This is a genomic window from Curtobacterium sp. MCBA15_004 (assembly GCF_001865055.2).
Taxonomy (GTDB): Bacteria; Actinomycetota; Actinomycetes; order Actinomycetales; family Microbacteriaceae; genus Curtobacterium.
In genome coordinates this window covers 3,248,047-3,363,389 of sequence record NZ_CP126266.1, presented here as the reverse complement: position 1 = coordinate 3,363,389, position 115,343 = coordinate 3,248,047, and the positions used below count along the sequence as shown (strand labels likewise).

Sequence of the window (115,343 nt, the reverse complement as noted above, 5' to 3'; positions counted from 1 at the left end):
GACTGGCTCAACCTGTTCTACGCGGTCGAGTGGGTCGTCTTCGCCGGGTTCGCCGTCTTCCTCTGGTACCGGTTCGTGAAGGACGCCTTCGAACGTGAACAGGAGGAGGGCCTCGAGGCCGCGGCTGGCTCCGCGTCGTCCGTCGCTCCTGCCGGCGGTCCCGCGGACGACGGGGCCACCGCCGGCTCGGGTGCCGACACGGTCCGACGGTAGGATCGTCGGCATGGCTCTGACCGTCCGCCCCCGCGACGTCCCGAAGATCCCCGGGGCCGTCAAGTGGTACCGCGTCTCGGCGTACATCACGGGCGTGCTGCTGCTCGCCCTGGTCGTCGAGGTGATCATCAAGTACACGCCGCTGCAGCGCGAGATGCAGCTCGGCAACGGGCCGTTCTTCGTCCCGAACGGCACCGCGGGCGAGGCACCCGGCACGTTCAACCTGTCGATCGCGATCCTCATCGCCCACGGCTGGCTGTACGTCCTCTACCTCTTCACGGACTTCCGTCTGTGGAGCATCATGCGCTGGAGGCCGTCCCGCTTCCTGCTCATCGCCCTCGGGGGCATCATCCCCTTCATGTCCTTCGTGGTCGAGCACCGCATGCAGAAGAAGGCCATGGACACCTACCACGAGCTGACCGCTGCCCAGCAGCGCGAGAAGGAGGCCGCTCGGTGAGCGAGACCGACCAGCGTCCAGTCCTCGTCGTCGACTTCGGCGCCCAGTACGCGCAGCTGATCGCACGTCGTGTGCGCGAGGCGAACGTCTACAGCGAGATCGTCCCGCACTCCATCACCGCGGACGAGGTCAAGGCGAAGGACCCGGCGGCCATCGTGCTGTCCGGCGGCCCGTCGTCCGTCTACGAGGAGGGCGCGCCCGCGCTCGACGGCGGCATCCTCGACCTCGGCGTCCCGGTGCTCGGCATCTGCTACGGCTTCCAGGCCATGGCGAAGTCGCTCGGCGGCGAGGTCGCCCAGACCGGTCAGCGCGAGTACGGCGCGACCGACGTCACCGTCACGGGGACCGACAGCGTGCTGCTCGGCGACCAGCCGGCGTCGCAGGTCACGTGGATGTCGCACGGCGACTCCGTGGCCAAGGCGCCCGAGGGCTTCGAGGTCCTCGCGTCGAGCGCGTCGACGCCCGTCGCGGCGTTCGCGTCCGACGAGCGCAAGCTCTACGGCGTGCAGTGGCACCCCGAGGTGAAGCACTCCGCGTTCGGCCAGGCCGTGCTCGAGAACTTCCTGCACCGTGCCGCCGGGCTCCCGGGCGACTGGAACGCGAACAACGTCATCGAGGAGCAGGTCGCCCGCATCCGCGAGCAGGTCGGTTCCGCGCGGGTCATCGCCGGGCTCTCCGGTGGTGTCGACTCCGCCGTCGCCGCGGCGCTCGTGCACGAGGCCGTCGGCGACCAGCTCACCTGCGTCTTCGTCGACCACGGGCTCCTCCGCGCCGACGAGCGCAAGCAGGTGGAGGAGGACTACGTCGCCTCGACCGGTGTCCGCCTGGTCACGGTCGACGCCGAGCAGCAGTTCCTCGACGCCCTCGCCGGGGTCAGCGACCCCGAGCAGAAGCGCAAGATCATCGGGCGCGAGTTCATCCGCACCTTCGAGGCCGCGGCCGAGGCACTCGTCCTCGAGGCGCGCGGCGACGAGGGTTCCGGTGAGGTCAAGTTCCTCGTCCAGGGCACCCTCTACCCCGACGTCGTGGAGTCCGGCGGTGGCTCGGGCACGGCGAACATCAAGTCGCACCACAACGTGGGTGGCCTGCCTGAGGACATGACGTTCGAGCTCGTCGAGCCGCTGCGCACCCTCTTCAAGGACGAGGTCCGCGCGGTCGGTCGCGAGCTCGGGCTGCCCGAGGTCATCGTCGGCCGCCAGCCGTTCCCCGGCCCGGGCCTCGGCATCCGCATCGTCGGCGAGGTCACGCGGGACCGCCTCGAGCTGCTCCGTGCGGCGGACAAGATCGCCCGCGAGGAACTCACCGCGGCCGGCCTCGACCAGGAGATCTGGCAGTGCCCGGTCGTGCTGCTCGCCGACGTCCGCTCGGTGGGCGTGCAGGGCGACGGCCGCACCTACGGCCACCCGATCGTGCTCCGTCCGGTGTCCTCCGAGGACGCCATGACGGCCGACTGGACGCGCCTGCCGTACGACACCCTGGCGAAGATCTCGAACCGCATCACGAACGAGGTGCCCGACGTCAACCGGGTCGTGCTCGACGTCACGTCGAAGCCGCCGGGGACGATCGAGTGGGAGTAGTCGCTCCCTGACGCTCCGAGGGCCCGGCACGCACTGCGTGCCGGGCCCTCGTGCGTGCGCGGGGAGCGGGCGTGCCGTCCGCCCCGGGAACGACGGGGCCCTGGGAACGACGGAGGGCCCCGGCGTGTGCCGGGGCCCTCCGTGTCGAACGGGGTCGACTAGTTGCGCTGGCTGCTCGCGATGATCGCGAGGATGCGCAGGATCTCGAGGTACAGCCACACCAGGGTGACGATGAGGCCGAACGCCGCCGTCCACGCGTAGATGCGGGGAGCGCCGCGCTGCACACCGGTCTTGATCTGGTCGAAGTCGAGGATCAGCGAGTAGGCCGCCATGACCACGACGAAGATGCCGATCAGGACGCCCCATGGGATGCCGAACAGGAAGCTCGGCTCACTCCGTAAACCGAACGAGCCCGCGGTGACGCCAGTGGCTTGCAGGACGATACTGACAATCGAAAAGATCAGGTATCCGACCATCGCGACGAGGAAGAAACGGGTAGCTTTGGGCGTCGCGCGCACCTTGCCGGACGTGAAGAGTAGCAGTGTGACAGCGAAGACCCCAAGAGTGCCAAAAATCGCCTGGGTGACGATACCGTCGGAGACTTCGTTGAAAGTGGCCGAGATGCCACCAACAAATATTCCTTCGAAGAAGGCGTATAGCAGCACGAGTGCCGGCGACGGCTTCTTCTTGAAGGTGTTGACGAGCGCGAGCACGAAGCCGACCAGGGCGCCGACAATCCAGACGACCGGGGGCAGGTTCCACCCGGCGACCGCACCGACGAGGAGCACGCCGAACGCCAGGAGCGTCTTGACGATGGTGTCCTCGTAGGACATGCGGCCGGTGTCGACCTTGTCGGCGGTCGGGCGGTCGTACATGTACTGCAGCTGCTCGGGCGACAGTCCCTGCTGCGGGTACTGACCCTGCTGCGGGTACTGACCCTGCTGCGGGTACTGACCCTGCTGGGGGTACTGCTGCTGCGGGTACTGGTTCGGGGTCTGTCCCCAGCCCGCCTGCTGCTGACCAGCGCCGGCGCCCCAGGCGCCGCGGCCCTGGTCGTTGAAGGCGGGGGACTGGTCGAAACCGGGCTTGAAGGCCATGGTGTCCTCTTCCTTGGAGATTCGAGTCCTCTCAGCCTAGGGTCGCTGCACCGCGGAAGGCTGAGGATTCGCGGCGAGCGGAAGCGGGTCCTGACGGTCCCGACACCTCTGGAGCCTACGGTCGCGGTCTGCGTGCACGCCCCGAGCGGGCCGAGCAGTCGCCCACTGTCTGCGACGTCTCGCAGCAGCGGACCGGCAGCACGTCACCGCCCGGTCACGACGCGGCAGTACGGTACGGCGCATGACCCAGGTGATCGCCCACCGCGGCGCGTCCGGACACCGCCCCGAGCACTCCCGCGCCGCGTACGAGCTCGCGGTCGAGCTCGGCGCCGACGCGATCGAACCGGACCTCGTCCCGACGAAGGACGGCGTGCTCGTGCTGCGCCACGAGAACGAGGTCTCCGGCACGACCGACGTCGCCGAGCGCCCCGAGTTCGCCCACCTGCGGACGACGAAGACGATCGACGGGCAGACGGTGACGGGCTGGTTCACCGAGGACATGACGTGGGGCGAGGTGCGCACCCTCACGGTCCGCGAGCGGCTGCCCGCGCTGCGCCCCGCCTCGGCCGCGCACGACGGCGAGGGGCACGTCCTGCGCCTCGATGACCTGCTCGGCGTCCTCGACGCGGCTCCGCGCCCGGTCGGCCTCGTCGCCGAGGTCAAGCACGCCACGTTCTTCGAGCAGGCCGGGTTCCCGATGGCCGAGCTGCTCGACGACGCGCTCGGTGCTGCCGGGTGGCGGCACGACGAGCGGCTCACGATCGAGTCGTTCGAGAAGCGCGTGCTCCGGCAGCTCGGCTCACGGGACACGGGTGGCCGGCTCGTGTACCTCCAGGAGGCCCGTGGCAGCGCCGCCGACGAGGTCGCGTCCCACGGGTCCGCGGCTCCCACGTGGGCGACCGAGCGCACCGACGAGGCCCTGGCGGGCTTCGCGTCGGAGTTCCACGGGATCAGCGTCGACCTCAAGACGCTGATGGCCGGGACGGACACCGTCGCCGTGGACGACCCGCGACCGGTGCGGAGCGCGATCGTCGACCGGGCCCACGCGGCCGGCCTCGCGGTCTACACGTGGACGCTCCGACCGGAGAACCGGTTCCTCCCGGCTCCGCTGCGGCGCGGGGGCGACGTGGCGGCGCACGGCGACTGGGAGCGCTGGTTCACCTCGGTCGTGCGGACCGGGGTCGACGGCGTCTTCGCGGACCACCCGGACCTCGCGGTGCGGGCGCGGTCGCTCGTCGCGGGGCAGGCCGGCTGACGAGCCGCCCACGGGCCGGACCGATCGACGAGTGCCGTCGCCGCCGCGTCGGCCGCTTCCGCGTCCCGTCGGGCACGTCGGGGTCGCGCCGTTCACGTCGGAGTCGCGCCGGTCACGTCGGCGTCGCGCCGGTAACGTCGGAGTCGTGTCGGGCGCTCGAGGGTCAGGCGACCCCGTCGGGGTGCGGACTCCCGCTCGCCTCGGTGTCGAGCCCGGGATCGGGATCGGGATCGGCGCGGACCGGCGCGGTCGCGCGCCACGTCGCGATCGCGGCGGCTGCCCCGGCTGGGGCCGACACGAGCAGCGGGAAGACGGGTGCCGGCACGCCGCCGGACCACCACGCGCCGAGCAGGGCCGTGCCCAGCGCCGCGAGCGTGCCGGCGAGCAGGGCGTGCGCGACGACGTGCACGCCCCGTCGGAGCGGCCGTCGCGTGAGCAGGCGTCCGAGCCCGTGGGTGAACGGCGCGGCGACGACGGCGCCGCCGAGCCCGACCAGCCCGACACCGATCGCGATGATGAAGAACCACACCACGACGGCGGTCCAGTCGCCCGGGTCCTGGAGCAGGGCGAGCCACGCGCCGGCGAGCACGATCGTGACCGGTGTGGTGACGAAGGACATCCACAGCCAACTGCGTGCCACCAGCCCCACGGTGTCGCCTGCTGTCCACGGTCCCACGGTGTCCCCTGCCGTGCACGTCCCCACGGGGCCGGCCGGCACCACGCCGCCGACCGCGGCCAGCGGGGCGGGCGGGAGCCGCGCCTTCCCCGTCCCGACGTCGAGGTGACCGACGTGCCGGGGGTGGGTCGCGCCTCCTGGCCGGCCGCGACGGTGGGGAGTCGACCTGTCGGGCCGGTGGCGCGCCTCCCGGTCCGGCCACGGGGTGCCGCGGCGACGTGTCGGAGGTGGGCCGTGCCGCCGCGGTCGGAGCGGGCGTGCCGGTGTCGGGGGCCGCGCCTAGACTGGCCCGGCCATGACGATCGTGCTCGACCCCTTCGACCAGTCGCCCGAGCCGGGCGCGGGCAACCGCGCCGGCGGGTACGACGACCCGTTCACCGCGGGTCTGAACCCCCAGCAGAAGGAAGCCGTCGAGTACCGCGGTGAGTCCCTGCTCATCGTGGCGGGCGCGGGCTCCGGCAAGACGAGCGTGCTGACCCGACGGATCGCCCTGCTGCTGGCGAACCGCGAGGCCTGGCCGTCGCAGATCCTGGCGATCACGTTCACGAACAAGGCCGCCGCCGAGATGCGCGAGCGCGTGCACGCCCTGGTCGGCCAGGCGTCCGAGGGCATGTGGATCTCGACGTTCCACTCCGCGTGCGTGCGGATCCTCCGGCGCGAGGCCGAGCGCTTCGGGTTCCCGCAGTCCTTCACGATCTACGACTCCGCCGACTCGCGCGCGTTGCTCAAGCGGATCATCAAGGAGCTCGAGGCCGACTCGCTCGGGCTGACGGTCGGCGCGGCCTCGTCGAAGATCTCGAAGCTCAAGAACGAGCTGCAGGACGTCGACACCTACGCCAGGAACATCAACGCGAACGACCCGCAGGAGGTCATGTTCACGGAGGTGTTCCGCCGCTACACGAACGAGCTGCGGCGGGCGAACGCCTTCGACTTCGACGACCTCATCGGGCAGACGGTGTTCCTGTTCCGGGCGTTCCCCGAGGTCGCCGCGCTGTACCAGCGACGGTTCCGGTTCGTCCTGGTCGACGAGTACCAGGACACCAACCACGCGCAGTACGCCCTGATCCGCGAACTCACCCGTCCGGTGCCCGTGGAGCAGGTCGACAAGCTCGAGGACGCCGGCCAGCACGTCGAACGCATGCGCGAGGCCGACGGGTCGATCGCGCCGGCGTCCCTGACGGTCGTCGGTGACTCCGACCAGTCGATCTACGCCTTCCGCGGCGCGGACATCCGCAACATCGTCGAGTTCGAGCGGGACTTCCCGAACTCGAAGGTCATCCTGCTCGAGCAGAACTACCGGTCGACGCAGACCATCCTCGACGCGGCGAACGCCGTCATCGCGAACAACTTCGACCGGCAGGCGAAGAACCTGTTCACGGACGTCGGGGCCGGCGACAAGATCATCGGCTTCACCGGGTACACCGGCCACGACGAGGCCCAGTTCGTCGCCGACGAGATCCAGCGGCTGCACGAGGACGGCATGTCCTACCGGGACATGGCCGTGTTCTACCGGACGAACTCGCAGACCCGTGCGCTCGAGGAGATCTTCATCCGGGCGGCGATCCCGTACCGGGTGCTCGGCGGCACGAAGTTCTACGAGCGCGCCGAGATCAAGGACGCCATGGCGTACCTGATCACGGTCGCCAACCCGGCCGACCCGCTCGCCCTGCGCCGCATCCTCAACGTGCCGAAGCGCGGCATCGGGGCGGTCACCGAGACCGCGCTGCAGCGGTACGCCGACGAGCACGAGACCTCGATGCGCGAGGCCCTGCGGCACGCCGACGAGCTCGGCTTCGGGCCCAAGGTGCGGACGGCCATCACGTCCTTCGCGGCGCTGCTCGACGACGTCTCGACGCGCGCGGCGACCCAGCCGGTCGTCGACACGCTGACGCAGCTGCTCGACGGCTCGGGGCTGCTCGAGAACCTGCGGAAGTCGCCCGACGCCCAGGACTCCGCCCGGGCCGACAACATCGACGAGCTCGTGGCCGTGACCCGCGAGTTCCAGAAGAACAACCCCGAGGGCACGCTCTCCGACTTCCTCACCGAGGTCTCGCTCGTCGCGGCTGCGGACGAGCTCGACGACTCCTCGGGCACGGTGTCGCTCATGACGCTGCACACCGCGAAGGGCCTGGAGTACGACGCGGTCTTCCTGACCGGTGTCGAGGAAGACCTGCTCCCGCACCGGATGTCCGCGAACGAGCCGGGCGGCCCCGCCGAGGAACGCCGCCTGTTCTACGTCGGGATCACCCGCGCCAAGAAGTCGCTCTTCCTGTCGCTCGCGATGACCCGCGCGCAGTTCGGCGACGTCAACGTGGCGATGCCCTCCCGGTTCCTGCAGGAGATCCCCGAGGGGCTCATCGAGTGGAAGCAGTCGCCGGGCATGGCGAACAGCCGCGGTGGGACGCAGCCGCGCGCGCTCAACGCCCGGCGTGACGGCGGCAGTGCCGGGGGCTTCGGCGGAGCGGGCGGCTCGGGTGGCGGTGGCTACCGGGGCGGTGGTGGCTGGGGCGGCGGGTCGTACGACCGTGCGGCCGCGGCGGCGAAGACCCGCCCGAAGACCGAGTGGGCGAACCGGGTGTCCGGGCAGGTCCGCGACAACGGCGACATGGAGCTCGTGGCCGGCGACCGGATCACGCACGTGGACTTCGGCGAGGGCACGGTCTCCGCGGTGACCGGGCAGGGCGCCAAGCGCATCGCCGAGATCGCGTTCGACGCCGCGGGGCGCAAGAAGCTGCTCATCAAGATCGCACCGATCGAGAAGCTCTAGCGGGCAGTTCCCGCGGCCACGCCGGCTACCGGACCATGCGGACGGCGTCGAGCCCGGCGGGACCGATCGGGACGTGCTTCGTGGCCCCGTCCCGTTCGAACCCGTTGCGGCGGTAGAACGCCTCGGCGCGCGGGTTGCGGTCCGCGACCCAGAGGAACGCGGGCTCGGTGCCGACCGCGGCGTCGAGCAGCGCCTGGCCCGTGCCGGAACCGTGGTGCCCGGCGAGCACGTAGATGCCCTCGAGTTCGCGGTCCCGCACGGGCTCGTCGTCCCGTCCCGCTCCGGCCGAGGCCCACCCGACGACCCTGCCGTCCCGCTCGGCGACCAGGACGGTCAGGTCGGGGTCGGCGACGAGTCCGCGCCACCGGTCCTCGCGGGCGTCGACGTCGAGCGCGGCGAGGAACGCGGCCGGGAGCAGGTGCGCGTACGCCTCCCGCCAGGCCCGGACGTGCACCTCGGCGATGCTGCGGGCGTCCCGCGGCTCGGCTCGGCGGACGGTCGGTGCGGCGTCGTTCCCCATCCGCCGACGCTACTGCGCGGTGTCGGGTGCCCACGAACAACGGGGAGCACGTCGCACCACGCGATCACGTGGTGCGACGTGCTTCCCGTTGTGCGGACCTCGCCGGACGAACCGACGCGTGCGCGGGCGTCTCGCCGGACGAACCGACGCGTGCGCGTGCGCGGGCGCCCCGCGCCCGGCGAACCGGCGCGCGCCCGGCAGCGCGGGCGTCCCGCGCCCGCTACGGCTGCAGCCGCGCCGCGTCCCAGCCCTCGCCCGCGCGGACGTACTGCAACCGCCGGTGCATCCGGTCGCGGCTGCCGTGCCAGAACTCCACGATCTCGGGCTCCAACCGCCACGCGACCCACCCCTCCGGGCGGGGCACCTCGTCGTCGGTGTCGGACAGCAGCACGTTCGCGTCGTCGATGAGGTCCTGCAGCGTCCGCGGCTCGAGCACGTCGGACTGGTCGGCGATCGCGGTGGCGGCGCGGGACTTCGGCGAGCGGTCGGCGAACAGGGCGTCGGACTCCTCGTCGGAGAGCTGCACCGCCCGACCCTCGAACCGGAGCTGCTGCATGGTCTCGCGCCAGTACACCTGGAGCGCCGCGTGCGGGTTCTCGGCGAGCTGCCGTCCCTTCGGGCTGAGGGTCGAGGTGCCGAAGACGAGCCCGCGGTCCTCGAGGCGCTTCACGTCCACGGTGCGGGCGCTCACGCGGCCGTCGGCACCGGCGGTCGCGAGGGTCATCGACATCGGCTCGGACACCTCGCGCTCGGACGCGGCGTCGAGCCACTGCCGGGCGAGGTTGATCGGCGATGCGGGCGGGGCGTCGAACTCGGGCAGGTGCAGGGAGTCGTCACCGGACAGCGAAGCGGACATGGCCCCAGCCAACCGCGCCTAGTCCGTCCACGTCCAGGTCGCCGGGGGACGCCCGCCGCGGGCGCCGGTCGGTGCGGGGGCCGTCGTGCGCACGAGCGCGGGGTTCGTCCGGAGCGCGCGGTTGAGGTTGCCGGCGTCCGGAGGGGCGCCGTGCAGGGCCGCGTGCAGCTGCGCCGCGTCGCTGGTGGTGAAGACCTCGCCGAGCAGGGCGCGGGTCAGCGCGGTGTCCCGCCACAGCCGGGTCCGCACCTGGTCGCGCGCGGCGCGCACGATGGCGTCGTGGTCGAACGGGAGGCCGTGGTCGCCTCCGTCGAGCGGGTGCCAGACGGCCCGTGGGTCGGCCGGGAGGCGCGGGTCGCCCCCGTCGGACGGGTTCCGGTCGGTCGGCGCGACCGTCGGGAGGCGCGGGTCGCTTCCGTCGGTCGCGCTCCGGTCGGCGGGCGCGGTGCCGTGCGCAGCGACCGACCTCGGTCCGCCGGGCCGTGCCCCGTCCGACGCCCCGCCGGGCCCCGGTGCCACGACCGCGAGGAACGCGATGCTCACCGCGGCGTCCCGCGGGTCCCGCTCGGGCCCGTCGAACGCCCCGACCTGGGCGAGGTGCCGGACCGCAGCCGCGTCGATCCCGGTCTTGGTCTGCAGTGCGCGCCGCGCACCGTCGGCGAGGCGTTCCGCAGCGTCCAGGAGCACGCCGGGCAGGGCCTCCCGTCCGGCGTACGGGGCGTTCGCCCGACGCGCGGTGGCGACCCGCAACCCGCCCGCCGTCGTGAACGACACCGGGACGACGTCGATCGCGATGAGGGGCTGGTCGCGGGCCGCCGTGGCGGCGTCGGTCACGCCGCCGCCCGACGGGCCGCGCGGGCCGCGCGCTCGGTGCGGAGCGTCTCGCGGACGTCGGCGAACGACTGGTGGACCTGGAACCGGCCGTCGACCCAGACGGGCTGCAGGAGGCTCGTCGCCTCGTCCTCGGGCGTCGCCTGGTCGGTCTGCCGGATCTCGCCGTCGGCGTCGCGGTGCAGGGCGATGCGGCCCTTCGCGCTCTTCTTGCCGCTGCCGGTCTTCGGGTCCTTCTGGATGTCCACGGGCTCGCCGTCGACGAGGGCCCAGGTGGCCTTCACGGCGCTGCCGAGGTTGTCGCGCGTCATGTACTGGTACGTGTACGACCCGATGCCGAGCACGATGTTGTCGCTCGCGTAGCCCTTGGCGGCGAGGCGCTCGTAGATCCGGCGGGCACGGTCGAGGGTGATGCTGTCGCCGTAGATGACGCCGATGTGCTGGTCGAGGACCTTGAAGCCCTTCGCGTTCACGGTGTGGCCGAACAGCTCGTCGAGGAGCTCGACGACGCCCTTCTCCTCGTGGCTGCGGCCCTCGCGGAACAGCTCGTCCTCGGGGACGCCGTGCACGGTGCCCGTGACGATGTCGACCGGGTCGCCCGAGTCCGGACGGATGACGAGCTTGCCGTCGCGCGCGGTGATGCGGTCCTTGAGCTGCGGGAGCGTCTCGGTGAGCACCTTGAACAGGTCGAAGCCGTCGCTCACCGCCGAGACGATGCCGGTCGGGTAGACGTCGAGGATCTGCTCGAAGGTCTCGAGCTCGCCGTCGGCGCCACGGACGCACATCACGCTGTGCTCGGTGGCGGGGACGCTCGCGGCGACCCAGCCGTTGTCGCCCGGGTAGTAGCGGTCGATGAAGTCGAGCGAGGGCATCGAGTCGGTGCCGAGGAACGAGAGCAGGTGCCCGGCACCGCCCGCGGCCGCCGACTCGATGCTCGACTGCCCGCGGAACGAGAAGTCGTGCGCGGCGAAGTCGATGCTCGCCGGGTCCGCACCGGTGCGCTCGGCCCACTCCTCCATGAGGTCGCGGTACGCGAGGGCCTTCGTCGCGACGGTCGAGGGGTGCCAGATCGAGGCCGACAGTGCGGTCTCGATGTAGTTCGGCAGCCAGAAGAACTCGTCGACGGTGTTCTCGACGGTCAGGGTCGCGACGCCGATCGGGGCGAGGGTGCCCTCGGGGAGCGCGCGGATCTCGAGCGGCAGGTAGCCGAGACGGTGCAGGGCGCGGACGTGGTCGGCGCCGATGTGGTTCGGGCCGAAGTAGCCCTGGAGCGCCTGCTCGAACAGCTCGGCGACGGTGTCCTCGTCGGCGGCGAAGAACGGTGCCCACGCCTCGACCAGGTGGCGCTGGACGAACGCCTGCAGCCCGAACACCACGGCGTGCGTCGACTCGGGCATGTGCGCGTTCGACCGGTTGGTCCAGTTGATGAGGATGCGGGTCGTGCCGGCCGGGTACACCTGGCGGTGCGAGTGCTTGTAGCCGTCCACCGCGAGGAGCGGCGCGATCGGGCTGGGGGCCGTGGTGCGGGGCTCGAGGCCCGTCGTCGTGGTGGTCATCGGATCTCCTTCGTGAGGTACGGGCTGAGCGGGACGGTGCGGAGGCCCGGCACCTCCTGCTGTGCCGGGTAGCTGTCGGTGGTGACGATCTCGGCGAAGTGCTCGGCGAGCTGCGGGGCCCGACCGGAGAACACCCCGTGCGAGACCCAGAGGCCCAGGCGCTCCCGCGGCAGGCCGGTGGCGCCGGCGAGGCCCGCGAACGTGCCCCCGCCGTCGCAGATGTCGTCGACGACCAGGAACCGGCCGTCCGCGGGGAGCGGCTCGCACGTGAAGCCGTCGAGCTTGCCGGTGTCGGGGTTGCGGTGCTTCTCGGCCCGGTACAGGGGCAGGCCGCACGACTCGGCGACCGCGGTGGCCCGCGCGATCGCGCCCTTGTCCGGCGCGATGATGCCCGTGTAGGCGTCCCCCTCGACGTCGAGCACGGCGTCGCGGACGACCTGCTCGCTCGTGACGACCGTGAGGCGCTCGACCAGCCCGACGATCACGGGGGAGTGCGGGTCGAAGGCGATCACCTGGTCGATCCCGAACCCGTTCAGGACGTCCGCGTAGACCTTCGCGCCGAAGGGGAGGCCCCGGTCCTGCCGGGCGCCGGGGAGGTAGGGGACGAGTGCGACCGACCGTGCCCCGCGCTGGCGGACCGCGTCCGCCCACATGCCGAGCAGGACGAGGTCGTCGCCGCTGGTGCCGCGCAGGGTCGCGATCTCGGTGGTCGCCCCCGCGTCGGCGTCGTCCTGGACCTTGACGTGGGCTTCACCGGCGGGGAACCGCATGGTGGAGAACGTCGTGGTCGTCGGTGTGCCCTGGGCGTCCCAGGTGCTGAGTTCGACTGCCATGCCCCGACCGTACCACGGTACTTGTCGGACTGACAAGAACTGGTGTCAGTCGCTCGCGGAGGCCGGGCGGGCGGCGCGGTGCCGGGCGGCGGTCCGGTGCATCGCGCGGATGAGCAGGGGTGCCGGCAGTCGCAGCACCCACCCCGGGACGACCGCGCGGACCCGGCGGAGCCCGGCCACGGTGCGCCGGAAGCGCCGCTCCTCGTGCGCGCCCCACGGGAAGCCGTACGCGGCGCGCAGCGGTGCCGGCAGCATGCCGACCGTCACGATCCGGACGACCGGCATCGCCGCACGCACCCATGCCGGGGCGAAGCGCGGGTGGAGCAGGTCGCGGACGACACCGCGGGCGTCGTCGGTGACGCGGAGGGTCGCGAGGGTGTCGGACCAGTAGCGGTCGAAGTCGGCGACCGAGCCGAACCACCGGTCCGGGGGCACGCGCAGCGACGTCGCGATCGGCGCGTACGCCGCGAGGACGTCCTCGGCACGGGCGGCGTCGACCGGGTCGCCGAACAGGTGGTGGGCGAGCCGGGCCGAGTCGAACAGGGTCGCGGCGACCCACCGCTGCCGCTCGACGTCGTCGGCGCCCGCTACCGGTCCGTGCGCCCGGTCGACGAACGCCGCGGCGAGGGCGGCGTCCGCCTCGGAGCCGACCAGGACCGCGGACACGAACATCAGGGTGTGCGCGAGCCGCTGCTGCGGTCGTCGCGCGAAGTCGGAGTGCCGCCGGACCCCCGCCGCGACCACCGGGTCGGCGATCTGCAGCAGGATGGCGCGGCCGGCCGCGGCCACGGGCGTGCTGTCGGTGAGCCAGCGACGCAGGTCGCGGTCGACGACGTGTGCGTGCGTCGGACGGGAGGCGCGGTGCCGGTGGTGCGCCGCGCCTCCCGTCCGACCGTCGCTCACGTCGTGACCGCTCGTCGGGTCAGAGCGGCTTCGTGCCGAGGTCGCCACCGAGGTCGGGGCGGTCCTCGTCCGCGTCGTGCTCCCACAGGTCGGGCGAGCCCTCGCGCGGTGCGCCGCCGGTGGGGCCGTCGTCCGAGCCGTCGCCGGGCTGCGGCTCGACGGTCTCGCCCGCGACGGCGTCGTTCGTGACGGTCTCGAGGGACTCCTCGGACTCGTCGACCTCGTACGGACCGACGTGCTCGCGGTCGAGGTCGTCGTTCCGGCGCTCCTGCGCGTCGAGGTCGTCCACGGGGCTGATGCCGGGGTCGCTCATGGGTGCTCCTTCTCGTTCCGGGGGACTCCTGTGTACGCCGGACGCCTGACGGGCCGTCCGGGATGCGCAGCCCCGGTCCGGCGTGCGGTCGGAGCCGCACGGCTTCCCGTGCCGTTCACCCGGCGGACACCTGCGGGACACGGGCGCGGGGCACACTCACCGTGCTCGGGGGAGTGGAGCGCGGTCGCCGACGGGTGGTCGAGCGACCGCGCCTTCCTCCGCTGTCCCGGGCAGGCTGCTCGGGAACCCAGGGGCGTCGTCAGACGCGTTCGAGCAGGTGCCGCGAGTCGACGTCCGCGAGGCCGAGGGTCTTGTAGCCCGCCGACTCGAAGAACACCGTGATGCGGTCGTCCTCGGTGCTCATCACCGTGCCGCGGCCCCACTGCCCGTGCTCGACCGGGGCGTCCGGCGGCCACTCGGCGTCGTGCGACCCGTCCGCACCGTGGGCGTCGATACTGGTCGCGCTGCCCGAGGTGCACGTGTCGCAGTTGCCGCAGGGCACGGCGAGCTCGTCGCCGAAGTAGCCGAGCAGGAACTGCCGGCGGCAGCCCGAGGTCTCCGCGTACCGGCGCATCATCGCGATGCGGGACTCCTCCACCTCGGCCCGCTCCTGTGCGTGGCCCTTGGCGAGACGCGCGGCGGCCGCGGCGTCGGTCGGCCCGCCCGCGACGCGCCGCAGTCCGTCCTCGCCGTCCTCGAGGGCACCCGCCTCGACCAGGGCGTTCGCGGACCGACCGGCCGTGCGGGCGGCGAGTCCGGACCGCTCGGCCAGCTCGGACCGGGCGATCGACCCGTCGGCGGGGACCGCGTCGAACACCGCGCGCAGCGATGCCGGCCGCGGGGACCCCGAGGCGAAGAACCGGCGCAGGCCCAGGTCCTCGGCGCGGTAGTGCAGCGTCGTGCTGCCGACGTCGCCGTCCCGACCGGCCCGCCCGACCTCCTGGTAGTACGCGTCCACGGACTCCGGCACGTCGGCGTGCACGACGAACCGGACGTCCGGCTTGTCGATGCCCATGCCGAAGGCGCTCGTCGCGACGACGACGTCGAGCTCGCCGTCGAGGAACTCGTGGTGCACCCGCTCGCGGTCCCGCACGCGGAGTCCGGCGTGGTACGGCTTGGCCCGGCGTCCGCTCTCGACGAGCTCGTCCGCGTACACGAGCGTGTCGGCGCGGGTCGCGACGTAGACGATGCCGGCGCCCTCGAGCTCGGCGACCTGCGCGACGACGGCCTCGCGCTTGTCGGTGTCGGCGGCGTGCCGGACGACCTCGAAGCGCAGGTTCGGCCGGTCGAAGCCGGTGGCGACGACGAGCGGGTCGCGCATCCCGAGCCGCTCGACGATCTCGGCCCGGACCGGGGAGGAGCCCGTGGCGGTCATCGCGAGCACCGGGGGCCGCCCCAGCCGCTCGACCACCTCGCCGAGCACCAGGTAGTCGGGTCGGAAGTCGTGGCCCCAGCTCGAGACGCAGTGCGCCTCGTCGACGGTGACGAGCGCCACGCCGACCTCGCGGAGCCGGTCGACGACCTCGTCCTTCGCGAGCTGCTCGGGGGCGAGGAACACGTAGCGGGCCTCGCCGGAGTCGATCGCGTCCCAGGCCTCGTCGAGCTCGCGGTGCCCGTGCGTGGCGTTGATCGTGACCGCGCGCGGGGCGTCCGGGTGGTCCTCGATGCCGACGACCTGGTCCTCCTGCAGGGCGACCAGCGGCGAGACGACCACGACGGCGCCCTCGAGGCCGAGGGCGGCGACCTGGTAGATCGCGGACTTGCCGGAGCCGGTCGGCATCAGGGCGACGGCGTCGCGCCCGGCGAGCACGGCGTCGACGACGGTCTCCTGCTCGGGGCGGAGTTCCCAGCCGAAGACGTCGGCGGCGCGGGTACGGAGGTGCTTGTCCACCCGTCGACCGTGCTCGTTGCTTGCTGGAGGGCCTCCCCGCGCTGCGCGCTGCGGCCATCGTGGCCGCGCCGGGCACGACGCAGGCCGGCCGTCGGGGGCGGGGCGGGCCTCCCGGCCGGCGGTCCGGACGACGCGGGCCGGCCGTCGGGGGCGGGGCGCGCCTCCCGGCCGACACCCGCGGGACGCGGGCCGTCCACCCGGCGGCGGTATGGTGGGCGCGGCCGTTGTCTCGACATCGAGCGACCCTCGACGTTGAGAGCGCGACCGGACGACCGATGCCGATCGCACGAACCGTGCGGGAAGAAGAACAGCGTGGATCTTTTCGAGTACCAGGCCAGGGACCTCTTCGAGTCCTACGGCGTCCCTGTGCTGCAGGGCATCATCGCCGACACCCCCGAGGAGGCGAAGGCGGCGGCCGAGCAGATCGGCGGTGTCGTCGTCGTCAAGGCGCAGGTGAAGGTCGGCGGCCGCGGCAAGGCGGGCGGCGTCAAGGTCGCCAAGACGCCCGACGAGGCGTACGAGCACGCGCAGGCGATCCTCGGCCTCGACATCAAGGGCCACACCGTGCAGCGCGTGATGGTCGCCCAGGGCGCCGACATCGCCGAGGAGTTCTACTTCTCGGTGCTGCTCGACCGGGCGAACCGCTCCTACCTGTCGCTCGTCAGCGTCGAGGGCGGCATGGAGATCGAGCAGCTCGCGGTCGAGAAGCCCGAGGCGCTCGCCCGTGTCGAGGTGAACCCGCTGACCGGGATCAACGAGGAAGCGGCGATCGACATCGCGCGCCAGGCCGGGTTCCCGGACGAGCTCGTCGACCAGGTGGCCGGCGTCTTCGTGAAGCTCTACGACGTCTTCGCGGGTGAGGACGCCACCCTGGTCGAGGTCAACCCCCTCGTCCGCACCGGTGACGGCCGGATCCTGGCGCTCGACGGCAAGGTCTCGCTCGACGAGAACGCCGACTTCCGCCACGAGGGCCACGCCGAGCTCGAGGACACCGCGAGCGAGGACCCGCTCGAGGCCAAGGCGAAGCAGCACGGCCTCAACTACGTCAAGCTCGACGGCCAGGTCGGCGTGATCGGCAACGGCGCCGGGCTCGTCATGTCGACGCTCGACGTCGTCGCCTACGCCGGTGAGCGCCACGGCGGCGTGAAGCCCGCCAACTTCCTCGACATCGGCGGCGGTGCGTCGGCCGAGGTCATGGCGAACGGCCTCGACGTCATCCTCGGCGACCCGCAGGTGAAGAGCGTGTTCGTGAACGTCTTCGGCGGCATCACCGCCTGCGACGCCGTCGCGAACGGCATCGTCGCCGCGCTCGGCATCCTCGGCGACGCGGCCACCAAGCCGCTCGTCGTCCGCCTGGACGGCAACAACGTGGACGAGGGTCGTCGGATCCTGGCGGAGGCGGCGCACCCGCTCGTCACCGTCGCCGCGACCATGGACGACGCGGCCGAGAAGGCCGCCGAACTCGCCGCTGCAGCGGCCTGAAGGGACTGACCATGTCGATCTTCCTCACCAAGGACTCCAAGGTCATCGTCCAGGGCATCACCGGCGGCGAGGGCACGAAGCACACCGCGCTCATGCTCAAGGCGGGCACGCAGGTGGTCGGTGGCGTCAACGCCCGCAAGGCCGGCACCACCGTGACCCACGGCGACGTCGAGCTGCCCGTGTTCGGCTCGGTGCGCGAGGCCGTCGACACCACCGGTGCCGACGTCTCGATCGTCTTCGTCCCGCCGGCGTTCGCGAAGGACGCCGTGATGGAGGCCATCGACGCCGAGGTCCCCCTCGTCGTCGTCATCACCGAGGGCATCCCCGTGCAGGACTCCGCGGCGTTCTGGGCGCACGCGAAGGCGCTCGGCGGGAAGACCCGCATCATCGGGCCGAACTGCCCCGGCATCATCACCCCGGGGGAGTCGCTCGTCGGCATCACCCCGGCGACGATCACCGGCAAGGGTCCGATCGGTCTCGTGTCGAAGTCGGGCACCCTGACCTACCAGATGATGTACGAGCTGCGTGACCTGGGCTTCTCGACCGCCATCGGCATCGGCGGCGACCCGGTCGTCGGGACGACGCACATCGACGCGCTCGCCGCGTTCGAGGCCGACCCGGAGACCGAGGCCATCGTGATGATCGGCGAGATCGGCGGCGACGCCGAGGAGCGTGCCGCCGACTACATCAAGGCGCACGTCACGAAGCCGGTCGTCGGCTACGTCGCGGGCTTCACGGCCCCCGAGGGCAAGACGATGGGCCACGCGGGCGCGATCGTGTCCGGGTCCGCCGGCACCGCCGAGGCGAAGAAGCAGGCGCTCGAGGCCGCGGGCGTCAAGGTCGGCAAGACGCCGTCCGAGACGGCCGCGCTGCTGCGCGAGGTGGTCGCCGCGCGCTAGCGGCGCACGTCCGACACGGACGGACGGGAGGCGCGGTGCCGGTCGGTACCGCGCCTCCCGTCTGCCTGTGGACGGTCGTGAGTCTCCACCGGTGCCGCGCGGCTCGCCCGCGTCACCACGGGCGGCACGTACCCTGGCCCGGATGAACCGCCTGGGAACCGCACTGCTGGCCGCCGTCGAGGCGATCGTGACGGTCGGCGTGGGCCTCGGGATCGCACTCGTGCCGCTGACCCTGCTCTGGGGCTTCGAGTACGGGCTCCAGGTCGACTGGGACGTCTTCTGGAAGGCCGCGGGCAGCGTCTGGCTCGTCGGGCACGGTGTGGACGTCACGTTCCGGCTCGGTGCGGACGCCGCCGGGGCCGCCGGGGTCGAGGGCGCCGCCGGGGACGTGCACGTCACGCTCGCGGCGCTCGGGTTCGCCGTCGTCACCGCCTGGCTCGGTGGACGCGCCGGACGGCGGTTCGCCGAGACCGACCACCGGACCACCGGCCTGCTCGTCGGGACCGTCGGCGTCGCCCTGCTCGGCACCGGCGTCGCGCTGTCGGCCTCGTCCGCCGCGATCCACCCCGTGGTGTGGCAGTCCGTCGTGCTGCCCGCGCTCTGGTTCGCGGTCCCGGCGCTCGTCACCTCCGAGGTGTGCCGTCGTCGTCGCGCCCTGCCGGCCGACCCGCTGACGCAGCGCGTGCTCGACCTGACCGACCGCATCCCCGGGGTCTGGCGCACCACCGCGGCCTTCGCGCTCCGCGCCGGCACGATCGTGACGGCCGTCGTGGTCGCGGCCGCCGGGGTCGTCGTCGCCCTGCTGCTGCTCACCTCGTTCGCCGACGTGATCGCCCTGTACGAGCGCTCGCACGCGGGTGTCGTCGGCGGCATCGCGATGACCGTCGGCCAGCTCGCGTTCCTGCCCGACCTGGTCGCGTGGGCCACCGCGTGGCTGGTCGGCCCCGGCTTCGCGATCGGCTCCGGGTCGAGCGTCTCGCCCGTCGGCACCGTGCTCGGCCCGATCCCGGGCATCCCCGTGTTCGGCGCCCTGCCGGCGTCCGGGCACACCTTCGGCCTGCTCTGGGTCCTCGTGCCCGTGGTGGCCGGCTTCGTCGTCGGCGGACTCCTGCGTCCCCGGCTCGTGCAGGCGCTCGGCGACCGGGACTCAGCGGTGCAGCGGGCCCTCGCCGGTGTCGCCACGGGCGTCGTCGCGGGCGTGCTCACCGGCGTCCTGACCGGCATCGCGTCGGGGTCGGTCGGCCCGGGGCGACTCGCCCAGGCCGGTCCGGACGGGTTGCTCGTCGGGCTGTTCGCGGCGCTCGAGGTCGGCGTCCCCGCGGTCGTCGCACTCGCGATCGGCAGCGACCTGCTCCGGACGCCCGAGGGCGGCTGGGGGCGGGAGCGCTGGCACGAGGCGTCGGACGGCGCCGATGCCGACGCGGCCGCCGAGGACGCCCGTGCCGGGTCGCTCGTCGCCGCCCTCGACGAGGCCGGGGCCGGTCGCGCCGGCGAGCCGCACCGCTTCGTCGTGCGGGAGGCGCACGACTCGTCCACGCACGTCGACCACCCCGATGCGCCCGTCGACGACCCCGGGGCCGTCGACCCGGTCCTGGCCGGGCAGGTGACCGAGCCCATCACCGACGAGCCCGTCACCGCCCCTCCCGTCGCGGCCGAGCCCGTCCCGCACGAGCCCGTCCCGCACGAGCCCGTGGCAGCGCGCCCCGCGTCGCCGTCCGCGTCCGCCCCCGCGTCGCCGTCCTCGTCCACGCCCGTGGCGGAGCCCGACGACGTCCCGCTGCCGGACTGGGCCCGCACCGACGTCGTCGCCGCCGAGCGCGTCGCCCCGGTCGCTGCCCCGATCGACCGCGCCTCGCACTCGCCGCGCGGAGCCGTGAGCAACCTGCGCGACCGCCTCCGTGGTGCGGCCGACGGGGTCCGATCGCGCGCCGCCGACCTGCGTGGCCTGCGCGACCGCGTGCCCGGAGCGGGCGCACCCGACCGGGCCGCACTCCCCGAGCAGGACGCCGAGCCGCTGCCGCACGCCCCGGGCACCGAGCCCCAGCCCGCGTTCCCGTGGAGCACCGAGGAGTTCGTCGGAGGGCGGGACGACACCGGCGTCGACGTCCCGGACGAGCGGCGTGGGCAGGACGAGCAGCGTGGGCAGGACCGGCAGGACGGGACGGGCGGCCGACGCGACCACGGCGACCCCGCACGTCCGGCGCCGACCGGTGGCCGCTCGAACTGGGACGCGACCGACCAGATCGCCGAGGACGAACTGCCCTGGTGGCGTCGTCCGAAGCGCGACGCGTAGCCGCGCCACGCCGCGTCGTCCTGCGCCGCTAGGCTGGTGTCCGTGCTCGAACTGGTCGTCCTGATCTCCGGTACCGGGTCGAACCTGCGGGCCCTGCTCCAGGCGACCACCGCTGCCGAGTACCCCGCCCGCGTCGTCGCGATCGGGGCCGACCGTGACGCCGAGGGCCTCGGGCTCGGCGAGGAGTTCGGCATCCCGACCTTCACGGTCCCGTTCTCGCGCTACGCCTCGCGCGAGGAGTGGGGCGCCGAGCTCGCCGCCCAGATCCGCCCGTGGTCGCCCGACCTGCTCGTGCTCTCCGGCCTCATGCGCCTGCTGCCCCACGCCGTGGTGTCCGAGTTCGCCCCGGCGATCATCAACACGCACCCCGCGTACCTGCCCGAGTTCCCCGGCGCGCACGGCGTCCGGGACGCCCTCGCCGCCGGGGTCGAGCAGACCGGCGCGAGCGTCATCCAGGTCGACGACGGTGTGGACACCGGCCCGATCCTGGCCCAGGAACGCGTCCCGGTGCTGCCGGGCGACACCGAGTCGACGCTGCACGACCGCATCAAGCCGGTCGAGCGTCGCCTGCTCATCCAGACCGTCCTCGACATCGCCACCGGCACCACCGACCTGAAGGGCCCCCCGAGCGCATGAGCGTGCACGCCGCCGACCCCAGCCTCTACCGCCACCGCGACGTCGTCCCCGTGCGTCGCGCCCTCGTCTCGGTCAGCGACAAGAGCGGCCTGCTCGAGCTCGCCGGTGCCCTGGCCGACGCCGGGGTCGAGCTCGTGTCGACGGGCAGCACCGCGCAGACGATCCGCGACGCCGGGTACGCCGTGACCGACGTGTCGAGCGTGACCGGGTTCCCGGAGTCGCTCGACGGCCGCGTCAAGACCCTGCACCCCGCCGTGCACGCCGGGCTGCTCGCCGACCTGCGGCTGGCGTCGCACGAGCAGCAGCTCGCCGAGCTCGGCATCGCGCCGTTCGAGCTCGTCGTGGTGAACCTCTACCCCTTCGTCGAGACCGTGGCCTCCGGTGCCGACGCCGCGACCGTGGTCGAGAACGTCGACATCGGCGGCCCCGCGATGGTCCGTGCATCGGCGAAGAACCACCCGAACGTCGCGATCGTCGTGTCGCCGTCCTCCTACGCCGAGGTCGTCGAGGCCGTGCGGGCCGGTGGCACGAGCCTCGCGCTCCGGAAGCGCCTCGCCGCGCAGGCGTTCGCGCACACCGCCTCGTACGACGCCGCGGTCGCGTCGTACTTCGCCAGCGACGTCGTCGAGCAGGCCGCGGCCCCGACGACCGCCGGTGACCTCGCGACGCCCGGGTCGTTCGACGCGCACCTGCGGATCGACGCCGACCTGGCCGCGACCCTCCGCTACGGCGAGAACGCGCACCAGGCGGCGGCGCTGTACACGACCGTCGGGGGAGCGGGCATCGCCCAGGCGACGCAGCTGCACGGCAAGGAGATGTCGTACAACAACTACGTCGACGCCGACGCCGCCGTCCGTGCCGCGTACGACTTCGACACCCCCGCGGTCGCGATCGTCAAGCACGCGAACCCGTGCGGCATCGCGACCGCCCCCGCCGACGCGGTCGACCCGATCGCCTCGGCCCACGCCGCCGCCCACGCGTGCGACCCGCTCTCGGCGTTCGGTGGCGTCATCGCGGCGAACCGCCCGGTCACGCTGCAGATGGCCGAGACGGTCGCGGACATCTTCACCGAGGTCGTCATCGCCCCGGCGTTCGACCCCGAGGCGCTCGAGCTCCTGTCCCGGAAGAAGAACATCCGGCTGCTCACCCTGCCGGCCGACTTCGCCCTCGCGACCCGCGAGGTCAAGCAGGTCTCCGGCGGCTTCCTCGTGCAGGACGCCGACCGCTTCACGACCTTCGACCAATCCACGTGGGACCTCGTCGCCGGTGAGCCGGCTGACGACGCCACCCTGGCGGACCTCGCGTTCGCGTGGAAGGCCAGCCGTGCGGTGAAGTCGAACGCGATCCTGCTCGCCGACCGGGGCGCGAGCGTCGGCGTCGGCATGGGCCAGGTGAACCGGGTGGACTCCTGCCACCTGGCCGTCACCCGCGCGGGCGACCGTGCCGCCGGGAGCGTCGCCGCCTCCGACGCGTTCTTCCCGTTCGCCGACGGCTTGCAGGTGCTGCTCGACGCCGGGGTCCGCGCGGTCGCCCAGCCGGGCGGGAGCGTCCGTGACGCCGAGGTGATCGCGGCGGCGCAGGCGGCCGGCGTGACGATGTACTTCACGGGCGAGCGGCACTTCTTCCACTGACGCCGACGTAGGCACCGGCAGCGGCGTCGGTGCCTGTGCCCGGCGACGGCACCGGGCGCCGACAGGTTCTTCCACCGCGTCGATCAACCACGACTTCGTCCGGACCCGTTGCGCGGCACGAGCGACTGTCAATAGTCTGTAAGGCTCCGCGACCGACGCCGACGATCCCCTGGGGATCGGCCGTCCCGTGGACACAACGGTGACGAAGACGACGACTGGAGTGACGATGGACACGACGACCGGCACAGTGGCATCGGCTGCCCGGACGGGGATCGTGTCCCTCGTGGGGAACACCCCGGATACGCGACCCAGGTCCCGCACGGCCCAGCCGCGCTCGACCCCGGCCGTGGCCGCCGTCTAGCCAGACGCCCCCGACGCCCCGCGCGCACGACGACCCCGTCGTCGGGCGCGCACCGCCCGCTCGACGCCCGGGGGACCGACGTCCCCCGGCACGACCGGCCCGTGTGCCGTCACACCACGTGACGGTGCCGGCGCGACCACGCGCCCGGCCGGAGCCCACCACGCAACGCCCACCGTGCCTCCCGGCCGGTCCGACGCCCACCGACGCGACCCGTCGGCGGACCGACGACCCGACCGGGTGGGACGGCAGATGCACGAGGACGCAACCCATGTCCCAGACGCCCGACCAGGCGCGCCCGTCCACCGTCCGACCCCCCACCGACCGACCCTCCACGCTGCGCGCGATCGCGCGCATCATGCCCTACGTGCGCCCGTACCGCGGGCGCCTGATCGGCGGCGTGGCCGCCGCGATGGGCGCCTCGCTCGTCGCGCTCGCCATCCCCTACGTGCTGCAGTGGCTCGTCGACGGCCCGCTGTCGACCGGCGACGCCGGGCAGATCTGGCCGGCCGGCCTGGCCGTGCTCGCGCTCGGCGCCCTCGAGGCGTTCTTCATCGCCTCGCGCCGCCGACTGGTGATGCGGCCCTCGACCCGCATCGAGTCGAACATGCGCAACGCGCTGTACGCGAAGCTGCAGGACCTGCCGGTGTCGTTCCACGACCGCTGGGAGTCCGGGCAGCTGCTGTCCCGCTCGGTGTCCGACCTGTCGCTCATCCGTCGCTGGCTGGCGTTCGGTGTCGTCCTGCTCGTGGTGAACATCGTGACCATCGCGGTCGGCTTCGTCGTGCTGTTCACCTTCGGGTGGCTGCTCGGGGTGATCTTCCTGGTGGCGTGCATCCCGATCTGGGTGACCGCGCTGCTGTTCGAGCGCCGCTACTCGATCGTCGCGCGCCGCAGCCAGGACCAGGTCGGTGACCTCGCGACGAGCGTCGAGCAGTCGGTGCACGGCATCCGCGTGCTCAAGGCGTTCGGTCGCGGCCGCAGCAAGCTCGAGGAGTTCAGCGAGCAGGCCGAGGCGCTCCGCGGCACCGAGATCGAGAAGGCGAAGGCCATCGCCGGCATCTGGCTCTGGCTGCTGCTCGTCCCCGACGTCGCGTTCGCGCTGTGCCTGCTCGCCGGCATCTGGCTCGCGTCCCAGGGCGAGATGACGGTCGGGCAGCTCTTCGCGTTCTTCGCGACCGCGACCGTGCTGCGGTTCCCGATCGAGTCGATCGGGTTCTTCCTGTCGATGACCTTCGACACCCGCACCGCGATCGACCGGTTCTTCGAGGTGATGGACTCCGAGAACACGATCCAGGACCCCGCGGAGCCGAAGACCATCGCGGAACCGCACGGTGCGCTGTCGTTCAACGACGTGCACTTCCGGTACCAGGACGCGACCGACGAGTACCCGGACCTGGTCGACGGCGTCGAGCTGCAGCTGCAGCCCGGCGAGACCATGGCGCTCGTCGGCCTGACCGGCAGCGGCAAGACCACGCTGCTGTCGCTCGTCCCGCGGCTCTACGACGTCACCGGCGGTTCGATCACGATCGACGGTGTCGACGTCCGTGACCTCACCCGCGCCGAGCTCCGTCGGCACGTCGGCGTCGCGTTCGAGGACGCCACGCTCTTCTCGACGAGCGTGCGTGACAACGTGCTGCTCGGGCGTCCGGACCTCAGCGGGGACGAGGCCGAGCGGATCATGCGCGAGGCCCTCGACATCGCGCAGGCGTCCTTCGTCGACGACCTGCCCGAGGGCGTCGACACCCGCGTCGGCGAGGAGGGGCTGTCCCTCTCCGGTGGGCAGCGGCAGCGCCTGGCGCTCGCGCGCGCGATCGCCGCGCGGCCGTCGGTCCTCGTGCTCGACGACCCGCTGTCCGCGCTCGACGTCGACACCGAGGCGCGGGTCGAGGCCGGGCTCCGCCGGGTCCTCGCCGACACCACGTCGCTCATCGTCGCGCACCGCCCGTCCACCGTGACGCTCGCCGACCGGGTGGCGCTCATGGAGGGCGGCCGGATCACCGCCGTCGGCACCCACTCGGAGCTGATGGCCACCAACGAGCACTACCGCTACGTCATCTCCTCGCTCGACGAGGACGACGCACCCGCCCGAGAGGAGGCGATGGCATGACCCAGCAGGACCAGTTCCCGCCCGTCGACACGGCAGCCGGGCCGGGAGGCACGGATCCCGTCGGTGCCGAGGCTGCGGACACGCAGACTGCCGCACCGATCACCGCGTCCGTCACCACCCTCGGCGTGCGCGGCGAGGAGCGGCAGGACTACACGAAGGCGGAGAGCAAGCGCCTGCGGCGCCGCTCGCTCGCCCTGCTCGGCTCGCTGACGGCACCGCTGAAGCTGCGCCTGGTCTGGCTCGGCGTGGTCGTGGTCGTCTCCACCGCCGGCACCGTCGCCGGCCCCGCGCTCATCGCGTGGGGCATCGACAACGCCCTGCCCGCGGTGCTCGACCGCGACGACTGGACGCCGGCGTTCGGCGTCGTCGCGACGTACGTCGTGGTCGCGATCCTCGGCGCCGTGCTCACGGCCTGGTACACCGTGCTCGCGGCCCGGATCAGCCAGGCGATCCTGTTCGACCTGCGGAAGCGCGTGTTCCTGCACACGCAGCGGCTCTCGCTCGAGTTCCACGAGACGTACACGTCCGGCCGGATCATCTCGCGCCAGACGAGCGACCTCGACTCGATCCGCGAGCTGCTCGACTCCGGGCTGAACCAGCTCATCCAGGGCGTGCTGTACATGGTGTTCACGGCGATCGCCCTGGTGCTGCTCGACCCGACGTCCGGACTCGTGCTCGCGGTGTCGCTCGTGCCGCTGTGGTTCCTGGTCCGCTGGTTCCAGACCCGGTCGCAGACGCTGTTCCGCGCCACCCGCACCACGTCGGCGCGGGTGATCGTGCACTTCGTCGAGACGATGACGGGCATCCGGGCGGTGCAGGCGTTCCGCAAGGAGTCCCGCAACCGTGACGAGTACGGCGGGTACGTCGAGCAGTACCGGGTGGCGAACACGAAGGTGTTCAACCTGTTCGGGACGTTCGACCCGGTGCTCGTGCTCATCGGCAACGCGACGCTCGCCGCGGTCGTCATCGTCGGCGGCTTCCGGATCGTCGGCGGTTCGCTCGAGGTCGGCGCGCTGCTCGCGGTCGCGCTGTACGCCAAGCGGTTCTTCGACCCCGCGCAGGAACTCGCGATGTTCTACAACGGGTACCAGTCCGCGTCGGCGGCGATGGAGAAGATCTCGGGCGTCCTCGAGGAACGGCCGAGCGTGCCGGATCCGGTGAAGCCGGTCCGCCTGCCCGACGCCACCGGGAAGATGGACTTCGAGCGGGTCGAGTTCGCGTACAACGCGGGCAAGGTCGTGCTGCCGGAGTTCGACCTCCACATCCCGGCGGGGCAGACCATCGCGCTCGTCGGGTCGACCGGTGCCGGGAAGTCGACGCTCGCCAAGCTGATGGCGCGCTTCTACGACCCGACGACGGGCTCCGTGCAGCTCGACGGCGTCGACCTGCGGGACCTCGACCCGAAGGACATGCGCCGTGCGATCGTCATGGTGACGCAGGAGGCGTACCTGTTCTCGGGCTCGGTGGCGGACAACATCGCGCTCGGCAAGCCCGGGGCGACCCGTGCCGAGATCGAGGCGGCCGCCCGGGCCGTTGGCGCGCACGAGTTCATCACGGCGCTCCCGGACGGGTACGACACCGACGTGAACAAGCGCGGTGGCCGGGTGTCGGCAGGGCAGCGGCAGCTCCTGTCGTTCGCCCGGGCGTTCATCGCCGACCCGAAGGTGCTCATCCTCGACGAGGCGACCGCGTCGCTCGACATCCCGTCCGAGCGGCTCGTGCAGGAGGGCCTCGAGACGCTGCTCGCCGACCGCACCGCGGTGATCATCGCGCACCGGCTGTCGACCGTGGCGATCGCCCACCGGGTGCTCGTGATGGAGTACGGCCGGATCGTCGAGGACGGCACGCCCGACGACCTCATCGCGGGCACCGGGCGGTTCGCCCAGCTGCACGCGGCGTGGCGGGACTCGCTCGTGTGAGCGGCGCCGGGCTGCGCGCACGTGGTTGTCTTGGGGGATGAGCAACGACAGCGTGCAGCCCGGCGGCGTCGCCCTGCGCGACCCCTTCTACGGGGCACCGTTCACCGAGGCCCTGCGCCGCTTCTGGCGGAAGTACACCGTCTTCACCGGGCGGGCCTCGCGCTCCGAGTTCTGGTGGTGGTGGATCACCTGGTTCGCGATCGGCCTCGTGCTGCAGCTCGCACCGCAGGCGTTCACCCCCGACGCGCCGATGCTCGAGAACCCCGTCGGCTCGTACCTGTTCGTGCTGTGGGGGCTCGCGACGCTGGTCGGCTCGCTCGCCCTCGGCGCCCGGCGGCTGCACGACGCGAACCTGTCCGGCTTCTGGCAGTTCCTGCACGTGCTGCCGGTCGTCGGCTCGATCGTGCTGTTCGTGCTCTTCCTGCTGCCCACGAACCCGAAGGGCGTGCGGTTCGACTGACGCCGGAGCGCGGTCGTCGGGCAGGATGGACGTCGACCACACCACGGACCCGGGGGGACCAGATGTTCGGCATCGGCAAGAAGAAGACCACGACGACGCCCGAGGGGGCAGCACCCGGCGTGGCAGCGCCCGACGCGACCGCTGCGGGGGCCACGACCGCGGCGGCGGCCTCGGCCCCGGCGTCGGACCTGGGGCTCGCGAAGGGGCGGATCAGCCTCGAGAAGCGGCAGGTCGTCAGCCTGACGAAGACCCCGACGATCACCGTCACGATCTCGTGGCCGAACGCCACCGACTACGACGTGTTCGCGCTCGTGCAGTACCAGGACGGACACGTCGAGACCGTGGCGCAGTTCGGGACGAAGGACGACCGGAAGTCCTCGCCGCGCACCGCCGACGGCGCCGTCGTGCACCGCGGGGACGAGCGTCGCGGGGCCGGTCGGACGACCATGGCGGACGAGGTGATCGACATCACGCTGAACCCCTCGATCGCGCGGATCGTGCCGGTCGTGTACTCCGCGCAGTCGAACGGCACGGGGTCGTTCCGCCGGTACCAGGTGAGCACGGCCGTCGACAACGGTGCCGGTGACGTCGTCGAGATCGCCGCGCGCGACGCCGACGCGAACGACAAGGTCTACACGTGCGTGCCCGCCGTCATCACGAACGGCGACCACGTCCGGATCGAGAAGCTCGAGGCGTACTCGAAGCCGGGGTCCGAGCGTCGCCCGGTCGTCGAGGCCGACGGCACCGTCCGCATGGACGCCGGGTCGGTGAACGCCTACAAGTGACGCGCCGGGCCGGCGGCCGGACCGAGCCCGGCCAGGGCCGGGCCGGGCCCGACGCGGTCGGCCGTCGCGCGCTGCGCACAACCGGAGGCACGTCGCACCACGGATCGCCGTGGTGCGACGTGCTCTTGGTTGCGCGGGAGCACGTCGCGCCGCGCGGGACGCGGCGACCGTGGCCGGACCGCGCCGGGCCGGCGGCCGGACCGCCGAGGCGGGTCAGGACCGGTCGTCGGCGTCCGTGGTGGGTGACCAGCGCGCACGGGGCATGTCGATCCTCCAGGCCGACCGTCCCTGCACGAGCGGCGTTCCCTCGACGCGGTAGTGCTCGAGCGCGCGGGCCTCGTGCCGCACCGGCGGCAGCCCGCCGGACCGCACCACGCGCCACCACGGCAGGTCGGAACCCTCGTGCGCCATCACCTTGCCGACCGCGCGGGACGCGCGCGAGCCGAGCGCCGCCGCGACGTCGCCGTAGGTCATCACCCGGCCCGCCGGGATGCACCGGACGACCTCGGCGACGGCGGCGCCGAAGTCCTCGGGGTCGGGAGTGCCGGCCGCGTCGTCGGTCAGAGCGTCAGCGAGGCGAAGTGGTCGCCGTACTGGGTCTCGCGGACCACCGAGAAGCCGAGTGCGCGGAAGAAGGCCTCGGGGCCGACCTCACCGCCGGGCTCGTAGACGACCGTCAACCGTTCGAAGCCGCGGCTGCGGGCCTCGTCCGCCAGGCCGTGCACCGCGAAGCGACCGACGCCACGACCCTGTGCCGACGCGGCGACGTTGACGCGCCAGATCGCGCTGCGGAGCTCCTCGGCGGCGTTGTCCTCGTCGAAGGTGCCGATGATCATGCCGACCACCTCGTCACCGTCGAGGACGACACGGGTCCAGGCCGAGCTCGGCTTGACGTCGGACTCGGCGACGCCGTAGGTCGTCGGCTGGACGAACTCCTCCTGCCCCGGCTTGAGCGTCAGGGAGTTGGCCGCGGCTGCCGTGGTCGCGGAGAGTTCTACGAGGCGCAGGTCGGACATGGGGTCAGGGTATCGGTGCACCCGGTCGGGGGCCAGGTCGGTGACGGCACCGTTGCAGCACCGTTGCGGTGTCCGAGTCGTGGTGGCCGGTGATCCGGCGGTGCGGTGTCGTCGCGCCTCGGCCGTCGCTGCTGCGGGTGGTGTCGGCGGCGGCGCCGCTGCGCGCGCGTCGTCCGTCCTGGAGGGGCTGATCCGTCGCGGTAGGGTCGCGGACATGGCGGAGCACCGACGCGGCGCGAACATGCCGTCGATCGGCGGCTTCAACCGCACCGTCGTGCTCGACGCCGTCCGCCGCTCGCCCGACGGACTGAGCCGGGTGGAGCTCGCCGCACGGACGGGCCTCAGCGCGCAGACCGTGTCGAACGTGACCCGCTTCCTCATCGACGCCGGGATGATCGTCGAGTCGGGCACGGTCGTCGCCGGACGCGGCAAGCCCCGGACGATCCTGCGGCTCGAGGCCTCGAGCCGGTTCGCGGTCGGCGTGCACGTCGACCCCGCCGTCGTGACGTACGTGCTCCTCGACCTGGCCGGGTCCGTCGTCGCGGAGTCCACGACCTCGACCCCGTCCGCCGAGGACCCGACCGAGGTCGTGCACACGATCGCCTCGGCGGTCGGACGGCTCGTCGGCGGGGCGGGCGTCGACGTCGATGCCGTGCTCGGGGTCGGCATCGCGAGCCCCGGGCCGATCGACGTCGACGCCGGCGTGGTGCTCGACCCGCCGTTCCTGCCCCGGTGGCGCGACGTGCCGCTGCGCGACGCGATCGCCGAGGCCACGGGCTTCCCGGTGCTGCTCGAGAAGGACGTCACCGCGGCGGTGGTCGGCGAGATGTTCCTGGCGGGGGAGTCCTCGGCGCGGAACTTCGCCTTCGTGTACTTCGGCACCGGCTTCGGCGTGGGGCTCGCGATCGACCACGAGCCCGTCCGCGGGGTGGGGTCGAACGCCGGGGACGCCGGGCACATCATGGTCGAGCAGGGTGCCCTCGCCGGGACGCCCGAGGGGTCCGGCTCCCGCGGGGAGGTCGGGGCGACCGTGGCACCCGGTCGGCTGCTGCGGGTGGGGGCGGCGCGGGGGCTGCGGCTCGGGGTGGACGGGACGCGCGGTGGTCACGGCGGTGCGGTGGCCGACGGCGGCGGGCTCGGCGGCGGGGCTGGCGAACCCGGTGCCGGTGCCGGTGCCGGTGTGCTCGACGTCGGCGTGCTCGACGTCGGTGTCGAGGACGTCGCCGCGGTACAGCGCTCCTGGGCCGCCCTCGGCGAGGCGATCCGCGCGGGCGACCCGGCGGCGGTGTCGCTCGCGGCCGATGCCGGCACCGTGATGGGCAACGCGGTCGTGCTCATCGTCAACCTGCTCGACGTCGACCGGGTCGTGTTCGGGGGTCCGTTCTGGTCCGACATCGCCCCGGTCGCGCTGCCCGCCGCCCGCGAGGCCGTGATCGGTTCCCGGAACCTCGTCCCGAAGCACCCGATCGCGGTGCAGGACAGTGGTCGGGGTGCGGACGTCGCGGCGGTCGGAGCGGCGTGCCTCGTGCTCGACGCCGCACTGTCCCCGCGGGCGAGCGCGCTGCTCATCCGGCACTGACCCCGCTCGCCGACCGCAGCGCGGTCGCGCGCGAGCGCGGGCTCGGGCGCGCGGGCTCGGTTCGGTTCGGCAGCGCCGAGCGACTTCTCCGACGTCGAACGACAGCGGACGAGTCGCTCGCCAGCGCTCGGCGCCGACCCGCCGGCCCCGTGCGACATCGCGGACGTCGGACGACAGCGGCGGTGTCGCTCGCAACCTCGCAACCCCGCGACCCCGCAACCGCGCAACCGCGCAACCCCGCGACCCCGCGACCCCGCACGACCGAACCCACCCCGCACGACCACCGATCCGACGCCCATCCGTGACCCGCACCCCTTGACACGGATTAAGTCCACACGCTGTACTAATCCTGCGCGCGGGTGACGGAGCCCGCGGACATCCCGTGCAAAGGAGCACCGATGAAACGCCGCACCCGCATCATCGCCGGCCTCGCAGCCGTGGCAGTCGCCGCGGTCGGGCTGGCTGGCTGTTCCAGCTCGGGGTCCGCCTCGAGCGACGCGATCAAGATCGCCTACCAGAAGTACGGCGCCTTCCAGCAGCTCGACGCCCAGATGAAGGAGGTCAAGACCGAGTACGAGAAGGCCAACCCCGGCAAGACGGTCACGCTCGTCCCGATCCAGGCCCAGGGCAACGACTACTACACGAAGCTCGCGCTCATGAACAAGGCGCCCGCGACCGCTCCGGACGTCATGTACGAGGACACCTTCCTCATCAAGTCCGACGCCGAGGCCGGCTACCTGCTGCCCCTCGACGACTACGTGGCGAAGTGGAAGGACTGGGACCAGTTCTACGACAACGCCAAGCAGGCCGGACAGGGTGACGACGGCAAGATCTACGGCGTCTCGATGGGCACCGACACCCGGGCGCTCTGGTACAACAAGGACATCTTCGCCAAGGTCGGCCTGCCCGTCCCGTGGGAGCCCAAGACCTGGGACGACGTGCTCGCCGCCGCGAAGACCATCAAGGAGAAGGACGCGGGCGTCATCCCGTTCAACATCTACTCCGGCAAGGCGCAGGGCGAAGCGTCCACCATGCAGGGCTTCGAGATGCTCCTGTACGGCGCGGAGGGCGACGGCAACACGCTGTACAAGGACAAGAAGTGGGTCGTCGGCTCGAAGCAGTTCCAGGACTCGCTGCAGTTCGTCGAGGACGTGTACCAGGGCGGCCTCGGCCCGACCCCGCAGCAGGCGCTCGACACGAACGTCGGCACGACCATCACGCAGACGTGGCTGCCGCAGGGCAAGCTCGCGATCGACCTCGACGGCTCGTGGCAGTCGGGCTCGTGGCTCGAGTCCGGCACCGCTCCGTGGAAGCAGTGGAACGACGTGATGGGGCAGGCGCCCTTCCCGACGCAGAACGGCCAGGAGCCGGGCTACAACTCGATGTCCGGCGGCTGGACGCTCGCGGTGGGCAAGAACTCGAAGAACCCGAAGGCGGCGTTCGACTTCATCTCCACCTTCCTGAGCAAGGACGGTTCCCTGAAGTACGACACCGAGAACAGCCAGATCGCGGTCCGGAAGGACGTCGCCGAGGACCCGACGTACACGGGTGCGAACCCGACGTTCTCGTTCTTCTCGGGGCTGGTGCAGCACACCAACTTCCGTCCGGCGACGAGCGACTACTCGCAGGTCTCGAACGCGATCCAGGTCGCGATGGAGTCGGTGATGACCGGGCAGCAGACACCCGCCCAGGCCGCGAAGGCCTACGACCGGTCGGTCCAGCAGGTGGTCGGCGAGAAGAACACCGTCGACGCCGGGTAGCGGCGCGACCCGTCGACGGTCTGGAGGCGCGGACCACCGCGTGCACCGCGCCTCCAGTCCGTCGCTCCCCACCTTCGCAACCCCTGGCGCACCCGGAAGGCAACCACCGTGTCAACCACCCCTCTCGCGCCGACGCTGTCGGCGCCCGGTGCGCCGAAGCGCACCGACCCGCCGACGCCGCGTCGGCGGCGCACCCTGCGGCAGGCGAGCCGAGCGGTCCCGATGCTGCCGGCCGTCGTCCTGCTCGTCGTCTTCCTGCTCGGCCCCGTCGTCTCGTCGTTCTCCGGGTCCTTCACCAACTCGGCGCTGACCGGCGCGAGCGCCGCGAACCAGCAGTTCGTCGGCCTGCAGAACTACGTCGAACTGTTCCAGGACCCGGACTTCCCGAAGTCCGTCGTCCTCACGGTCGTGTTCCTGCTCGCCTCGGCGGTCGTCGGCCAGAACGTCCTCGGACTCGGACTGGCGCTCCTCATGCGCAGCGCGAACCGGGTCGTCCGCGCGGTCGTCGGCACGTTCGTCGTCGCGGCGTGGGTGCTGCCGGAGATCGTGGCGTCGTTCGCGGCGTACGCGTTCTTCAACGACACCGGCACGCTCAACACGGTCCTGTCGTCGATCGGGATCACCGGGGCGAACTGGTTGTACACGTACCCGATGGTCGCCGTCGTCGTGGCGAACATCTGGCGCGGCACCGCGTTCTCGATGCTCGTGTACTCCGCCGCCGTGCAGGAGGTCCCCGAGGAGATCACCGAGTCGGCCGAGATGGACGGTGCGGCCGGGTGGCAACGGCTCGTCTACATCACGCTGCCGGTGATCCGGCGGTCCATCTCGACGAACCTCATGCTCACGACGCTGCAGACCCTGTCGGTGTTCACGCTCATCTTCGTGATGACCGGCGGCGGCCCGGGCACGAACTCGTCGACGCTGCCGATCCTGGCGTACCAGGAGGCGTTCAAGTTCTCGCAGCTCGGCTTCGGGACCGCGATCGCGACGATCCTGCTCGTGGTCGGTGCCGTGTTCTCGATCATCTACATCAAGGCCCTGAAGCCGGAGGTCGACTGATGGCCGTCACCATCCCCGACCACCCCGTGTCGAACGTCACGCGCTCGGTCACCGCCCCGGGCTCGCTGCACATGACGTCGCCGCGCGGCCGCACCATGCGCTGGGTGTCGAACGTCGTGCTGCTCGTCATCGCGGTGTGCTTCGCGGTGCCGCTGCTCTGGCTCGTGCTCGCCTCGTTCGACACGCAGGCGTCGCTGTCCGTGAAGCTCCCGACGCAGTTCACGCTCGACAACTTCACGAAGGTGCTCACGCCCGAGCTGTCGTTCATCCCGCTCGGCAACAGCCTGCTGCTCTCCGGCGGCACCGCGGTCGTCACGGTCGTCGTCGCGATCCTCGCCGCGTACCCGCTGTCGCGCTACAAGATGCGCGTCAACAAGCCGTTCCTGTACAGCATCCTGTTCGGCACCGGTCTGCCGGTCACCGCGATGATGGTGCCCGTGTACGCACTGTTCGTGTCGCTCAACCTGATCGACAACGTGTGGGGCTGCATCTTCTTCCTCGCCGCCACGAGCCTGCCGATGGCGATCTGGATGGCGAAGAACTTCATGGACTCGGTGCCGATCTCGCTCGAGGAGGCCGCGTGGACCGACGGCGCCTCGATGTTCACCACGCTGTGGCGGATCGTCATCCCGCTCATGCGCCCGGGCATCGCGGTCGTGTTCATCTTCGTGTTCATCCAGGCGTGGGGGAACTTCTTCGTCCCCTTCGTCCTGCTGCTCTCGCCCGACAAGGTGCCCGCCGCCGTGAGCATCTTCAACTTCTTCGGGCAGAACGGAGCCGTCGCGTACGGGCAGCTCGCCGCGTTCTCGATCGTCTACTCCGTGCCCGTCATCGCCCTCTACGTCCTCGTCTCGCGCGGCCTCGGCGGGGCGAACGCCCTCGCCGGCGGCATCAAGGGCTGACACTCGCCTCCCTGCTGGAAAGGAACCACTCCATGCACCACGACGAACCGCTCGTCGAAGCCCGGATCGCCCGACTCGTCCGCGACCGGATCGACCCCGCCGTCCTGCGGCGGTCGGCCCCGGTCACGATCGACGCGTGGCAGGTCCCCGGTGAACCCGTCCCGTTCGCCGAGGCCGTCGCGGCCGAGTACACGCCGTTCCGGGTCGGCGACGCCTGGGGTGGACGACCGTGGGGGACGACCTGGTTCCGGGTGCGCGGGACGGTGCCCGTCGACTTCGGCACCGACCCCGGCACGACCGCCGAGCTGCGGGTCGACCTCGGGTTCTCGGGGCGCCAGCCCGGGTTCCAGGCGGAGGGCCTCGCCTGGCGTCCGGACGGCACGACCGTGAAGGGCATCGAGCCGCTCAACGACACCGTGCCGCTCGAGGTCGGGGCGGGCGGCACGTTCGAGCTCTACGTCGAGGCGGCCGCGAACCCGGACATCGGCGGCGACCACTTCCAGGGTGCGACGCCGCTCGGGTCGCGGGCCACCGCCGGCACGGAGCCGATCTACCGGCTCCGTGCCCTGGAGCTCGTCGAGCGCGACGACACGGTGTGGGAGTTGCAGCAGGACGTCCGGGTGCTCCGGGGTCTGATGGCCGAGCTGCCGACCGACGGCACCCGCGGGGCCGACCTGCTGCGCGTGCTCGAACGGGTCGCCGACACCCTTGACCCCGACGACGTCGCCGGCACCGCCGCGGCGGCGCGGGAGGTCCTCGCGCCCGCCCTCGCGGTGCCCGCCAGCGCCGCCGCGCACCGGGCGATCGCCGTCGGGCACGCCCACATCGACTCCGCCTGGCTCTGGCCGGTGCGCGAGACGGTGCGGAAGTGCGCGCGCACGTTCTCGAACGTCCTCGACCTGATGGACCGCGACCCCGACTTCACCTTCGCGTGCTCGTCGGCGCAGCAGTACGCCTGGATCCGGGACGGCTACCCGTCGATCTGGGCACGGATCACGCAGCGCGTCGCCGAGGGACGCTGGATCCCGGTCGGCGGCATGTGGGTGGAGTCGGACACGAACCTGCCCGGTGGCGAGGCCCTCGCCCGCCAGTTCGTCGCCGGCAAGCGGTTCTTCCTCGAGGAGTTCGGCGTCGACACCCCCGAGGCGTGGCTGCCCGACTCGTTCGGCTACACCGGCGCCCTGCCCCAGATCGTCCGTGCCGCCGGCTCGAAGTGGTTCGTGACGCAGAAGCCCTCGTGGAACGAGACGAACGTCATCCCGCACACCTCGTTCCACTGGGAGGGCATCGACGGCTCGCGCGTCCTGACCCACCTGCCCCCGGCCGACACGTACAACTCGGACGTCTCGGCGGCCGACCTGCACCGCGGTGAACGGCAGAACAAGGAGCGCGGCGTCGCGAACACCTCGATGCTGCTGTACGGCTTCGGCGACGGCGGTGGTGGCCCCACGCGTGAGATGGTCGCCGCGGCCCGCCGGCAGCACGACCTGGACGGGTCGCCCCGGGTCGACCTCGGGACCCCGGCGCAGGTGTTCGAGGAGCTCGAGCGCGCGCTGCCGACCCCCGCGGTGTGGTCCGGGGAGATGTACCTCGAGTTCCACCGCGGGACCTACACGTCGCAGATCCGCACGAAGCAGGGCAACCGCCGCTCCGAGCACCTGCTCCGCGAGGCCGAGACCTGGGCCGCGACCGCCGCGGTCCGGCACGGCACCGAGTACCCGTACGACGCACTCGAGTCGGTGTGGCACACGGTCCTGCTCCAGCAGTTCCACGACATCCTGCCGGGGTCGTCGATCGCGTGGGTCTACGAGAACGCCGAGGCCGAGTACGCCCGGGTCGCCGCCGTGCTCGAGGAGCTCATCGGCAGCGCGACGAGCGTGCTCGCGACCGGCGGCGGCACCGCCGACGGCGGTCGGGTGGTGCGCTTCAACGCCGCGCCGGTGGCGGCGGACGGGGTGACCGCGCTGGGAGGTGCGCCCGCCGACGCGGCGCGACCCGTGCCTCCCGTCCGACACGGCGACCACCTGGTGTTCGACACCGGCGTCGTCACCGCGACCATCGACGCGGACGGCCACGTCGTCTCCCTCGTCGAGCACCGGTCCGGTCGGGACGCGGTCGCCCCCGGGGCCGTCGCCGCGCAGTACACGGTGTTCCGCGACACCCCGAACCAGTGGGAGGCGTGGGACATCGACCGCGCCTACCAGCGGAACGGGACCGTGCTCGCGGCCGCGTCGGTCACGGTCGAGGGCGACACCGTCGTCGTCGAGCGGCCGTTCGGGTCCTCGTCGATCACCACGCGGTACTCGGCGGTCGTCGGGCAGCCGGAGCTGCTCGTCGAGACCGAGGTCGAGTGGCACGAGCGGCAGAAGCTCCTCAAGCTCGCGTTCCCGCTCGACGTGCGGGCGGCCGCGGCGTCGAGCGAGATCCAGTTCGGGCACATCGACCGGCCGACGCACCAGAACACCTCGTGGGACATGGCCCGATTCGAGACGTCCGCGCACCGCTGGGTGCACGTCGCCGAGCCGGGGTTCGGTGTCGCGGTCGCGAACGACTCGACCTACGGGCACGACATCACCCGCTCGACCCGTCCGGACGGCGGGACCACGACGCTCGTGCGCGAGTCGCTCCTGCGCGCGCCGACCTTCCCGGACCCGCACGCCGACCAGGGGCACCACGTGTTCCGCACGGTGCTGCGCGTCGGCGACTCGGTGCTCGACGCGGCGAACTCCGGCTACCGGCTCAACCTGCCGGTGCGCGCCGTGCCGGGCTCGGCCACGGTCGAGCCGCTCGTGACGGTGTCGTCGCCGCAGGTGTTCGTCGAGGCGGTCAAGCTCGCCGAGGACCGCTCGGGCGACGTCGTCGTGCGGCTGTACGAGGCGACCGGCGGCCGTGCGGCGGACGTGGGCGTGGACCTCGGGTTCGACGTCGCGGCGGTCGAGCGGGTGGACCTGCTCGAGCGGCCGCTGGGGTCGGGGTCGTGGGGCGCCGGGGAACGGGTCGTGTTGACGATGCGGCCGTTCGAGATCGTCACGCTGCGGGTGCGGCGGGGCTGAGGCGGGGTGGTTCCGGGCATACCTGGCTGTTCCGGGCGTACCTGGTCGCATCGACCGACCAGGTACGCCCGATCGTGCTCGGTACGGCGGTCGGTCGCCTCCTCCACAGGGGCGACGGCCTGGAGGCTCGTCCACAGTTCTCGACGTCGGCCTCCGTCCGGCCGTGGCGATCGGGCACCGTCGAGGCATGCAACGACCTCTTCCGATCCTCCGCGCGGGTCCGGCGCGGGAGACCTCCTGCGACGCGACGACCCTGCGACGGCGGACCAGGATCGCCGGGGCCGACCGCCTGGTCCGCGTCGGGCCGAACGCCTTCGTCGAGGGTGCGCTGTGGGACGCCGCCGGGCCCCGGCAGCGGTACGTCACGCGCGTCCACGGACGGCTCGGTCGGCTCGGCACCCGGGCCTCCGCGTCGCACGTGTCAGCGGCAGCGATCCACGGCCTCCCCGTCCTGAAGGGGTGGGACGTCCCCGTGCACGCCACCGTGCCCGAGTCGATGTACCGCCGACGGACCGCCGATCTCGTGCTCCACACCCGGCCGCTCGATGACGACGAACGCGAGCAGGCGCACGGCATCTCGGTCACCTCCGTCCCGCGGACCGTGGTGGACATCGCCTCGGCCGCCGACCTGCGGACCGCCGTGGTCGTCACCGACCGGGTTCTCGCGACCGGGACGACGCGAGCGACGCTCCGAGCGGCGGTCGACCCGCGTGCTCGGAGCCGCCGGACCGTGGAGCGGGTGCTCGAGCTGTCGGACGGCCGCTCGGGTTCGCCGGCGGAGTCGTTCGCGCGGGTGGTCTTCCTCGAACTCGGACTCCCGACACCGGTGCTCCAGCAGGACTTCGTCGTGGACGGTCACCGGTACTCGGTCGACTTCTGGTTCCCGGACCACGGGGTCGTGATCGAGATCGACGGACGGGCGAAGTACTCGCAGGAGCGCTACCGCGACGGCCGTTCCCCGACCGAGGTCTTCGTGGCCGAGAAACGACGGCACGAGCGACTGCTCACCGTCCCGGTCGTCCGAGCGATCGTCCGCCTCGAGTGGCGAGACCTGTTCGACCCGGACCTCCTCGTCCGTCGGTTCCGTGCCGCCGGTCTGCCGTGCCCGGTCCGCCCGGTGCGCAGCGCTCGTCCGAGCCGACCGACGTGGTGAGCCCGAGGCGGTGAAGGGGCACAGCGGGGCCTGGTTACCGTGGCGCCATGGCTGTCAGGGAGATCTGGCTCGTGCGCCACGGGGAGTCGGAGGCGAACGTCGCCGCTGCCCGCGCCGAGGCCGACGGAGCAGACGTGATCGACGCGGGACACCGGGACGCCGACGTCCCGCTGAGCCCGCTGGGTCGGGAGCAGTCGCGGGCGCTCGGCCGTGAGCTCGCGGACCGCGGCGTCGACGACGTGCCGGTGCAGCTCTGGGTGTCGCCGTACCTGCGGGCGCAGCAGACGATCGCCACCGCGCTCGAGGCGGGCGGCATCGACGAGCCCACCCGGCGCGTGGACGAACGGCTCCGGGACCGTGAGCTCGGCGTGCTCGACCTGCTCACCCGACAGGGCGTGCAGCACCGGTACCCGGACGAGGAACGCCGGCGGCAGTGGCTCGGCAAGTACTACCACCGGCCGGCGGGCGGGGAGTCCTGGGCGGACGTGATGCTGCGCCTCCGGTCGCTGCTGCACGACGTCGACCGGCTCGACGGACCGGAGCGGCTGCTCGTCGCGGCGCACGACGCCGTCGTGATGCTCACCGTGGCCGTGTGCCTCGACCTGGACGAACCGGAGCTGATGGCCTTCGCGGCCGAGCACACGGTGGCGAACGCCTCGCTCACGCGACTCCGACGGGACACCGTCGGCGCACCGTGGTCGCTCGAGGAGTTCTCGGCCGTCGGCCACCTCGACGACGACGAGGTCACCGAGCACAGCGGGCGGAAGGACGACACCCGTGTCGCCTGAGCCGATCACCCCGAACGCCCTGCGGCAGTGGCCGCTCCCGGAGCCCGGCGCGGGCAAGTACGGCCGCGGGCAGGTGCTCGTCATCGGGGGAGCGGCGCGGACACCGGGTGCGGCGATGCTCTCGGCGCTCGCCGCACTCCGGGTCGGCGCGGGGCGGCTCACCCTCGCCGTCGCGGCGAGCGTCGCAGCGGAGGTGTCCGTCGCCGTCCCGGAGTCCGGCGTCCAGCCCCTCGACGAGGACGACGCCGGCCACATCGCGGTCGGTGCGATCGACGCGGCCGCGGACGACGCCGGCAGCGCGGACGCGGTCCTGATCGGCCCCGGACTCGACCATCCCGACGGTGCCCGTGACCTCGTGGCACGGATCGCGGACGTCGTCGGACCGGAGACGAAGGTCGTGCTCGACGCCTTCGCGCTCGGCGTCGCGGCGGACGTGGCCGACCGCCTCGAACCCCTGCGCGGACGCCTCGTGATGACCCCGAACAGCGGCGAGGCCGAACGGCTGCTCGGACGGGACTGCGGCGAGGACGACGTCGCCGACGCCCGGGAGATCGCCGAGCGGTTCGGCGCGGTCGTCGCACTGTCGGACGTCGTCGCCGCACCGGACGGCCGGGTCTGGGTGAAGGGCACCGGTGCCGGAGGCCTGGGGACCAGCGGAAGCGGCGACGTCCTCTCCGGTGTCGTCGTCGGGCTGCTCGCACGTGGGGCCGACCCGGCACAGGCGGCGGCGTGGGCGTCCTCCGTGCACGCCGCGGCGGGCGACCGTCTCGCCGTGCAGGTCGGCCCGCTCGGCTACCTGGCGAGCGAACTGCTCGCCGAGATCCCGCGCGTGCTGGTGGAGCTCGGCGGCTGACCGCACCGGACACCCGGCCGGAACGGGCGTACCCGGTCGTCCTGGACCACCAGGGACGCCCGGAACGACCGACCACGCCATCCAGGCGACGCCATCCAGACGCGCCCGACCCCGCTCAGCCCTGCAGAGCCTCCACGGCCTTGTCGATGCGCCGCTGCCGGGTCTCCGGCGCCTTCGCCTGCACCACCGGGTCGACGAGCGCGCGCTGCCGTGAGTTCGACAGCGTCTCGAACGCCGCCCGCACCCCGGCCGCCTCGAACGCGTGCGCCAGGTCCTCCGGCACGTCGACGGTCCGCGGCAGGGTGTCGACCTCGAGCGTGACGTCGACGGTGTCCCCGGCCGCGATGCCCGCAGCGAGGCGGTGCTCGACCGAGAGCGGGACGAGCGACTGCCCGCCCATCACCCCGATCGTGGACCGGTAGGTGTAGCCGCCGTCGATCGTGACGACCACGGCCGGGCGACCCCCGGCGCCGAGCGCCTCGACGACCTCCGGCGGCACGGGCGGTCCGGTGGCCGTCCCCCGTGCCTGCAGAACCGTCGTCGTGAACCGCATCCGTGCCTCCAGACCGCAGAACGCGCCATCGGCGCGGACCAGCGAGCGAGCGAACAGGTGGACCGGGCCACCGGACCAGCGGACCGTCCCGCCGGACAAGCGAGACCGTACAGCCGCACCCGCTGTTCCGCCATCGTTCACCGCCGCGGCAGGACGCGGAAACCGGCCGCGTCCACGATCGTCCCGGACGCGGCTCCGGACGACAAGACCCGGATGCCGGGACCCGGACCACCGGGCCCGGGATGCCGGGACCCGGCCCACCGGCCCCGGAGACCCGGACCCGGCCCCACCGGACCCGGACCGCACCGACCAGCACCGAACCGCAACCAGGACCCCGCCCCGGCCCCCCCCCGATCCGGGCACCCCCGCACCCGAAAGGCGCACCCCGTGCAGCACACCCGTACCCTCGCCGGCATCGCCCTCGCCGCCGCGGCCGTCGTCACCCTCGCCGGTTGCTCTGCGACGAGCAGCGCGGCCACGTCGAGCGACACCGACTGGAAGACCGCCACCAGCGCCCAGGCAGGCGGCGGCATGGACGCCCTCGTGCAGGCCGCGAAGGCCGAGGGCAAGCTCAACGTCATCGCCCTCCCGCCCACCTGGGCGAACTACGGCAAGATCATCGCCGGCTTCGAGAAGAAGTACCCCGGCATCACGATCACCTCGGCGAACCCCAACGGGTCGAGCGCCGACGAGGTCGCCGCGGTGAAGTCGCAGAAGGGCCAGTCCACCGCCCCCGACGTGCTCGACCTCGGCAACGCCGTGATGCAGCAGAACCTCGGGCTGCTCACCGACTACAAGGTGGCGAACTGGTCGGACATCCCGGAGGACCTGAAGGACGCGGACGGCAAGTGGACCCGTGACTACACGGGCTTGATGTCGATCGGCTACGACTCCTCGAAGATCACCAAGGCGCCGAAGGACCTGAACGACCTGCTCGGCAGCGAGTACAAGGGCAAGGTCTCGATCGCGGGCGACCCGACGCAGGCGAACCAGGCCGCGAGCGCCGTGTACCTCGCCGCGCTCGAGAACGGCGGTTCGGCCGACGACATCACGAAGGGCGTCGACTACTTCGGCAAGCTGAAGCAGGCCGGCAACTTCCAGAACGTCCTGCCGACGCAGGCGACGGTGGCCTCGGGCGAGACCCCGGTCGTCGTGCAGTGGTCGTACAACAACCTCGCGTGGGGTCCGGCCGCCGGTGCGAGCGGGAACAAGAACTGGAAGACGGTCATCCCGGAGGGGAAGGCCCTCGGCTCGTACTACTCGCAGGCCATCAACAAGGACGCCCCGCACCCGGCGGCCGCGCGGCTCTGGCAGGAGTACATCGCCAGCCCGGGGGCGCAGAACCTGTACCTGCAGGCCGGCGCCTTCCCGTCGACCCTCGCCGCGATGGAGCAGTCCGGCAAGGTCGACGCCGACGCCCTCAAGGCCGCCGGTGGCATGCCGAAGGACACCGTCGAGCTGACCGACGCGCAGGTCACCGAGGCCGCGAAGGTCCTCGCTGCGAAGTGGTCCACCACGATGGGGTCCTGAGGCGCATGACGACGGCACCAGCGGCGGGGCCACGGACCGCGGGTCCGGCCGCCACGAGCACCGCACCCACGTCCGACCCCGCCGCCGGTGTCGGCCAGCCCGGCACGACCGCCGGGCACGGCGGCCCCGGCACGTCCGGACCGGCCGCGACCGCTCGCCGCGACGCGGGCCCCCGTGTCCGGCGTCGCCCCGGCCTCGCCTGGCTCGGGCTCACCCCCTTCGCCGCGTACGTCCTGCTGTTCCTCGCCGTCCCCGCCGCGATCGCGGTCGGCAGCGGGTTCACCACGGGCGACGGCGCGTTCACCCTCGCCAACCTCGCCGCGTTCTCCGACCCGTCCGTCCTCCGTGCGTTCGGCGGCTCGTTCGGCCTCTCGGCGGTCTCGGCCGTGATCGGTGCCGTCGTCGGGGCCGTCGTCTGCTGGGCGCTCGCCGCGCTCGACCCGGACGGGCTCGTCCGGTCCCTGATCGACGCCGCGGCGAGCGTGCTCGCGCAGTTCGGCGGCGTCATGCTCGCCTTCGCCTTCATCGCGACGATCGGCGCGCAGGGCCTCGTGACGACGTGGCTCGTGTCCACCCTCGGTGTCGACATCAACGCGAACGGCACGTTCCTGTACACGGTCCCCGGGCTCGTCCTGCCCTACGTCTCGTTCCAGGTCCCGCTGATGGTCCTCACGTTCATGCCCGCGCTCGAGGGCGTGAAGACCCAGTGGGGCGAGGCCGCGGCAACCCTCGGCGCCCCGCGCGGGACCTACTGGCGCCGGGTCGCTCTGCCGGTCCTCGCTCCGGCGTTCTGGGGATCGCTCCTGCTGCTGTTCGCGAACGCGTTCTCGTCCTTCGCGACGGCCGCCGCGCTCATCTCGCAGGGCGGCATCGTCCCGCTGACGATCCGCGCGCAGCTCACGAGCGAGACCGTCCTCGGCCTGCAGAACGTCGCCGGGGTGCTCGCGCTCGGCATGGTGGTCGTGATGGCGGTCGTGATGGGTGCCTACGCGCTGCTGCAGCGCCGGGCAGCACGGTGGCAGCGGTGAGTGCCGTCGGCACGCGTCCGACGGGAGGGCCCGGCGGCCCGCGTCGGACGGCAGCCGCCGTCGGCACGCGTCCGACGGGTGGCGCGGTGGGCACCGCCGGCCCGCGTCCGCCGCGCGGCCGGGCGGGCCGGTCTGGAGGCGCGCCCCGCCCCCGCCGCTTCGGCGTCGCCCCGTCACGGGTCACCGCGGCGATCGTGCTGGTCGTCGTCGGCCTCGTGACCGCCGTCCCGTTCGTCGCCCTCGTGCAGTTCACCTTCCGCCAGGGGACCGACGGCGGCCTGACCCTCGACCACTACGCCGCGATCGTCGACCCGGCGAACGCGGCCACCTACCAGCCGGTGTTCGACGGGCTCGGGGCGTCCCTGCTCATCGCCCTCATCACGGTCGGGATCGTGCTGCTCGTGCTGCTGCCCGCGCAGGTCATCACCGCGATGCGGTACCCCCGGCTCCGGCGCGTGCTCGAGTTCGTCTGCCTCGTGCCGATCACCGTGCCGGTCGTCGTGCTCGTCGTCGGGTTCGTCCCCGTGTACCAGGTGGTGGCGCAGGTCCTCGGGTCGGACGCGTGGACGCTCTCGTTCGCCGTCGGGATCGTGGCGCTGCCGTTCGCGTTCCGTCCGATCGCGACCGCGCTGACCGCCGTCGACGTCACGACCCTGTCCGAGGCCGCCCGCACGCTCGGGGCCTCGTGGTGGACCGTGACGTGGCGCATCCTGCTGCCGAACCTCCGCCGCGGGATCACCGCCGCGTGCTTCCTCACCATCACCGTCGTCCTCGGCGAGTACACCCTCGCCTCGTTCCTGTCCCGGACCACGTTCCAGACCGCGCTGCTGCTCGTGCAGTCGACCGACCCGTACGTCGCGGCGGTGTTCTCGCTCGCCGCACTGCTGTTCGGCTTCGTGCTGCTCGTCCTCATCGGCCGCGTCGGGGTGTCCCGCAGGTCCCGCACCAAGGAGTCCGCATGACCGTCACCGCCCCAGCCGCACCGGCGTCCCTCGCCGCCGAGGGTGCGGCCGTCGAGCTCGAGGCCGTCGAGAAGCACTACGGCACGCACCGCGCCCTGGCCGGGCTGTCGCTCCGCATCGAGCCGGGGGAGTTCGTCTCGCTGCTCGGACCGTCGGGCTGCGGCAAGACCACCGCGCTCCGGGCGCTCGCCGGGCTCGAGGCGATCGACGCCGGCGCGATCCGCATCGACGGTGCCGACGTCGCGCACACCCCGGTGGAGCGGCGGGACATCGGCATGGTGTTCCAGCAGTACTCGCTGTTCCCGCACATGACGGTGCGCCAGAACGTGTCGTTCGGGCTCGAGATGCGACGGGTCCCGGCCGTCGAGCGCCGCTCCCGGGTCGTCGACGCGCTCGACATGGTGCACCTCGGGGACTTCGCCGACCGCTACCCGCACCAGCTCTCGGGCGGCCAGCAGCAGCGCGTCGCCCTCGCCCGCGCGCTCGTCACCCGCCCCCGGGTCCTGCTGCTCGACGAGCCGCTGTCGGCGCTCGACGCCAAGGTGCGCGTGTCCCTCCGCGACGAGATCCGACGCATCCAGAGCGACCTCGGCATCACCACCGTGTTCGTCACGCACGACCAGGAGGAGGCGCTCGCCGTCTCCGACCGGATCGCGGTGATGCACGACGGCGGCATCGAGCAGGTCGGGACGCCAGAGGAGCTCTACCGCACCCCGTCGTCGGCGTTCACGGCGGACTTCGTCGGGCAGTCGAACCGGCTCCGGGGCGACCTGCGCGGCGGGGACGTGTTCGTGTACGGCTTCCGGGTGCCCGCGCTCGACGGCTCGGTACCCGACGGTCCGGTGATCGCACACGTCCGGCCCGAGGACGTCGCCTTCGCCGCAGAGGGCGTCACCGGCACGGTCGTGGCCTCGAGCTTCCTCGGCTCGATCCGGCGCACCACGGTCCGGCTCGACGACGACACCGTCGTGACCGTCCAGCACGAGGTCGGTGATCGCCGCACCCCGGGCGACCCGGTCGCGCTGCGCCTGCTCGGCGCCCCGGTCGCGGTCGCGCCGCTCGCGTAGCGCGCACGTGGTCGCGGCGCGTTGCGCTGCGACCCCACGCGCTGGGCGACACCTCGCGGGGCACGCTGCCCGTGGACTGTCGCTGCGGCCGTGACGTCGGCTCCGCGCCGCGGACGGGAGGCGCGTGGCGGCCTGGCACCGTGCCTCCCGTCCGGCGTCTCCTCACCACCGCGACCGACTCGGCGGACCTGCGCTCGCGCTGCATGTGGAACATCAGTCCGGTAGGCTCGCCGCACGGAACCGAGGGGGTGCTGATGGATCGCAGGACCGGGACGTCGGCGGCGGCCGTCGCCGTCCTGCTCGTCGGGTTCGGCGCGGTCGCCGTGCTCACGGGCGTCCAGACGGGCTCGGACGTGCGCTGGGTCGTGATCGCGAGCAGGGTCGGCATCGGTGTGGTGTCCGTGCTCGCCGGCCTCGCGCTCGTACGGCTGCGGGAGCGTGGCCCTCGGCGACGGCGGGACGGGCCCCGGCGACGGGGTCGTCGCTGAGCTGGTGACCCGCCGGGGCCGGGTCAGCGCTCGAAGCGCGCCTCCCGCTCGTCGGCCAGTGCGGCGGCGACGCGGGCCCGCATGTCCGCGGACATCTCGGGGAGCGCGTCGAGCGGTGCCCAGAACGCCTCGGTGTTCTCGCCGTCGGCGGGCGCGGGCGTGCCGGAGACCCAGCGGCACGCGAACACCAGGTCGAGGTACTGCGCGCGGTCCCCGTTCGGGTACGTCATCTCGGGCAGGACCTGCACCCACGCCAGACGTTCGGCGACCGCGACGACGTCGGCCTCCTCGAGGACCTCGCGTTCGGCGGCGACCGCGGGCTCCTCGCCCGGGTCGACGATGCCCGTCACAGGCGTGTACGCGCCCGTGTCAGCGCGACGGACGACGAGCAGCTCGCGGGCGTCGCCCTCGCCGCGGGTCACGACGGCGGTCACACCGGTCAGCCAGAGCAGGTCCGTGCCGATCTTCGCGCGGAGGGACAGGACGAAGTCGGGGGTGGGCATGCCCTCACGCTACCGCCCACCCCTGTCGCGAAGTGGTCATGACCAGTACGCTGGCGGCGTGGAGATCATCATCCTGCCGACGCCGGCCGAGGTCGGGCGTGTGGCCGCAGCGAAGATCGCGTCCGTCGTGACCGAGAAGCCGTCCGCCGTCGTGGGCCTGGCGACGGGGTCGAGTCCGCAGGGCATCTACGCCGACCTGCGACGCCGGGTCGAGGCGGGGGAGGTGTCGTTCGGCGCCGCCCGCGGGTTCGCGCTCGACGAGTACGTCGGCATCCCGCTCGAGCACCCGGAGTCCTACGCCAGCGTCATCGCCCGGGACGTCGTGGAGCCGCTCGGGTTCGACCCCGCACGGGTCCGCGTGCCGGACGGCCGGGCCGCCGACCTGGCGGTCGCGGCCAAGGAGTACGACGCCGCGATCCGTGCCGCTGGTGGGGTCGACGTGCAGATCCTCGGCATCGGGGCGAACGGGCACATCGGGTTCAACGAGCCGACGTCGTCGTTCGCCTCGCGCACCCGCATCAAGACGCTCGCACCCTCGACGCGCGAGGCCAACGCCCGCTTCTTCGACTCGCTCGACCAGGTGCCGACGCACTGCATGACGCAGGGGCTCGGGACGATCCTCGAGGCCCGCGAGCTCGTGCTCGTCGCCCAGGGATCCGCGAAGGCCGACGCCGTCGCCGCCGCGGTCGAGGGGCCGCTGTCGTCGTTCGTCCCCGGGTCGGCGCTGCAGCTGCACGAGCACGCGACCGTCGTCGTCGACGAGGAGGCTGCGGCCGGCCTGCGCCTCGCCGACTACTACCGGTACACGTACGCGAACAAGCCGGAGTGGCAGCGGTTCGAGTGACGGCCCGCTGCGGCGCGGGTGCCGGCCGGGCTGCGGACGTCGTGTGAGGGTGCGGTGCGCGTCGGGTGTCAGCGGGCGGCGGCCAGGCGGGCGAGCCCCTCGCGCAGGGTCTCCTCGGAGCAGCCGAAGTTGAGCCGGGCGTGCCCGACCCCCTGCCGCCCGAAGTCCCGCCCGTTCGTCAGCGCGACCTTCGCCCGCTCGACCAGGAGCAGCGCGGGGTCGTCGCCCCACGGCAGGGCCCGCAGGTCGAGCCAGGCCAGGTACGAGGCCTGCGGCTGTCGGTACCCCGCGCCGGGCAGCAGTGTGCCGAGCTCCTCGGCGAGCACCCGTCGGTTCGCCGCGAGCTCGGCCAGGAGCGACGCCAGCCATGGCTCGCCGTCGCGGAACGCCGCCACGCTCGCGGTGTAGCCGAGGATGCCCGTCCGCTCGACGACCTCGACGGGCAGGCCGTCGAACCAGCCCCGGGCACGGTCGGACGCGCCCACCATGAGCGCGCACTTCGTCCCGGCCAGGTTCCACGCCTTGCTCGCGCTCGTCAGGGCGACCCCGTGCTCGACCGCCTCGGGCCCACAGGTCAGGAAGGGCGTGAACACCGCGTCGGCGTGCGTGAGCGGCGCGTGGATCTCGTCCGACACCACCACGGCGTCCCACTCGGCCGCGAGCTGCGCGAGGGCGACGAGCGACTCCCGGGGGTGCACGAGCCCGAGCGGGTTGTGCGGGTTGCAGAGCAGCACGGTGCGGGCGCCCTCGGAGAAGGCCCGGCGCAGGCCGTCGAGGTCGATCCGCCACCCGGCCGTGGTGTCGAACGGGTCCGGATCGCCCTCGGGGGCGACGAGCGGGACCTCGGTCACGACCCCGCCGGCCTCGAGCACGTAGTCCCAGAACGGCGGGTACACGGGCGGCATCACGACGACCTGGTCACCCGGGGCGATCACCCGGCGCAGCACCTCGACGGCCGCGACGGACACGTCCGTGGTGGTCCGGACGAGGTCGGGGTCGACGTCCCACCCCCACCGGCGAGCGGCGAAGTCGGCGAACACCTCGGGCAGGACCCGGGTGTGCCCGACGTAGCCGGTGTCCCCGTTCGTGACGGCTCGGACGAGGGCCTCGCGGATCGGTTCGGCGGGCACGGAGTCCATCTCGGCGACGAACATCGGCAGCACGTCGGCGGGGTACGCGGTGTACTTCTCGCTCGTGCGGTCGCGGCGGGCATCGAAGGGCGAGACCATGACGCTCATGTGGCCATCCTGGCACCGAGGGGGTCGGGGTGCCGGGCGGGCTCGGCGCGGGCGGGCGCCCCGCGCGGACGGCGTGCTCGGCGCGGACGGGTGCCCACCCAGACGGCGTGCGCAGCGTGGTCCGCGCGGCGCGCGTCGTCAGCCGGTCGGGAGCTCGCGCCCCGCGCCCCACACCCGCCGCACGTCGAGCCCTGGCGACAGCGCCACCAGGTCCGCCGCGTACCCGGGTGCGATCCGCCCGAGCCGGTCCCCGGCCCCGAGCGCGGCAGCGGGGACGGCGGTGAGCGCACCGACGGCGTCGGGCAGCGAGACCCCCGCCGCCGAGACCGCGAGCCGCAGGGCCTGGTCCTGGGTGAGCGTCGACCCCGCGATCGTGTCGGTGCCCGCCACGCGCGCGACCCCGTCGGTCACGGTGACGGCGAGTGACCCGAGCGCGTACGAGCCGTCCGGTGACCCGGCGGCACCCATCGCGTCGGTGATGAGCGCGACCCGTCCCGGCGCCCCGCGGAGCAGGACACGGGCGACGGCGGGGTGCACGTGCACGCCGTCGAGGATGAGTTCGAGCGTCACCCGGTCGTCCTCGAGCGCGGCGGCGATCGGCCCCGGTGCACGGTGGTGCAGCCCCGGCATGGCGTTGCACGCGTGCGTGAGCATCGTGGCGCCGGCGTCGAACGCGGCCCGGGCCTGGTCGTACGAGCAGACGGTGTGCCCGACGGCGACGGTGACCCCGGCGGCGGTGAAGCGGCGGACGGCGTCGAGCGCTCCCGGCAGCTCGGGCGCGATCGTCACCTGGCGGAGGACACCGTCTCCGGCCTCGAGCAGGGTCTCGACGGTGGCCGGTGTCGGGTCGAGCAGGAACGAGGCGTTGTGCGCGCCCTTGTTGTGCGGCGAGAGGAACGGCCCCTCGAGGTGCACGCCGAGGACGAGCGGGTCGGTGGCCGCGACGGCACGGATGCGGTCGAGCGATGCCACCAGGGACGGGATCGGGTTCGCGACGAGGGACAGGACCGACCGGGTCGTGCCGTGCGCTCGGTGCACGGCGAGGGCGGCGTCGAAGGTGTCGTCCTCGTAGGCGGCTCCACCCCCGCCGTGGCCGTGCAGGTCGACGAACCCGGGCGTCAGGACGGCGTCGCCGAGGTCGACGACCTCGACGTCCGCACCCGGACCGCGGCCGGGCGAGACCGGGTCGAGCCCCACCGGGTCGAGCCCCACCGGGTCGAGCCCCACCGTGCCGGGCCCCACCGGGCCGGCCCCGACCGCCTCGATCACGTCACCGGCGAGCAGGACCCAGCCGTCGGCGGTGGACCCGGCCGCGTCGACGACGTGCGCCGCGCGGACCAGCGTGCGCCGCGCCTCCAGGCCGGGGACCACGCCGGGGACGGGACCGGACCCGGGGACCCGGCCGGCGCCGGACGCGTCGCTCACGCCGTCTCCCGACGGAACGCGACCACCCCGGACACCGCCGCCACCAGCACGAACACGAGCCCGACCACCGGCAGCCCGATCGACACCCAGCACGCTGCGGCGGCCACGACCAGCGCGGTCTCGACGATCACCTTGCCGACGACGTCGGTGTCGACCGGCGACCGCGGGGACCGGAAGAAGAACCACACGACGGCGGCGAACAGCGGCGCCCCGACCATGAACAGGTACCCGGGCCAGGGCAGGATCCACGACCAGTAGCCCCAGATCGCGAGCGACAGCAGGCCGAACGCGCACACGACGATGCGCAGGACGCCCCACCCGTCCAGGCGGTGACGGGGCGCTGCCGGGTCGACGGGCGGTGGGACCTCGCCCCAGTCGACGGGGCTCTGCGGTGCGTTCGTCATGCGGTCCTACCTGAAGATGATGGTGCGGGCGCCGTCCAGGAGCACGCGGTCCTCGGCGATCCAGCGGACCGCCTGGGTGAGGGTGCGGGACTCTTCGTCCTGGCCGATGGACACGAGCTCGGACGGGTCCTTCGTGTGGTCGACCCGGACGACGTTCTGCTCGATGATCGGGCCCTCGTCGAGGTCGCTCGTCACGAAGTGCGCCGTCGCGCCGATGAGCTTCACGCCCCGCGCGTGCGCCTGCCGGTAGGGGTTCGCGCCCTTGAAACCCGGCAGGAAGGAGTGGTGGATGTTGACGGCGCGGCCCTCGAGCGCGGCGCAGAGCTCCGGCGACAGGATCTGCATGTACCGCGCCAGGACGACGAGTTCGATGTCGTGCTCGTCCACGGCGTCGAGGATGCGCTGCTCCATCGCCTGCTTCGACGCCGCGTCGGTGACCGGGCGGTGCTCGAACGGCACCGAGTAGAACGCGGCCAGCTCGGACAGGTCCGGGTGGTTGGACAGGACGAGCGGCACCTCGATCGGGAGCTGCCCGCCGCGCTGCCGGTACAGCAGGTCGTTCAGGCAGTGCCCGGCCTTCGACACGAGCACGAGGGTGCGGAGTGGGCGACCGACGACGTCGAGCTGCACGCGGGCGTCGTACCGCTCGACCACGGGGGCGAGGGCCTGCTCGAACGCGGCACGGTCGACGGGCGCCATCACCTGCAGGCGCATGAAGAACGTGTTCGTGTCGGCGCTCGAGAACTGCTGCGACTCGGTGATGTTGCCGTTCGCCGCCACGACGGCTCCGGAGACGGCGTGCACGATCCCGGGCCGGTCGTCGCAGACGAGCGTGAGGGTCCAGTGCGTGGGGGTCGGGTCGGTCACCGGATCAGGGTACCGGGCGCGGTGCGCCCGTCCCCGGCCAGGTGCGTGCCCGTCCCCGTCCCGGGATGGAGCAGACGATGTCGGATCACGGGCCGCCACCCGACGTTTCCTGCTCCATCCGCGCGGCCGGGAGGCGCCGCCCGCTCAGCGCGCGTCGGCCCGGGCGAGCGCACGGTCGGCGAGCGTCAGCACGGACAGCAGCACCGCGACCCCGAGCATCACCCACGCGAGCACGTGCAGGTCCGGCGTGGTCGGGGCCTGGCCGAACACTCCGCCGATGAGCGAGGACGCCGCGATCGCGCCGATGTAGATGCTCGTCCGGGACAGCCCCGCCGCGGTCCCGATGTACTCCGACGGCACGACCCGGTACAGCGCCGCCTGGTTCGACACCGAGGCCAGGGCCTGCGGCACCCCGAACAGCGCCGGCACCACGAGCAGCAGCACGAGCGGCGACCCGGCGTGCAGGAACAGCAGGAGCGCGGCGCCGACGAGCGGGACGAGCGCCGCGACGACGAGGGGTCGGCGCACCGCGGTCCTCCGGGCGACCAGGAACGACACGACGCCGGCGACCACCGCGGCCGGGAGCTGCAGGTACCCGGCGACGTCGCTCGGGTAGCCCGCGACGTCCTGCACCCACTGCGAGAACCCGTACGTCATCGTGTACGCGAGCAGGTACGTCAGGAAGAGCCGGGCGTACGTGCGCGACAGGGCACCGTTCCGGGCGAGCAGGCGCACGTCGACGAAGGGCCGCACGGCGCGGAGTTCCCAGACGACGAGGGCGACGAGCAGCGCCACCGCGACGCCGAGCAGCCACCACCAGCCCTGCCGCAGGTCGAGCAGGAACACGAGCAGCGCCGACACCGTCCCGGTGGTGAGCAGCATGCCGACCGGGTCGAGCGCCGTGCGCACCGGCAGCTCGTCGGGGTCGCGCGGGCGGAGCCGGTCCGAGGGCAACCACAGCGCAGCGACCACGATCCCGAACACCGCGAGCGGCACGTTGACGAGGAAGATCGCGTGCCAGCCGAACGCCGCGACGAGGACCCCGCCGAGGGGTGGCCCCGCGGCGGCGGACACGAGCGAGGTGATCGACAGCGCGCCGAGGACGAGCGGCGGCGTCGGCTTGCCGATCCGGGCCGAGTGCTGCCGCAGCGTGGTGAGCGCCGCCGGGTACGCGGAGGACGTCCCGATCCCGATGAGCACCCGCGCGGTGATCGCGCCGCCGAAGCCCGTCAGCAGCTCGGGCACGACGCCGGCGACACCGACGATGACGAGTCCGGTGAGGAACACCTTCTTCGGCCCGAACCGGTCGGCGAGCTTGCCCATCGTCGGCTGGGCCACCGCGCTCGCCAGGTACAGGGCGGCGACGAGCCAGATCGCCTGCGACGCCCCGATGCCGAGGTCGCGCGAGATCGGGGCGAGGGCGACGGCGACCATCGTGGTGTTGATCGGGTTGAGGAGCGGCCCGACCAGGACGGGGACGAGGAGCTTGGCGCCGAAGCCGCTCCCGGTGGTCGGGACGGCACCGGTGTCGGGACGGTTCGCGGTGGTGGGCGTGGCGGGCTTCTTCCTGGGTCAGGGTTCGGTGAGCGGGGCGAGCAGCGCGACGGCCCGGGCGACCGTGTCGCGGTCGGCGTCGGACAGGGTCGCGAGTCGCTCGGCGAGGACGCCCGTGCGGGTCGACCAGGCCTCCTCGCGGGCGCGTTCCCCGGTCTCGGTGGCGCGGACGAGGGTGCGACGCCCGTCGGCGGGGTCCGGTCGTCGCTCCGCCAGGCCGAGGTCGACGAGTGCCTGGACGGTCGCGCCCATGGACTGCGGTCGGACGCCCTCGGCGCGGGCGAGGTCGGCGACCGTCGCCTCGCCGTACCGCAGCAGTCGGCCGAGTGCGGCGGTCTGCGACGCGGTCACCTCGTCGGCCTTGCCCGTGAGCAGGGTCCGCCGGATGCGGCCGTGCAGGGTCAGCAGGTCGACCGCGAGTGCGACGTGTGGTTCCACACCGGAACGATAATCCTCGACAGCCGGACTTGCAAGGTTGCCTGTCGATCAGGCGACGCCGTCCGCCCCCTCGGCGGTCGCGTTCCCGCTCGTGAACGGCCGGAGCGCAGCCGCGACGGCCGTGCCGCCGTCCGGGAACCACGCGTTGCTCGCCTGCGCGATCGGCCACGCGGCCGCCAGCAGCTCGCGTCCGGCGGGCGTCAGGTGCAGCCGGGAGGCGCGTCCCCGGCCCGGCGCGGCGCCCCGCTCGACCAGTCCCCGCGTCCCGAGCGCGGCCACCAGCGTCGCCGTGCTCTGCGGGCGGATCCCGACGGCCCGGGCGAGGTCGGCCTGGCTGAGGTGGTCGGCGGCGGCGAGCTGGACGAGTGCGCCGAACTCGACGGGGGTCAGGTCGAGGTGCGCGAGGTCCTCGCCGAGGCGGCGGGCGAGTTCGCGGGCGGCGCGGACCACCGTCCACGCGGCGATCGCGTCGATGTCGTCGGGGGTCACCGAGCCGTCACTTGACACGACTCCAGGGTACCGGCGTACGGTCGAGTAACAGGAAACTGATTCTCGGACGGAGGACCGTGCATGACCGACACGATCGCGATCACCGGCGTCACCGGGGACGTCGGCGGGAAGACCCTCGACCTGCTGCACGCGTCCGGGGCGGACGTCCGCGCCGTCGTCCGGCGTCCCGAGCAGGCCGACCGCCTGCGGGAGCGCGGCGTCGACGCGCGCCTCGCCGACCTCGACGACGTCGATGCGCTCACGCGCGCCCTCGACGGCGTCGACCGGTTCTTCCTCGTCACGCCGGTCAGCGAGCGGCAGGCCGAGCAGGGCGAGGCCGGGGTCCGGGCAGCGCAGCGCGCCGGGGTCCCGCGGATCGTGCACCTGTCCGGCGGGGACGCGGCCGAGCACTCGCCGATGCCGTGGGCTGCTGCCGCCTGGCGGACGGACCGGCTCGTGCGCGAGAGCGGGCTCGCCTGGACGATCCTGCACCCCTCGGCGTTCATGACGAACCTCGTGCCCTCGGCCCCGGCGATCCGACGCGGCTGGTACCCGCACACCACCGGGCGGGGTCGGGCGGGCTGGATCGACACCGTCGACATCGCCCGGACCGCGGCCGCAGTGCTGACGAGCGACGACCACGACGGCACCGAACCCGTCCTCACCGGTCCGCGCGCGCTCGACGCCGCGGGCATCGCCGGTGAGCTCTCCGCCGGGCTCGGCCGACGCGTCCGCCCGCTGCACCTGCCGAGCCGGGTGTACCGCGCGGTGGTCCGGGCCGGCGGCGTGCCCGCGTGGCAGGCCGAGGGGCTGCGCCAGCAGTTCGGCCGGGTGCTCCGCCGCGGCCTCGACGGCGTCGACGTGATGAGCGACGACGTGAGCCGGATCACGGGCACCGCGCCCCGGTCCCTCCGGGAGTGGGCGGCGGACCACCGCGGGGAACTGATGGAGTGACCCGGTGCGGCGGAGCCGGGGCGGGCCTCCCGTCCGTCCACCGCGGGGAGCTGACGGGGTGACCGACGGGGCGGGGGTGGGCCGCGCCTCCCGTCCGTCCGTCAGCGCTGGGAGGTGAGCGAGGTGACCAGGTGTTCCTGCACGTACCCGACCCAGTCGTACACGTCACGGAGGCCGACACCGGCGTCACCGGTGTACGACGCCTCCTCGGAGGCGGCGTCCACGATGCCGAGCCGCTCGGCGATCGTCAGCCGCAGGTCGGTCAGGGCGCGCAGCCAGGCCTGCTCGTCCTCGGCGGTCAGGGCGCCGTCGCGGGCACCCGTCAGCCAGGCGTGCACGGTGCCCGCGTTCGTCGTCTTCTGTGCGAGCAGGTCGGAGCGGGTGTACTTCGCGAACTCCGCGCTCGCCTCGGCGTCACCCGGGTAGGCCTCGGGGAACATCCGCGCCGACACCGGGTCGGCGGCCAGGTCGCCCTCGAGCACCTGCTGCAGCTGCTCGACGAGGCTCGCGAGGACGCTGCGCTCGCCGGAGGACATCCCGAGGTGCAGGCCGTCGGCGCGGCGGACGAACGGGATCACGCGTCCGCTCCCGGTGCGCGTTCGACGGTCGCCTGGAGGCCGTAGCCGTGCATCGCCTCGACGTGGCGTTCCATCGCCTCGCGGGCACCCGACGCGACGACCGCCCGGCCGTCCTCGTGCACCTGCCGCATCAGCCGGTCGGCCCGGTCGCGCCCGAACCCGAAGTACGTCTGGAAGACGTAGGTGACGTACGACATGAGGTTCACCGGGTCGTCCCACACCACGGTCGTCCACGGGACGTCGTGGCGGGCGCGCAGGTCGGTGCGCTCGTCGAGGTCGGGGCTCGCCAGGCTCATGCGACGACGAGGCTGCTCGGGTTCATGTGGACAAGGGTGACACGGACCGGGCCGCTCGGTACGATCGGGGGGTCGCGACTGGCGTTGGATGGGTCACCATCGGGGAGCGACACCTGACACGGAGCGCAGCCGTACGCCTGGGCCGCGCCCAACCGTCCACCACGTCGTGCACGCGCGCGACGGAACGACAACGAGGAGTCCCGTGTCCATCACCGACCTGTCGCCCACCGCGACCCAGTCGTCCTTCAACGCCCCCCTCTCCGAGGTCGACCCGGAGATCGCCGCCGTCCTGCAGCAGGAGCTCGGCCGGCAGCGCGACTTCCTCGAGATGATCGCGTCCGAGAACTTCGTGCCGCGCGCGATCCTCGAGTCCCAGGGCTCGGTGCTCACGAACAAGTACGCCGAGGGCTACCCCGGCAAGCGCTACTACGGCGGCTGCGAGTACGTCGACGTCGCCGAGCAGCTCGCCATCGACCGTGCGAAGGCCCTGTTCGGCGCCGCGTACGCGAACGTGCAGCCGCACTCCGGTGCCACCGCGAACGCCGCGGTCCTGCACGCCATCGCCAGCGCCGGGGACACCATCCTCGGCCTCGAGCTCGCACACGGCGGGCACCTGACCCACGGCATGAAGCTCAACTTCTCCGGCCGCATCTACAACGCGGTCTCGTACGGCGTCGACCCCGAGACCTTCGAGGTCGACTACGACGACATCCGCGCCAAGGCGATCGAGCACCAGCCGAAGGTCCTCATCGCGGGCTGGTCGGCGTACCCCCGCCAGCTCGACTTCGCCAAGTTCCGCGAGATCGCCGACGAGGTCGGCGCGAAGCTCTGGGTCGACATGGCGCACTTCGCCGGTCTCGTCGCCGCGGGTCTGCACCCCTCGCCCGTCCCGCACGCACACGTCGTGTCCTCGACCGTGCACAAGACGCTCGCCGGTCCCCGCTCGGGCATCATCCTGTCGAACGACGAGACGCTGTTCAAGAAGCTCAACTCGGCCGTGTTCCCGGGCCAGCAGGGCGGCCCGCTGATGCACGTCATCGCGGCGAAGGCCACCGCGTTCCTCCTCGCCGGCACCCCGGAGTTCAAGGACCGCCAGGAGCGCACCATCCGCGGTGCGCAGGCGCTCGCCGCCCGGCTCACGCAGCCCGACGCCGAGGCCGCCGGCATCGACGTCCTCACCGGCGGCACCGACGTGCACCTGGTGCTCGTCGACCTGCGCGAGTCCGAGGTCGACGGCAAGCAGGCCGAGGACCTCCTGCACGAGGTCGGCATCACCGTGAACCGCAACTCCGTGCCGTTCGACCCGCGCCCGCCGATGGTCACCTCGGGTGTCCGCATCGGCACCTCGGCGCTGGCGACCCGCGGCTTCGGCGACGCCGAGTTCGCCGAGGTGGCGGACGTCATCGCGCTGACGCTCATGCCGAACCCGGACGTCGCAGCGCTCTCGGCCCGGGTGAAGGCCCTGACCGACGCGTTCCCGCTCTACGCGTGAGCGGCGCCGTGGCCGATGGTCGCGTGGAGGGCGCCGTGGCCGACCTGCCGCGCGCGCTGTGGGCGGGGGAGGGCTCTGCCGTCCGCATCGACGGCACCGCCCTCGCCGCCCGCACGCTCGACGACCTGAAGGTCCGCATCGACCGGTTGCACGACCACGGCTTCCGGCCCGGACTCGGCACGATCATGGTCGGGCAGAACCCCGGCTCGGTGTCGTACGTCGCGGGCAAGCACCGTGACTCGGCGCAGATCGGGCTCGACTCGATCCGCATCGACCTGCCCGAGACCGCGAGTGCGGCGGACATCCGCGCGGCGATCCTGCAGATGAACGACGACCCCCGGGTCACCGCGTTCATCGTGCAGCTGCCGCTCCCGCAGGGCATCGACCCCATCCCGATGCTCGAGCTGATGAACCCCGCCAAGGACGCCGACGGCCTGCACCCGACGAACCTCGGCGAGCTCGTCCTCGCGGTCCCCGGTGGTGCGGGCACGATCGACGCCCCGCTGCCGTGCACCCCGCGCGGCATCGTCGCGATGCTCGAGGCGTACGACGTCCCGATCCGCGGTCGGCACGTCACGATCATCGGGCAGGGACTGACCGTCGGCCGGCCGCTCGGCCTGCTGCTCACCCGCCTCGAGGCCACCGCGACCCTGACGCACTCGCTGACCGAGGACGTCGCGGCCGAGTGCCGTCGCGCCGACATCATCGTCGCCGCGGCCGGGGTCGCCGGACTCGTGCAGCCGGACTGGGTCAAGCCCGGTGCGGCCGTGATCGACGTCGGCATCAGCCGGGTCCTCGACGAGGGCACCGGCAAGGCGAAGCTCCGCGGCGACGTCGACCCCGCGGTCGCGTCGGTCGCCGGGTTCCTGTCGCCGACGCCGGGCGGGGTCGGTCCGATGACCCGCGCGATGCTCATGAAGAACGTGGTCGAGGCCGCGGAGCGCCACCTGCACTAGGCGGGCGGGGGCGCTCGGGTGCGCTCGGCGGGGTCGGCGCTCGCCTGCGCTCGCGCTGGTGCTGGCGCCGGCGCTCGGCTGCGGTCGGTGGGGCCTGCGCTCGGGTGCGGTCGGCGAGGCCTGCGCCCGGCGTTGGCGCCGGCGTCGGTCGTCTCCCATGCGGAAGCGACAGATCACGCTCGCCGTTCGCCGTCCTCCTCGCGGAAGCGACAGATCCTGGCGGAACATCCGCCAGGATCTGTCGCTTTCACGATGCCGGTGAGCCGCCAGCCCGCCGTGCGGGAGGCGCGGCTGGGGCCCGCCACGCGCCTCCGGTCGGGTGGACCGCCGGACGGGAGGCGCGGCTGGGGCCCGCCACGCGCCTCCGGTCGGGTGGGCCCGCCGGACGGGAGGCGCGGCTGGGGCCCGCCACGCGCCTCCCGTCCGCCGTCTCGCTGCCGGACGACGTCCGCGCGTCCCGCACAACAGGAAGCAGCTCGCACCACGGAATTCCGTGGTGCGAGCTGCTTCCTGTTGTGCTGAGGCAGTTCGAACCGCAGCGCGCGCTTCGCGCCGCGCGCGCCAAGCGCGCGCCGCGCGCGCCAAGCGCGCCGCGCGCGCCAAGCGCGCCGCGCGCGCCAAGCGCGCCGCGCGCGCCAAGCGCGCACCGCGCGCCAAGCGCGCACCGCGCGCCAAGCGCGCGCGCAGCAGACGTCAGTCGCGCCGCGCGCCCTGCGCCGCGTGCACGGTGAACACGTTCGGCTCGCGGTACCCGGCCGCGGCGAAGGCGGCGGTGACGGCCGCGGAGACGCGGTCACGCGCCTCCCGGTCGACCAGCGCGATCGCGGCACCACCGAAGCCGCCGCCGGTCATGCGCGCGCCGACGGCACCGTGCTCCATCGCGGTCGAGACGGCCAGGTCGAGCTCCGGCACCGAGATCTCGAAGTCGTCGCGCATCGAGGCGTGCGAGGCGACGAGCAGGTCGCCGATCGCGCGCGGTCCCTGCTCGCGCAGCGTGCGGACGGTGTCGAGGACGCGCTGGTCCTCGGTGACGACGTGCCGGACGCGTCGGAAGGTCTCGTCGTCGAGCAGCTCCTGCGCACGCGGGAGGTCGTCGACCGACAGGTCGCGCAGCGCCTCGACGCCCATCGCCGCCGCACCGCGCTCGCACGAGTCGCGCCGGGCCTTGTACCCGCCCGTGGCGTGTGCGTGCTCGACGCGGGTGTCGACCACGAGGACCTCGAGGCCGTTCGCCTCGAGCGCCAGGTCGACCACGGCGGTGTCGAGGGTGCGGCAGTCCAGGAACACGACCGCGTCCTGCTCGCCGAGGAGCGACGCGGACTGGTCCATGATCCCGGTCGGGGCGCCGACGGCGTGGTTCTCGGAGTACTGCCCGACGCGCGCCAGCTGCTTGCGCGAGAGCCCGAGGTCCCACAGGTCGGTGAACGCCAGTGCGACGCCGCACTCGATCGCGGCGCTCGACGAGAGCCCCGCGCCCACCGGCACGTCGGAGTCGATGAACACGTCGAACCCGGTCACGCCGGACAGGTCCGCACCGGCCTGCTCGCGGAGCGCCCAGGCGATGCCGAAGACGTACGCCGACCAGCCGTCCATGCGCGACGGGTCGAGCTCGTCGAGGGACAGCTCGTGCACCGCGTCCGGCTCGAAGGCCGAGGCGACGCGGAGCAGGCGGTCCTCGCGCGGGGCGATCGACGCGACCGTGCGGCGGTCGATCGCGAACGGCAGCACGTAGCCGTCGTTGTAGTCGGTGTGCTCGCCGATGAGGTTGACGCGACCGGGCGCGGAGTACCGGACTGCCGGCTCGTACCCGTAGACCTGCTGGAACGTCATGCGCGCTCGATCCCTCCTCGGATGAACTCGGCGGCCTTCTCGGGCACGAGGTCCCCGATCCAGGCGCCCATGGCGGCTTCGCTGCCGGCCAGGAACTTCAGCTTGTCCGCCGCGCGACGCGGCGACGTGATCTGCAGCATGAGCCGCACGGTGTCCCGGCCGACGTGGACCGGGGCCTGGTGCCAGGCGGCGATGTACGGCGTCGGGGTGTCGTACAGCGCGTCGAGCCCGCGGGTCAGGCGGAGGTGCATCGACGCGAGCTCGTCCTTCTCGGGGTCGGTCAGCCCGGCGAAGTCCGGCACGTGCCGGTGCGGCAGCATGTGGACCTCGATCGGCCAGCGCGCGGCGAACGGCACGAAGGCCGTGAAGTGCTCGCCCTGCAGCACGACGCGCTCCGAGGCCCGCTCGTTCGCCAGGTGCTGCTCGAACAGGTCGGGGCCGAAGCGCTCGATCGACGCGAGCAGACGCTGCGTGCGCGGGGTGACGTACGGGTACGAGTAGATCTGCCCGTGCGGGTGGTGCAGCGTGACGCCGATCGCCTCGCCGCGGTTCTCGAACGGGAACACCTGCTGGATGCCGGGCATCGCCGACAGGGCAGCGGTGCGGTCCGCCCAGGCCTCGACGACGGTGCGCGCGCGCGACTCCGTGATCGACGCGAAGGAGCCCTCGGTCGCGGGCGAGAAGCACACGACCTCGCACCGACCGACGCTCCGGAGCTGTCGGTTCAGGCCGACGTCGGACAGCGACTCGAGCGACTCGGGGGCGTCGTCTGCCTCGAGCAGGGGGCCGAAGGACGGCGACCGGTTCTCGAACACCGCGACGTCGTAGCGGCTCGGGATCTCGGAGGGGTTCGCGGGCGTCTGCGGCGCCAGCGGGTCCTGGTCGGCCGGCGGCAGGAACACCCGGTTCTGCCGGCTCGCCGCGATCGACACCCACTCGCCCGTGAGGACGTCCTGTCGCATCCGCGCGGTCTCGGGTCGGGGGTCGAGGACACGCGCGTCGATGCTGCGCTCGGCGGGCAGCTGCGTGTCGGCGTCGTCGAAGTAGATGAGCTCACGGCCGTCGGCGAGCGTCGTCACGCGCTTGGTGATCACCGGCTCACACTAGCAAGCAACCGAAGCGTTGCGAAAGCCTGCGGAAGTGCGCGAAGCTTACCCGGTGCGCGACGATGACCTCTTCCTCGCCGGATCCCTGCCAGCGCCGCTCCGGCAGGACCGGATCGTGTCGATCGTCGAGGGCGCGCCCGGACTCGTCCGCACGGCGTCGCTCGCCGCCGCCCTGGGCACGAGTGAGGTGACGGTCCGCCAGGACCTCGCCACACTCGACCTGGAGGCGCGGATCCGGCGGGTGCGCGGCGGTGCGGTCCGCCTCGGGGCCGGTCCGGGCGAGCGCCCCCTCGAGGAGACCGCGGTCGAGCACCAGGTCGCGAAGGCCGCGATCGGCCGCGCCGCGGCCGACCTCGTCCGGTCCGGGCAGTGCGTGGTCCTCGATGTCGGGACGACGCCCGCCGCCGTGGCCGAGGCGCTCGTGGCCCGTGCCGACCTGGTCGACGTGACCGTCGTCACGAACTCGCTGACGACGGCGTTGGCGCTCGAACGCGCCGTGCCGCGGTTCACGGTCGTGGTCACGGGCGGGACCCTGCGTCCGCTCCAGCACTCCCTGGTCGCACCGCTGAACAACGCCGTGCTGCCGATGATCGCCGCGGATGTGGCGTTCCTGGGCGGGACGGGGCTCGACGTCGAGCACGGGCTCACCAACGTCAACCTGCCCGAGGCCGAGGCCAAGCGGATGCTCGCCGCGACCGCACGGCGTACGGTCGTGGTGGTCGACGGATCGAAGTTCGACCGGGCACACCTCGGTGTCGTCCGGGCGCTGCGGGACATCGACGTGGTCGTCACCGCGGACGCCCCGGCCGAGGCGGTCGAACGGGTCCGGTCCGCCGGGGTCGAGGTGGTCGTCGCCGACGGGGGAGCGCCACCGGCTGACGAACCGACACCGACACCAGCTCCAAACCGACCCGCAGGGAAGGACGACACCGCATGACCGCAGCAGCACCGACCGGAGGGCAGTACCGCCTCCACCACGCCGGACCGGACGGCGTCGTCGAGGCCGTCGTCACCGAGGTCGCCGCGGGCATCCGCGAACTCCGGGTCGCGGGCTTCGACCTCACGGAGCCGTTCCCGGTGACCTCGCTGCCGCCCGGAGCGGACGGCATCGTGCTCGTGCCCTGGCCGAACCGGGTCGCCGGTGCCGTGTGGGAGCTCGACGGCAAGCGCCAGCAGTTGGACGTCACCGAGCCCAAGTACGGCAACGCATCCCACGGGCTGCTGCGGTTCTCGCCGTACCGCGTGGTGTCGCAGACCGAGTCCGGGATCGAGCAGCAGGCGACCATCCACCCGCAGCACGGGTGGCCGTTCACCCTCGAGACCCGCGTGCACCACGAGCTCGTCGACGACGGGATCCGGGTGACCCACACGATCGTCAACCGCTCGGGGGTGCGGGCCCCGTTCGCGGTCGGAGCGCACCCCTACCTCCGCGCCGGCGACACCCCCGCCGAGGACCTCGTCGTGACCCTCGACGCCGCGACGGCCTTCACGGTCGACGAGCACAAGATCCCGGACGGCACCGTCGACGTCGCGGGGACGCCCTACGACCTCCGCGGCGGGGTGCGCGCGGGGGACGCCGACCTCGACACCGCGTACCGGGACGTCACGCCCGACGCCGAGGGTGTGCGGCGCACGACGTTGCGCGGCCCCGAGGGTGACGGCGTCGAGCTGTGGCAGGACGCGTCGTTCCCGTACGTGCAGGTGTTCACCTCGCGCGAGTTCCCGCGCGGGGAGGGAACCGGGCTCGCCGTGGCCGTCGAGCCGATGACCGCGCCGGCGAACGCGCTGAACTCCGGCGAGGGGCTGCGGTGGCTCGAGCCCGACGAGTCGTGGACCGGTACGTGGGGGATCCGCCGCGTCTGGTCCTGACGGACGGGCCGGTACGACACCGGCGACCACACGACGAAGGCCACCCCGCGGGGTGGCCTTCGTCGTGTGCGGTGTGCAATGCGTGCTGTGGGCCGTGCGTGCCCTGTGCGCGCTGTGGGCACTGTGGTGCCGGGCGCGGGAAGGGTCCGGTTGTCGGACTGCCGTCGGTCGCGCCCTCGTCGTCTGGACCGGGGCTGTGGGCGGCTGCGCGCCGGCTCGGGAACCGCGGTCGGCGGTCAGGCGCGGCGCATGCGGAGCGCCTCGACCGCGAGTGCCTCGGTGCCGTAGCGGCCGACCTCCTGCGCCCAGGCCGGGTCGTCCCCGCGGAGCGCGACGTACTCGGACTGCTGGCGGCAGACGTAGCCGAGGACGGTCGTGGCGGTCGCGACCTCGACGAAGTCGTCGCGGATGTGCCGTGCGGTGACCTGCGCGTTGCGGCGCAGGGTGTCGAGGAGGAGCTGGTTGCTCATGCTGGTGTTCGTCGCTGCGGCGAGCTCGACGATGCGGCGCGCGTCACCGGTGGTGCTGGCTCGCGTGGCGTCGATGTGCTCGGTCACGGTGTACCCCGTTCGTTCTCGTGGTGCTGGTGTCTCGTGATCCCGGTGGTCGGGACCGGAGACGACACTATCGGCGGCAGATCGGCAAACCGCTGAACGGGGACTGGACTGTGCGATGTGCGCACCATGAACATGCTGAACCCGGGTTGTACCCCGAACGGGCCGGGAGTGCTGCTCGCGCGGGCCAGAGATCAGGAGAAGGGGTGGGCCCCGTGGGGCTCGAACCCACGACCCTTGGATGAAAAGGCGGAGCTCGGGAGACTGTGGGGTGGGCCCCGTGGGGCTCGAACCCACGACCCTCGGATGAAAAGGCGGAGCTCGGGAGACTTTGGGGTGGGCCCCGTGGGGCTCGAACCCACGACCCTCGGATTAAAAGTCCGGTGCTCTACCAACTGAGCTAGAGGCCCTCACCCGCAAGGCTAGCGGGTGAGGGCCTCTCGTTCGTGCGGGTGCGGGACGACTCAGCTGCGCCGGCCCGTCAGGGTGCGGAGGAGCCACATGACCACCGCGATGACGAGCAGCACGATGCCGACCCACAGCAGGAACTTCAGGCTCGCGGTGAAGCCACCGACGAACAGCAGGACGACCGCGATCACGGCCAGGATGACGAGCAGGGCGTTCATGGAGCTTCCTCTTGTCGACGTGCGGGAGAGGTTCCTCCCTGCGCGAGTACGGTACGCGGATCCGGCCGGTTGCGTTCTCGGCGAACGGCAGGCGTCGGCGTCACCGGCCGCGCCTACACTGCCCGGGTGCCTCGCGATCACCACCGTCCCGTCCACTTCACCGACCAGGAGTTCGCCGCGCTCCCGGGTGGCGAGGACCCCGCGGTCGTGAACCGGGTGGCGCACGAGACGGCGAACGCGCTGCTGCACCGGGTGCGTCAGGACCCGGACCCGGCCGTGGTCGAGCGGCTCGTCACCTACACGGACGTGCACGGCATCGACGCGATCGCCGAACTGTGGGCGCGCGTCGGGGCGCACACCCTGCCGGGGGCGCTGTGGCGCATCTACCTGGTGCGGACGGTGATCCGGCAGAACCCCGACGAGATCGCGTACTTCTTCCAGCGCGGCGCCGAGCGGATCGGCACGATCGACCAGGCGGTGGCGGGTGCCGAGCAGCCCACGGGTCCGGCGGAGATCCTCACGCTCGCCGACCGCATCCTGCACGGTCTGTACACGGGCGACCTCGCGGTGGCGCTCGATCGTGGTGCGGCGTTCTGTCGGCTGACGGCGGCCGGTGCGACCTCGGTGGCGGACGACGCCGACCTGACCGCGGGGGACCGGGCCGCCGAGCTGACGCAGCGGGCCCTGCGACTCGTCGAGCTCGCGGCGGACCTGACCGAGGCCGCGTCGCTCTGGCGCCGCGACAGCCTGGACTGACCGCCTGCCGCGGGGCGGATCGCCCTGCCGACCGCCCCATGACGTGACCCGGGAGCCCGGAGCACGCCGCGCCTCCAGACCGACGAACCGACGAACCGACGGCGGACGATCGACGCACGACGGCGGAAGACCGACGCAGCGACGGCGGCAGACCGACCCGAGTCGACAGCCGGAACCGACCGACCGGCCCCCGGACATGCGAAGACCGGGCCGCAGAAGCGCCTCTCGGCGCGAGGCCGCTCGAAGCGGCGAATTTTGGAGCCCGGGGCTTGCTGCGGCCCGGCGACACCAACTGTACGAGACACCCGCTGCGCGTGTGCGCGTGTTCACTCTCGGTGGACACGGAGCGCGGTCGGGCGTGCCGCGGACAGGCCCGCCGACCGGCACACGGCCAGGCCCGGCGACAGGCACACGGCCAGGCCCGGCGACAGGCGCACGGTCAGGCCCGCCGACAGGCACACGGTCAGGCCCGCCGACAAGCCGCAGGCAGCCACACCGCCGGGCCCAGCGGCGCCGACCGCAGATCGCCCCAATCCGCCGCAGCCCCCGCACCGAACAACTGGTGTGACGCTCCTCGCGGACGTCGCAGCGGGGGCTCGTGTGACCCGGTCCGGTACCCGCCGGTCAATTCCCTGCGGGTCCTGCGGCCCCCGCCCCTGTACCCACCGAACGCCGCCGCGAGGAACACGACACCTGCACCCGACCTGCGAACCGACTCCGAGGGTCGGCGCCGACCGCAACCGAGAGGGGGGAAACCTGCAATGCTTGCCCTCGTGGAACGCGACACGGAGACCTGGCGCTCGGACGAGCCCGCCCCCGCGTCGCCGGACGACCTGCTCGTCCGCGTCGCCGCCGGAGACCAGGCGGCCTTCGCCGAACTGTACGACGCCCTGTCCGGACGCGTGCTCGGACTCGTCACGCGCCTGCTCCGGGACCGTGCACAGTCGGAAGAGGTCACGCAGGAGGTCTTCCTCGAGGTCTGGCAGCAGGCCACCCGCTTCGACCGGGCTCGCGGCACCGCGGCCAGCTGGGTCCTCACCATGGCGCACCGCCGAGCGGTCGACCGGGTGCGGGCCTCGCAGGCCTCGCACGACCGGGACACCAAGATCGGCATCCGTGACCTCGAGTCCGGGTTCGACCAGGTGTCCGAGTCCGTCGAGATCCGCATCGAGCACGAGCGGGTCAGCCGGGCGCTCGGCAAGCTCACCGAGTTCCAGCGCCAGGCGGTGCAGCTCGCGTACTACGGCGGCTACTCGCACAGCGAGATGGCCGAACGGCTCGGTGTCCCGATCGGCACCGTCAAGACCCGTCTCCGTGACGGGATGATCCGACTCCGAGACGAGATGGGGGTGACGTCATGACCGAACGCCACGACGACCCCGCGCTGCTCACCGGGTCCCACGCGCTGGACGCCCTGTCGGACGACGAGCGCGCACTCCTGGAGCACGCGCTCACCACGGCCCCCGAACTGCAGGCCGAGACCGATTCGCTGCGCGAGACCGCGCTGCAGCTCGCCTACGCGGTCGAGCCGATCGAGCCCCCGGCTGCGCTGAAGGCGTCGCTGATGGCCCAGATCGCGCGGACCCCGCAGGTCCCCGCCCTGGGTGCTGTGGCCTCCGGTGCGCCGGACGCCGCAGCCGGCCTGGAGGCGCGCCCCGCCGCCGCCACGTCGGCCGCGTCCGACGACGCCCCGGCCCGGGACGACGACCTCGCGCCCGTCTCGGAACTCCCGACCGCACGCGACAGCGCCGCGGGCGACACCCGCATCCGTCGCGGTGACGGCTCCGTGGCCGAGGGCCGCGCGACCGCAGCCGCACGTCGTCGCTGGTTCCAGCGCCCCGCGGCTGCCCTGTCGGCAGCGGCAGCGGTCGCGGTCGTCTTCCTCGGCGTCGGGCTCGGCGTCGGCGGGGTCATCGGCCAGGACGAGCAGTCCGGACCGGGCACCACGCAGGCCTCGGGCACGATCGACAGCATCTACGCCGCGCGGGACTTCGGTCGCACGACCGCAGCGGTCCCCGGCGGCGGCACGGCGACGGTCATCTGGTCGCACGAGGTCGGCAAGTCGGCCGTCATCCTCGACGGCGTCCAGTCGGCACCGTCCGGGCACACGTACGAGCTCTGGTACATCGACGCCGAGGGCACGAACGGCAAGGTCAAGCCGGCCGGACTCGTCGACGCGGCTCCCGACGGCGTGCACACCGCGGTCCTCGACGGCACCCTGGCGAAGGGCGCGTCGATCGGCATGACCGTCGAGCCGGCGGGCGGGTCGGACCAGCCGACCACGACGCCGCTCATGGCCGTCCCCACGAACCGGGCCTGACCCGGCTCGTCCTCCTGACCGGGCTCGTCCGACGTCCCCGGAGCGCTCGTGCGCTCCGGGGACGTCGTGCCCGCCCGTCACCGCGCGTGTCGGCCTCCGGGGAACGTTCCGCGCGCGCACCGTCCCGTCGATGGAGCAGTCGACGTCGGGTCCGTCGGCGCCACACGACGTTTCCTGCTCCATCCGCGATCGGTCGATGGAGCAGTCGACGTCGGGTTCGCTGACGTCACCCGACGATTCCTGCTCCATCCGTGGGGGCGGGGGCGGGGGCGGGAACGGGCGAGCGAGCGGACCGGGAGCGGGAGTTGCCGGGCGCAACCGCAGGAGGCCCGGTGCCGTCCGTGGCGGACGTGCACCGGGCCTCCAGGCCGACCGTCAGCAGACGGGCGGACGGCCGATCACCCGAAGCGACCCGAGACGTAGTCCTCGGTGGCCTGCACCGACGGGTTCGAGAAGATCGTCGCGGTGTCGTCGTACTCGATGAGCTTGCCCGGCGCACCCGTGCCCGCGATGTTGAAGAACGCGGTCTTGTCGCTCACACGCGACGCCTGCTGCATGTTGTGCGTCACGATCACGATCGTGAAGTCCTTCTTGAGCTCCTCGATGAGGTCCTCGATGGCGAGGGTCGAGATCGGGTCGAGCGCCGAGCAGGGCTCGTCCATGAGCAGCACGTCCGGCTGCACCGCGATCGCCCGCGCGATGCACAGGCGCTGCTGCTGCCCGCCGGACAGGCCCATGCCGGGCTTGTCGAGGCGGTCCTTGACCTCGTTCCACAGGTTCGCGCCCTGCAGGGAGCGCTCGACGATGTCCTGCGACTCCGACTTCGAGATGCGCTTGTTGTTGAGCTTCACGCCCGCGAGGACGTTGTCCTTGATCGACATCGTCGGGAACGGGTTCGGACGCTGGAACACCATGCCGACCTGGCGACGGACGAGCACCGGGTCGACGCCCGCGCCGTACAGGTCGTCGCCGTCGACCTTCACGGAACCCTCGACGTACGCGCCGGGGATGACCTCGTGCATGCGGTTCAGCGTGCGGAGGAAGGTGGACTTGCCGCAGCCGGAGGGGCCGATGAACGCGGTCACGGTGCGGGGCTCGATCGTCATGTCGACGCCCTCGACCGCCTTGAACTTCGAGTAGTAGACGTTGAGGCCGTCGACCTCGATGCGCTTGGACACGTGATTCCTTCGGGGTGGGTGGTCGTTGCCGGGGTGGTGCTGCTGCTGACGGCGCTGCCCGCCGGTGGCGGGACGCTGCCCGCGGCTATCGCGACAGCTTGGGGGCGAAGAGTCGGGTGATGAAGCGGGCCAGCAGGTTGAGCACCATCACGATGAGGATGAGCAGCAGCGCCGCGGTCCAGGCCCGGTCGACGAACGGCACCGGGTTGGCGCCCTGCTGCGAGTACTGCGTGTACGCGAACACCGGCAGCGTCATCATCGGGTCCTTGAACAGGTCGTAGTTCATGCTCGCGGTGAAGCCTGCCGTGACGAGCAGCGGGGCCGTCTCGCCGATGACCCGGGCGATCGAGAGCATCACGCCCGTGGTGATGCCAGCGAGGGACGTCGGGAGCACGATCTTGAGGATCGTCAGGTACTTCGGGACGCCGAGCGCGTACGAGGCCTCGCGGAGCTCCATCGGGACGATCTTCAGGACCTCCTCGGTGGAACGCACGACGATCGGGATCATCAGGACGCTCAGGGCGACCGAGCCGACCAGGCCGAAGCGGGCACCGGGGCCGAGGAAGAGCGCGAACAGCGAGTAGGCGAACAGACCGGCGACGATCGACGGGATGCCCGTCATGACGTCCACGAAGAACGTGATGCCCTTCGCGAGCGCACCCTTGCCGTACTCGACCAGGTAGATCGAGGTGAGCAGGCCGATCGGCACCGAGATGAGCGCCGCGAACAGGGTGATCTGCAGCGTGCCGATCAGGGCGTGGACGGCGCCGCCGCCCTCGGAGATGACGCCGCGCATCGAGTACGAGAAGAACTGCGCGTCGAAGCGGGCCAGCCCGTCCGCGAGGACCGTCCACAGCAGCGACACCAGCGGGAGCACCGCGATGACGAAGGCCGTGACGACGAGCGAGGTGATGAGGCGGTCGAGCGCCTGGCGTCCGCCCTCGACGATCCGCGAGACGACCACGATGAGCACGTCGAACAGGACCGTGCCGAGGAACAGTGCCGCGACGACGTTGAAGTCCTTGACGGAGCCGCCGGCGTTCAGGAGCGCGAAGACCGCGACCAGGGCGACCCAGGAGCCGACGAGCAGCAGCCACGGCACGGACCGGTGCAGCTTGCCGTTGGCGTAGACGTTGCCGGCGAGGCCGGACTGACGGAGAGCGAGGGACATCGGGGCGTGACCTCTCAGGAGACCCGCTTGCGCACGATGTAGCGCGCCAGCATGTTGATGACCAGGGTGATGACGAAGAGGATCAGGCCGGACGCGACGAGGGCGTTCAGCGCCGTGCCCGAGGCCTCGGCGAACTGCAGCGCGATGTTCGCGGCGATGGTCGACGGGTTGAGCGAGGTGAGCATCTGGAAGGTGACGTTCGTCGACACCGACAGCACGAGCGCGATCGCCATCGTCTCGCCGAGCGCGCGGCCGAGCCCGAGCATGATCGCGGACACGATGCCGGACTTGGCGAACGGCAGGACCGACAGGCGGATCATCTCCCAGCGGGTCGCGCCGAGGGCCAGGGCGGCCTCCTCGTTGAGGCGCGGTGCCTGCAGGAAGATCTCACGCATGACGGCGGTCATGATCGGGATCGCCATCACCGCGAGGACGATCGATGCGGTGAGGATCGTGCGGCCGGTGCCGGAGACCTGGCCGGAGAAGAGCGGGATCCAGCCGAGGTGCTCGTTGAGGAACCCGTAGAACGGCTTCACGAACGGCGCCAGCACCACGATGCCCCAGAGGCCGTAGACGACCGACGGCACCGCTGCCAGCAGGTCGATGACGTAGCCGAGGACCGGGGCCACGCGGCGCGGCGCGTAGTGCGAGATGAAGAGCGCGATGCCGAGCGACAGCGGCACGGCGATCACCAGCGCGATGAGCGCGGACCAGACCGTGCCGAAGACGAGCGGACCGACGTAGTCCCAGAAGTTCGTCGCGTTGTTCGGCAGCTCGCCGACCTTCGCGCTGAAGGCGGGGATGCTCTGCCAGACCAGGAAGGCGGCGACGAGCACGAGCACGAAGAGGATCAGGCCACCCGCGATCACGGACGCCGCGGAGAACACGCGGTCGCCGACGCGGACGACGGGCTTCGGCTTGGTGGGGACGGTGGCCCCTGGCTGGGCCGGTGCGGTCGTCATGGGACTCCTGTCGGAGGGAGGCCGGGCTCCGTGGGGGAGCGGCGGGGGGAGTGCTGCTGCGGGGTGGTGCTCGGTGCGTGGTTCTTGGTTGGTGCGTGGTGTGTGGTGCGTGGTGCGTGGTGCGTGGTGCTTGCTTGGTGCTTGGTGCTTGGTGCTTGGTGCTTGGTGCTTGGTGCTTGGTGCTTGGTGCGTGGTGCGTGGTGCTTGGTGCTTGGTGCTTGGTGCTTGGGGCTTGGTGCTGGCGCTGGCGCTGGCGCTCGCTGCCTGCCGGACGGGCGAGTGCCCGGACGTCGACCAGGTGGGTGGGATCGACGTCCGGGCGCTCAGCGGGCCTTACTTGATGGAGGCGACGGCCTTCGCGGCCTTCTCCGCCAGGTCGGACGAGAGGGCGGCCGACTTGGCCTCCTTCGCGGCCGCGTCCTGCGCGTCCTTCGAGACGACGTAGTCCAGGTAGCCCTTCACGAGCTCACCCTTCGCGGAGTCCTTGTACTCCTGGCAGGCGATCGCGTAGGAGACGAGGACCAGCGGCCACGCACCCTTCGCGGTGTCCTTGCGGTTGATGTCGATCGCGAGGTCGTTGTCCGCACGGCCGGCGACCGTCTTCGAGTCCGCGACGACCTTGGCAGCGCCCTCGGCCGAGATCTCGGTGGCCGTGGAACCGACCATGAGCTTCGCCTTGTCGAGGTCACCCGCGCCCGAGTCGTCGATGTAGGTGATCGCGTTCGAGGCGCTCGCCATGGCCGAGGCCACACCCGAGGTGCCCTTCGCGCTGTCGCCGACCTGGTACGGGAAGGTCTGGCTCGGCTTCTCGGTCCAGACGTCGCTCGCGTTCGCGGAGACGTACTCCGAGAAGTTCTGCGTCGTGCCGGAGTCGTCCGAGCGGTGGACGACCGTGATGGCCGCGTCCGGAAGGTCGGCGCTCTTGTTGAGCGAGGCGATCTCCGGAGCGTTCCACTTCGTGATCTTGCCGGAGAAGATGCCCGCGATCGTCTTTGCGTCGAGGGTGAGCTCCTTGACGCCGTCGACCTTGTAGGCGATGGCGATCGGGGAGATGTAGACCGGGATGTCGATGGCCTTCGAGTCCGCGGCGCACTTCTCGAACGTGCCCGCGAGCTCCTCGTCCTTCAGCGCGGCGTCGGAGCCGGCGAAGTCGGCGGCGCCGGACATGAAGTTCTTGCGGCCCGCGCCGGAGCCGTCGGGCGAGTAGTTCACCGTGGCGCCCGAGGCGACGCTCTGGAAGCCGGCGGCCCAGGTGGCCTCGGCGGTCTGCTGTGCGGAGGAGCCCGAGCCGGTCAGCGTGCCCGAGAGCTTCGAGTAGTCGGTGCCGGAGCTCGACGTGGCGGAGGCGCCAGCGCCCGCGTCCTCGTTCGCCGCGCAGGAGGAGAGCGCGACCGCGCCGGCGATCGCGATCGCCGCGACCGTGCCGATTCGCTTGATGTTCACAGGGGTCCCTTCGGGGATGTCAGTGCAGGTGGGACCGCTGCTGGTCCCGCGGGCCGGTGCTGACCCGGGAGCGACTGTAGGGACGCGAGGTGACGGGGATCACGCGCACTGGTGAACGGGAGGTGAACGAGGGGTTGTCGTGACCGTGGGCGCCGTGCGGCGGCTCCGGACCGGGTGCAGGATCGGGATCGGCGTGCGTCCGGTGGGCGCATGCGGATGCATCGGTCGGGAGGCGCGGTGCGGGTCCGGTGGGCGCGGTCGCGGTCGGGGCGGTGGGGGTCCTCCAGTGCGCGGCACGGGGCCGGCGGTCGCGGTCGCGGTGTGCGCTCGGCCGGGGGAGGACGGCGCAGCTCGGCGGTGCCGCTCGCTCGGGCGCCTGCCGTTGCCGGGAACGTCTCGTCGGGCCGGCTGCGTCAGGCCGGAGCCGTCCGGGCCGGTCGCGTCGGACCGGTTGCGTCGGGCCGGTCGAGTCAGCCCGGTCGCGTCAGTCGCGTGGCGTCGGGCCGGTCGAGTCAGCCCGGTCGCGTCAGTCGCGTGGCGTCGGACCTGTTGCGTCGGGCCGGCTGCGTCAGGCGGGTGGTGTCGGACCGGTTGCGTCGGGCCGGCCGCGCCGGGCCGGTCACGTCAAGCGGGTGGTGTCGGACCGGTCGCGCCGGGCCGGTCGCATCAGGCGGGGACGGTGTTCCGGTGGGTCTCGACCGCCACGAGCTTGTCCCCGGCGATGTGCATCACGGCGAAGTCGCCGACCGAGAGCATCGCCGCCCGCCGCAGGTCGAACCGTCGACTGTCGTCCGCCGTCACCGCCGCGATCCGCGCGATGATGTCCGGCAGCACGGGCCCGTGCGAGCACAGGACGGTCGACTTGCCCTTGTCGAGGCGCTTCCGCACCACGCCCTTGACGTCCGCGGCACCGCGGTCGTGGGCCTCCTGGCTGATGTCGGGCGTGCTCGCGACGCCGACGTGCGTCCGGGCGGACAGCGGCTCGACGGTCGCGAGGCACCGGGCCGCAGTACTGCTGACGATCTTCTTCGGTCCGAACGCGGCGACCGGCGCAGCGGCCGCCTTCGCCTGCGACCGGCCGACGGGCAGGAGCGGGCGCGTCGCGTCCGGCCCGTCCCACTCGGAGCCGGGGATCGTCTTGGCGTGCCGGAGCGCGATGAGGGCGAAGGTCCGGTGCTCCCCGGCGGCGACGCGCTCGGCGAACCGGTCGAGGATCGCGACGTCACGGTCGTAGGTCAATCGTTTCCGGGCCTGGTCGATCGGCACCCACTCGACGGCCGCGACCTCGTCGTTCGGCCGGAAGGTCCCGGCGCGGTCGTACTCCTTGCCGGAGACCCGCGCCGACCAGTAGTGCACCACCTTGTCCCGTCCGCTGGGCAGCACGTACTCGGCCGTGCCGAGCGGTGCGCCGAGGTGCACGCGGTACCCGGTCTCCTCCTCGATCTCGCGGACCGCGGTCGTCGGCACGCTCTCACCGGGGTCGACCTTGCCCTTGGCGAACGAGACGTCCTTGTGGTGGTCGCGGTGCACCAGCAGCACGAGCGGGCCGCCCGCGTGCTCGCGCCACACGACCGCACCCGCCGCGACGACGGGCTTCGCGGTCCCGCCGCTCACCGGGTCGAGCGCTTCCGGGCGGAGATCTTGCGCATGAGGACGTTCTGCACGTCGTCGAGCGGCCGACCGTCGTCGTCCGTCGAGTGCCGCGTCCACTCGCCGTCGGACTCGAGGTGCCACGAGCTCGTGGTCTCCGCCATGGCCAGGTCGAACATCTCCTGCACCTCGGCCACGTGCGCGGGGTCGGAGAGTCGGACGAGGGCCTCGACGCGGCGGTCGAGGTTCCGGTGCATCATGTCGGCGGAACCGATGAACACGGCGGGGTCGCCGTCGTTGTGGAACGCGAACGCCCGGGAGTGCTCGAGGTACCGTCCGACGACGCTCCGGACGCGGATGGTCTCGCTGACGCCCTCGAGGCCGGGCTTGAGCGAGCAGATGCCGCGGACCCACACGTCCACCGGGACCCCGGCCTGGCTCGCGAGGTACAGGGCGTCGATGATCTGCTCGTCGACCATCGAGTTGACCTTGATCCGGATGCCCGAGGGCCGACCGGCCGCCGCGTTCGCCGCCTCGTGCTGGATGCGCTTCACGAGCCCCTTCCGCAGGTGGAGCGGCGCGACGAGGAGACGCTTGAACTTCTTCTCGATCGCGTAGCCCGACAGCTCGTTGAACAGTCGGGTGAGGTCCTTGCCCACGACGTCGTCGGCGGTGAACAGACCCATGTCCTCGTAGATGCGCGAGGTCTTGGGGTTGTAGTTGCCCGTGCCGATGTGGCTGTAGTGCTTGAGCGTGCCGCCCTCCTGCCGGATGACGAGCACCAGCTTGGAGTGCGTCTTCAGCCCGACCAGGCCGTACACGACGTGCACGCCGGCCTTCTCGAGCTTGCGGGCCCACGTGATGTTGTTCTGTTCGTCGAAGCGTGCCTTGATCTCGACCAGCGCGAGCACCTGCTTGCCCGCGGCGGCGGCGTCGATCAGGGCCTCGACGATCGGGCTGTCGCCGGAGGTGCGGTAGAGCGTCTGCTTGATCGCCAGCACGTTCGGGTCGGCAGCGGCCTGCTCGAGGAACGCCTGCACGCTCGTCGCGAAGGACTCGTACGGGTGGTGGACGAGCACGTCGCGGGCGGCGATGGCGCGGAACAGGTCGGGCTTCGTGTTCGGTTCGCCGGGCTGGAACTGCACGGGTGTGGTCGGCACGTGCTTCGGGTAGTGCAGGTCCGGACGCGCGATCTTGGCGATCTCGAACAGGCCGCCGAGGTCGAGCGGCGACGGCAGGCGGAAGACCTCCTGCTCGGTGATGTCGAGCTCACGGACGAGCAGGTCCAGGGTCACCGGGTCCATGTCCTCGGTGATCTCGAGACGGATGGGCGGGCCGAAGCGGCGGCGCAGGAGCTCGCGCTCGAGGGCCTGGATGAGGTTCTCGGCCTCGTCCTCCTCGATCTCGACGTCCTCGTTGCGGGTGACGCGGAACACGTGGTGCTCGAGGACCTCCATGCCCGGGAACAGGTCGTCGAGGTGGTTCGCGATCAGGTCCTCGAGCGGGATGAACCGGAGGCGACCGCTGCCGTCGTCGGGCAGCGTGATGAAGCGGGAGAAGTTCTGCGGCACCTTGAGGCGCGCGAACTCCTGCCGCTGCGACTTCGGGTTGCGCACCCGCACGGCGAGGTTCAGCGACAACCCCGAGATGTACGGGAAGGGGTGTGCTGGGTCGACCGCGAGCGGCATGAGGACCGGGAAGATCCGCTCGTTGAAGTACTCGCGCATGCGCAGCCGGTCGGCCTCGTCGAGGTCGGACCAGTGCTCGACGTGGATGCCGGCGGCGTCGAGGTCGGGCTTGAGGGAGTGGATGAAGGCCGCGGCGTGCCGGTCCTGCAGCTCGTGGGCCTTGGCCGCGATGTCGCGCAGGACGTCGCTCGGGGCGCGGCCGACGTTCGTCGGTACGGCGATCCCGGTGTCGATGCGCCGCTTCAGGCCGGCCACGCGGACCATGAAGAACTCGTCGAGGTTCGAGGCGAAGATCGCGAGGAAGTTGGCGCGCTCGAGCAGCGGCTGCGTCCGGTCCTCGCCGAGTTCGAGGACCCGCTGGTTGAACCGGAGCCAGCTCAGCTCACGATCGAAGTAGCGGTCCGTCGGCAGCGACTCGTGCTCGATCTCGACGACCTCGTCGAAGTCGTCCAGGTCGGGTGCGACGGATTCGCCGTCGAGCTGCGGTTCGGTGTCCATGGCCACATCCTGCCACCCGGCCCCTGCTGCCGGGGGGAGCGGGGTGGACGGTGTGGAAAGCGGGGGTGAACGAGTCTCGTGTGGAGGAGCACCGGGAGGCCCCCGTACCGCCGAGGGAACGTCGGCAAAGCACCTGTCCCCCGAACAGGGGAGGGATCGTCACGAAATACAGTCGGTGACATGGGTCGGCGTTCGTGGGTATGGTGGGCGGCGTCAGAGCCTCCGGGGGGATTCCACTGCGCGGGGGTGCAGCTACGAAAGGAACGAGGTTCACCATGTCACGTGTGCTCTCCACCGAGCAGGCCAAGACCGCCATCCGGCAGATCCAGTCGATCGTCAACGGCGGCTTCACCGACCAGATCTCGCAGCTCGACGCGCAGGGTCGCATCCTGTCGGACTCGAACGTGTGGGACGGCCCGCTCGCGTCGACGTTCCGCGGATCGACCTGGCCGGAGACGAAGGCGGCGCTGGACAAGGCGAAGACGGAGCTCGAGCAGCTCCGCACCCAGCTCGACAAGATCTCGCAGGACATCTTCACCGCGGGTGGCGGCGCCTAGCCAGCCGACTCCACCGCCCGGGCCGTCCGAACCTGGACGGCCCGGGCGTCCGTGGTCGGGGGACGGCCGCGACCAGCACGACCCGTGCGACCAGCACGACCCGTGCGATCAGCACGACCCGTGCGACCAGCACGACCAGCACGACCAGCACGACCAGCACGACCAGTGCGATGCACACTCCGGGGGGAACCGACCATGGCCCAGATCCACGCGAACACGGAGCCGATCCAGTTCGACGACGCGACCGCCGACGCCCTGAAGCGTGCGCTCGACGCGGCCGCCAACGCCGTCAGTGGCCAGGCGGGCTCCCGCCAGACCGCCGTCAACACGGCGTCGCAGGAGTTCCGCGGCCGGTTCTCCGAGCTCTTCACCCAGAACGCCTCGACCGCTGCGGGTGACGGGCGCACCATCGTCGAGACGCTCCGCACCATCGCCGGCTGGGTCGACACGATGAAGGAAGCGGCAGCGGCCGAGCGGGCACGCCGGAAGACCGCGCGGGAGTGGCAAGCCCGCGAGGACGCGCGCAGCGGCATCGAGGAGTGGTGGACCGAGGCGTGGCAGCTCGACCCGATGCCGAAGGCCGGCAACGAGCCCGCACCGACCTTCCCGGCGCCGAACGTGACCGCACGACCGCGGGAGACCCCGGACCCGGGCGCCGGGGGCGGTGGCGGCGGGGGGACCTCGTCGGCGCGTCCGGCGGACCTCCGCTCCTTCGCGACGGCCTGCTCCGGGATGAACCGTGACCTCGACGGGAAGCCCGCTGCGGTCCGGGGTGCGCTGCAGGACTTCGCGGCGCGGTGCTCGTGGGGGCACATCGACGCGGGCAACCTGGTCAGCGCGTTCGAGCAGTGGCTCGCCGCGAACGACCGCGACGTCCAGTGGGCGAACACCGTCGCCGACGCCTTCGCCGCCGCCGGTGGAGAAGGCACCGTGTCCACCGTCGCCGACTCCGCACTGGCGGCGGCGCTGCAGGCTGCCGGCGTCGCCGCGACGCGCTCCGAGCTGCAGTTCGACCCGCCCTCGGCGTACGGCGCGCAGCCGACGACCGGGTTCTCGATGGACCCGGTGAACACCACCACGGGCAACTTCCTCGAGCCCGAGACCGACCTCGACTTCCCGGGGTCCTCGCCGGCCCTGCGGATCACGCGGATGTACAACTCGCTCGACGACCACGTCGGGCTCTTCGGGCCCGGCTGGGCCTCGGTCCTCGAGACCCGCCTCGAGCTGGACGACGACGGTGCCTCCTTCGTCGGGGCAGACGGCCGGCAGGTCCGCTTCCCCCGGGCGGCGGACGGGTGGGAGCGCGGTGTCGGGGAGAACCGGTGGCTCGTGGCCGAGCAGGACCGGCTCGTCGTCCGCGACAACACCGGTGGACGCATCGAGTTCACCCGTTCGGGCGTCTGGCTCGGCGAGCGCGGCGGACCGGGGACCGCGGTGCGTGTCGAACGCGACGAGGACGGATCGGTCCGACGGCTCGTCCACGAGCGCGGTCGCGCGATCGACGTCGAGTACGCGTCGGGGCGCGTCGCCGTGGTGCGGGGCTCGGACGGTCGACGCGTCGAGTACGGGTACGACGACCGCGGACGGCTGGTCTCCGTCGTCGGTGCCGCGGGCGCCCGTCGGTACGGCTGGAACGACGACGACCTCGTCACCACCGTGACGAGCGCGGACGGCGTCGTCGAGGTCGACAACACCTACGACGACCACCGTCGCGTCGTCGAGCAGGTGAGCCCGCACGGCCGGGCCGTCCGCTTCGCCTACCTCCCCGGCCGTGTCACCGTGGTCTCCGACCACGACGGGTCCCGGTCGAACTCCTACCTCGCCGACGCCAAGGGTCGGCTCGTGGGCGTCGTCGACTCGGACGACCACCGGCAGTCGATGAGCTACGACCGGCACGGCAACCTCGTGTCGGTCACCGAACGCGACGGCTCCGTCACGGTCCACGCGTACGACGAGCGCGGACGACGGATCCGCACCGTCACACCCTCCGGCGGGGACGTCACCTACGGTTACGACGACCAGGACCGCACGACGACCGTGGTCGCCGAGTCCGGCGGTGTGGTCAGCTACGAGTACCGCGGCGACGACCGCGACCCGTCGGTCATCACCGATCCCGTCGGCGGGCGCACCGAACTCACGTGGTCGGACGGGCTGCTGACCCGCGTCGTCGACCCGACCGGCGTCGTCCTGTTCCTCGAGCACGACGAGCACGGCGAGCTCGTCGCCACGACGAACGCCGTCGGCGACACCGCGCGCATCGAGCGTGACCCCGCTGGGCGCCCCACCGCGGTGACGAGCCCGTCCGGGGCCCGGACCGAGTACCGGTACGACGGTGCCGGCCTGCTGCGCGAGCGCCGCGACCCGGACGGCGCGACGTGGCGCTTCGAGCACACCGCCGCCGGCCGCGTCTCGGCGGTCACCGACCCGCTGGGCGGGACGACGACCTTCGAGTACGGGCCCGACGGGGAACTCCACGCGACGACCGACCCGCTCGGGCGACGCGTCCTCCGTTCCTTCGACGACCAGGGCAACCTGGCGTCCCTGACCCTGCCGGGTGACGCGGCCTGGACCTTCGCGCACGACGCGTTGTCGCGCCTCCTGGCCGTCTCCGACCCGACGGGCGCGACGTGGCGTCGCGAGTACGACGCGAACGGCAGCATCACCGCGACGATCGACCCGACGGGCGTCCGTCAGGACGTCGCGCGGGACGTCGCGACGGGTGTCGCGACCCTGCGGGACGCGTTCTCGACCACGACCGTCCGGTTCGACGAGTTCGGTCGTCCCGTCGAGTCGACGAGCGCCGAGGCCGGCTCCGAGCTCGTCACCTACGACGCGGCCGGGCGCCCGGTCGAGCTCGTCGACGGCGAGGGCGGTCTGACCCGCATCGAACGCGACCTCGCAGGGCGGGTGACGGCCGTCGTCGCGCCCTCCGGGGCGCGCACCGCCTACGAGTACGACACGTGCGGGCGTCCGTCTGCCGCCGTCGACGCGACCGGGGCGCGCACCATGCTGACCTACGACGTCGACTCGCGGGTCGTGGCGCGCACGTCGCCCACGGGCGACGTCGAGCGGACCACCTACGACGCGGTCGGGCGCGTGGTCGAGCAGACGACGGCCGGTGCGGGAACGAGTCGGTACCGCTGGGACGCGGCCGGGAGGCTCGTCTCGGTCCACGACGCACGCTTCGGTCGACGTCGCTTCCGCCACGACGCAGCCGGGCAGGTCGTCGAGGTCGTCGACGGGCTCGGCGGGGTCACCCGCCACGAGTACGACGAGCGTGGTCGTGTGGTCGCGACCACCGATCCCGCCGGCGGCGTGACACGCCGCGAGTACGATCAGGCCGACCGCCTCGTCGCCGTCACGGATCCGCTCGGGCGGCGCACGGCCGTGCGTCTCGATGCGGCCGGACGCCGCGTCGAGCAGACCGACCCCGACGGTCGGACGACGGCGTGGACGTACGACGGTGCCGGGCGGGAGCACCAGGTCCTCGTCGACGGGCAGGTGCAGACCGAGGTGCGCCGCGACCCCGTCGGCCGGACCGTGGTCGTCACCGACCACACCCGGGGAGCCGGCCTGACGGTCGACCACGAACTTCAGTACGACCGACGCGGACTCCTCGTCCGTCGCAGTCGCGGAGCCGACGCGATCCGCTGGGAGTACGACGCCGACGGGCGCCGCTCCGCACGCATCGACCCGTCCGGGACCAGGACGACCTGGCGCCGCGACGCCGCCGGACGCGCGACCGCCGTCGAGCGGGACCGCCTCGGCGCGGCGACGTTCCGGTACGACGCCTCCGGCCGCATCGTCGAGTCGGTCACGGGCGACCTCGTGCAGTCGTGGTCCTACGAACGCGGCGCGTTGGTCGCGCACACGACGACCTCCTCCGACGGCGTCACGACCACGCGCATCGAGCGGGACGACGACGGCCGCATCACCGCGATCGACGGGCCTCACGGGCGGATCGAGCACCGGTACGACGCCGCCGGTCAGCTCGTCCGGGCCGGTGACTCCGAGTGGGAGTACGACGCCGGTGGCCGACTGGTCCGCGAGCTCGTCGACGGGACGGAGACGCGCTCCACGTACGACCTCGCCGGCGAGGTCGTCGCCACGGAGCAAGGGGGCGTCCGGACCGAGTACCGGTACGACGGCCTCGGTCGACGGGTCCGCCGGACCGACGCCGACGGTTCGACCGTCGAGTACGCCTGGTCCGCCCTCGGCACCCTCGCCGGGATCACGAGCCGGGACGCCTCGTACGCCGAGACCGCGCGGACCGACCTCTGGACGGACGCACTGGGTGAACTGGCCTCGGTCGGTGGTGCCGAGACGTGGTGGGACTCCGCGGCGAGCGTGCCGGGTCTGGTGTGCATCGGGGGCGCGGACGTCCTCGACCTCCCCGGCGGTGTGGTGGCGATCGGCGACGTGTGGACGGCGCCCGGGTGGCGGAGCGCGCGTGCGACCGATCCGTCCGATCCCTGGGCCGTGCTCGAGGCCGTCGGAGGCGCCACGTTGCCGGGCGGTGTCGCCCTCCCCGGCGGTGTCGCGCTGACCGCGAGCGGCGGCGTGTCCGTCGGCGGGCTCGAGTGGCTCGGTGCGCGTGTCTACGACCCGGGGGTGAAGGGCTTCCTGTCGACGGACCCGCTGTCGCCCGTGCTCGGGGCGGCGTGGTCCGCGAACCCGTACTCCTACGCGGGGAACGACCCCGTGCACGCCGTCGACCCGCTGGGGTTGCGGCCGGCGACGGACGCGGACATCCAGGCGTACCGGGATGCGAACCAGGGGGCGTTCGCGGCGGTCGGACAATGGTGGGACGACAACTGGGAGTACGTCGCCGCGGCGGGGGCGGTCGCACTCGGTGTCGGTCTCATGTTCACGGGTGTCGGCGGGCCTGTCGGGGTCGCGCTGATCGGCGCAGCCTCGGGGGCACTGATCGGGGGTGGCGTCTCGATCGGTAGTCAGAAGGCGACGACCGGTCAGGTCGATTGGAAGAAAGTCGGAGTCGACACCTTGATCGGTGGTGTCGGCGGGGCGGTCGGCGGTATCGCGGCGACTGGCCTGGCCAAGCTCGGCCCGATCGTCGGGAGGGCCGCCAGCCCGGTCGTGCAAAGGGCCTCGTCGATCGCCTTCTCGTCGACGGGAAGGGCCGCGGGCGCGTCTGGGATCTCCGGTGCTACGACCAGTTCCATCGAGTACGGCATGGACTCGGATGGTGAACCCAAGACGCTCGGGGGCTACGTCCAGTCAGCGGCCACGGGATTCGGAACCGGTGCGGGCCTGAGCGTGATCGGAAGCAAGGTGACCTCGGCCGTCACAGAAAACCTTCCGATCACGCCGCACTACCCAGAAGGATGGAGCGCCCACGCAGTTGCGCCGAACGTCGCCCGATGGACCACGGTGGTGGGTGAGACGACTGATCGGCTCGTCGGAGGCCTCGGAAGTGTCGGAACTGAGATGCTCGATCCGAACGGTGATCGAGGTGGTGATCTGCTCCAGGACGCCGTCAACGGTGTCCTGGATGGGTCGATCGGACCGACGGCGCCGAAGCACTGACCGCCAAGCATCGAGAAGAAAGCAAGAATCAGTGACCCAGCAGAAGCGCAAGGAACGCTCGATGCGAGCCAAGAAGCTCATCTTCGGCACCTGGCTCCTCGGGGTGCTGGTCGTCATCGCGCTGATCTTCGTTGCACCGATCAGTTTGAAGGCCTACGACGCGTCACACCCACTGACAGTGAAGTGTGTCGTCAGTTCCGCAGTTGCCGGCGACGGTTCGTCGAGGTCCGTGAGGGGGGTCGGCGCGACGTACAACCAAGTGCGGATCGATTCGCCCGACTGTGGCACGGTGTTCATCCGGAGGCAGGTGACTGCCTCAAGCGCTCCGAGGATCGCAGCAGAGTTCCACGCGGGACAGACCTACGAGTTCATCGTCGGAGCCGCCTCCTACCGCTTCAGGGATCAGCTTCGGGCAATCAATCAGTCCGTCGAAGTCCAGCGACCTGACTGAGAGGATCCGACGAGGCGACCCATCGTTGCGGTGCTTCGGAGGCGGGGAACGGGTGAGACCGAGGTTCGGGCCTCCGGTGGTGTGCGCTGACATCGCCCGATCGCGCAGTTCGGGCCTCCGGTGGTGTGCGCTGACATCGCCCGATCGCGCAGTTCGGGCCCTTCGCAGTTCCCAGGAGCGAGCACCCGGCCGGGAGACCGAGGGTGGCGCAAGTGGAGTGCGCCGGAGCTGTTGATGCCGCTCCGGCGACGCTCCGTGAACCCGACTCGCCGCGTGGAGCAAGCCGTTGCTCGGCTCGTCCGGCCGAGACGGGATCCGCGTTGCGGCGGACCGTGCTCTCGAGACCGCGTGCGGCAACCTGCTGTACCAACAGGACGTCACACGGGCGAACATGCAACGCTTCGCCGAGCAAGTTGTGCCTGGCGGGCCGTATCGCTTCGGGGCAGAGAAGAGCGCGTTCGACCTGAGGGGCTTCCTGCGGACCTGAAGGTCGCGCCGGTCGTGAACTCGTTCGCGCCAGCGTGAGAGCGGCGGGGGAGAGGACCTCACCCGGTACGACCCGTCAGTCGGAGCCCGTGCCGGAAGCGCCGCCCTTCGCCAGCCACTCGCGCAGTCTTGCGGCATCCTCTCCGCTGACCGTGTGGATCACGTAGTCGACCTGCGGCGTGGACCGAAACTCGACCGACACGTCACCGGGCACCTCACCGCGAGCCCCTGCGGCGCCCCGCCGACACGAGGAACGCGAGCGGCGTGGTGTCGGACTCGACGCGTTGCGTTCGGCGGTCGAGCAGCGAGATGACCTCCTCCGCGCGGAAGGACGCCGTGCTGCCGGAACACTCGACGCGGAGGACGACCTGCGCGCGGTGGAGCAGACCGAGCTCCTCGATGCTCGCAGCCATCACGAGCGCATCGTCACGCCATTCGTCCGGTGCAGGGAGTACTGGACCGGTCTGCCTCGGTGATCGCCGTCCGAACATGACCGGAGCCTACCGACGGAGGACGCAGCCAGGTGAAGTGAACGGTGCGCTAAATTGCGTTCGTCCCATCGGAGTAATCGGTGTTCGACAGGTGGGATCGAGCTGGGGAAGAATACTCGGGGAGGGATCATCCCGAGGTGCCGTCAACACGAAGGTCGCACGACGATCGTCATCGGGACGGTGGTCGGTTCGAGGAGGGGGGCGGGAACCCTGAGGCACAGAGCCACGGCCCTGACGACGAAGAAGCGCCCCGCCGTCGGGATCTTCCTCGTGTTGCTGGTCATCGTCCTCCCCGCGCTGCTGTTCTTCGTCGTCCCGGTCGCGCTCATCTCGTACGACGATGGTCACCGGATGTCCGTCACCTGTACCGTCCGCAGCGCAGCAACGGGTTCCGAGTCGAGCCGATCCTTCCGCGGCGGTGGAGGGGGCGGTACGCAGGTCGTGGTGGTGACCGAGGAGTGCGGCAAGATCTTGCTGCAGGACGGGATCAACTCGTTCAACGCCGACCGCGTCGCGAAGGCGCTCGAGCAATCGCGCCGGGCTCGGTTCACGGTCGGAGAAGCGACGTACCGACTGCGGGACGTCCTGGCAACAGTCGGGATCTCACCGGCCGCCTACGACCACCGTGTCGAGCCCTGACCGCTCGATCATCCCGCTGCCGGCGGGACCCAGGGCGCCGTCGGGTCCGGGTGATCCGGCCGCTCGATGCGCTCGTCGAGGTACTCCTCGAACGCCGTGAAGCCGCGGGCTAGACCCATCACCGAGAACAACCGGCTGCCGTCGGCCGCACGGCCCTCGAGTCCGCCGTACTGGTTCGCGAGGGGCAGCACCGCGGCGATCTCGGACACCGCGACGCGTCGTTCGGCACGGAACCCCTGCCGGACCAACACGTGGTCGTCCATCCCGAGGATCCGGGTCCGCCGCATCGAACCGGACAGCAGGAGGCCACCGACGCCGCACAGCAGGATCGCCCCGGCGGTGATCGCCGGTCCCGGCCCCGCGTCGGAGCCGGACGCTCCCGAGGCGAGCGCAGTGACCGTCACCACCGTTGCGAGTGCCCCGACGACCGCGAACAGGATCGAGACGACGGCGATGGTCATCCACTGCCATCGACGGAGGCGGACGGTGACGATGGCGCCGGCCTCGCGCGGGAGCTCCAGGCCTCGGTCGGCCCGTCGCTCGTCGCGCCGCTCCGTCGTGACCTTGACCAGCACGACGATCGCGTAGCCGACGACGAGGGCGATGCCCAGTGACAGCACCGTGGTCCACATGCGTCACACCGTACCGAGCGAGCGCGGACTGGCCGGCAACGCGTGTTGCCGACCAGCCCGACGTCCGTGCTCCGCCGACCGTCGGTCCGTTCGGCGATCCCCCCAGAACACATGTGCAGAATAACAGTTCACCGACGCTGGTCAAGCCGGGACCCGGCCGTGGGAGCAGGTGCGCCGTGGCCCGAACGGGGGCCAGGATCCCTGTGGAGAAGCCGGTCGGCGAGGTGCTCCGTCGCTACCATCGGAGGAGCAGTCGATTCTTGAGGGGGACGATCGTGATGCTCAGGCGCGCCGGGGGGACCGGAGCACGAACAGGTGACCGACTGATCGGTGGCGTGGCCATCACCGGCGCGCTCGCGCTGGTGCTCGTGGGCTGCACCGCAGATCAGGACCAGGTCGCGGACCCGTCACGGGTCCTGCAGACCGTCGACACCGTGCTCACGACGAACGGTGCCGTCAGCGCGGTGTCGGACACGACCATCTCGGTGGCCGGCGACCGTTCGTCCTCGAAGACCACGCAGCACGAGGCCGCCGACGCCGCGGCAGACCTCCCGCTCCGCATCACGACGCAGTACACGACCGACAAGCGGTCGGGTACCGACCTCAGCGACCTCGACGGGTACTCGGGTCGCGTCGAGATCGACCTGACGATCGAGAACCTGACCGTCCGGCCGAAGAACATCTCCTACGACGTGGCCGGTTCCGCGCGGACGACGCCGGCCCTGGTCGGCGCGCCGTTCAGCATCGCGGCCTCGACGGTGCTCCCCGGCGTGCGGCCCGACCGGGTCGTCACCCAGGCGGTCGACGGCGGCGCCGCGACGGACGGTGTCGTGAGCACGAACGGCGACGGTGACGCGGTCGTGCAGTGGGGCCGTCTGCTCGCACCGCCGACCTCGGGGGCGAGCAGCACGCTGCACCTCGTCGCCGACGTCGAGGACCTGTCGACGCCGGCGTTCGACGTCGCGGCGCAGCCCGGCCTCACGACGGATCTCTCGACGACGGGCGTGATGAACGGTGCGTTCGGGTCGCAGACCGACTCTGAACTCGCCCTCCAGCGCCGCACCATCGACCTCATCGCCCAGGTGAACGAGGTCCTCGCGCGCGCCGGTGGCACGATCACCGAGGTCCGGTCGAACCTCGAGACGACCTCGCAGACCCTCGGCGTGCGCACCGCGGAGCGTCTCAAGGACAGCAGCTCGTCACTCGCGAGCACCATGCAGTCGCTCTCCGGTCAGCTCACGTCGTTGAACGGCGATCTCGGCTCGACCGTCCAGGCGACGCAGTCCACGGTGCTGCAGCAGCTGCAGCAGACGACGAGCAGCCTCGACGCGCTGCTCGGGGACACGTCGGCCACCGCCCCGACGCCGGTCCTCGAGGGCGCCGTCTGCAAGAGCATGCCGAAGTCCGACGGGGCGCGCGGCAGCGTCTACGCGAACCTGCTCCGCATCTCCTCGCAGCTCGACGGCTACGCCGATGCGAGTGAGCAGTGCAAGCAGCGGGTGAGCGCGCAGCTCGCCGCGTCGGTCGGTCCGGCGTCGCCGGACGCGACGGCGTGCGCCAGCGAGGAGGCCCGTGGCTCGTTGACCTGTGCGCTCTGGGCGTCGTCGGCTGCGGTCAACACCTCGCTCATCGGCCTGGTCTCGAAGGGGCAGGAGCTCGCAGCCGGGCTCGACCCGAACCTGTCGAAGACGGCGATCGCGCAGTCGAAGGCGCTGAACGACCAGCTCGCCGAGATCGCGAGCCGGCTCGAGACCGTCGGAAGCGACGACGGCAGCGTCGACGAGGCACTGACGGAGTTGGACGCCCTGATCACGACGACCGAGCAGTCGGTCCGCCCCGTCCAGGAGGGTCTGGCGAGCATCAACCAACGTGCTCGGACCGCTCGTGGCGTGCTCGGCGATGCTCCGGACGGACCGTTCTTCAACACCTCACTGCAGTCGCAGAACCGGGCTCTCGCCGACCGGGTCTGTGGCCTCGTGACGCTCGGCCGTATCGACCAGGACGACGCGGACGCGCTCCGCGGGTACCTCACCGCCACGCCGTGCCCGGGTGCTGCAGACGGCACCACGCTGCGACCCGGCCTCGGCTTCGCCACGCCCATGGACGAGCGGCTCGCGCAGCAGGCGTCCGCCTGGGACGCACTCATCGCCGAGACCGACCGGCAGTCGACGACCGGTGTCGGTGCGGCCACGAACACCCTGGCCGCGTCCGTCGGTGCGCTCCGTGGGGGCGTGCAGCAGGTCCGCTCGGCGATCGCGGCCGACGACGGGTCGGTCAGTGGGTCGGTCCGCGACCTGCAGGACCGTGTCGGGCAGGCCGCGGCCAGCGGGGCGGTGGTCAACGGGCAGCTCGTCAAGGTCGCCGACCAGCAGTCGAAGCTCCAGGACGCCGTCCGCGCGGCGTTCCAGCAGGCGTCCGACGACTCGAGCAAGCAGGTGCAGGCGCTCATCGACGACCAGGTGCGGAAGGTCAGCGACACCGCCGGCGCCAGCCGCGAGTCGGTCATCCAGGCCTTCGACCAGTCGATCGCCGGACTCCGCACCACCGCGCAGGAGGTCACGAGCGACTCCAAGGGCACGATCGACCAGCAGAAGAGCACGCTCCAGCAGCAGGGCAGCGAACTCGCCGCATCGGTGAGCAGCCAGACTGCGGCGAGCCTGCAGCGCATCGACGCGAGCACGAGCGCCTCGGTCCGTGACGTCGAGGGAGCGAACACGCTCCTCTCCGGCGACCTCAACCGGGTCATGCTCGACCTGGGCGACCGGAAGGTGAACGGCTCCGGGATCCTGGGCGCGATGGCGACCAGCGCCGCGAAGTCCGACTCCGCCGACTACCAGCTGGCGCTCGCCTCGCAGAACGCGGCCGGGTACGCCAACGTCCGCGCCGAGGACGTGGGCGGCATCCTGCTCCAGCAGCAGCAGTTCCGTGCGTCGCTCGACGCCGCCGACGAGCTGCCCGCGTTCCGGTACGACGTCCCGAAGGGTGCGACCTCGACGACCCTGTACGCCTTCCGCATCGGGGGAGCACGATGAGCCGCCACACCGACCGTGCCGACGCCCCCGCGCCGGAGCCCACCGCTGCCGGCAGTGACGCCGTCGACCGAGCCACCATCAGCAGCGACAGCGCCGCCGACCGTGACACCGACACCGACGCCGGACCGGACACGGCGCCCGACTCCGACAGGAAGCGTCGACGCACCGTCGTCATCGCCTCGACGGCCGTCCTCGCTGCCGCTGCGGTGGTCGCGGCGATCGTGGTCGTCCGGGTGAACGCCGATGCGCCGGCCGAGGCCGTGTCCGCGACGGCCCCCGTGCCGATCACCGTCGGACACGTCCCCGACGGTACGAAGATCGGTGTCGTGGTCACCCTCGGTGACGGTGAGGGCTCCGAGTGGGCCGATGCCGCGCAGGGCGCCCTCGTCGCGGAGCGCCGGCTCGCACTCGGCGGCACCGACGTCCAGCTCGTCACGCAGAACGACGGCGGGTCGGTCGACGGCGCCCGGAAGGCAGTCGAGACCCTCGTCCAGCAGGGCGTCGCCGGGATCGTCGTCGCCACGTCCGGCCAGCACGTGAGCGGGGCCCTCGCCGCCGCCTCGACCGCAGGCGTCCCGGTGGTCGCGCCCTACGCCGCCGCCGCAGACGACGCCTGGTCGACGGCGCCGTCGACCGACTCGGTCGCGTCCGCGCTCCAGCGGGCCCTGGGCCGTGCGCAGTCGCCGCTGCTCGTGGACCTCGGCGGTGGCGCCCCTGCCGGCCTGCGGGTCGCGCACCTCGTCGACGCCGTCCGAGACCCCGACACGGCGGCCCTGGCCGCGAGCATCGCCCAGCGCACGGGCGTCGACACGACCAACGGCACGCTCGACGGCGCCGCGGGTGCCCAGGCAGGGGCTGCCGACTCCGATGCCGTCGTGCTCAGCGGACCGGGCGCGCGGCAGGGTGCTCTCGTGGCCGCGCTCCAGGCTGCGAAGGTGACCGTGCCCGTGGTCCTCACCTCCGACGCGACCAGCCCGGCGTTCACCGCCGCGCTGACGCAGGCCGGCGGCAGCCTGAGCGGCGACTTCCGCTCGGTCGGTGTCGAGACCGACGATGCCCGAGCCCTGGCCACCGACGCCGAGGGTCGTGCGATGTCGGCGTACCTCGGCGGCCTCCGGGTGCTCGCGGACGACGCCGGCGCGAAGAACCTCACGGGCGACCGTCCCTTCGCGGCGGTCGCTGCAGCCGCGGACGCCCGGAGCCACGACGCCGTGGTCGCCCTCGTCGCGGCCGTCGGCTCGGCGCGTGCGGTCGAGCCCGCAGCCGTGACCGATGCGCTCGCCCGGCTCGACCTGCGGGCGCGCGACGGTCTGGCCGGTCCGGCGCTCGACTTCGGTTCCCGCGAGGCGTTGCGCACGCCGGCGACGGTCCTCGCGGCGTCGTCGCAGGACCTCGGCCTGCGTCCCGCGTCGAGGTCGGACGACGCGGCGACGGCACCGCTCGTCTGGTTCGCCGACACGTCCCGCCGCTGACCGTCGCCCTGCAGGACCACGACAGGACCCGAGAGAGGACCACCCCGTGCGCGTGCTGATCGAGCTCGACGACCGACGCGAGACCGTCGAGGTCGACGGGTGGGCGCCGACGGCCACGATCGGCCAGCTCGTCACGGCGGTCGTCGGGCACACCCTCACCGGTGACGACGCACTGGCGGTCGACGGGCACCGGACGAGTCCGGACACCCCGCTGGGGGACCTCGTGCTCCTCGAGGGATCTCGGATCGCCCGGACCGTCGAGGAGCGGCCGCGCCCCCTCGACGGCTGGACGGTCACGCTCGCGGGCGGACTCGACGCCGGGCTGGTCCTGCCGGTGCCGCACAACCGTCGCCTCGTGGTCGGACGTTCCCCCCAGGCCGACGTGGTGCTGCCGACCGAGAGCGCTTCGTGGGAGCACTGCACCGTCGAGCTCGAGGACGACGGTGTCCGGATCCGCGACGCTGGCTCGACGAACGGCACGGTCATCGCGTGCGAGCGGATCGACGAGGACGGCGTCCTGCTGACCGGAGCGACGAGCGTCATCGTGGGCGGTGCCGTGCTGCTCGTGCGTCCCGACCTCACGGAGACCACGGTGCCGGCAGCGGGTTCGCTGCCGAACCTCACCCCGGCGGCCACCGCCCCGTTCAACCGGCCGCCCCGGCCCGGTCGCATCACCGACGTCGAGACCGTGACCCCGCCGACGCGACGCGACGTCGCACCGGCCTCCAAGTTCAGCTGGATCACCGTCGCGGCACCCCTCGTGCTCGCCGGCGCGATGGTCCTGCTCCTCGGTGACGCCCGGTTCGCCTTGTTCGCCCTGCTCAGCCCCGTGACGGCGATCGGGATGTGGTTCGAGCAGAAGCACCGACGCGCGAAGAACCTCAAGGAAGAGGAGACCCGCTTCGCCGAGGCGGTCGAGTCGTTCCGCGGCGAGATCACCGCCACGGCCGCGGTGGAGGCGGCCCGGCGGCAGGAACTCGTGCCCGATCCGGCGACCGTGGTGCGCCGTGCGCTCCTCCCGACCACGGCTCTCTGGCAGCGCCGTTCGGCCGACGACGACTTCCTCAGCCTCCACGCCGGGACGGGCGATGCTCCCTGGCGTCCCGAGGTGGACCAGCGAGCCGCGTCCGCCAAGCTCGAGGACGAGGCCAAGGCCGCCATCGGCGACAGCCGACTGACGGCGGCTCCGGTCGTGGCCGACCTGTCCGACGCGGGCGTCGTCGGCATCGTCGGGGACCGCGACGGTGCGCTCGCCCTGGCCAGGAGCCTCCTGGCGCAGGCGGCCGTGCACTGCGGGCCGGCGGACCTGACGGTCGGGGTGTTCTGCGACCGGGGCCGCGAGGAGGACTGGTCCTGGGCCTCCTGGCTCCCGCACACGCGCGTCGCGGGCAGCAGTACGGGCGCCCGGTGGATGTCGGCACAGCGCGACCAGAGCGCGGCTGTGCTCCGGGGCCTGCGCGAACAGCTCGAGGCGCTGCCGACCCCGAACCTGCTCGTCGTCATCGACTCCGAGGTCCTCACCGAGGGGCGCGACGCTCCCGCGCGCAACCTCCTCGGCGAGGGCAGGACGGTCCCGGGCGCCTCGCTCCGCCCCGGTGAGCGCCGCCAGCGGGTCAGCGGGATCGTCATCGCGACGAACGAACAGCAGCTCCCGGCGGCCTGCACCACGATCGTGACGGTCGCCGCGGACGCCGCAGCGACCGTCTACCGGCCGGAGGACCGCACCCGCGTCGAGGACGTCGTGCTGGCCGGCCTCAGCGCCCGCACCGCCGAGCGGACGGCCCGGGCCGTCGCCCACTTCGACGACCCCGAGCTCACCGTGCCCGGGGCATCCCTGCCCGCCCTGGTCCGACTGCCCGAGCTCCTCGGGATGGACGAGGGCCCCACCGTCGCCGGGGTCCGCGCCGCCTGGGACGCCCGGACCGGTACGTCGACGCCCATCGGCTCGTCGGAGTCCGGCGTCCTCGAGATCGACCTGGTCCGGGACGGTCCGCACGGCCTCGTCGGCGGCACGACCGGTTCCGGCAAGAGCGAGTTCCTGCGGTCCCTCGTCGCGGGGCTCGCGGCCCGCAACGACCCGACCCGACTGAACTTCCTGCTCGTCGACTTCAAGGGCGGGGCCGCGTTCGCCGCCTGTGAGCGGCTCCCGCACACCATCGGCACGATCAGCAACCTCGACGAGCAGCTCGCCGACCGCGCGATCCGTGCCCTGGAGGCCGAACTCGAACGGCGGCAGCGCGTCTTCGCGAGCGCCGGTGCGGACATCGACAACCTCGACGCCTACCTGGCGACCCGCCCGACCGAGCCGATGCCCCGGCTGCTGTTCGTGGTCGACGAGTTCGCGATGCTGGCCAAGGAGTTCCCCGACGTCCTGACCTCGCTCGTCGCCATCGCCGCCGTCGGCCGGACCCTGGGCGTGCACATGGTCCTCGCGACGCAGCGTCCGGCGGGCGTCGTCAGCGAGGACATCCTGGCGAACACGAACCTCCGGGTCGCCCTGCGCGTGCAGAGCCGCGAGGACTCGACCAACGTCATCGGTGTGCCGGTCGCGGCGGGCATCGGTCGGCAGCAGACCGGTCGCGCGTTCGTGAAGCTCGGCCAGGACGACATCACGCCGGTGCAGACCGCGCTCGTCACCGGCCGTGCCCGCGACCAGCGTGCGGAGCAGGACGTCACGGTCCGCGCCACCGACGTCTTCGGCGTCCCCGCCCCGGCTCCCGCGCCCGCTGCGAGCGCGTCGGACGACACCGACCTCGACGTCCTCATCGACGCGATCCGGCAGGCGAACGACGCCGCCGGGTACGCGCCGCCGCGGCCGATCTGGCCCGAGGCGCTCGGGGAGCGTGTCGACCTCGACGCACTCCCCGCGGCGAGCGGCATCGTGCCGGTGGCCCTCGCCGACGACCCGGACCACCAGCGGCAGATCGCCGGCGGCTGGGACCTGTCGGAGGGCAACCTCATGCTCATGGGGATCCCGGGCAGCGGGACGAGCACGGCGCTGACCTCGATCGCCCTCCAGGCCGCCCGGACCACCGACCCCGCCGAGCTCGACCTGCTCGTGCTCGACATGGGCGCGGGCGACCTCGCACCGCTCGCCCGGCTCCCGCACACCACCGCGTACGTGGGTTCCGGCCCGGGCGCGGGGGAGCTGCAGGCCCGTTTCCTCCGACACCTGCGCGCCGACCTCGAGCGTCGCCGTGCATCGCCGGGCGGACGACGCGCGCTCGTCCTGATCGACGGGCTCGCCGCGCTCCGCGACGAGTGCCAGGACTTCGAGGGGCAGCAGCTCCTCGACGCGCTGTACCGCGTCTACGCGGAGGGGCCGGCGCTCGGGATCTCGTTCGCGGTCTCGACGACGCGCGCGAAGGCGGTCCCCTCGGCGATGGACGAGGTCACGACGCAGAAGTGGATGTTCCGCCTCGCCGACCCGTACGACTACGCGTCGATCGGCGTGCGCCCGAAGGACGTCCCGCCGCCCGTGCCCGGCCGGTTCATCGACTCGACCACGAAGCTGCAGAGCCACGTTGCCACGCCTGCCGTGCCCCTCGACCGGGCGGTCGCCGACGTCGCCGCAGCCTGGCCGGACGCCGCCGCCAAGGCGAGCGCGGTCGGACGCCTGCCCGACGCCGTGAGCGTGCGCGACCTCGCCACCCCCGCGCAGTTCGGGACCGAACCGTGGCGCATCCCGGTCGGCATCGCGGAGGACGACCTCGGCACCGCCGTCCTCGAGGTCTACGACGGCGAGCACGTCCTGGTCGCCGGACCTGCCCGCTCCGGCAAGTCGACGGTGCTCCTCGCCATGGCGGACCTGGCCCGCTCGGCGGAGGGTGTCCGTCCGGCCGTCTGGGCGATCTGCGATCGACGTTCGCCCCTCGCCGACGCACCCCTCGACCGCGTGGCCGTCGGCGCGGACGAGGTGCCCGCGCTCCTCGCCGGGCTCCGGATCGAGCGCGGCCCCGTCCTGCTCCTCATCGACGACGCGGAACGCTTCGAGGACGGCGACCAGGGGATCGCGTCGCTGCTCACGACGGAGCGGCCGGGCCTCTGCGTCGTCGCGGCCGGGCGTTCGGTCGACCTGCGGACGCTCTACAACCACTGGACGCGGACCGTCCGCAAGGCGCGCTGCGGTCTCCTGCTGCAGCCCGACGTCGACTACGACGGCGAGCTCCTGGGCGTCGCCCTGCCGCGCCGGGCGCCCGTCGCACTGACCGCCGGGCGCGGGTACGCCACGTCGGGCGGCTCGGTGCGGCTCGTGCAGGCGGCGTCCCCGGCCTCCTGAGGCACGTCGCCTCCGTGGAGGACGGACTCCCGTCGTGCCGGGGAGGCGCGGCACCACCCCGTCCGACGGCCTCGGCCGGTCGGGCGAGGCCGGTCGGGCGAGGCCGGTCGGGCGTGCGTGCCGGTGGGCAGGCTCGGCGCGCAACCGCGCGTCCGGTCCGAAGGCGCGCTGCGGCTCCGCCACGCGCCTCCGGTCGGGTGGTCGTCGCGGCCGGGAGGCGCGCTGCGGCCCCGCCACGCGCCTCCGGTCCGGTGGCCGCCGCGGTCGGGAGGTACGCTGCGGCCCCGCCACGCGCCTCCGACCAGTCCGGGGCCCGGCCGAACAGGCGGGCGACCCGGCCCGAGCAGCCCGCCCGCGCCGCCGCCTACGCCTGGTCGCGCGTCGTGATCCCGAACGGCGAGCTCTCGAGGTCGCGGAAGTTCCCCACGGTCGCCCGCACGGTGCACGACGGCGCCACCGACAGTGCGGTGACGACGAGCCCGTCCGACGACACCGCGAGCGCGCCCGAGCACCCGTCGGAGAACCGCACGCCGGACTCCCCACCGGCCACGTCGGTGAGCATCTGCGACGGCGCCCCGCTCGCCGGACTGCGGTACAGCGGGTTGAGGTCGTCCGCGCCGCTCGGCCACACCGGCACGAGCGTCACGGGCAGCGTCGTCTGGCTGACGGTGCGGTCGGGGGTCCGCACCTCGATGCCCTGCAGACGTTGCACCGGGTAGGCCGTGCCGGCGACGGAGCGGTCGGTCACCGCCTCGGTGGTGGCCGCCCCGGCGGTGTCGAGCCACTGCTGCAGCGCCGCCTGGTCGGTGACCCCGCGCAGCGCGACGGTCGCCTCGACGGTGAGCTCCTGGTCGGCGGGCACGACCACGTCGGACACGGTCCACGAGCAACGCGCGTCGACCCCCGTCAGCGAGGGCTGGTTCCGCGCGCCGGAGACCCCCTCGCCGCTCCAGGTCACCGCGGGGCAGTCGGCCCGGTCGTCGACGCCGGGCAGCACCTCGAGCAGGTCGCCCCGCAACGGGACCGACTGCGCGGCGTAGGTGATCGCGACCTGGACGGTGCCGCGCTCGGGGTCGATCGTGGCCTTGCGGGTCGTGGCGAGTCCGGTGGGCAGCGGCCGGTCCTGCTGGTACGCGCTGCCGGCCTGCGCGGTCGCTGCGCCGCCGGGACGGTCGCGCCCGCCGAGGGCACCGGGCAGCCAGACGACGCCACCGACGACGAGGGCCGCGACGAGCACCACGCCGAGGGCACCGAGCCCGACCATCCGGTTCGTCAACCAGTCCGGGCGCTGCCACCGACGACGTTCGGGAGTCTCGGGCTCCCGGACGGCGGGGAGCGGGGGACGCGCGAGCGGCCGGATGACGGTCTCGGAGCCGGCGGTGCCGAGGTCGGGGGCCGGACCGAGGTCCGCGGCGACGGGAGCGACCGCCGCTGCGTCCTGGTCGGGTCGGGCGCCCCGGACGACGGTGGCGGGTCGCTCGACCTCGGCGAAGGAGTCCGGGTCGGTGGCCGGGGCGAGCGCGGGGGCGTCCGACAGGGCTCGTGCGAGGCGACGCAGGGTCGCGGCGGCCTCGGTCGCGGCCGGACGGGCACCGGGGTCCTTCGCGAGCAGCGCGGACAGCGTCGACCACAGCGCGTCGGGGACCTCGAGCCGGGGCGGGTCGCTGGTCACGTGCCGGTACGCGACCGCGAAGTCGGTGCCGGGCCCGGCGAACGGCGTGCGGCCCGCGAGGAGTTCGTAGAGCATGATTCCGGCGCCGTAGACGTCGGCGGCGGGACCGGACCGGCCGTGGCTGATCGACTCGGGCGCCATGTACTGCGGCGTCCCGAGCAGCCCGGTGGTGGTGCGCTCCCGGTCGGCGACCACCGACGCGATGCCGAAGTCCGACACCCGGACGAGTCCGGTCGCTCCGGGAGCCCACCCGTCCGCGAGCAGGACGTTGTCGGGCTTGACGTCACGGTGGGTGACGTCCTGCGCGTGTGCTGCCGCCAGCGCGTCGAGCGTCTCCGCCGCGATGGTCAGGGCGTCGCGCGGGGGCAGGGTGCCGGACGCGGCGAGCAGGTCGCGCGCCGAACCCCCGCCGACCAGGTCCATGACGATCGCGAGCCGGTCGCCCTCGACCACGAGGTCGCGGACGCGCACGATCGAGGGGTGCTGCAGTCCGAGCAGCACGGTGCGCTCCCGGACGAATCGTTCGACGATCGCCGGGTCGGCGGCGAGCTCGGCACGGAGGAGCTTGGCGGCGACGTGCTCGCTGGTCGCGGTGTGCTCGGCGCGCCAGACCTCGCCGGTGGCACCGGTGCCGAGCAGGTCGACCAGGCGGTACGAGGCGCCGAGCGGCTCGCCGCGGCCGTACTGCGCCTGACCGTGCTGCGCCTGGCCGTCTTCAGCCACGGTCCACCCCCGGATGCCTGTGGTCGACCCCTCGCCGACCGCGCCATGTTACCGGCCGGAGGGCGCCCCGTACTGGACGTCGACCGCGTGCTGTGTGAAACCCGACCGCTGGTACAGGGCGAGTGCCGGGACGTTGTCACCCTCGACGTACAGCGCCGCTGCCTCGAGCCCGCGCCCGACCAGTCGTGCGGCACCGGCGCGCATGAGCACGCCGCCGAGTCCGCGTCCCTGCTGGTCCGGGCGGACGGCCACGGCGTAGAACTCGCCGATGCCGTCCTCGACCTTGAGCCAGCACGACCCGACCAGTGCGCCGTCGGCGTCGCGGAGGAGCAGCAGGTCGTCCCCCGAGAACCACGGCTCGGCCTCGCGGGCACGGAGGTCCTCGAGGGTCATCCGGCCCTGCTCGGGGTGGTGCGCGAAGGCGGCGGCGTTCAGCTGCAGCCAGGCGTCCTCGTCCTCGGGCTCCCCGGGGCGGAACGCCGACAGGGAACAACCATCGGGCAGACCGGGGTCGCTCGGCTCGTCGACGATCGGCGCCCGGAGCTGCAGCAGCGTCCGCACTGCGGTCCAGCCGTGTCGCGCCGCCAGGGCCCGCGCGGCGGGGTGGTCACCGTGCGCCCACGCGAGCCGCGGCGCGGAAGCGGTCCCGGTCGCAGCCCCGGACGCGGACGCGGACCCGGACCCGGACCCTGGTGCAGCGGTGTTGCCGACGGCCACGTCGTCAGCGGCCACGTCGTCCGGTGCCGCGCCGTCCGCGGCCCCGCCGCCCAGGGCGAGCGCCTGCGTGACGAGCGCCGTCCCGACGCCGCGGCCACGGGCCTCCCGGGCGACCACGAGTTCGAGCTCACCGTCACGGACCACCGCGACCCCGCGATCGTCGCCGAGCACCGTCGCGCGGCCGGCGCGCACGTCGACCAGGGTCTGGTCGGAGAACGGGGGTGCCTCGCCGGCCGCCGCCGACGCGGCGGCGAGGAGCTCGACGACCGCGAGCACTAGCGGGCCGCCAGCCGGTCGGCCTCGTCGTCGTACACGTTGAAGCGGTAGCCCACGTTGCGCACGGTGCCGATGAGCGACTCGAGGTCACCGAGCTTGGCGCGCAGGCGTCGGACGTGCACGTCGACCGTGCGGGTGCCGCCGAAGTAGTCGTAGCCCCAGACCTCGCTGAGCAGCTGTTCGCGCGTGAAGACCCGGGAGGGGTGGCTCGCGAAGAACCGCAGGAGCTCGAACTCCTTGAACGTCAGGTCGAGCGGCCGTCCGCGCACCTTGGCGGAGTAGCTCGCCTCGTCGATGACGACGCCCGATGCCTGGATCTTCGAGCCGGACGGGTTCTTCGACGCGCGGCCCGTGGTGAGGCGGATGCGCGCGTCGACCTCGGCGGGGCCGGCGGTCTCGAGCACGACGTCGTCGACGTTCCACTCGCTGTTGACCGCGGTCAGCCCGCCCTCGGTGACCACGAGCACGATCGGTGTCGTCGAGCCGCTCGTGGCGAGGATCTTGCACAGCGCCTTGGCGCTCACGAGGTCGGTCCGGGCGTCCACGAACATGAGGTCGCTCTGCGGGGCGTTCACGAGCTGCGCGGCCTCGGCCGGGACGTGACGGATCCGGTGGCTCAGCAGGCCGAGGCTCGGCAGGACGTCGCCGGGCGCGGCCGAGGTGAGTACCAGGAGCTGGGCCACAGGACCTCCAGAGCGTGGGGGAGTCGTGGACACATCCTAGTGATGTGCCGGGCCCCGCCCGCCCGGACCAGCCCGCTCCGGAGCCGGTGCTGCCATGATGGGCGCGTGAGCGAGACGGACCAGCCCCTCGACCAGCGCCGCCTGCGGCTGACGTCGGTGCTGCCGGTGTGGGTGCTCGCGGTCGTCGGCGCCGTGCTCGTGCTGGCGCTCACGCAGAAGGACTCCTTCGCCTGGTTGCTCCTGGTGTTCGTGCTCTGCGTGCTCGTCAGCTTCGTGCTGCAGCTCATCACCGCGACGAAGGACGGGTTGGTCGAGCGGATCAGCATCGCCTCGTCCGGGGCGTTCGTGGTCGTGCTCGTGACGGCGGTCGTCCTGCTGCTGCGCTGAGCACAGCCCCCTCACCACCGCGCGGCACCCGTGGAACCGCGCAGCATCGCCACCCCACCGCCGCGCCACCCCACCGCCGCGCCACCCCACCGCCGCGCCACCCCACCGCCGCGCCACCCCACCGCCGCGCCGCCCCCACCGCCGCGCCGCGCCGCCCCCGCCCTGGCGCCGTCAGGCGTCCCGCGTAGACTCGGCACATGGATTCGCTGCTTGCGCTCGAGCTCTTCTACGTGGGCCTCCTGGGCCTGGCGTCGCTCGCGATCGCGTTCATCTCGGTCGTCGTCGTCGTCAAGCTTTTCAAGGGCCAGCGGTGATCGAACTCCCCGAGGGCCTCGCCCCCGAGCTCGTCCCGCTGTCCTGGCTCGTTGGCGTCTGGGAGGGCACCGGCGTGGTCGAGTACCCCGTCGGTGACGAGGACGAACCGCGCAAGTACGAGTTCGGGCAGCGCATCAGCTTCAGCCACGACGGCCTGCCCTACCTGAACTACTCCTCGACCAGCTGGCTCCTCGACGACGAGCACACGCCGCTGGCCGCCGAGATGGGCTACTGGCGCATCGACCGACCCAGTGAACCGGGCGACCGCGGCCCGGCGATGCTGCTCGGCGACGGCCCGACCCCGTTCACCACGGTCGAGAGCGTCGAGGCGCTGCGGAACACGACCGACGGATTCGACGTCGAGGCCGCGATCATCCACCCCACCGGCGTCAACGAGCTCTACGTGGGCCGCGTCAAGAAGGGTCGCATCGACCTCGCGACCGACGCCGTGATGCGCTCGCCGAACGCCAAGGACTACTCCGCCGCGACGCGCCTGTACGGCCTCGTCGAGGGCAAGCTCTTCTGGGCCTGGGACATCGCCGCGCTCGGGCAGCAGCTCACCTCGCACGCCTCGGGGCAGCTCGCGAAGGTCGACTGATGGGCGTCTTCGCCGACCGCCCCGGCTTCGTCGGCACGGACGCCGGCCCGGCAGCGCACTTCGGCAACCCCGTGGGCGAGCAGCGCGCACTGGCCGCCGGTCGTGCGGTCGTCGAACTCGGCCTCGGCGTCGTCACGGTCACCGGCCCGGACCGCCTGTCCTGGCTCAACTCGATCACCTCGCAGCTCCTGACCGGGCTCACACCCGGCACGTCGACCGAGACGCTCGTGCTCGACGCCTCCGGCCGCGTCGAGCACGCCGCGCGGGTCGTCGACGACGGTGCGACCACCTGGCTCCTCACCGAGGCGGACGACGCCGCACCGCTCGCCGCGTGGCTGACGTCGATGCGCTTCATGCTCCGCGTCGAGGTCGCGGACCGCTCGGGCGACTTCGTCACCCTCGGCGGCTTCGGCACGGCGGTCCCCGCCGACGCGGTCGTCGAGTGGGCCGACCCGTGGTCGTCCGTCACGCCCGGCGGGTGGGGCTACGCCGCCCTGGAGGCCCACCCCGCCTCCGACTGGACCCTCCGTGTCGCCGTGGTCACCCCGGACGCCGCTGCCGAGGTGGCCGCGTCCGACGTGCCCGTCGCGGGGCTCCTCGCGCTCGAGGCCCTGCGGATCGCGGCCTGGCGTCCCGCCCTGTCCGACGTCGACGAGCGGACGATCCCGCACGAGCTCGACTGGCTCCGCTCGGCCGTGCACCTGTCGAAGGGCTGCTACCGGGGCCAGGAGACCGTCGCGAAGGTGCACAACCTCGGTCGTCCGCCGCGGCGCCTCGTGATGCTGCACCTCGACGGGTCGGACGGGGTGCTGCCGGTCCCCGGGACGCCCGTGCTCGACGGTGACAAGGAGGTCGGTCGCCTCAGCGCCGCCGCCCTGCACCACGAGCTCGGACCGGTCGGACTCGCGGTCGTCAAGCGCTCGCTCGACCCGACCGCGACGCTGCGGCTCGTCGTGGACGACGTGGTCGTGACCGCGGCGCAGGAGACCATCGTGCCGACCGACGCGGGCGCCACCGCCGACGTGCCACGGCTGCCCCGGCTCGGAGCCGTCCGCCGCTCGTGAACCCGGCCGGCCGGTGGACCGGGCCCGCCGGTGAACCGGGCCCGCCGGTGAACCGGGTCCGCCGGTGAACCGGGTCCGCCGGGTCAGGCCGGAGCGACCGCCGACCACGGGACGCTGAGCTCCCCGAGCCGCCAGCGGGACACCCCGTGCAGCACCGGCCAGCCGCGGTCGCGCATCCCGTGCACGGTCGCGATCCACCGCTGCCGCGGGCCGTACGTGCCGAGCGGTGCCGCCACCGCCCAGGCCAGGTCGAGGTCCCGGAGGAACGCGTGCACCCGCTCCCCGGGCACGTTCCGGTGGATGAGTGCCTTGGGCAGCCGTTCGGCCACGACCGAGGGGACGTCGAGTCCGGCGAGCCGGAGCGACACCGTGAAGGTGTGCGGCGCGTGCTCGTCGAGCGTCACCCAGGACGCCACCCGGCCGACCTCGTTGCAGGTGCCCTCGACGAGCGCCCCGCCCGGCTGCAGGCGGTCCTGCATGATCCGCCATGAGTCGACCACGGCGGACTCGTCGTACTGCCGCAGCACGTTGAACGCCCGGATCACGGCGGGACGGCGGTTCCCCGGGGTGGGTGTCTCGAAGCCCCCGAGCCGGAAGGTGACACCGTCGCGGGTGCCGGCGTTCGCCAGGGCCACCCGGGCCGGTTCGATCTCGATCCCGGTCACCTCGACGTCGGGACGGACGCGGGCCAGCCGGTCCCGCAGCTCGAGCGTCGTGGTCGGCCGGGCGCCGTACCCGACGTCGGCCACGAGCGGGTCGTCGGTGCGGCGGAGGGCCGGCAGCGACGCGATCCACCGGTCGACCCGGCGGAGTCGGTTGACCCCCGTGGTCCCGCGCGTGACGTTCCCGATGGGCATGGGACCAGGCTACGGGGCCGACCTCGCTCGGTAGACTCGGCGCATGACCTCCACGCTCGTCCTGCTCCGTCACGGCAACAGTGACTGGAACCAGAAGAACCTGTTCACCGGTTGGGTCGACGTCCGGCTCAGCGAGCTGGGCGAGAAGGAGGCGAAGCGCGCCGGCGAGCTCATCGCCGGGTCGGGCATCGTGCCGGACGTCCTGTACACGTCGCTCCTCACCCGTGCGATCCAGACCGCCGACATCGCCCTGCTCGAGGCCGACCTCGCATGGCTGCCGGTCAAGCGCGACTGGCGCCTCAACGAGCGCCACTACGGCGACCTCCAGGGCAAGGACAAGGCGCAGACGCTCGAGCAGTACGGCGAGCAGCAGTTCATGGAGTGGCGTCGCTCGTTCGACGTCCCGCCGCCCCCCATCGCCGACGACGCCGAGTTCTCGCAGGCCGGCGACCGCCGCTACGCCGACCTCGGCGACCAGCTGCCCCGGACCGAGTCGCTCAAGCTCGTGATCGACCGGCTGCTGCCCTACTGGGAGTCCGACATCACGAAGGACCTCGGCGCGGGCAAGACGGTCCTCGTCACGGCGCACGGCAACTCGCTGCGCGCGCTCGTGAAGCACCTCGACGGCATCTCCGACGACGACATCGCGGCCCTGAACATCCCGACGGGCATCCCGCTCGTGTACGAGCTCGACGACGACTTCCGTCCGACGAAGCCCTCGTATTACCTCGACCCCGAGGCCGCTGCCGCCGGTGCCGCCGCGGTCGCCGCGCAGGGCGCCAAGAAGTAGCAGTTCCCTCCACGCCGAAGCGACAGTCCGCCGCGGAACATCCGCGTCGGACTGTCGCTTCCGCGTTGCAGGCAGGCTGCAAGGCGTCGAGTCCGCGCGTTGCAGCGGACCAGCCGGAGCGGCCAGCCGGAGCAGACCGGAGCGGAAGGGCCGGAGCGCCTCAGACGAAGTGCGAGGCGATCTCCTGCACGAGGGCGCCGACGTCGTACGGCCGCGCCGTGTCCACCCGGACGACGGGCACGCCGGGCAGCGCGACCGGGCCCGCGTCGCCGTGCTCGTCCCAGAAGGCCAGCAGGTCGGCGAGGTCGCCGTGCACCTCGTGGCGCACCGGCACGGTGCCCGGGTCGTAGCGGTCCCGCAGCCGTTCCTCGGCGGTCGCGCGGTCGACGTCGCACCACACCTCGACGGCGCGGGGCGACCCGGCGGACGTGAGCCCCGCCTCCAGGCGGTCCCGGTCACGTGACGGGAGCCAGACGGCGTCGAGGACGACCCCGTTCTCGACGGCCCGCGCCATCGACCACATCGTGTCCATCGCGATGCCGCCGAGCGGACGCGAAGCGATCATCGGACCGACGAGGTCGGCGAGGGGTTCCTTGATGCGGTCCTTCGACAGGAAGGGGCACCCGAGCACCTCGGCGAGGGCGGCCCCCACCGTGGTCTTGCCGGAGCCGGGCATCCCGTTGACGACGATCGCGACCTGAGCCATGCCCCGATCCTCCCGTCCCCGCCGCCCCATCGCAAAACGCGACGGGACCCGCCCGGTCGCGGAACGCGACGGACCCCCGCCCGGTCGCGGAACGCGACGGGACCCCGCCCCGTCGCGGAACGCGACGGGCCCCCGGTCAGGCCGGGGACACCGTCACCGACGCCGCACCCGTCCAGTCGCCCGTCGCCAGGTACTCGACCTTCTTGGCGATCGACACCGCGTGGTCGGCGAACCGCTCGTGGTACCGCGAGGCCAGGGTCGCGTCGACCGTGTCGATCGGGTTGCCCTTCCAGGTCTCGCCGAGCACGAAGTCGAAGACGCTCGCGTGCAGCTCGTCGACCTGGTCGTCCTCGTCGCGGATCTCCGCGGACAGGGCGATGTCCTCGGTCGCGAGCAGCCGGGTGAGCTTCTGCGCCATCGCGACGTCGTGCGCGCCCATCTGCTTGAACGTGCCGCGGAGGCCCTTCGGCACGACCTTCTCGGGGAAGCGCTGGCGGGCGAGCTGGGCGATGTGCTCGGCCATGTCGCCCATGCGCTCGAGCGAGGAACTGACGCGCAGTGCGGTGACGACGACACGGAGGTCGCGGGCCACCGGTGCCTGGCGGGCCAGGATGTCGATCGCGATCTCGTCGAGGCTGTTCGCCGCCGCGTCGATCTTCGCGTCGTCGGCGATGACCTCCTCGGCCAGCGCGACGTCGGACTCGCTGAACGCCTGGGTCGCTCGGGTGATGGCGGACTCGACGAGCCCGGCGATCTCGGTCAGACGCTCTTGGACGTCCTGGAGTTCCTGCTGGAAGACTTCGCGCATGGGGGATGTGCCTCTCTGATGCGTACCGGTCGAGTGTCGTCAGGTCAGGTGAACGAACGGTGACGTGCGGCTGAACGCTTCGCTTCCCGGCCCCGGAACCACACGTGTGCGGGGTGGACGGCGTCGGAACGGGGCGTGACGATCCCTACACTGACGGCATGGACAACGCGTGGCTCGTGCCACTGTCGATGCTCCTCGGCGGGGTCTTCGGCGCGGGTGTGGTGGTGCTGGTCATCACCGCCGAGCGCACGGCCCGGGCAGCCGACGTGGCGGAACGCACCCTGCCCGACGGCGTCGCCGCGGTCATCGCCACGATGCACAACCCGGCCGTGGTCGTCGACCCCTCGAACACGGTCGTGGCCGCGTCGCCGCAGGCACTGACGGTCGGACTCGTCGTGCGCCGCAAGCTCGTGCACCGCGAGCTCGCCGACCTGGTCGACCGGGTGCGCCGGAGCGGGGAGATGGCGTCGGAGGACCTCGAGCTCTCCCGCGGACGGGGCAGCGACCAGATCGGCTACCTCAGCTTCCGCGCGGCCCAGCTCGGCAACCGGTACGTGCTCGTCACCGCGGACGACCTGACCGAGAGCCGGCGCATCGACGAGGTCCGACGGGACTTCGTGGCGAACATCTCGCACGAGCTGAAGACCCCGATCGGTGCCATCGGTCTGCTCGCCGAGACCCTCGTGGTCGCGGCCGACGACCCCGAGCACGTGAAGAAGTTCGCCTCGCAGCTCATCACCGAGTCGGAGCGCCTGGGTGCCCTGACGAAGGACATCATCGAGCTCTCCCGCCTGCAGTCCGTCGACACGCTCGAGAACAGCGAGGAGACCGGCATCGACAAGATCGTGCAGGCCGCCGTCGACGCGAACGAGGTCGTCGCCCGCGCCCGCGACATCGAGATCGTCCGGGCGAAGCGCTCGAAGCTCCGCGTGATGGGCGACCCCGTGCTCCTGCAGGTGGCCGTGTCGAACCTCATCGCCAACGCGGTGAAGTACTCGCCGGACCACACCCGCGTCGGCGTCGGCGTCCGCTCGGCGAAGGGGTTCGTCGAGATCGCCGTCACCGACCAGGGCGTCGGCATCCCCGAGGCCGACCTCGACCGCGTGTTCGAGCGGTTCTACCGCGTCGACCCGGCGCGGTCGCGCGCGACCGGGGGCACCGGCCTCGGTCTCGCCATCGTCAAGCACGTCGTCGGCAACCACGGCGGCGACGTGCGCGTGTGGTCGCAGCCCGGCAAGGGCTCGACCTTCACGATCCGCCTGCCCGAGGCGGATCCCGAACTCACCACCGCACTCGAAGAGCAACTGGAAGAGCAGCCATCGTGACCAAGATCCTCATCGTCGACGACGAGCCGGCCCTGAGCGAGCCCCTGGAGTTCCTGCTGCAGCGGGAGGGGTACGAGACGGCCGTCGCGGCCGACGGCATCACCGCGCTGTCGAAGTTCGACGCCGAGAGCCCGGACCTCGTGCTGCTCGACCTCATGCTGCCGGGCCTGAGCGGCACCGAGGTGTGCCGGCAGATCCGGACGCGCTCGAACGTGCCGATCATCATGCTGACCGCGAAGGACTCCGAGGTGGACATCGTCGTCGGGCTCGAACTCGGCGCCGACGACTACGTCACGAAGCCGTACTCGACGCGCGAGCTGCTGGCGCGCCTCCGTGCGGTGCTGCGCCGTCGCACCGAGGACGACCCGGGCGACAGCGGGATCCTGCAGGTCGGTGGCATCCGGATGGACGTCGAGCGGCACACGGTGTCGGTGGACGGCTCCGAGACGCCGATGCCGCTCAAGGAGTTCGAGCTCCTCGAACTGCTCCTCCGCAACGCCGGTCGGGTGCTCACCCGCGGGCAGCTCATCGACCGGGTCTGGGGTTCCGACTACTTCGGCGACACCAAGACGCTCGACGTGCACATCAAGCGGATCCGCTCGAAGATCGAGCGTGTGCCGAGCACGCCCGAGATCCTGGTGACCGTGCGCGGTCTCGGCTACCGCATCGAGGGCTGAGCCCGTCGGGTGACCCGGTCGGCGCACGTCGGTCGGGTGGTCGGGTGGCCACGCACTGGAGGCCCGGTGCCGGTCCGTGGGACCGGCACCGGGCCTCCGGTGCGTGCGTGGGCGCGGGGCGCGACGTGGCGCGCGCCGCCCGCGGTGTCAGTTGCTGCCGCTGTCGCCCTCGGACGAGTCGGTCTGCGAGCCGGACTGCGTGCCCGGGGCGGTCGCGGCGCCGGTGGGCTCGGTGCCCGTCCCGGCCGCGCCCTCGATGCCGGAAGCCGGGGTGCGGGTGCTCGTCGGGGTGGGCGACGGGGCCAGGGTGCGGTACTCCTCGAGCGAGCTGGTGAGGACCGGGACGCTCGCGGAGACGCCCTCGGCGCCGGAGTACGAGAAGTACGTCTTCACGAGCGAGCCCGGACGCGCGTCGGCGCCGTCGAAGACGACCTCCTGCGAGCCCGCGGCCTTCGAGCCCTGGGCCGTGCTGCCCTGCTGCGTGCTCGAGCCCTCGGTCGGGTCGGCCGTCGGGGTGTTCGAGCCGAGGTCGCGACGGCTGCCCGCGGGGATGACGACCGTCTGGGTGTCGCCGCCGAGCTCGATCGAGAGCGTGATGTCCTTCGACTCGTCCGTGTTGACCACCGTGCCGACGAAGCGGGCGTCCTCGCCGCGGTCGGAGATGAAGAGGGCGTTGCGGATGTCGAGCTTGCCGGTCGAGACGTTCACGCCGTCGGTGATCTGCTTGATCTCCTTGGTGTGCGCGGGCGACATGAACTCGCAGCCGGTGGCGCCGAGCGCGATGGTTGCCGCAACGGCGACGGACACGAGTACCCGAGCTCGCAAGAGATTCCTCCGGAAGATCACGATGGTGGACCGGACGGTCCGACGCCCATCCTAGCGATCAGCCGGGAGCGGGTCCGCCCAGGCCCCTCTGCCCGAGGAGCCCTTGTGGTAAACTGGGGGTTCTGGGAACGGAGCCTGATACATGCAATTCGAGGTCGGCGAGACCGTCGTCTACCCCCACCACGGGGCGGCAACCATCTCTGAAGTGAAGACTCGCGTCATCAAGGGCGAGGAGAAGGTCTACCTGAAGCTCCGCGTCACGCAGGGCGACCTGACGATCGAGGTCCCGGCGGACAACGTCGACCTGGTCGGCGTCCGCGACGTGATCGGCAAGGAAGGCCTCGACAAGGTCTTCGAGGTCCTGCGGGCACCGTTCACCGAGGAACCGACCAACTGGTCGCGTCGCTACAAGGCGAACCTCGAGAAGCTCGCTTCCGGTGACGTCATCAAGGTGTCCGAGGTCGTCCGCGACCTGTGGCGCCGTGACCAGGACCGCGGGCTCTCCGCCGGTGAGAAGCGCATGCTGGCCAAGGCCCGGCAGATCCTCATCTCCGAGCTCGCCCTGGCCGAGAAGACCGACGAGGACAAGGCATCGACCGTCCTCGACGAGGTCCTCGCCTCGTAGCGCGGACCGCAGCTGGACGACACCACGACGACCGCCCTGCTCCCCGATCGGGTGAGCAGGGCGGTCGTCGTCGTCGCGGCGGGTTCCGGCACGCGGCTCGGCATCGGTGACGCCAAGGCCTTCGTGCCCGTCGCCGGCGAGCTCATGCTGACCCGGGCGGTCCGCACGGTGTTCACGCTGGCGGAACCGACCGCCGTGGTCGTCGTCGCGCCGGCCGCCCGGCTCGACGAGTGCCGCGCGCTCGTCGCGGCGGTCGCCGGTCCCGCGGTGCACCTGACCGCGGTCGTCCCCGGGGGAGCCGACCGGCACGCGTCGGTGCAGGCGGGCCTCGACGCGCTGCCCGACGGCGTCGAGCTCGTCGGCGTGCACGACGCCGCGCGGTGCCTGACCCCGGCCGCGCAGTTCGACGCCGTGTTCGACGCCGCCCGTGCCACGGGGGACGGTGTCGTGCCGGCCCTGCCCGTGACCGACACCGTGAAGCGCGTCGAGGGCGACCTGGTCGTCGAGACCGTGGACCGGTCGGCGCTCGTGGGGGTGCAGACGCCCCAGGTGTTCCCGCTCGGGGCGCTGCGGTCGGCGTACGCGGTGGCGCAGCGGGCGGAGACGGACGACGCCGGGGTGTTCCGCGCCGCGGGCGGCACGGTGCGCACGGTCCCCGGCGACGCCGACGCGTTCAAGATCACCACCCGCTGGGACCTCGCCCGCGCCGAGGCGGTCGTCGCCTCCCGTGCCGGGAACGTGCCCGCGGTGCGGGTCGGCCTCGGCGTCGACGTGCACGCCTTCGACGCCGCGAGCCCGTGCCGCGTCGGGCTCCTCGACTTCCCCGGTGAGCCGGGCCTGTCCGGGCACAGCGACGGCGACGCGGTCGCGCACGCGGTCTGCGACGCCCTGCTCTCCGCCGGCGGCCTCGGTGACATCGGCGGACGGTTCGGCACGGCCGACCCGCGGTACGCCGGCGCGACCGGGGACGTCTTCGTCCGGGGTGCGGTGGAACTGCTCGCCGGGGCCGGACTCGTGCCGACGGGCGTCACCGTGCAGGTCGTCGGCAACCGGCCGCGGATCGGTGCCCGTCGCGCCGAGATGCAGGACGCCCTCGCGGCGGTCGTCGGCGCACCGGTCGCGGTGTCCGGCACGACGACGGACGGCCTCGGCTTCACCGGACGGGGCGAGGGGCTCGCCGCGATCGCGACGGCCGTGGTCCGCCCCGCCTGAGCACCGCCCCGCCTGAGGCACCGCCCCGCCTGGGCGCCGCCCCGCCTGAGCACCGCCCGGGTGGTCCGTCTTCTCGCGCCCGGCCTGCCCCCGTCACGGGTCCCGGGCGACGTCCTAGGCTTGCCGTGTGACCGTACGCCTCCACGACTCCCGTGCCGCTGCCGTCGTCGACCTCGTCCCGCTGGTCGACGGACAGGTGAGCATGTACGTGTGCGGGCCCACGGTGCAGTCGTCGCCGCACATCGGCCACCTGCGGTCCGCCCTGGTGTACGACATCTGGCGTCGCTGGCTGACCTACCGCGGGTACCGCGTGACGCTGGTCCGGAACGTCACCGACATCGACGACAAGGTCCTCGACCTGTCCGCGGGCACCGACGAGCCGTGGTTCGCGCGGGCGTACCGCGTCGAGCGGGAGTTCACCGCCGCGTACGACGCCCTGGGCATCCTGCCGCCGACGTACGAGCCGCGGGCGACCGCGAGCGTGCCGCAGATGCACGACATCATCACGCGGTTGCTCGAGCGCGGGCACGCCTACGTGGCCGCCGACGACTCCGGCGACGTCTACTTCGACACCGGCAGCTGGCCGTCCTACGGCGACCTGACCCGGCAGCGCCGCGAGGACATGGTGGACGCGGCCGACGCCGACCCGCGCGGCAAGCGGGACCCGCGGGACTTCGCGCTCTGGAAGGGCGCCAAGCCCGGTGAGCCCGCGACCGCCACCTGGGACTCGCCCTGGGGCCCCGGCCGCCCGGGCTGGCACATCGAGTGCTCGGCGATGAGCCGCCGGTACCTCGGGCCGGCGTTCGACGTGCACGGCGGCGGGCTCGACCTCCGGTTCCCGCACCACGAGAACGAGCTCGCGCAGTCGACCGCCGCGGGGGACGCGTTCGCCTCGTACTGGCTGCACAACGGCCTCGTCACGGTCGAGGGCCAGAAGATGTCGAAGTCCCTCGGCAACTCGATCTTCGCCGCCGACTTCCTCGCCGCCGCACGGCCGCAGGTCGTCCGGTACTTCCTCGGCGCCGCGCACTACCGCTCGTCGATCGACCACCACGACGGCTCCCTGGCCGAGGCCGAGGCCGCGTACGACCGCATCGAGGGGTTCCTCGCACGTGCGGCGGAGCGGCTCGAGGGCGTCACGCTGCGGGACGCCCCGGCCGTGCCCGAGGCCTTCGCGGCGGCCATGGACGACGACCTCTCGGTGCCCCAGGCGCTCGCCGTGCTGCACGAGACCGTCCGTGCCGGGAACGCCGCCCTGGACGCGGACGGTGCGGAAGCGCTCGGGACCGCGTACCATCAGGTGGTTGCGATGGTCGAGGTCCTCGGCATCGACCCGCGAGCGGCACACTGGTCGACCGGTGGTCAGGACACCTCGGCCGCCCCGCTCGCCGCACTCGTCGAACGCCTCGTCCAGGAACGCGCCGACGCCCGTGCCGCACGGGACTTCACCACCGCGGACCGCGTGCGCGACGACCTCGCAGCCGCGGGGATCACCATCGAGGACACCGCAGCAGGAACACGCTGGAGCATCGCCTGACAACGGCCGTGCCGGACAGGAGAGAGCAATGAAGAACGTCTCGGGGAGCAGGAAGGGTCGGCCCGGCGCCGTCCGCTCCGGCCGCAAGGGCAACAAGCAGGTCGGCTCCGGCGGCCAGGGCGCGCAGGCGCTCGAGGGTCGCAAGCCCACGCCGAAGGCCGAGGACCGGCCGTACCACCCCGCCGGCAAGCGCAAGGCGGCGAAGGAGCGCTTCGACGCCGCCCGCGGGCGGCACGGTGCGTCGAGCACGCCGCAGCAGCGCACCGGCCGTCCGCCGCAGCGCAAGAGCGACGACTCCGAGCTGGTCACCGGCCGCAACTCGGTGCTCGAGGCCCTGCGCACGAAGACCCCGTCGACGACGCTGTACATCGCGTCGCGCATCGAGGTCGACGACCGCGTGAAGGAGATCCTGGCGCTCGCGAACCACCGCGGTGTGCCGATCATGGAGATCATGCGGCCGGAGCTCGACCGCATCACCGGGCACGACAGCGTCCACCAGGGCGTCGCGCTCAAGGTGCCCGCCTACGAGTACGCCGTCGCCGAGGACGTCGCCGAGCGCGCGTTCGCCCGTGACGAGGTACCGCTCATGGTGGCCCTCGACGGCATCACCGACCCGCGGAACCTCGGTGCGATCATCCGGTCCACCGCGGCGTTCGGCGGCCACGGCGTGATCGTGCCGCAGCGTCGTTCGGTCGGCGTCACCGCGTCGGCGTGGAAGACCTCGGCCGGCGCCGCGGCCCGGCTCCCCGTCGCGATGGCCCCGAACCTGACCCAGACGCTCAAGTCGCTCAAGTCGATGGGGCTGTTCGTCCTCGGGCTCGACGGCGACGGCGACGTGCAGCTCGACGCGCTCGAGCTGGCCGACCGTCCGATCGTGGTCGTCGTCGGCTCGGAGGGCAAGGGCCTGTCGCGCCTCGTCACCGAGACCTGCGACGCGATCGTCTCGATCCCGATCTCGAGCGCGACCGAGTCGCTCAACGCGGGCATCGCGGCGAGCGTCACCCTGTGGGAGGTCGCCCGGCGCCGTCGCGCCGAGTAGCGCCTGCCCGACCACCGGAGGCCCGGTGCCGGTCCGCGAGACCGGCACCGGGCCTCCTGTCCGTTCAGACGGACGCGCGCCAGTCCGCGACGTCCTCGTCGTCCGACCCGTCGTCGACCACCGGGATCGGCAGCGTCATCGACGAGGTCGGCGGGTCGATGAGCAGCCGCTCGTCCCGACGGTGTCGCAGGACGTCGTTGATGTACGCCGTGGTCGCCTCCGGCAGGGAGACCGAGCGTTCCTCCTCCTGCGACATGTACCAGCGGTGCTCGAGCAGCTCGTGGAACACCTCGGCGGGTTCGAGTCGCCCGCGGAGGTCCCGGGGGATCGACCGGACGACGGGCTCGAACACCCGCGACACCCACTCGTGCGCCACCATCTCCTCGTCGAGCTGGTCCCGGCCGTTGCGGGCGCGGTAGGCGTCGAGGTCGTTGAGCAGCCGGCGGGCCTGGTTCTCGCCCGCGTCCAGCCCCGTCAGCCGCAGCAGGCGACGCTGGTGGTGCCCGGCGTCGACCACCTTCGGCTGGATCCGCACCTGCGAGCCGCCCTCGGTGGTGTGGATCGACAGCTCCTCGATGTCGAAGCCGAGCGCGTTGAGCCGCTCGACCCGGTCGTTGATGCGCCAGCGTTCCTTGATGTCGAACTGCTCGGTCCCGGTGAGTTCCTTCCAGAGCGTCCGGTACTGCGCGACGATCCGGTTCGACACGTCGACGGCGTCGGCGTTCTCGTCGAGGCGGCCCCCTGCTTCGAGGTCGAGCAGCTCGCCCGCGATGTTCACGCGCGCGACCTCGAGGTCGTTCTCGCGCTGCCCGTTCGACAGGCCGCCGGGGTAGAGCTTGCCGGTCTCGGCGTCGACCAGGTACGCGGCGAACGACCCGGCGTCGCGGCGGAACAGCGTGTTCGACAGCGAGACGTCGCCCCAGTAGAAGCCGATCACGTGCAGGCGGACGAGCAGCAGCGCGAGGGCGTCGACGAGTCGGGTGGCCGTCTCGGGGCGCAGCGTCTGCGAGTACAGCGCGCGGTAGGGCAGCGAGAAGCGGAGGTGGCGCGTGACGAGCACGGGGTGCAGCGGCTCGCCGTCCTCGTCGACGCGGTTCGTGATCACCGCGACGGGGTCGACGCACGGGACGTCCATGCGCTGCAGGGTGCGGAGCATCTCGTACTCGGAGCGCGCGACCTCCTCGCCGGTCTCCTTCACCGCGGCGACGTAGCCGCTCAGGTGGACGAAGCGCACCAGGTGCCGCGAGATGCCCTTCGGCAGCGCGACGATGACGTCGTCCGGCCAGTCCTCGAGCGGCCGGTCCCAGGGCAGGTCGAGCAGGCCCGGGTCGACGGTCGCGGCGGTGATGGACAGGGAGTCGGGCACGGTTGGCTCCTGCAGGTGGTGCGGGTGGTGTGACAGACGGGAGGCGCGGTGCCAGTCGGCACCGCGCCTCCCGTCCGGCTCGGACAGCGTCAGGCGCTGACGACGGCCTTGTCGTCGAGGCGCTCGCCCGACTCGGTGTCGAAGGCGTGGACGTGGCCCTGCTTCGGCGAGACGACGATCGTGTCACCGATCGACGGGTGCGCGCGGCCGTCGACGCGGGCGACGATGTCGACGCGCTGGTTGTTCACGTCGGCGTGACCGTAGAGGTAGCCGTCGGCGCCGAGCTCCTCGACCACGTCGACCGTGACGGGCAGGCCGTCACCCGACGGGGACACGATGATGTCCTCGGGGCGGACGCCGACCGTGATCTGCGCGGCGCGGGCGTTCGACAGCGTGTCGCGGTCGAGCGGGTGGTTCAGCGAACCGAAGCGGATGCCGCCCTCGACGACGTCGGCCGGCAGCAGGTTCATCGCCGGCGAGCCGATGAAGCCCGCGACGAAGACGTTGTTCGGCTTCTCGTACAGATCGCGCGGCGAGCCGACCTGCTGCAGGATGCCGTCCTTGAGCACCGCGATGCGGTCGCCCATGGTCAGCGCCTCGGTCTGGTCGTGCGTGACGTAGACCGTGGTGACGCCCAGGCGACGCTGGAGCGACGCGATCTGGGTGCGGGTCTGGACACGGAGCTTGGCGTCGAGGTTCGACAGCGGCTCGTCCATGAGGAACACCTGCGGCTGACGGACGATCGCGCGGCCCATCGCGACGCGCTGACGCTGACCACCGGAGAGCGCCTTCGGCTTGCGGCCGAGGTACTGCTCGAGGTCGAGGAGCTTGGCTGCCTCCTGCACGCGGGTGGCGCGCTCCTCCTTGCCGACGCCGGCGATCTTGAGCGCGAAGCCCATGTTCTCGGCGACGGTCATGTGCGGGTACAGCGCGTAGTTCTGGAAGACCATCGCGATGTCGCGGTCCTTCGGCGGGACGTCGGTGACGTCGCGGTCGCCGATGCGGATCGCGCCGGAGTTGACCTCTTCGAGGCCGGCGAGCATGCGCAGCGAGGTGGACTTGCCGCAGCCCGAGGGGCCGACGAGGACGAGGAACTCGCCGTCCGCGACGTCGAGGTCGAGGGAGTCGACCGCGGGACGGTTGCCTCCGGGGTAGAGACGGGTTGCCTTGTCGTAGGTGACGGACGCCATGAGCGTTCGATCCTTCCTTCACCGGCAGGTACGTGCCGGACGATCCGTTGTGAAGCGGTTGCCCGTGGGGGCCCCGGATGGTCGTCGTCGACCATCGGTGCTCATACAACACGAGTTCTCCCGGCGGCGCCAGTGCTCCGGTGGACCTGGTTGGCTGGTCCCAGGAAGGACCACTACGATCGCTTGGTCCGTCCGCCGTGCGGGGGAAGGCCGTGCGGACGTCAGGATCAACGTGAGGACACCGACGCATGACCAACCGCCCCGAGGGTGACGCACGCGCCGCGCGCAACGAACGACGGGAAGCCGCACGCCAGCGGGCCCAGAAGATCCGGACGCAGCAGAAGCGCCGGCAGCGTGGCACCCGGCTCGGCCTGCAGATCGGCCTGGGCGTGGTGCTCGTCGCCGCCGCCACGATCGTCACGCTCGTCATCGTCGACTCGACGAAGCCCGCCGGTCCCGGACCCGCGAACATGTCGCAGGGCGGCATCACGATCGGGCAGGGGCTCCGCGCGGTCGGTGCCTCCTCGTCGCCGGAGCCGGACGCCAGTGCCTCCGGTGCGACGGCCGGGGCGAGCGCCGTGCGCATCACGATGTACGTCGACTACCTCTGCCCGACGTGCGGTCAGTTCGAGAAGGCCAACGGCGACTACATCGAGAGCCTCGCCGAGTCCGGAGCCGCGACGGTCGACATCCACCCGGTCGCGATCCTCAGCAACCGCTCGCAGGGCACGAAGTACTCGCTCCGCGCCGCGAACGCCGCAGCGTGCGTCGCCGACCGGTCGCCGGACCAGTTCTTCGCCGTGCACCGGGCGCTGTACGCGCAGCAGCCCGAGGAGGGCACGGCCGGCCTGACCGACGCGCAGCTCGAGCGCCTCGTCACCGGCGTCCGCGGGGTGCAGGACAAGGCGGCGGTCCGCGACTGCATCGCCGACCAGACGTACGCCAAGTGGGTCGACGAGCGCACGACCGCGGTGACCGACGGGGACATCCCCGGCTCGTCGCTCTCCGAGTTCCCCGGCACCCCGCTCGTGCTCGTGAACGGCAAGCAGTACGAGCTCACCGCGCCGATCACCAACGACGACTTCCGGTCCTTCGTGGTGTCGGCTGCGGGTGCCACCGAGGGCACCCCGACCCCCACGCCCAGCGCGAGCGCCTCGCCCACCGCGGGCTGACGCGCGTCGCGCGCCGTCGGGTGCGCACCCGACGTGACGGCACGTCGCGACGTGCCCCGCTGACGGACGGGAGGCTCCCCACCGGACCGGTGGGGAGCCTCCCGTCCGTCAGGGGGCACCCGGGTGCCGTGTCCCGCCGTCCGCGGGACCGGTGCGCGTGGCCGCGCGCGTCGGCGCGCGTCGCTGCGAGCGTCCCTAGAGGGACGAGCCCGGCACGCTGAACGTGTCGCAGGACCCCGCGCCCTGCTCGTACCCGCGGGTGAACCAGTCCTGCCGCTGCTCGCTCGTGCCGTGCGTGAACGAGTCCGGGTCGACCCGACCGGTCGCGCGCTCCTGGATGCTGTCGTCGCCCACCGCGCTCGCCGCGGAGAGCGCGTCGGCGATCTCCTGGCGGGTCACCGGCTCGAAGAAGGTGTTCCCGTCGGCGTCCTTCGTGGTCGCCGCCGACCCGACCCAGGCACCGGCGTAGCAGTCCGCCTGCAGCTCGGTGCGCACGCTGCCCGAGGACGCCCCGGATCCGGACCGGTCGGTCGAGGCGAACGTGCCCTGGAGCTGCTGCACGTGGTGGCCCCACTCGTGCGCGACGACGTACATCTGCGCGAGCGGACCGCCCGACGACCCGTAGCGGGACTGCAGGTCGTCGTAGAAGGCGGTGTCGAGGTACACGGCGCGGTCCGGCGGGCAGTAGAACGGGCCGGTCGCCGCGGATGCCTGGCCGCACGAGGTGTCCGTCGAGCCGTCGAAGAGCCAGAACGCGGGGGTGTCGTACGAGAACCCGAGCGTGCGGGCCTCCTGCGTCCAGTAGGCGTCGAGCGACTCGGCCGCGCCCTCCATCCGGCACTCCACGCGCAGGTTGGCGTCCCGCCCGGTCCGGCACTCCTGGGTCGCGTCGACCGTCTCGCCCTGCTGCTGCACCTGGGTCGTCCCGCCGTCGCCGACGATGCCGCTCAGGTCGACGCCGGTGAACTGGGCGATCAGGAACACCACGATCGCGCCGATGCCGACCGCGCCACCGCCGACGGCTACCCCGCGGCCGCGGCGCTTCACCTTCCCGCCGGAGAGCCGGGAGTCCTCGTTGAACGTCATGCTCCGAACGTACGGTGCGGCGGGCGGGGCGTCCGCAGGTGTCGGGGGAACGGTCCGGCGCGCGCAGTGGCCACCCGATCCGGAGCCGTACCGCGCCCACCGAGCCGCCCCGGAGGATGTGCGAGCAGCATGGGCGGCATGGCCGACCTCGACGAGCAGCACCCCCTCTTCCTCCTGGCGATGGACCAGCGGTCCTCGCTGCTGGAGCACACCTACGGCGACGACTCCGGAGAGCCGACCGACGAGGCCGACGCCCAGCGCGTCCGCGCGGGCAAGCAGCTCGTGTACCGCGGCGTGCTCGCGGCGCTCGCCGCCGGTGCCTCGCGTGCCCGCACGGGCGTGCTCGTCGACGAGCGGTACGGCGCGGAG

The 115,343-nt window shown here is 72.5% G+C and carries 100 protein-coding genes, 1 tRNA gene and 1 riboswitch (2 of these 102 only partly in view); of the genes, 55 read left to right on the top strand and 46 right to left on the bottom strand.

Features of this window, described 5'->3' with window-relative positions; all coding sequences use genetic code 11:
* The 3 genes in view from QOL16_RS15885 to guaA are tightly spaced (at most 10 nt apart) and all read left to right on the top strand, a layout consistent with a single transcriptional unit that may run on beyond the window.
* Positions 1-213, top strand: the end of a protein-coding gene (locus tag QOL16_RS15885) for an SURF1 family protein (RefSeq protein WP_071246105.1). It extends 621 nt beyond the left edge of the window; only the last 213 of its 834 coding nucleotides appear in the window; the start codon falls outside the window, past its left edge; the stop codon is at positions 211-213.
* Positions 214-223: 10 nt separating this feature from the next.
* The gene (locus QOL16_RS15880) at positions 224-670 is read left to right on the top strand and encodes a DUF3817 domain-containing protein (protein ID WP_065964398.1); all 447 of its coding nucleotides are present in this window, start codon (positions 224-226) and stop codon (positions 668-670) included.
* Entirely contained in the window at positions 667-2,247 is a 1,581-nt protein-coding gene (gene guaA, locus QOL16_RS15875; protein WP_071284277.1) for a glutamine-hydrolyzing GMP synthase, read from the top strand. The genes QOL16_RS15880 and guaA overlap by 4 nt, the downstream gene beginning before the upstream one ends.
* A gap of 158 nt (positions 2,248-2,405) precedes the next feature.
* On the opposite strand, the gene QOL16_RS15870 is transcribed toward guaA, so the two are convergent.
* A complete protein-coding gene (locus tag QOL16_RS15870; RefSeq protein WP_071284263.1) occupies positions 2,406-3,344 on the bottom strand; it encodes a Bax inhibitor-1/YccA family protein in 939 nt (312 codons plus the stop codon).
* Between the two features lie 241 nt (positions 3,345-3,585).
* On the opposite strand from QOL16_RS15870, the gene QOL16_RS15865 reads away from it, so the two are divergent.
* Entirely contained in the window at positions 3,586-4,599 is a 1,014-nt protein-coding gene (locus tag QOL16_RS15865) for a glycerophosphodiester phosphodiesterase family protein (RefSeq protein ID WP_071246111.1), read from the top strand.
* Between the two features lie 163 nt (positions 4,600-4,762).
* Here QOL16_RS15865 and QOL16_RS15860 read toward each other — a convergent pair whose 3' ends face one another.
* The gene (locus tag QOL16_RS15860) at positions 4,763-5,239 is read right to left on the bottom strand and encodes a hypothetical protein (RefSeq protein ID WP_071246113.1); all 477 of its coding nucleotides are present in this window, start codon (positions 5,237-5,239) and stop codon (positions 4,763-4,765) included.
* Between the two features lie 331 nt (positions 5,240-5,570).
* Between QOL16_RS15860 and QOL16_RS15855 the strand changes: the two genes are divergently transcribed.
* The gene (locus QOL16_RS15855; RefSeq protein ID WP_071246115.1) at positions 5,571-8,042 is read left to right on the top strand and encodes an ATP-dependent helicase; all 2,472 of its coding nucleotides are present in this window, start codon (positions 5,571-5,573) and stop codon (positions 8,040-8,042) included.
* Positions 8,043-8,067: 25 nt separating this feature from the next.
* Here the strand turns inward: QOL16_RS15855 and QOL16_RS15850 are convergent, their stop codons facing one another.
* The 8 genes from QOL16_RS15850 to QOL16_RS15815 all read right to left on the bottom strand — a co-directional run bounded on the left by QOL16_RS15850 (position 8,068) and on the right by QOL16_RS15815 (position 15,745).
* Positions 8,068-8,562: a GNAT family N-acetyltransferase gene (locus tag QOL16_RS15850; RefSeq protein ID WP_071284257.1), complete on the bottom strand. Its 495-nt coding sequence runs from the start codon at positions 8,560-8,562 to the stop codon at positions 8,068-8,070.
* 220 nt (positions 8,563-8,782) lie between these two features.
* A complete protein-coding gene (locus tag QOL16_RS15845; RefSeq protein ID WP_071284254.1) occupies positions 8,783-9,418 on the bottom strand; it encodes a pyridoxal 5'-phosphate synthase in 636 nt (211 codons plus the stop codon).
* 18 nt (positions 9,419-9,436) lie between these two features.
* The gene (locus QOL16_RS15840; protein ID WP_071284251.1) at positions 9,437-10,252 is read right to left on the bottom strand and encodes an NUDIX domain-containing protein; all 816 of its coding nucleotides are present in this window, start codon (positions 10,250-10,252) and stop codon (positions 9,437-9,439) included.
* Positions 10,249-11,805, bottom strand: a complete 1,557-nt coding sequence (locus tag QOL16_RS15835; protein WP_071284248.1) for a nicotinate phosphoribosyltransferase — start codon at positions 11,803-11,805, stop codon at positions 10,249-10,251. Before QOL16_RS15835 ends, QOL16_RS15840 begins: the two co-directional genes overlap by 4 nt.
* Complete coding sequence (locus tag QOL16_RS15830; RefSeq protein ID WP_071284245.1) at positions 11,802-12,638, bottom strand: ribose-phosphate pyrophosphokinase-like domain-containing protein; 837 nt, start codon at positions 12,636-12,638, stop codon at positions 11,802-11,804. Before QOL16_RS15830 ends, QOL16_RS15835 begins: the two co-directional genes overlap by 4 nt.
* 45 nt (positions 12,639-12,683) lie before the next feature.
* A complete protein-coding gene (locus QOL16_RS15825; protein WP_071284242.1) occupies positions 12,684-13,541 on the bottom strand; it encodes an oxygenase MpaB family protein in 858 nt (285 codons plus the stop codon).
* A gap of 19 nt (positions 13,542-13,560) precedes the next feature.
* Positions 13,561-13,854 carry a hypothetical protein gene (locus QOL16_RS15820; protein ID WP_065964814.1) on the bottom strand — a complete coding sequence of 98 codons (294 nt, stop codon included), beginning with the start codon at positions 13,852-13,854 and terminating at the stop codon, positions 13,561-13,563.
* Between the two features lie 259 nt (positions 13,855-14,113).
* The gene (locus QOL16_RS15815; RefSeq protein WP_071284239.1) at positions 14,114-15,745 is read right to left on the bottom strand and encodes a RecQ family ATP-dependent DNA helicase; all 1,632 of its coding nucleotides are present in this window, start codon (positions 15,743-15,745) and stop codon (positions 14,114-14,116) included.
* Between the two features lie 312 nt (positions 15,746-16,057).
* Here QOL16_RS15815 and sucC point away from each other — a divergent pair, with 312 nt between their 5' ends.
* The 9 genes from sucC to QOL16_RS15770 all read left to right on the top strand — a co-directional run bounded on the left by sucC (position 16,058) and on the right by QOL16_RS15770 (position 28,318).
* Positions 16,058-17,227 (top strand): ADP-forming succinate--CoA ligase subunit beta, encoded by a 1,170-nt coding sequence (gene sucC, locus QOL16_RS15810; RefSeq protein WP_071284236.1) that lies wholly within the window; start codon positions 16,058-16,060, stop codon positions 17,225-17,227.
* 11 nt (positions 17,228-17,238) lie between these two features.
* Positions 17,239-18,126 carry a succinate--CoA ligase subunit alpha gene (gene sucD / locus QOL16_RS15805; RefSeq protein WP_071284232.1) on the top strand — a complete coding sequence of 296 codons (888 nt, stop codon included), beginning with the start codon at positions 17,239-17,241 and terminating at the stop codon, positions 18,124-18,126.
* Between the two features lie 142 nt (positions 18,127-18,268).
* Positions 18,269-20,419: a DUF6350 family protein gene (locus tag QOL16_RS15800; RefSeq protein WP_071284229.1), complete on the top strand. Its 2,151-nt coding sequence runs from the start codon at positions 18,269-18,271 to the stop codon at positions 20,417-20,419.
* A 42-nt stretch (positions 20,420-20,461) separates the two neighbouring features.
* The gene (gene purN / locus QOL16_RS15795; RefSeq protein ID WP_065964445.1) at positions 20,462-21,055 is read left to right on the top strand and encodes a phosphoribosylglycinamide formyltransferase; all 594 of its coding nucleotides are present in this window, start codon (positions 20,462-20,464) and stop codon (positions 21,053-21,055) included.
* The gene (purH, locus tag QOL16_RS15790) at positions 21,052-22,686 is read left to right on the top strand and encodes a bifunctional phosphoribosylaminoimidazolecarboxamide formyltransferase/IMP cyclohydrolase (protein WP_071284226.1); all 1,635 of its coding nucleotides are present in this window, start codon (positions 21,052-21,054) and stop codon (positions 22,684-22,686) included. Before purN ends, purH begins: the two co-directional genes overlap by 4 nt.
* 629 nt (positions 22,687-23,315) lie before the next feature.
* Complete coding sequence (locus tag QOL16_RS15785) at positions 23,316-25,154, top strand: ABC transporter ATP-binding protein (protein ID WP_071284222.1); 1,839 nt, start codon at positions 23,316-23,318, stop codon at positions 25,152-25,154.
* Entirely contained in the window at positions 25,151-27,073 is a 1,923-nt protein-coding gene (locus QOL16_RS15780; protein WP_254780235.1) for an ABC transporter ATP-binding protein, read from the top strand. The genes QOL16_RS15785 and QOL16_RS15780 overlap by 4 nt, the downstream gene beginning before the upstream one ends.
* A gap of 37 nt (positions 27,074-27,110) precedes the next feature.
* Entirely contained in the window at positions 27,111-27,533 is a 423-nt protein-coding gene (locus QOL16_RS15775) for a DUF805 domain-containing protein (RefSeq protein WP_065964423.1), read from the top strand.
* Between the two features lie 62 nt (positions 27,534-27,595).
* Positions 27,596-28,318, top strand: a complete 723-nt coding sequence (locus QOL16_RS15770) for a TerD family protein (protein WP_071284219.1) — start codon at positions 27,596-27,598, stop codon at positions 28,316-28,318.
* A 213-nt stretch (positions 28,319-28,531) separates the two neighbouring features.
* Here QOL16_RS15770 and QOL16_RS15765 read toward each other — a convergent pair whose 3' ends face one another.
* Both QOL16_RS15765 and QOL16_RS15760 read right to left on the bottom strand, forming a co-directional pair.
* A complete protein-coding gene (locus tag QOL16_RS15765) occupies positions 28,532-28,882 on the bottom strand; it encodes an MGMT family protein (RefSeq protein WP_071284214.1) in 351 nt (116 codons plus the stop codon).
* The gene (locus QOL16_RS15760) at positions 28,879-29,334 is read right to left on the bottom strand and encodes a GNAT family N-acetyltransferase (protein ID WP_065964415.1); all 456 of its coding nucleotides are present in this window, start codon (positions 29,332-29,334) and stop codon (positions 28,879-28,881) included. The genes QOL16_RS15765 and QOL16_RS15760 overlap by 4 nt, the downstream gene beginning before the upstream one ends.
* A gap of 214 nt (positions 29,335-29,548) precedes the next feature.
* Between QOL16_RS15760 and QOL16_RS15755 the strand changes: the two genes are divergently transcribed.
* From QOL16_RS15755 to QOL16_RS15720, 8 genes are all read left to right on the top strand, one after another.
* Positions 29,549-30,913, top strand: a complete 1,365-nt coding sequence (locus tag QOL16_RS15755; protein ID WP_071284211.1) for an ROK family transcriptional regulator — start codon at positions 29,549-29,551, stop codon at positions 30,911-30,913.
* Positions 30,914-31,311: 398 nt separating this feature from the next.
* Positions 31,312-32,673 carry an extracellular solute-binding protein gene (locus QOL16_RS15750; protein WP_071284208.1) on the top strand — a complete coding sequence of 454 codons (1,362 nt, stop codon included), beginning with the start codon at positions 31,312-31,314 and terminating at the stop codon, positions 32,671-32,673.
* A gap of 108 nt (positions 32,674-32,781) precedes the next feature.
* Positions 32,782-33,732: a carbohydrate ABC transporter permease gene (locus tag QOL16_RS15745; protein ID WP_139266379.1), complete on the top strand. Its 951-nt coding sequence runs from the start codon at positions 32,782-32,784 to the stop codon at positions 33,730-33,732.
* A gap of 71 nt (positions 33,733-33,803) precedes the next feature.
* Positions 33,804-34,634 carry a carbohydrate ABC transporter permease gene (locus QOL16_RS15740; RefSeq protein WP_139197367.1) on the top strand — a complete coding sequence of 277 codons (831 nt, stop codon included), beginning with the start codon at positions 33,804-33,806 and terminating at the stop codon, positions 34,632-34,634.
* A gap of 32 nt (positions 34,635-34,666) precedes the next feature.
* Positions 34,667-37,687 carry a glycoside hydrolase family 38 C-terminal domain-containing protein gene (locus QOL16_RS15735; protein ID WP_071284205.1) on the top strand — a complete coding sequence of 1,007 codons (3,021 nt, stop codon included), beginning with the start codon at positions 34,667-34,669 and terminating at the stop codon, positions 37,685-37,687.
* 187 nt (positions 37,688-37,874) lie between these two features.
* Positions 37,875-38,840 carry a hypothetical protein gene (locus QOL16_RS15730; protein ID WP_071284202.1) on the top strand — a complete coding sequence of 322 codons (966 nt, stop codon included), beginning with the start codon at positions 37,875-37,877 and terminating at the stop codon, positions 38,838-38,840.
* 47 nt (positions 38,841-38,887) lie between these two features.
* Positions 38,888-39,628 (top strand): histidine phosphatase family protein, encoded by a 741-nt coding sequence (locus QOL16_RS15725; RefSeq protein WP_071284198.1) that lies wholly within the window; start codon positions 38,888-38,890, stop codon positions 39,626-39,628.
* Positions 39,618-40,481: an NAD(P)H-hydrate dehydratase gene (locus tag QOL16_RS15720; RefSeq protein WP_071246160.1), complete on the top strand. Its 864-nt coding sequence runs from the start codon at positions 39,618-39,620 to the stop codon at positions 40,479-40,481. The genes QOL16_RS15725 and QOL16_RS15720 overlap by 11 nt, the downstream gene beginning before the upstream one ends.
* 115 nt (positions 40,482-40,596) lie before the next feature.
* On the opposite strand, the gene QOL16_RS15715 is transcribed toward QOL16_RS15720, so the two are convergent.
* The gene (locus QOL16_RS15715) at positions 40,597-41,034 is read right to left on the bottom strand and encodes a YdeI/OmpD-associated family protein (protein WP_071284309.1); all 438 of its coding nucleotides are present in this window, start codon (positions 41,032-41,034) and stop codon (positions 40,597-40,599) included.
* Positions 41,035-41,421: 387 nt separating this feature from the next.
* On the opposite strand from QOL16_RS15715, the gene QOL16_RS15710 reads away from it, so the two are divergent.
* The 5 genes from QOL16_RS15710 to QOL16_RS15690 all read left to right on the top strand — a co-directional run bounded on the left by QOL16_RS15710 (position 41,422) and on the right by QOL16_RS15690 (position 46,109).
* Entirely contained in the window at positions 41,422-42,564 is a 1,143-nt protein-coding gene (locus QOL16_RS15710; RefSeq protein WP_071284195.1) for an ABC transporter substrate-binding protein, read from the top strand.
* Between the two features lie 5 nt (positions 42,565-42,569).
* Positions 42,570-43,592 carry an ABC transporter permease subunit gene (locus QOL16_RS15705; RefSeq protein ID WP_083394999.1) on the top strand — a complete coding sequence of 341 codons (1,023 nt, stop codon included), beginning with the start codon at positions 42,570-42,572 and terminating at the stop codon, positions 43,590-43,592.
* An 86-nt stretch (positions 43,593-43,678) separates the two neighbouring features.
* Positions 43,679-44,554, top strand: a complete 876-nt coding sequence (locus QOL16_RS15700; RefSeq protein ID WP_083395006.1) for an ABC transporter permease — start codon at positions 43,679-43,681, stop codon at positions 44,552-44,554.
* Positions 44,551-45,621, top strand: a complete 1,071-nt coding sequence (locus QOL16_RS15695; protein WP_065964486.1) for an ABC transporter ATP-binding protein — start codon at positions 44,551-44,553, stop codon at positions 45,619-45,621. The genes QOL16_RS15700 and QOL16_RS15695 overlap by 4 nt, the downstream gene beginning before the upstream one ends.
* A gap of 254 nt (positions 45,622-45,875) precedes the next feature.
* Positions 45,876-46,109 carry a hypothetical protein gene (locus tag QOL16_RS15690; RefSeq protein ID WP_071284189.1) on the top strand — a complete coding sequence of 78 codons (234 nt, stop codon included), beginning with the start codon at positions 45,876-45,878 and terminating at the stop codon, positions 46,107-46,109.
* Positions 46,110-46,132: 23 nt separating this feature from the next.
* On the opposite strand, the gene QOL16_RS15685 is transcribed toward QOL16_RS15690, so the two are convergent.
* A complete protein-coding gene (locus tag QOL16_RS15685) occupies positions 46,133-46,612 on the bottom strand; it encodes an NUDIX domain-containing protein (RefSeq protein ID WP_065964484.1) in 480 nt (159 codons plus the stop codon).
* Between the two features lie 58 nt (positions 46,613-46,670).
* On the opposite strand from QOL16_RS15685, the gene nagB reads away from it, so the two are divergent.
* The gene (gene nagB / locus QOL16_RS15680) at positions 46,671-47,456 is read left to right on the top strand and encodes a glucosamine-6-phosphate deaminase (protein ID WP_071284186.1); all 786 of its coding nucleotides are present in this window, start codon (positions 46,671-46,673) and stop codon (positions 47,454-47,456) included.
* Between the two features lie 68 nt (positions 47,457-47,524).
* Here nagB and QOL16_RS15675 read toward each other — a convergent pair whose 3' ends face one another.
* From QOL16_RS15675 to QOL16_RS15645, 7 genes are all read right to left on the bottom strand, one after another.
* Positions 47,525-48,694 carry a MalY/PatB family protein gene (locus QOL16_RS15675; protein ID WP_071284183.1) on the bottom strand — a complete coding sequence of 390 codons (1,170 nt, stop codon included), beginning with the start codon at positions 48,692-48,694 and terminating at the stop codon, positions 47,525-47,527.
* A gap of 138 nt (positions 48,695-48,832) precedes the next feature.
* Positions 48,833-50,053, bottom strand: coding sequence for an N-acetylglucosamine-6-phosphate deacetylase (nagA, locus tag QOL16_RS15670; protein WP_370692578.1), 1,221 nt, complete (start codon positions 50,051-50,053; stop codon positions 48,833-48,835).
* A 62-nt stretch (positions 50,054-50,115) separates the two neighbouring features.
* Entirely contained in the window at positions 50,116-50,523 is a 408-nt protein-coding gene (locus tag QOL16_RS15665) for a YrdB family protein (RefSeq protein ID WP_083394998.1), read from the bottom strand.
* Positions 50,524-50,529: 6 nt separating this feature from the next.
* Positions 50,530-51,390, bottom strand: a complete 861-nt coding sequence (purU, locus tag QOL16_RS15660) for a formyltetrahydrofolate deformylase (protein WP_071284180.1) — start codon at positions 51,388-51,390, stop codon at positions 50,530-50,532.
* A gap of 144 nt (positions 51,391-51,534) precedes the next feature.
* A complete protein-coding gene (locus QOL16_RS15655; protein ID WP_302847181.1) occupies positions 51,535-52,860 on the bottom strand; it encodes an MFS transporter in 1,326 nt (441 codons plus the stop codon).
* 102 nt (positions 52,861-52,962) lie between these two features.
* Positions 52,963-53,382, bottom strand: coding sequence for a MarR family winged helix-turn-helix transcriptional regulator (locus QOL16_RS15650; protein ID WP_065964478.1), 420 nt, complete (start codon positions 53,380-53,382; stop codon positions 52,963-52,965).
* Between the two features lie 48 nt (positions 53,383-53,430).
* A complete protein-coding gene (locus QOL16_RS15645; protein WP_171898827.1) occupies positions 53,431-53,889 on the bottom strand; it encodes a MarR family winged helix-turn-helix transcriptional regulator in 459 nt (152 codons plus the stop codon).
* Between the two features lie 63 nt (positions 53,890-53,952).
* Here QOL16_RS15645 and QOL16_RS15640 point away from each other — a divergent pair, with 63 nt between their 5' ends.
* Entirely contained in the window at positions 53,953-54,825 is an 873-nt protein-coding gene (locus tag QOL16_RS15640; RefSeq protein ID WP_071284177.1) for an NAD(P)H-binding protein, read from the top strand.
* A gap of 101 nt (positions 54,826-54,926) precedes the next feature.
* On the opposite strand, the gene QOL16_RS15635 is transcribed toward QOL16_RS15640, so the two are convergent.
* Complete coding sequence (locus tag QOL16_RS15635) at positions 54,927-55,403, bottom strand: DUF2017 family protein (protein WP_065964250.1); 477 nt, start codon at positions 55,401-55,403, stop codon at positions 54,927-54,929.
* Complete coding sequence (gene clpS / locus QOL16_RS15630) at positions 55,400-55,699, bottom strand: ATP-dependent Clp protease adapter ClpS (protein WP_065964248.1); 300 nt, start codon at positions 55,697-55,699, stop codon at positions 55,400-55,402. The genes QOL16_RS15635 and clpS overlap by 4 nt, the downstream gene beginning before the upstream one ends.
* 64 nt (positions 55,700-55,763) lie before the next feature.
* A riboswitch (ZMP/ZTP riboswitch) is annotated at positions 55,764-55,849 on the top strand.
* A 52-nt stretch (positions 55,850-55,901) separates the two neighbouring features.
* On the opposite strand from clpS, the gene glyA reads away from it, so the two are divergent.
* Both glyA and QOL16_RS15620 read left to right on the top strand, forming a co-directional pair.
* Positions 55,902-57,191: a serine hydroxymethyltransferase gene (gene glyA / locus QOL16_RS15625; RefSeq protein ID WP_370692540.1), complete on the top strand. Its 1,290-nt coding sequence runs from the start codon at positions 55,902-55,904 to the stop codon at positions 57,189-57,191.
* Between the two features lie 44 nt (positions 57,192-57,235).
* Entirely contained in the window at positions 57,236-58,147 is a 912-nt protein-coding gene (locus QOL16_RS15620; RefSeq protein WP_254780240.1) for a tetrahydrofolate dehydrogenase/cyclohydrolase catalytic domain-containing protein, read from the top strand.
* 693 nt (positions 58,148-58,840) lie between these two features.
* Here QOL16_RS15620 and galK read toward each other — a convergent pair.
* Both galK and galT read right to left on the bottom strand, forming a co-directional pair.
* Positions 58,841-59,977: a galactokinase gene (gene galK, locus QOL16_RS15615; RefSeq protein WP_071285015.1), complete on the bottom strand. Its 1,137-nt coding sequence runs from the start codon at positions 59,975-59,977 to the stop codon at positions 58,841-58,843.
* Positions 59,974-61,071 carry a galactose-1-phosphate uridylyltransferase gene (gene galT / locus QOL16_RS15610; protein WP_065964244.1) on the bottom strand — a complete coding sequence of 366 codons (1,098 nt, stop codon included), beginning with the start codon at positions 61,069-61,071 and terminating at the stop codon, positions 59,974-59,976. The genes galK and galT overlap by 4 nt, the downstream gene beginning before the upstream one ends.
* Before the next feature lie 64 nt (positions 61,072-61,135).
* On the opposite strand from galT, the gene QOL16_RS15605 reads away from it, so the two are divergent.
* Positions 61,136-62,020 (top strand): DeoR/GlpR family DNA-binding transcription regulator, encoded by an 885-nt coding sequence (locus tag QOL16_RS15605; RefSeq protein ID WP_071285014.1) that lies wholly within the window; start codon positions 61,136-61,138, stop codon positions 62,018-62,020.
* Positions 62,017-62,952 (top strand): aldose 1-epimerase family protein, encoded by a 936-nt coding sequence (locus tag QOL16_RS15600; RefSeq protein ID WP_065964236.1) that lies wholly within the window; start codon positions 62,017-62,019, stop codon positions 62,950-62,952. Before QOL16_RS15605 ends, QOL16_RS15600 begins: the two co-directional genes overlap by 4 nt.
* Before the next feature lie 236 nt (positions 62,953-63,188).
* Here QOL16_RS15600 and QOL16_RS15595 read toward each other — a convergent pair whose 3' ends face one another.
* The 3 genes from QOL16_RS15595 to QOL16_RS15585 form a co-directional block, all read right to left on the bottom strand.
* Complete coding sequence (locus QOL16_RS15595; RefSeq protein ID WP_071285013.1) at positions 63,189-63,509, bottom strand: hypothetical protein; 321 nt, start codon at positions 63,507-63,509, stop codon at positions 63,189-63,191.
* Positions 63,510-63,843: 334 nt separating this feature from the next.
* A tRNA-Lys gene (locus tag QOL16_RS15590) sits at positions 63,844-63,916 on the bottom strand.
* A 54-nt stretch (positions 63,917-63,970) separates the two neighbouring features.
* On the bottom strand, positions 63,971-64,132 hold the full coding sequence (locus tag QOL16_RS15585) for a DUF2207 domain-containing protein (RefSeq protein ID WP_139197360.1): 162 nt from the start codon (positions 64,130-64,132) through the stop codon (positions 63,971-63,973).
* 126 nt (positions 64,133-64,258) lie between these two features.
* Here QOL16_RS15585 and QOL16_RS15580 point away from each other — a divergent pair, with 126 nt between their 5' ends.
* The 3 genes from QOL16_RS15580 to QOL16_RS15570 all read left to right on the top strand — a co-directional run bounded on the left by QOL16_RS15580 (position 64,259) and on the right by QOL16_RS15570 (position 67,208).
* Positions 64,259-64,888, top strand: coding sequence for a DNA-directed RNA polymerase subunit beta (locus tag QOL16_RS15580; RefSeq protein WP_065964232.1), 630 nt, complete (start codon positions 64,259-64,261; stop codon positions 64,886-64,888).
* A 761-nt stretch (positions 64,889-65,649) separates the two neighbouring features.
* Positions 65,650-66,249, top strand: coding sequence for an ECF RNA polymerase sigma factor SigK (gene sigK / locus QOL16_RS15575; protein WP_065964231.1), 600 nt, complete (start codon positions 65,650-65,652; stop codon positions 66,247-66,249).
* Positions 66,246-67,208 carry an anti-sigma factor domain-containing protein gene (locus QOL16_RS15570; RefSeq protein WP_071285012.1) on the top strand — a complete coding sequence of 321 codons (963 nt, stop codon included), beginning with the start codon at positions 66,246-66,248 and terminating at the stop codon, positions 67,206-67,208. The genes sigK and QOL16_RS15570 overlap by 4 nt, the downstream gene beginning before the upstream one ends.
* A gap of 398 nt (positions 67,209-67,606) precedes the next feature.
* Here QOL16_RS15570 and pstB read toward each other — a convergent pair whose 3' ends face one another.
* The 6 genes from pstB to QOL16_RS15540 all read right to left on the bottom strand — a co-directional run bounded on the left by pstB (position 67,607) and on the right by QOL16_RS15540 (position 75,738).
* Positions 67,607-68,386, bottom strand: coding sequence for a phosphate ABC transporter ATP-binding protein PstB (gene pstB, locus QOL16_RS15565; protein ID WP_065964227.1), 780 nt, complete (start codon positions 68,384-68,386; stop codon positions 67,607-67,609).
* Positions 68,387-68,471: 85 nt separating this feature from the next.
* Entirely contained in the window at positions 68,472-69,557 is a 1,086-nt protein-coding gene (pstA, locus tag QOL16_RS15560) for a phosphate ABC transporter permease PstA (RefSeq protein ID WP_071285011.1), read from the bottom strand.
* A 14-nt stretch (positions 69,558-69,571) separates the two neighbouring features.
* On the bottom strand, positions 69,572-70,519 hold the full coding sequence (gene pstC / locus QOL16_RS15555; RefSeq protein ID WP_065964220.1) for a phosphate ABC transporter permease subunit PstC: 948 nt from the start codon (positions 70,517-70,519) through the stop codon (positions 69,572-69,574).
* A 333-nt stretch (positions 70,520-70,852) separates the two neighbouring features.
* Entirely contained in the window at positions 70,853-71,962 is a 1,110-nt protein-coding gene (locus QOL16_RS15550; RefSeq protein ID WP_071246183.1) for a phosphate ABC transporter substrate-binding protein PstS, read from the bottom strand.
* A 666-nt stretch (positions 71,963-72,628) separates the two neighbouring features.
* Entirely contained in the window at positions 72,629-73,576 is a 948-nt protein-coding gene (locus QOL16_RS15545) for an NUDIX domain-containing protein (protein WP_065963298.1), read from the bottom strand.
* Complete coding sequence (locus tag QOL16_RS15540) at positions 73,573-75,738, bottom strand: RNA degradosome polyphosphate kinase (protein ID WP_071246185.1); 2,166 nt, start codon at positions 75,736-75,738, stop codon at positions 73,573-73,575. Before QOL16_RS15540 ends, QOL16_RS15545 begins: the two co-directional genes overlap by 4 nt.
* Positions 75,739-76,013: 275 nt before the next feature.
* On the opposite strand from QOL16_RS15540, the gene QOL16_RS15535 reads away from it, so the two are divergent.
* The 3 genes from QOL16_RS15535 to QOL16_RS15525 all read left to right on the top strand — a co-directional run bounded on the left by QOL16_RS15535 (position 76,014) and on the right by QOL16_RS15525 (position 82,293).
* The gene (locus tag QOL16_RS15535) at positions 76,014-76,295 is read left to right on the top strand and encodes a hypothetical protein (RefSeq protein ID WP_058729289.1); all 282 of its coding nucleotides are present in this window, start codon (positions 76,014-76,016) and stop codon (positions 76,293-76,295) included.
* Between the two features lie 195 nt (positions 76,296-76,490).
* Positions 76,491-81,842 carry a DUF6531 domain-containing protein gene (locus QOL16_RS15530; protein WP_071285009.1) on the top strand — a complete coding sequence of 1,784 codons (5,352 nt, stop codon included), beginning with the start codon at positions 76,491-76,493 and terminating at the stop codon, positions 81,840-81,842.
* 31 nt (positions 81,843-81,873) lie between these two features.
* Positions 81,874-82,293: a hypothetical protein gene (locus QOL16_RS15525; RefSeq protein ID WP_065963289.1), complete on the top strand. Its 420-nt coding sequence runs from the start codon at positions 81,874-81,876 to the stop codon at positions 82,291-82,293.
* A 701-nt stretch (positions 82,294-82,994) separates the two neighbouring features.
* Here QOL16_RS15525 and QOL16_RS15520 read toward each other — a convergent pair.
* A complete protein-coding gene (locus QOL16_RS15520; protein WP_065963285.1) occupies positions 82,995-83,192 on the bottom strand; it encodes a hypothetical protein in 198 nt (65 codons plus the stop codon).
* A gap of 348 nt (positions 83,193-83,540) precedes the next feature.
* Between QOL16_RS15520 and QOL16_RS15515 the strand changes: the two genes are divergently transcribed.
* Positions 83,541-83,909: a hypothetical protein gene (locus QOL16_RS15515; protein ID WP_071246193.1), complete on the top strand. Its 369-nt coding sequence runs from the start codon at positions 83,541-83,543 to the stop codon at positions 83,907-83,909.
* Between the two features lie 8 nt (positions 83,910-83,917).
* Here QOL16_RS15515 and QOL16_RS15510 read toward each other — a convergent pair whose 3' ends face one another.
* Positions 83,918-84,541, bottom strand: a complete 624-nt coding sequence (locus QOL16_RS15510; protein WP_065963281.1) for a hypothetical protein — start codon at positions 84,539-84,541, stop codon at positions 83,918-83,920.
* A gap of 335 nt (positions 84,542-84,876) precedes the next feature.
* On the opposite strand from QOL16_RS15510, the gene QOL16_RS15505 reads away from it, so the two are divergent.
* The 3 genes from QOL16_RS15505 to QOL16_RS15495 are packed head-to-tail and all read left to right on the top strand — an operon-like array spanning position 84,877 to position 93,324.
* Entirely contained in the window at positions 84,877-87,573 is a 2,697-nt protein-coding gene (locus QOL16_RS15505) for a hypothetical protein (RefSeq protein ID WP_071285008.1), read from the top strand.
* Positions 87,570-89,045 carry a hypothetical protein gene (locus tag QOL16_RS15500; protein WP_071285007.1) on the top strand — a complete coding sequence of 492 codons (1,476 nt, stop codon included), beginning with the start codon at positions 87,570-87,572 and terminating at the stop codon, positions 89,043-89,045. The genes QOL16_RS15505 and QOL16_RS15500 overlap by 4 nt, the downstream gene beginning before the upstream one ends.
* Before the next feature lie 46 nt (positions 89,046-89,091).
* A complete protein-coding gene (locus QOL16_RS15495) occupies positions 89,092-93,324 on the top strand; it encodes an FtsK/SpoIIIE domain-containing protein (RefSeq protein ID WP_071285006.1) in 4,233 nt (1,410 codons plus the stop codon).
* Between the two features lie 364 nt (positions 93,325-93,688).
* Here the strand turns inward: QOL16_RS15495 and QOL16_RS15490 are convergent, their stop codons facing one another.
* The 3 genes from QOL16_RS15490 to QOL16_RS15480 are packed head-to-tail and all read right to left on the bottom strand — an operon-like array spanning position 93,689 to position 97,395.
* Positions 93,689-95,719, bottom strand: coding sequence for a serine/threonine-protein kinase (locus tag QOL16_RS15490; protein ID WP_071285005.1), 2,031 nt, complete (start codon positions 95,717-95,719; stop codon positions 93,689-93,691).
* Between the two features lie 48 nt (positions 95,720-95,767).
* The gene (gene mshD, locus QOL16_RS15485) at positions 95,768-96,712 is read right to left on the bottom strand and encodes a mycothiol synthase (protein ID WP_071285004.1); all 945 of its coding nucleotides are present in this window, start codon (positions 96,710-96,712) and stop codon (positions 95,768-95,770) included.
* Positions 96,712-97,395, bottom strand: a complete 684-nt coding sequence (locus tag QOL16_RS15480; protein ID WP_065963267.1) for a response regulator transcription factor — start codon at positions 97,393-97,395, stop codon at positions 96,712-96,714. The genes mshD and QOL16_RS15480 overlap by 1 nt, the downstream gene beginning before the upstream one ends.
* A gap of 105 nt (positions 97,396-97,500) precedes the next feature.
* On the opposite strand from QOL16_RS15480, the gene QOL16_RS15475 reads away from it, so the two are divergent.
* From QOL16_RS15475 to QOL16_RS15465, 3 genes are all read left to right on the top strand, one after another.
* Positions 97,501-97,782 carry a hypothetical protein gene (locus QOL16_RS15475; RefSeq protein WP_083393883.1) on the top strand — a complete coding sequence of 94 codons (282 nt, stop codon included), beginning with the start codon at positions 97,501-97,503 and terminating at the stop codon, positions 97,780-97,782.
* Between the two features lie 310 nt (positions 97,783-98,092).
* Positions 98,093-98,695, top strand: a complete 603-nt coding sequence (locus QOL16_RS15470; protein ID WP_065965104.1) for an FABP family protein — start codon at positions 98,093-98,095, stop codon at positions 98,693-98,695.
* A complete protein-coding gene (locus tag QOL16_RS15465; protein WP_071285003.1) occupies positions 98,695-99,759 on the top strand; it encodes a folate-binding protein YgfZ in 1,065 nt (354 codons plus the stop codon). Before QOL16_RS15470 ends, QOL16_RS15465 begins: the two co-directional genes overlap by 1 nt.
* Positions 99,760-99,842: 83 nt before the next feature.
* Here QOL16_RS15465 and QOL16_RS15460 read toward each other — a convergent pair whose 3' ends face one another.
* A complete protein-coding gene (locus tag QOL16_RS15460; RefSeq protein WP_071285002.1) occupies positions 99,843-100,616 on the bottom strand; it encodes an SAM-dependent methyltransferase in 774 nt (257 codons plus the stop codon).
* Positions 100,617-100,659: 43 nt separating this feature from the next.
* Between QOL16_RS15460 and QOL16_RS15455 the strand changes: the two genes are divergently transcribed.
* Entirely contained in the window at positions 100,660-101,406 is a 747-nt protein-coding gene (locus QOL16_RS15455; protein WP_065965110.1) for a phosphoglyceromutase, read from the top strand.
* Positions 101,407-101,566: 160 nt separating this feature from the next.
* On the opposite strand, the gene QOL16_RS15450 is transcribed toward QOL16_RS15455, so the two are convergent.
* Both QOL16_RS15450 and phoU read right to left on the bottom strand, forming a co-directional pair.
* The gene (locus tag QOL16_RS15450; protein ID WP_175473116.1) at positions 101,567-102,112 is read right to left on the bottom strand and encodes an ATP-binding protein; all 546 of its coding nucleotides are present in this window, start codon (positions 102,110-102,112) and stop codon (positions 101,567-101,569) included.
* A 136-nt stretch (positions 102,113-102,248) separates the two neighbouring features.
* The gene (phoU, locus tag QOL16_RS15445; RefSeq protein WP_065962458.1) at positions 102,249-102,920 is read right to left on the bottom strand and encodes a phosphate signaling complex protein PhoU; all 672 of its coding nucleotides are present in this window, start codon (positions 102,918-102,920) and stop codon (positions 102,249-102,251) included.
* Between the two features lie 158 nt (positions 102,921-103,078).
* Here phoU and QOL16_RS15440 point away from each other — a divergent pair, with 158 nt between their 5' ends.
* Together QOL16_RS15440 and QOL16_RS15435 are read left to right on the top strand one after the other, a co-directional pair.
* On the top strand, positions 103,079-104,245 hold the full coding sequence (locus QOL16_RS15440; RefSeq protein WP_071249268.1) for a cell wall metabolism sensor histidine kinase WalK: 1,167 nt from the start codon (positions 103,079-103,081) through the stop codon (positions 104,243-104,245).
* On the top strand, positions 104,242-104,922 hold the full coding sequence (locus QOL16_RS15435; RefSeq protein WP_065962456.1) for a response regulator transcription factor: 681 nt from the start codon (positions 104,242-104,244) through the stop codon (positions 104,920-104,922). The genes QOL16_RS15440 and QOL16_RS15435 overlap by 4 nt, the downstream gene beginning before the upstream one ends.
* Before the next feature lie 147 nt (positions 104,923-105,069).
* Here the strand turns inward: QOL16_RS15435 and QOL16_RS15430 are convergent, their stop codons facing one another.
* Positions 105,070-105,729 carry a hypothetical protein gene (locus QOL16_RS15430; protein WP_065962454.1) on the bottom strand — a complete coding sequence of 220 codons (660 nt, stop codon included), beginning with the start codon at positions 105,727-105,729 and terminating at the stop codon, positions 105,070-105,072.
* A 160-nt stretch (positions 105,730-105,889) separates the two neighbouring features.
* On the opposite strand from QOL16_RS15430, the gene QOL16_RS15425 reads away from it, so the two are divergent.
* From QOL16_RS15425 to rlmB, 4 genes are all read left to right on the top strand, one after another.
* Entirely contained in the window at positions 105,890-106,372 is a 483-nt protein-coding gene (locus QOL16_RS15425) for a CarD family transcriptional regulator (protein ID WP_017888066.1), read from the top strand.
* A 51-nt stretch (positions 106,373-106,423) separates the two neighbouring features.
* Complete coding sequence (gene ispD, locus QOL16_RS15420) at positions 106,424-107,584, top strand: 2-C-methyl-D-erythritol 4-phosphate cytidylyltransferase (protein ID WP_083394116.1); 1,161 nt, start codon at positions 106,424-106,426, stop codon at positions 107,582-107,584.
* A gap of 127 nt (positions 107,585-107,711) precedes the next feature.
* On the top strand, positions 107,712-109,121 hold the full coding sequence (cysS, locus tag QOL16_RS15415) for a cysteine--tRNA ligase (protein ID WP_071285001.1): 1,410 nt from the start codon (positions 107,712-107,714) through the stop codon (positions 109,119-109,121).
* A 28-nt stretch (positions 109,122-109,149) separates the two neighbouring features.
* Entirely contained in the window at positions 109,150-110,160 is a 1,011-nt protein-coding gene (rlmB, locus tag QOL16_RS15410) for a 23S rRNA (guanosine(2251)-2'-O)-methyltransferase RlmB (RefSeq protein ID WP_065962447.1), read from the top strand.
* A gap of 64 nt (positions 110,161-110,224) precedes the next feature.
* On the opposite strand, the gene QOL16_RS15405 is transcribed toward rlmB, so the two are convergent.
* A complete protein-coding gene (locus tag QOL16_RS15405; protein WP_065962445.1) occupies positions 110,225-111,526 on the bottom strand; it encodes a DUF4032 domain-containing protein in 1,302 nt (433 codons plus the stop codon).
* 89 nt (positions 111,527-111,615) lie between these two features.
* A complete protein-coding gene (locus QOL16_RS15400; protein ID WP_065962443.1) occupies positions 111,616-112,716 on the bottom strand; it encodes an ABC transporter ATP-binding protein in 1,101 nt (366 codons plus the stop codon).
* A 248-nt stretch (positions 112,717-112,964) separates the two neighbouring features.
* Between QOL16_RS15400 and QOL16_RS15395 the strand changes: the two genes are divergently transcribed.
* Positions 112,965-113,888: a thioredoxin domain-containing protein gene (locus QOL16_RS15395; RefSeq protein WP_065962441.1), complete on the top strand. Its 924-nt coding sequence runs from the start codon at positions 112,965-112,967 to the stop codon at positions 113,886-113,888.
* Positions 113,889-114,083: 195 nt separating this feature from the next.
* Here the strand turns inward: QOL16_RS15395 and QOL16_RS15390 are convergent, their stop codons facing one another.
* The gene (locus tag QOL16_RS15390) at positions 114,084-114,974 is read right to left on the bottom strand and encodes a neutral zinc metallopeptidase (protein ID WP_065962439.1); all 891 of its coding nucleotides are present in this window, start codon (positions 114,972-114,974) and stop codon (positions 114,084-114,086) included.
* 138 nt (positions 114,975-115,112) lie between these two features.
* Here QOL16_RS15390 and QOL16_RS15385 point away from each other — a divergent pair, with 138 nt between their 5' ends.
* Positions 115,113-115,343, top strand: the beginning of a protein-coding gene (locus tag QOL16_RS15385; protein WP_071285016.1) for a 2-deoxy-5-keto-D-gluconate 6-phosphate aldolase domain-containing protein. The gene runs 711 nt beyond the window's last position; the window shows 231 of its 942 coding nt (coding positions 1-231); it begins with the start codon at positions 115,113-115,115; the stop codon falls past the right edge of the window.

Excerpts from the sequence above, each read along its gene's own strand:
- QOL16_RS15425 (WP_017888066.1), top strand. The coding sequence starts at position 105,890 with ATGCAATTCGAGGTCGGCGAGACCGTCGTCTACCCCCACCACGGGGCG.
- pstA (WP_071285011.1), bottom strand. The coding sequence starts at position 69,557 with ATGTCCCTCGCTCTCCGTCAGTCCGGCCTCGCCGGCAACGTCTACGCC.
- QOL16_RS15850 (WP_071284257.1), bottom strand. The coding sequence starts at position 8,562 with ATGGGGAACGACGCCGCACCGACCGTCCGCCGAGCCGAGCCGCGGGAC.
- QOL16_RS15705 (WP_083394999.1), top strand. The coding sequence starts at position 42,570 with ATGACGACGGCACCAGCGGCGGGGCCACGGACCGCGGGTCCGGCCGCC.
- QOL16_RS15750 (WP_071284208.1), top strand. The coding sequence starts at position 31,312 with ATGAAACGCCGCACCCGCATCATCGCCGGCCTCGCAGCCGTGGCAGTC.
- QOL16_RS15500 (WP_071285007.1), top strand. The coding sequence starts at position 87,570 with ATGAGCCGCCACACCGACCGTGCCGACGCCCCCGCGCCGGAGCCCACC.
- QOL16_RS15520 (WP_065963285.1), bottom strand. The coding sequence starts at position 83,192 with ATGGCTGCGAGCATCGAGGAGCTCGGTCTGCTCCACCGCGCGCAGGTC.
- QOL16_RS15460 (WP_071285002.1), bottom strand. The coding sequence starts at position 100,616 with ATGCCCATCGGGAACGTCACGCGCGGGACCACGGGGGTCAACCGACTC.
- galK (WP_071285015.1), bottom strand. The coding sequence starts at position 59,977 with ATGACGTTCCAGCAGGTCTACGGGTACGAGCCGGCAGTCCGGTACTCC.
- QOL16_RS15395 (WP_065962441.1), top strand. The coding sequence starts at position 112,965 with ATGACCAACCGCCCCGAGGGTGACGCACGCGCCGCGCGCAACGAACGA.
- QOL16_RS15530 (WP_071285009.1), top strand. The coding sequence starts at position 76,491 with ATGGCCCAGATCCACGCGAACACGGAGCCGATCCAGTTCGACGACGCG.
- sigK (WP_065964231.1), top strand. The coding sequence starts at position 65,650 with ATGCTTGCCCTCGTGGAACGCGACACGGAGACCTGGCGCTCGGACGAG.
- phoU (WP_065962458.1), bottom strand. The coding sequence starts at position 102,920 with ATGCGCGAAGTCTTCCAGCAGGAACTCCAGGACGTCCAAGAGCGTCTG.
- QOL16_RS15600 (WP_065964236.1), top strand. The coding sequence starts at position 62,017 with ATGACCGCAGCAGCACCGACCGGAGGGCAGTACCGCCTCCACCACGCC.
- QOL16_RS15725 (WP_071284198.1), top strand. The coding sequence starts at position 38,888 with ATGGCTGTCAGGGAGATCTGGCTCGTGCGCCACGGGGAGTCGGAGGCG.
- QOL16_RS15450 (WP_175473116.1), bottom strand. The coding sequence starts at position 102,112 with ATGGCTCAGGTCGCGATCGTCGTCAACGGGATGCCCGGCTCCGGCAAG.
- QOL16_RS15675 (WP_071284183.1), bottom strand. The coding sequence starts at position 48,694 with ATGAGCGTCATGGTCTCGCCCTTCGATGCCCGCCGCGACCGCACGAGC.
- purH (WP_071284226.1), top strand. The coding sequence starts at position 21,052 with ATGAGCGTGCACGCCGCCGACCCCAGCCTCTACCGCCACCGCGACGTC.
- QOL16_RS15585 (WP_139197360.1), bottom strand. The coding sequence starts at position 64,132 with ATGAACGCCCTGCTCGTCATCCTGGCCGTGATCGCGGTCGTCCTGCTG.
- QOL16_RS15690 (WP_071284189.1), top strand. The coding sequence starts at position 45,876 with ATGGATCGCAGGACCGGGACGTCGGCGGCGGCCGTCGCCGTCCTGCTC.
- QOL16_RS15400 (WP_065962443.1), bottom strand. The coding sequence starts at position 112,716 with ATGGCGTCCGTCACCTACGACAAGGCAACCCGTCTCTACCCCGGAGGC.
- QOL16_RS15845 (WP_071284254.1), bottom strand. The coding sequence starts at position 9,418 with ATGTCCGCTTCGCTGTCCGGTGACGACTCCCTGCACCTGCCCGAGTTC.
- QOL16_RS15640 (WP_071284177.1), top strand. The coding sequence starts at position 53,953 with ATGACCGACACGATCGCGATCACCGGCGTCACCGGGGACGTCGGCGGG.
- QOL16_RS15830 (WP_071284245.1), bottom strand. The coding sequence starts at position 12,638 with ATGGCAGTCGAACTCAGCACCTGGGACGCCCAGGGCACACCGACGACC.
- QOL16_RS15865 (WP_071246111.1), top strand. The coding sequence starts at position 3,586 with ATGACCCAGGTGATCGCCCACCGCGGCGCGTCCGGACACCGCCCCGAG.
- QOL16_RS15785 (WP_071284222.1), top strand. The coding sequence starts at position 23,316 with ATGTCCCAGACGCCCGACCAGGCGCGCCCGTCCACCGTCCGACCCCCC.
- QOL16_RS15390 (WP_065962439.1), bottom strand. The coding sequence starts at position 114,974 with ATGACGTTCAACGAGGACTCCCGGCTCTCCGGCGGGAAGGTGAAGCGC.
- QOL16_RS15455 (WP_065965110.1), top strand. The coding sequence starts at position 100,660 with ATGACCTCCACGCTCGTCCTGCTCCGTCACGGCAACAGTGACTGGAAC.
- QOL16_RS15540 (WP_071246185.1), bottom strand. The coding sequence starts at position 75,738 with ATGGACACCGAACCGCAGCTCGACGGCGAATCCGTCGCACCCGACCTG.
- QOL16_RS15880 (WP_065964398.1), top strand. The coding sequence starts at position 224 with ATGGCTCTGACCGTCCGCCCCCGCGACGTCCCGAAGATCCCCGGGGCC.
- QOL16_RS15755 (WP_071284211.1), top strand. The coding sequence starts at position 29,549 with ATGGCGGAGCACCGACGCGGCGCGAACATGCCGTCGATCGGCGGCTTC.
- QOL16_RS15855 (WP_071246115.1), top strand. The coding sequence starts at position 5,571 with ATGACGATCGTGCTCGACCCCTTCGACCAGTCGCCCGAGCCGGGCGCG.
- QOL16_RS15695 (WP_065964486.1), top strand. The coding sequence starts at position 44,551 with ATGACCGTCACCGCCCCAGCCGCACCGGCGTCCCTCGCCGCCGAGGGT.
- QOL16_RS15510 (WP_065963281.1), bottom strand. The coding sequence starts at position 84,541 with ATGTGGACCACGGTGCTGTCACTGGGCATCGCCCTCGTCGTCGGCTAC.
- QOL16_RS15740 (WP_139197367.1), top strand. The coding sequence starts at position 33,804 with ATGACGTCGCCGCGCGGCCGCACCATGCGCTGGGTGTCGAACGTCGTG.
- clpS (WP_065964248.1), bottom strand. The coding sequence starts at position 55,699 with ATGAGCCTGGCGAGCCCCGACCTCGACGAGCGCACCGACCTGCGCGCC.
- QOL16_RS15800 (WP_071284229.1), top strand. The coding sequence starts at position 18,269 with ATGAACCGCCTGGGAACCGCACTGCTGGCCGCCGTCGAGGCGATCGTG.
- QOL16_RS15685 (WP_065964484.1), bottom strand. The coding sequence starts at position 46,612 with ATGCCCACCCCCGACTTCGTCCTGTCCCTCCGCGCGAAGATCGGCACG.
- QOL16_RS15835 (WP_071284248.1), bottom strand. The coding sequence starts at position 11,805 with ATGACCACCACGACGACGGGCCTCGAGCCCCGCACCACGGCCCCCAGC.
- QOL16_RS15735 (WP_071284205.1), top strand. The coding sequence starts at position 34,667 with ATGCACCACGACGAACCGCTCGTCGAAGCCCGGATCGCCCGACTCGTC.
- QOL16_RS15535 (WP_058729289.1), top strand. The coding sequence starts at position 76,014 with ATGTCACGTGTGCTCTCCACCGAGCAGGCCAAGACCGCCATCCGGCAG.
- QOL16_RS15760 (WP_065964415.1), bottom strand. The coding sequence starts at position 29,334 with ATGTCCGACCTGCGCCTCGTAGAACTCTCCGCGACCACGGCAGCCGCG.
- QOL16_RS15780 (WP_254780235.1), top strand. The coding sequence starts at position 25,151 with ATGACCCAGCAGGACCAGTTCCCGCCCGTCGACACGGCAGCCGGGCCG.
- QOL16_RS15820 (WP_065964814.1), bottom strand. The coding sequence starts at position 13,854 with ATGAGCGACCCCGGCATCAGCCCCGTGGACGACCTCGACGCGCAGGAG.
- QOL16_RS15770 (WP_071284219.1), top strand. The coding sequence starts at position 27,596 with ATGTTCGGCATCGGCAAGAAGAAGACCACGACGACGCCCGAGGGGGCA.
- QOL16_RS15870 (WP_071284263.1), bottom strand. The coding sequence starts at position 3,344 with ATGGCCTTCAAGCCCGGTTTCGACCAGTCCCCCGCCTTCAACGACCAG.
- sucD (WP_071284232.1), top strand. The coding sequence starts at position 17,239 with ATGTCGATCTTCCTCACCAAGGACTCCAAGGTCATCGTCCAGGGCATC.
- QOL16_RS15440 (WP_071249268.1), top strand. The coding sequence starts at position 103,079 with ATGGACAACGCGTGGCTCGTGCCACTGTCGATGCTCCTCGGCGGGGTC.
- QOL16_RS15775 (WP_065964423.1), top strand. The coding sequence starts at position 27,111 with ATGAGCAACGACAGCGTGCAGCCCGGCGGCGTCGCCCTGCGCGACCCC.
- QOL16_RS15730 (WP_071284202.1), top strand. The coding sequence starts at position 37,875 with ATGCAACGACCTCTTCCGATCCTCCGCGCGGGTCCGGCGCGGGAGACC.
- rlmB (WP_065962447.1), top strand. The coding sequence starts at position 109,150 with ATGAAGAACGTCTCGGGGAGCAGGAAGGGTCGGCCCGGCGCCGTCCGC.
- QOL16_RS15465 (WP_071285003.1), top strand. The coding sequence starts at position 98,695 with ATGGGCGTCTTCGCCGACCGCCCCGGCTTCGTCGGCACGGACGCCGGC.
- QOL16_RS15665 (WP_083394998.1), bottom strand. The coding sequence starts at position 50,523 with ATGACGAACGCACCGCAGAGCCCCGTCGACTGGGGCGAGGTCCCACCG.
- pstC (WP_065964220.1), bottom strand. The coding sequence starts at position 70,519 with ATGACGACCGCACCGGCCCAGCCAGGGGCCACCGTCCCCACCAAGCCG.
- QOL16_RS15715 (WP_071284309.1), bottom strand. The coding sequence starts at position 41,034 with ATGCGGTTCACGACGACGGTTCTGCAGGCACGGGGGACGGCCACCGGA.
- QOL16_RS15570 (WP_071285012.1), top strand. The coding sequence starts at position 66,246 with ATGACCGAACGCCACGACGACCCCGCGCTGCTCACCGGGTCCCACGCG.